Origin of the sequence: Paraburkholderia solitsugae, assembly GCF_013177695.1 — a bacterium.
Lineage (GTDB): Bacteria > Pseudomonadota > Gammaproteobacteria > Burkholderiales > Burkholderiaceae > Paraburkholderia > Paraburkholderia solitsugae.
The window spans coordinates 113924-229266 of record NZ_WOEY01000065.1; the positions used below are offsets into that span (position 1 = coordinate 113924).

The 115343-nt window shown below is 60.8% G+C and carries 101 protein-coding genes and 2 pseudogenes (2 of these 103 running past the window's edge); 37 read left to right on the forward strand and 66 right to left on the reverse strand.

The annotated features are described in order from the left end of the window. The 3 genes from GNZ12_RS16370 to GNZ12_RS16380 all read right to left on the reverse strand — a co-directional run. A protein-coding gene (locus GNZ12_RS16370; RefSeq protein ID WP_172311497.1) for an aldehyde dehydrogenase family protein crosses the window boundary here: on the reverse strand, positions 1-951 show its 5' portion. 453 nt of this gene lie to the left of the window's left edge; 951 of the gene's 1404 nt are visible here — the first part of the coding sequence; the start codon lies at positions 949-951; its stop codon lies beyond the left edge, outside the window. 278 nt (positions 952-1229) lie between these two features. After that, a complete protein-coding gene (locus GNZ12_RS16375; protein ID WP_172311499.1) occupies positions 1230-1553 on the reverse strand; it encodes a DUF4148 domain-containing protein in 324 nt (107 codons plus the stop codon). 323 nt (positions 1554-1876) lie between these two features. After that, entirely contained in the window at positions 1877-2539 is a 663-nt protein-coding gene (locus GNZ12_RS16380; RefSeq protein ID WP_328806017.1) for a TetR/AcrR family transcriptional regulator, read from the reverse strand. Positions 2540-2748: 209 nt separating this feature from the next. Here GNZ12_RS16380 and GNZ12_RS16385 point away from each other — a divergent pair, with 209 nt between their 5' ends. Further along, positions 2749-3396 (forward strand): flavin reductase family protein, encoded by a 648-nt coding sequence (locus GNZ12_RS16385; protein ID WP_172311503.1) that lies wholly within the window; start codon positions 2749-2751, stop codon positions 3394-3396. Between the two features lie 58 nt (positions 3397-3454). Here GNZ12_RS16385 and GNZ12_RS16390 read toward each other — a convergent pair whose 3' ends face one another. The 3 genes from GNZ12_RS16390 to GNZ12_RS16400 all read right to left on the reverse strand — a co-directional run bounded on the left by GNZ12_RS16390 (position 3455) and on the right by GNZ12_RS16400 (position 5986). Beyond that, the gene (locus GNZ12_RS16390) at positions 3455-3949 is read right to left on the reverse strand and encodes a DUF3237 domain-containing protein (protein ID WP_172311506.1); all 495 of its coding nucleotides are present in this window, start codon (positions 3947-3949) and stop codon (positions 3455-3457) included. 137 nt (positions 3950-4086) lie between these two features. Next, positions 4087-4836 carry an SDR family NAD(P)-dependent oxidoreductase gene (locus tag GNZ12_RS16395; RefSeq protein ID WP_172311508.1) on the reverse strand — a complete coding sequence of 250 codons (750 nt, stop codon included), beginning with the start codon at positions 4834-4836 and terminating at the stop codon, positions 4087-4089. 265 nt (positions 4837-5101) lie between these two features. Next, complete coding sequence (locus GNZ12_RS16400; RefSeq protein WP_172311510.1) at positions 5102-5986, reverse strand: LysR substrate-binding domain-containing protein; 885 nt, start codon at positions 5984-5986, stop codon at positions 5102-5104. Between the two features lie 213 nt (positions 5987-6199). Here GNZ12_RS16400 and GNZ12_RS16405 point away from each other — a divergent pair, with 213 nt between their 5' ends. The 3 genes from GNZ12_RS16405 (at position 6200) to GNZ12_RS16415 (ending at position 8615) form a co-directional block, all read left to right on the forward strand. Then, entirely contained in the window at positions 6200-7309 is a 1110-nt protein-coding gene (locus GNZ12_RS16405) for an alkene reductase (protein ID WP_172311743.1), read from the forward strand. Positions 7310-7321: 12 nt separating this feature from the next. Continuing rightward, complete coding sequence (locus tag GNZ12_RS16410) at positions 7322-7531, forward strand: hypothetical protein (RefSeq protein ID WP_172311512.1); 210 nt, start codon at positions 7322-7324, stop codon at positions 7529-7531. Between the two features lie 217 nt (positions 7532-7748). Beyond that, positions 7749-8615, forward strand: a complete 867-nt coding sequence (locus tag GNZ12_RS16415; RefSeq protein WP_172311514.1) for an aldo/keto reductase — start codon at positions 7749-7751, stop codon at positions 8613-8615. A 208-nt stretch (positions 8616-8823) separates the two neighbouring features. Here GNZ12_RS16415 and GNZ12_RS16420 read toward each other — a convergent pair whose 3' ends face one another. From GNZ12_RS16420 to GNZ12_RS16445, 6 genes are all read right to left on the reverse strand, one after another. Beyond that, the gene (locus GNZ12_RS16420) at positions 8824-9576 is read right to left on the reverse strand and encodes a maleate cis-trans isomerase family protein (protein ID WP_328806018.1); all 753 of its coding nucleotides are present in this window, start codon (positions 9574-9576) and stop codon (positions 8824-8826) included. A 25-nt stretch (positions 9577-9601) separates the two neighbouring features. After that, the gene (locus tag GNZ12_RS16425; protein WP_216673234.1) at positions 9602-10921 is read right to left on the reverse strand and encodes an MFS transporter; all 1320 of its coding nucleotides are present in this window, start codon (positions 10919-10921) and stop codon (positions 9602-9604) included. Positions 10922-11206: 285 nt separating this feature from the next. Further along, on the reverse strand, positions 11207-12094 hold the full coding sequence (locus GNZ12_RS16430; protein WP_456238562.1) for a LysR family transcriptional regulator: 888 nt from the start codon (positions 12092-12094) through the stop codon (positions 11207-11209). A 39-nt stretch (positions 12095-12133) separates the two neighbouring features. Beyond that, positions 12134-13099, reverse strand: a complete 966-nt coding sequence (locus GNZ12_RS16435) for a D-2-hydroxyacid dehydrogenase family protein (RefSeq protein WP_172311518.1) — start codon at positions 13097-13099, stop codon at positions 12134-12136. Positions 13100-13392: 293 nt separating this feature from the next. Further along, complete coding sequence (locus tag GNZ12_RS16440; protein ID WP_172311520.1) at positions 13393-14412, reverse strand: NADP-dependent oxidoreductase; 1020 nt, start codon at positions 14410-14412, stop codon at positions 13393-13395. A gap of 129 nt (positions 14413-14541) precedes the next feature. Then, complete coding sequence (locus tag GNZ12_RS16445) at positions 14542-15306, reverse strand: SDR family NAD(P)-dependent oxidoreductase (protein WP_172311522.1); 765 nt, start codon at positions 15304-15306, stop codon at positions 14542-14544. Between the two features lie 121 nt (positions 15307-15427). On the opposite strand from GNZ12_RS16445, the pseudogene GNZ12_RS16450 reads away from it, so the two are divergent. After that, positions 15428-15682 (forward strand): annotated as a pseudogene (locus GNZ12_RS16450) (LysR family transcriptional regulator); the annotation flags it as partial. Between the two features lie 68 nt (positions 15683-15750). Here GNZ12_RS16450 and GNZ12_RS16455 read toward each other — a convergent pair. Both GNZ12_RS16455 and GNZ12_RS16460 read right to left on the reverse strand, forming a co-directional pair. Continuing rightward, a complete protein-coding gene (locus GNZ12_RS16455) occupies positions 15751-16455 on the reverse strand; it encodes an alpha/beta fold hydrolase (protein WP_172311524.1) in 705 nt (234 codons plus the stop codon). Positions 16456-16555: 100 nt separating this feature from the next. Beyond that, entirely contained in the window at positions 16556-18514 is a 1959-nt protein-coding gene (locus tag GNZ12_RS16460) for a flavin-containing monooxygenase (RefSeq protein WP_172311526.1), read from the reverse strand. Positions 18515-18790: 276 nt separating this feature from the next. Between GNZ12_RS16460 and GNZ12_RS16465 the strand changes: the two genes are divergently transcribed. Then, a complete protein-coding gene (locus GNZ12_RS16465) occupies positions 18791-20152 on the forward strand; it encodes an MFS transporter (protein ID WP_172311528.1) in 1362 nt (453 codons plus the stop codon). Positions 20153-20243: 91 nt separating this feature from the next. Here the strand turns inward: GNZ12_RS16465 and GNZ12_RS16470 are convergent, their stop codons facing one another. Continuing rightward, a complete protein-coding gene (locus tag GNZ12_RS16470) occupies positions 20244-20588 on the reverse strand; it encodes a TetR/AcrR family transcriptional regulator (RefSeq protein ID WP_235993761.1) in 345 nt (114 codons plus the stop codon). Between the two features lie 153 nt (positions 20589-20741). Here GNZ12_RS16470 and GNZ12_RS16475 point away from each other — a divergent pair, with 153 nt between their 5' ends. Beyond that, complete coding sequence (locus GNZ12_RS16475) at positions 20742-21863, forward strand: alkene reductase (protein ID WP_172311530.1); 1122 nt, start codon at positions 20742-20744, stop codon at positions 21861-21863. A 326-nt stretch (positions 21864-22189) separates the two neighbouring features. Here the strand turns inward: GNZ12_RS16475 and mhpT are convergent, their stop codons facing one another. After that, positions 22190-23398, reverse strand: a complete 1209-nt coding sequence (gene mhpT / locus GNZ12_RS16480) for a 3-(3-hydroxy-phenyl)propionate transporter MhpT (RefSeq protein ID WP_172311532.1) — start codon at positions 23396-23398, stop codon at positions 22190-22192. A 668-nt stretch (positions 23399-24066) separates the two neighbouring features. On the opposite strand from mhpT, the gene GNZ12_RS16485 reads away from it, so the two are divergent. Then, on the forward strand, positions 24067-24447 hold the full coding sequence (locus GNZ12_RS16485; RefSeq protein ID WP_172311534.1) for a hypothetical protein: 381 nt from the start codon (positions 24067-24069) through the stop codon (positions 24445-24447). Positions 24448-24516: 69 nt separating this feature from the next. Here GNZ12_RS16485 and GNZ12_RS16490 read toward each other — a convergent pair whose 3' ends face one another. Then, positions 24517-24852, reverse strand: coding sequence for a YbjQ family protein (locus GNZ12_RS16490; protein WP_172311536.1), 336 nt, complete (start codon positions 24850-24852; stop codon positions 24517-24519). Between the two features lie 53 nt (positions 24853-24905). Beyond that, positions 24906-25559: a protein-L-isoaspartate(D-aspartate) O-methyltransferase gene (locus tag GNZ12_RS16495; protein WP_172311538.1), complete on the reverse strand. Its 654-nt coding sequence runs from the start codon at positions 25557-25559 to the stop codon at positions 24906-24908. A 36-nt stretch (positions 25560-25595) separates the two neighbouring features. Between GNZ12_RS16495 and GNZ12_RS16500 the strand changes: the two genes are divergently transcribed. From GNZ12_RS16500 to GNZ12_RS16510, 3 genes are all read left to right on the forward strand, one after another. Further along, on the forward strand, positions 25596-25970 hold the full coding sequence (locus GNZ12_RS16500) for a DUF2784 domain-containing protein (RefSeq protein ID WP_172311540.1): 375 nt from the start codon (positions 25596-25598) through the stop codon (positions 25968-25970). Positions 25971-26149: 179 nt separating this feature from the next. Continuing rightward, entirely contained in the window at positions 26150-28201 is a 2052-nt protein-coding gene (gene fusA / locus GNZ12_RS16505) for an elongation factor G (RefSeq protein WP_172311542.1), read from the forward strand. A gap of 69 nt (positions 28202-28270) precedes the next feature. Next, a complete protein-coding gene (locus GNZ12_RS16510; RefSeq protein WP_172311544.1) occupies positions 28271-29119 on the forward strand; it encodes an urea carboxylase-associated family protein in 849 nt (282 codons plus the stop codon). A gap of 79 nt (positions 29120-29198) precedes the next feature. Here GNZ12_RS16510 and GNZ12_RS16515 read toward each other — a convergent pair whose 3' ends face one another. Then, on the reverse strand, positions 29199-29975 hold the full coding sequence (locus GNZ12_RS16515) for a maleate cis-trans isomerase family protein (RefSeq protein ID WP_172311546.1): 777 nt from the start codon (positions 29973-29975) through the stop codon (positions 29199-29201). Continuing rightward, positions 29972-31216 (reverse strand): D-amino acid dehydrogenase, encoded by a 1245-nt coding sequence (locus GNZ12_RS16520; protein ID WP_172311548.1) that lies wholly within the window; start codon positions 31214-31216, stop codon positions 29972-29974. The genes GNZ12_RS16515 and GNZ12_RS16520 overlap by 4 nt, the downstream gene beginning before the upstream one ends. A gap of 373 nt (positions 31217-31589) precedes the next feature. On the opposite strand from GNZ12_RS16520, the gene GNZ12_RS16525 reads away from it, so the two are divergent. The 4 genes from GNZ12_RS16525 to GNZ12_RS16540 are packed head-to-tail and all read left to right on the forward strand — an operon-like array spanning position 31590 to position 36240. After that, positions 31590-32783, forward strand: a complete 1194-nt coding sequence (locus tag GNZ12_RS16525; RefSeq protein ID WP_172311550.1) for a branched-chain amino acid ABC transporter substrate-binding protein — start codon at positions 31590-31592, stop codon at positions 32781-32783. A gap of 25 nt (positions 32784-32808) precedes the next feature. Then, entirely contained in the window at positions 32809-33708 is a 900-nt protein-coding gene (locus GNZ12_RS16530) for a branched-chain amino acid ABC transporter permease (RefSeq protein WP_172311552.1), read from the forward strand. A 4-nt stretch (positions 33709-33712) separates the two neighbouring features. Next, positions 33713-35521, forward strand: a complete 1809-nt coding sequence (locus tag GNZ12_RS16535; protein WP_172311554.1) for a branched-chain amino acid ABC transporter ATP-binding protein/permease — start codon at positions 33713-33715, stop codon at positions 35519-35521. Beyond that, positions 35509-36240, forward strand: a complete 732-nt coding sequence (locus GNZ12_RS16540; protein WP_172311556.1) for an ABC transporter ATP-binding protein — start codon at positions 35509-35511, stop codon at positions 36238-36240. The genes GNZ12_RS16535 and GNZ12_RS16540 overlap by 13 nt, the downstream gene beginning before the upstream one ends. A 77-nt stretch (positions 36241-36317) precedes the next feature. Here GNZ12_RS16540 and GNZ12_RS16545 read toward each other — a convergent pair whose 3' ends face one another. From GNZ12_RS16545 to betC, 3 genes are all read right to left on the reverse strand, one after another. After that, positions 36318-37466 carry a porin gene (locus tag GNZ12_RS16545; RefSeq protein WP_172311558.1) on the reverse strand — a complete coding sequence of 383 codons (1149 nt, stop codon included), beginning with the start codon at positions 37464-37466 and terminating at the stop codon, positions 36318-36320. Positions 37467-37792: 326 nt separating this feature from the next. Then, positions 37793-38746, reverse strand: a complete 954-nt coding sequence (locus tag GNZ12_RS16550; RefSeq protein ID WP_172311560.1) for a choline ABC transporter substrate-binding protein — start codon at positions 38744-38746, stop codon at positions 37793-37795. 40 nt (positions 38747-38786) lie between these two features. Next, entirely contained in the window at positions 38787-40325 is a 1539-nt protein-coding gene (betC, locus tag GNZ12_RS16555; protein WP_172311562.1) for a choline-sulfatase, read from the reverse strand. A gap of 151 nt (positions 40326-40476) precedes the next feature. Between betC and GNZ12_RS16560 the strand changes: the two genes are divergently transcribed. Together GNZ12_RS16560 and purU are read left to right on the forward strand one after the other, a co-directional pair. After that, positions 40477-41391: a choline sulfate utilization transcriptional regulator gene (locus tag GNZ12_RS16560; RefSeq protein WP_172311564.1), complete on the forward strand. Its 915-nt coding sequence runs from the start codon at positions 40477-40479 to the stop codon at positions 41389-41391. Positions 41392-41568: 177 nt separating this feature from the next. Beyond that, a complete protein-coding gene (purU, locus tag GNZ12_RS16565) occupies positions 41569-42444 on the forward strand; it encodes a formyltetrahydrofolate deformylase (RefSeq protein WP_172311566.1) in 876 nt (291 codons plus the stop codon). A gap of 83 nt (positions 42445-42527) precedes the next feature. On the opposite strand, the gene GNZ12_RS16570 is transcribed toward purU, so the two are convergent. From GNZ12_RS16570 to GNZ12_RS16615, 10 genes are all read right to left on the reverse strand, one after another. Then, complete coding sequence (locus GNZ12_RS16570; RefSeq protein WP_172311568.1) at positions 42528-43385, reverse strand: glycine betaine ABC transporter substrate-binding protein; 858 nt, start codon at positions 43383-43385, stop codon at positions 42528-42530. Between the two features lie 133 nt (positions 43386-43518). Next, positions 43519-44793, reverse strand: coding sequence for a hybrid-cluster NAD(P)-dependent oxidoreductase (locus GNZ12_RS16575; RefSeq protein WP_172311570.1), 1275 nt, complete (start codon positions 44791-44793; stop codon positions 43519-43521). Positions 44794-44826: 33 nt separating this feature from the next. Beyond that, complete coding sequence (locus GNZ12_RS16580; RefSeq protein WP_172311572.1) at positions 44827-46137, reverse strand: aromatic ring-hydroxylating oxygenase subunit alpha; 1311 nt, start codon at positions 46135-46137, stop codon at positions 44827-44829. Between the two features lie 73 nt (positions 46138-46210). After that, complete coding sequence (locus GNZ12_RS16585) at positions 46211-47032, reverse strand: electron transfer flavoprotein subunit beta/FixA family protein (protein ID WP_172311574.1); 822 nt, start codon at positions 47030-47032, stop codon at positions 46211-46213. Then, complete coding sequence (locus GNZ12_RS16590) at positions 47029-48207, reverse strand: electron transfer flavoprotein subunit alpha/FixB family protein (RefSeq protein ID WP_172311576.1); 1179 nt, start codon at positions 48205-48207, stop codon at positions 47029-47031. Before GNZ12_RS16590 ends, GNZ12_RS16585 begins: the two co-directional genes overlap by 4 nt. A gap of 4 nt (positions 48208-48211) precedes the next feature. Then, positions 48212-50125, reverse strand: a complete 1914-nt coding sequence (locus GNZ12_RS16595; RefSeq protein ID WP_172311578.1) for a (Fe-S)-binding protein — start codon at positions 50123-50125, stop codon at positions 48212-48214. Positions 50126-50127: 2 nt separating this feature from the next. Continuing rightward, positions 50128-52191, reverse strand: coding sequence for an NADH:flavin oxidoreductase (locus GNZ12_RS16600; RefSeq protein ID WP_172311580.1), 2064 nt, complete (start codon positions 52189-52191; stop codon positions 50128-50130). Positions 52192-52231: 40 nt separating this feature from the next. Continuing rightward, entirely contained in the window at positions 52232-52768 is a 537-nt protein-coding gene (locus tag GNZ12_RS16605; RefSeq protein ID WP_172311582.1) for a DUF5943 domain-containing protein, read from the reverse strand. A gap of 57 nt (positions 52769-52825) precedes the next feature. Continuing rightward, a complete protein-coding gene (locus tag GNZ12_RS16610) occupies positions 52826-53797 on the reverse strand; it encodes a dipeptidase (RefSeq protein WP_172311584.1) in 972 nt (323 codons plus the stop codon). An 18-nt stretch (positions 53798-53815) separates the two neighbouring features. After that, on the reverse strand, positions 53816-55090 hold the full coding sequence (locus tag GNZ12_RS16615) for a serine hydroxymethyltransferase (RefSeq protein ID WP_172311586.1): 1275 nt from the start codon (positions 55088-55090) through the stop codon (positions 53816-53818). A 445-nt stretch (positions 55091-55535) separates the two neighbouring features. Between GNZ12_RS16615 and GNZ12_RS16620 the strand changes: the two genes are divergently transcribed. After that, positions 55536-56534, forward strand: coding sequence for a GlxA family transcriptional regulator (locus GNZ12_RS16620; RefSeq protein ID WP_172311588.1), 999 nt, complete (start codon positions 55536-55538; stop codon positions 56532-56534). A 141-nt stretch (positions 56535-56675) separates the two neighbouring features. On the opposite strand, the gene fdhA is transcribed toward GNZ12_RS16620, so the two are convergent. Then, positions 56676-57875 carry a formaldehyde dehydrogenase, glutathione-independent gene (fdhA, locus tag GNZ12_RS16625; protein WP_074287573.1) on the reverse strand — a complete coding sequence of 400 codons (1200 nt, stop codon included), beginning with the start codon at positions 57873-57875 and terminating at the stop codon, positions 56676-56678. Between the two features lie 141 nt (positions 57876-58016). Between fdhA and GNZ12_RS45550 the strand changes: the two genes are divergently transcribed. The 6 genes from GNZ12_RS45550 to betA all read left to right on the forward strand — a co-directional run bounded on the left by GNZ12_RS45550 (position 58017) and on the right by betA (position 64278). Continuing rightward, positions 58017-58310 carry a recombinase family protein gene (locus GNZ12_RS45550; protein WP_407947706.1) on the forward strand — a complete coding sequence of 98 codons (294 nt, stop codon included), beginning with the start codon at positions 58017-58019 and terminating at the stop codon, positions 58308-58310. Next, positions 58216-59031, forward strand: coding sequence for a creatininase family protein (locus tag GNZ12_RS16630; protein ID WP_172311751.1), 816 nt, complete (start codon positions 58216-58218; stop codon positions 59029-59031). The genes GNZ12_RS45550 and GNZ12_RS16630 overlap by 95 nt, the downstream gene beginning before the upstream one ends. A gap of 65 nt (positions 59032-59096) precedes the next feature. Next, positions 59097-60269, forward strand: a complete 1173-nt coding sequence (locus tag GNZ12_RS16635) for a YncE family protein (protein ID WP_172311590.1) — start codon at positions 59097-59099, stop codon at positions 60267-60269. Positions 60270-60481: 212 nt separating this feature from the next. After that, a complete protein-coding gene (betI, locus tag GNZ12_RS16640) occupies positions 60482-61069 on the forward strand; it encodes a transcriptional regulator BetI (protein WP_172311592.1) in 588 nt (195 codons plus the stop codon). Between the two features lie 42 nt (positions 61070-61111). Continuing rightward, positions 61112-62581 carry a betaine-aldehyde dehydrogenase gene (gene betB / locus GNZ12_RS16645; RefSeq protein WP_172311594.1) on the forward strand — a complete coding sequence of 490 codons (1470 nt, stop codon included), beginning with the start codon at positions 61112-61114 and terminating at the stop codon, positions 62579-62581. Between the two features lie 11 nt (positions 62582-62592). Next, positions 62593-64278 carry a choline dehydrogenase gene (gene betA / locus GNZ12_RS16650; protein ID WP_172311596.1) on the forward strand — a complete coding sequence of 562 codons (1686 nt, stop codon included), beginning with the start codon at positions 62593-62595 and terminating at the stop codon, positions 64276-64278. A gap of 149 nt (positions 64279-64427) precedes the next feature. Here the strand turns inward: betA and GNZ12_RS16655 are convergent, their stop codons facing one another. The 7 genes from GNZ12_RS16655 to GNZ12_RS16685 form a co-directional block, all read right to left on the reverse strand. Further along, on the reverse strand, positions 64428-65846 hold the full coding sequence (locus tag GNZ12_RS16655) for an MFS transporter (RefSeq protein WP_172311598.1): 1419 nt from the start codon (positions 65844-65846) through the stop codon (positions 64428-64430). Between the two features lie 234 nt (positions 65847-66080). Further along, positions 66081-66344 (reverse strand): SET domain-containing protein, encoded by a 264-nt coding sequence (locus GNZ12_RS16660; protein ID WP_172311600.1) that lies wholly within the window; start codon positions 66342-66344, stop codon positions 66081-66083. Positions 66345-66404: 60 nt separating this feature from the next. Continuing rightward, complete coding sequence (locus GNZ12_RS16665) at positions 66405-67061, reverse strand: sarcosine oxidase subunit gamma (RefSeq protein ID WP_172311602.1); 657 nt, start codon at positions 67059-67061, stop codon at positions 66405-66407. Next, positions 67051-70053 carry a sarcosine oxidase subunit alpha family protein gene (locus GNZ12_RS16670; RefSeq protein WP_172311604.1) on the reverse strand — a complete coding sequence of 1001 codons (3003 nt, stop codon included), beginning with the start codon at positions 70051-70053 and terminating at the stop codon, positions 67051-67053. Before GNZ12_RS16670 ends, GNZ12_RS16665 begins: the two co-directional genes overlap by 11 nt. Next, positions 70050-70376: a sarcosine oxidase subunit delta gene (locus tag GNZ12_RS16675; protein ID WP_172311606.1), complete on the reverse strand. Its 327-nt coding sequence runs from the start codon at positions 70374-70376 to the stop codon at positions 70050-70052. The genes GNZ12_RS16670 and GNZ12_RS16675 overlap by 4 nt, the downstream gene beginning before the upstream one ends. A gap of 121 nt (positions 70377-70497) precedes the next feature. After that, on the reverse strand, positions 70498-71742 hold the full coding sequence (locus GNZ12_RS16680; RefSeq protein WP_172311608.1) for a sarcosine oxidase subunit beta family protein: 1245 nt from the start codon (positions 71740-71742) through the stop codon (positions 70498-70500). 46 nt (positions 71743-71788) lie between these two features. Next, positions 71789-73183 (reverse strand): L-serine ammonia-lyase, encoded by a 1395-nt coding sequence (locus GNZ12_RS16685; protein ID WP_172311610.1) that lies wholly within the window; start codon positions 73181-73183, stop codon positions 71789-71791. 319 nt (positions 73184-73502) lie between these two features. Here GNZ12_RS16685 and GNZ12_RS16690 point away from each other — a divergent pair, with 319 nt between their 5' ends. Beyond that, the gene (locus GNZ12_RS16690) at positions 73503-74585 is read left to right on the forward strand and encodes a GlxA family transcriptional regulator (RefSeq protein ID WP_172311612.1); all 1083 of its coding nucleotides are present in this window, start codon (positions 73503-73505) and stop codon (positions 74583-74585) included. A gap of 362 nt (positions 74586-74947) precedes the next feature. Here the strand turns inward: GNZ12_RS16690 and GNZ12_RS16700 are convergent, their stop codons facing one another. Both GNZ12_RS16700 and GNZ12_RS16705 read right to left on the reverse strand, forming a co-directional pair. Next, entirely contained in the window at positions 74948-75493 is a 546-nt protein-coding gene (locus GNZ12_RS16700; RefSeq protein ID WP_172311616.1) for a hypothetical protein, read from the reverse strand. After that, the gene (locus GNZ12_RS16705; RefSeq protein WP_172311618.1) at positions 75490-77973 is read right to left on the reverse strand and encodes a glycoside hydrolase family 19 protein; all 2484 of its coding nucleotides are present in this window, start codon (positions 77971-77973) and stop codon (positions 75490-75492) included. The genes GNZ12_RS16700 and GNZ12_RS16705 overlap by 4 nt, the downstream gene beginning before the upstream one ends. Positions 77974-78209: 236 nt before the next feature. On the opposite strand from GNZ12_RS16705, the pseudogene GNZ12_RS16710 reads away from it, so the two are divergent. After that, a pseudogene (locus tag GNZ12_RS16710) lies at positions 78210-78838 on the forward strand (transposase). A 26-nt stretch (positions 78839-78864) separates the two neighbouring features. On the opposite strand, the gene GNZ12_RS16715 reads toward GNZ12_RS16710, so the two are convergent. The 6 genes from GNZ12_RS16715 to GNZ12_RS16740 form a co-directional block, all read right to left on the reverse strand. After that, on the reverse strand, positions 78865-80241 hold the full coding sequence (locus GNZ12_RS16715; RefSeq protein WP_172311620.1) for an IS4 family transposase: 1377 nt from the start codon (positions 80239-80241) through the stop codon (positions 78865-78867). A gap of 333 nt (positions 80242-80574) precedes the next feature. Beyond that, complete coding sequence (locus GNZ12_RS16720) at positions 80575-81510, reverse strand: choline ABC transporter substrate-binding protein (RefSeq protein WP_172311622.1); 936 nt, start codon at positions 81508-81510, stop codon at positions 80575-80577. A gap of 128 nt (positions 81511-81638) precedes the next feature. Then, positions 81639-82637 carry a GlxA family transcriptional regulator gene (locus GNZ12_RS16725; protein ID WP_172311624.1) on the reverse strand — a complete coding sequence of 333 codons (999 nt, stop codon included), beginning with the start codon at positions 82635-82637 and terminating at the stop codon, positions 81639-81641. 7 nt (positions 82638-82644) lie between these two features. Beyond that, complete coding sequence (gene choW / locus GNZ12_RS16730; protein ID WP_172311626.1) at positions 82645-83547, reverse strand: choline ABC transporter permease subunit; 903 nt, start codon at positions 83545-83547, stop codon at positions 82645-82647. Continuing rightward, the gene (locus tag GNZ12_RS16735; protein ID WP_172311628.1) at positions 83540-84718 is read right to left on the reverse strand and encodes a quaternary amine ABC transporter ATP-binding protein; all 1179 of its coding nucleotides are present in this window, start codon (positions 84716-84718) and stop codon (positions 83540-83542) included. The genes choW and GNZ12_RS16735 overlap by 8 nt, the downstream gene beginning before the upstream one ends. A gap of 356 nt (positions 84719-85074) precedes the next feature. After that, the gene (locus tag GNZ12_RS16740) at positions 85075-85953 is read right to left on the reverse strand and encodes an alginate lyase family protein (RefSeq protein ID WP_172311630.1); all 879 of its coding nucleotides are present in this window, start codon (positions 85951-85953) and stop codon (positions 85075-85077) included. A 507-nt stretch (positions 85954-86460) separates the two neighbouring features. On the opposite strand from GNZ12_RS16740, the gene GNZ12_RS16745 reads away from it, so the two are divergent. Together GNZ12_RS16745 and GNZ12_RS16750 are read left to right on the forward strand one after the other, a co-directional pair. Continuing rightward, entirely contained in the window at positions 86461-87459 is a 999-nt protein-coding gene (locus GNZ12_RS16745; RefSeq protein WP_172311632.1) for a LacI family DNA-binding transcriptional regulator, read from the forward strand. Positions 87460-87503: 44 nt separating this feature from the next. Beyond that, positions 87504-88424 (forward strand): aldose epimerase family protein, encoded by a 921-nt coding sequence (locus tag GNZ12_RS16750; protein WP_172311634.1) that lies wholly within the window; start codon positions 87504-87506, stop codon positions 88422-88424. Positions 88425-88456: 32 nt separating this feature from the next. On the opposite strand, the gene GNZ12_RS16755 is transcribed toward GNZ12_RS16750, so the two are convergent. From GNZ12_RS16755 to GNZ12_RS16775, 5 genes are all read right to left on the reverse strand, one after another. Then, positions 88457-89290 (reverse strand): sugar phosphate isomerase/epimerase family protein, encoded by an 834-nt coding sequence (locus tag GNZ12_RS16755; protein ID WP_172311636.1) that lies wholly within the window; start codon positions 89288-89290, stop codon positions 88457-88459. A 169-nt stretch (positions 89291-89459) separates the two neighbouring features. Then, positions 89460-90656, reverse strand: coding sequence for a porin (locus tag GNZ12_RS16760; protein ID WP_172311638.1), 1197 nt, complete (start codon positions 90654-90656; stop codon positions 89460-89462). A 375-nt stretch (positions 90657-91031) separates the two neighbouring features. After that, a complete protein-coding gene (locus tag GNZ12_RS16765) occupies positions 91032-92324 on the reverse strand; it encodes an MFS transporter (protein WP_172311640.1) in 1293 nt (430 codons plus the stop codon). A 35-nt stretch (positions 92325-92359) separates the two neighbouring features. After that, positions 92360-93124 (reverse strand): HpcH/HpaI aldolase family protein, encoded by a 765-nt coding sequence (locus GNZ12_RS16770; protein ID WP_172311642.1) that lies wholly within the window; start codon positions 93122-93124, stop codon positions 92360-92362. A gap of 83 nt (positions 93125-93207) precedes the next feature. Beyond that, entirely contained in the window at positions 93208-93960 is a 753-nt protein-coding gene (locus GNZ12_RS16775) for an SDR family NAD(P)-dependent oxidoreductase (protein ID WP_172311644.1), read from the reverse strand. A 542-nt stretch (positions 93961-94502) separates the two neighbouring features. Here GNZ12_RS16775 and GNZ12_RS16780 point away from each other — a divergent pair. Continuing rightward, positions 94503-95774, forward strand: a complete 1272-nt coding sequence (locus GNZ12_RS16780; RefSeq protein ID WP_172311646.1) for a glucarate dehydratase family protein — start codon at positions 94503-94505, stop codon at positions 95772-95774. A 108-nt stretch (positions 95775-95882) separates the two neighbouring features. Here GNZ12_RS16780 and GNZ12_RS45050 read toward each other — a convergent pair whose 3' ends face one another. Next, positions 95883-96011, reverse strand: a complete 129-nt coding sequence (locus tag GNZ12_RS45050) for a hypothetical protein (RefSeq protein WP_268959036.1) — start codon at positions 96009-96011, stop codon at positions 95883-95885. A gap of 230 nt (positions 96012-96241) precedes the next feature. Next, on the reverse strand, positions 96242-97369 hold the full coding sequence (locus GNZ12_RS16785) for a VIT1/CCC1 transporter family protein (RefSeq protein ID WP_172311648.1): 1128 nt from the start codon (positions 97367-97369) through the stop codon (positions 96242-96244). 329 nt (positions 97370-97698) lie between these two features. Between GNZ12_RS16785 and GNZ12_RS16790 the strand changes: the two genes are divergently transcribed. After that, positions 97699-97980, forward strand: coding sequence for a hypothetical protein (locus tag GNZ12_RS16790; protein WP_172311650.1), 282 nt, complete (start codon positions 97699-97701; stop codon positions 97978-97980). Between the two features lie 132 nt (positions 97981-98112). Here the strand turns inward: GNZ12_RS16790 and GNZ12_RS16795 are convergent, their stop codons facing one another. Together GNZ12_RS16795 and GNZ12_RS16800 are read right to left on the reverse strand one after the other, a co-directional pair. Then, positions 98113-99408, reverse strand: coding sequence for an MFS transporter (locus tag GNZ12_RS16795; RefSeq protein ID WP_172311652.1), 1296 nt, complete (start codon positions 99406-99408; stop codon positions 98113-98115). Positions 99409-99500: 92 nt separating this feature from the next. Further along, on the reverse strand, positions 99501-100595 hold the full coding sequence (locus GNZ12_RS16800) for a tartrate dehydrogenase (protein ID WP_172311654.1): 1095 nt from the start codon (positions 100593-100595) through the stop codon (positions 99501-99503). Positions 100596-100767: 172 nt separating this feature from the next. Between GNZ12_RS16800 and GNZ12_RS16805 the strand changes: the two genes are divergently transcribed. Next, a complete protein-coding gene (locus GNZ12_RS16805) occupies positions 100768-101679 on the forward strand; it encodes a LysR family transcriptional regulator (RefSeq protein ID WP_172311656.1) in 912 nt (303 codons plus the stop codon). 280 nt (positions 101680-101959) lie between these two features. On the opposite strand, the gene GNZ12_RS16810 is transcribed toward GNZ12_RS16805, so the two are convergent. Next, positions 101960-102106: a hypothetical protein gene (locus tag GNZ12_RS16810; RefSeq protein WP_172311658.1), complete on the reverse strand. Its 147-nt coding sequence runs from the start codon at positions 102104-102106 to the stop codon at positions 101960-101962. Between the two features lie 46 nt (positions 102107-102152). Here GNZ12_RS16810 and GNZ12_RS16815 point away from each other — a divergent pair, with 46 nt between their 5' ends. Continuing rightward, a complete protein-coding gene (locus tag GNZ12_RS16815; protein ID WP_172311660.1) occupies positions 102153-103244 on the forward strand; it encodes a porin in 1092 nt (363 codons plus the stop codon). 59 nt (positions 103245-103303) lie between these two features. On the opposite strand, the gene GNZ12_RS16820 is transcribed toward GNZ12_RS16815, so the two are convergent. Both GNZ12_RS16820 and GNZ12_RS16825 read right to left on the reverse strand, forming a co-directional pair. Next, positions 103304-103852 (reverse strand): IS630 family transposase, encoded by a 549-nt coding sequence (locus GNZ12_RS16820; RefSeq protein WP_172310113.1) that lies wholly within the window; start codon positions 103850-103852, stop codon positions 103304-103306. Then, positions 103849-104259 carry a helix-turn-helix domain-containing protein gene (locus tag GNZ12_RS16825; RefSeq protein ID WP_235993664.1) on the reverse strand — a complete coding sequence of 137 codons (411 nt, stop codon included), beginning with the start codon at positions 104257-104259 and terminating at the stop codon, positions 103849-103851. Before GNZ12_RS16825 ends, GNZ12_RS16820 begins: the two co-directional genes overlap by 4 nt. Positions 104260-104662: 403 nt before the next feature. Between GNZ12_RS16825 and GNZ12_RS16830 the strand changes: the two genes are divergently transcribed. The 5 genes from GNZ12_RS16830 to GNZ12_RS16850 all read left to right on the forward strand — a co-directional run bounded on the left by GNZ12_RS16830 (position 104663) and on the right by GNZ12_RS16850 (position 109253). Beyond that, on the forward strand, positions 104663-105526 hold the full coding sequence (locus tag GNZ12_RS16830; protein WP_216673245.1) for a branched-chain amino acid ABC transporter permease: 864 nt from the start codon (positions 104663-104665) through the stop codon (positions 105524-105526). Between the two features lie 8 nt (positions 105527-105534). Beyond that, on the forward strand, positions 105535-106545 hold the full coding sequence (locus tag GNZ12_RS16835; protein WP_172311664.1) for a branched-chain amino acid ABC transporter permease: 1011 nt from the start codon (positions 105535-105537) through the stop codon (positions 106543-106545). After that, entirely contained in the window at positions 106538-107302 is a 765-nt protein-coding gene (locus GNZ12_RS16840) for an ABC transporter ATP-binding protein (protein ID WP_172311666.1), read from the forward strand. The genes GNZ12_RS16835 and GNZ12_RS16840 overlap by 8 nt, the downstream gene beginning before the upstream one ends. After that, positions 107289-107996: an ABC transporter ATP-binding protein gene (locus tag GNZ12_RS16845; protein ID WP_074289983.1), complete on the forward strand. Its 708-nt coding sequence runs from the start codon at positions 107289-107291 to the stop codon at positions 107994-107996. Before GNZ12_RS16840 ends, GNZ12_RS16845 begins: the two co-directional genes overlap by 14 nt. A 72-nt stretch (positions 107997-108068) precedes the next feature. Beyond that, complete coding sequence (locus GNZ12_RS16850; RefSeq protein WP_172311668.1) at positions 108069-109253, forward strand: ABC transporter substrate-binding protein; 1185 nt, start codon at positions 108069-108071, stop codon at positions 109251-109253. 135 nt (positions 109254-109388) lie between these two features. Here the strand turns inward: GNZ12_RS16850 and GNZ12_RS16855 are convergent, their stop codons facing one another. From GNZ12_RS16855 to GNZ12_RS16875, 5 genes are all read right to left on the reverse strand, one after another. After that, positions 109389-110294, reverse strand: coding sequence for an SDR family oxidoreductase (locus GNZ12_RS16855; RefSeq protein WP_172311670.1), 906 nt, complete (start codon positions 110292-110294; stop codon positions 109389-109391). A 68-nt stretch (positions 110295-110362) separates the two neighbouring features. After that, positions 110363-111919, reverse strand: a complete 1557-nt coding sequence (locus GNZ12_RS16860; RefSeq protein WP_172311672.1) for a class I adenylate-forming enzyme family protein — start codon at positions 111917-111919, stop codon at positions 110363-110365. Then, a complete protein-coding gene (locus tag GNZ12_RS16865) occupies positions 111916-113643 on the reverse strand; it encodes a long-chain fatty acid--CoA ligase (RefSeq protein WP_172311674.1) in 1728 nt (575 codons plus the stop codon). The genes GNZ12_RS16860 and GNZ12_RS16865 overlap by 4 nt, the downstream gene beginning before the upstream one ends. A gap of 121 nt (positions 113644-113764) precedes the next feature. Then, positions 113765-114991 (reverse strand): acyl-CoA dehydrogenase family protein, encoded by a 1227-nt coding sequence (locus tag GNZ12_RS16870; protein WP_172311676.1) that lies wholly within the window; start codon positions 114989-114991, stop codon positions 113765-113767. 15 nt (positions 114992-115006) lie between these two features. Next, positions 115007-115343, reverse strand: the 3' portion of a protein-coding gene (locus tag GNZ12_RS16875) for an SDR family oxidoreductase (RefSeq protein WP_172311678.1). 437 nt of this gene lie beyond the right edge of the window; the window shows 337 of its 774 coding nt (coding positions 438-774); its start codon lies beyond the right edge, outside the window; its stop codon occupies positions 115007-115009.

Sequence of the window (115343 nt, forward strand, 5' to 3'; positions counted from 1 at the left end):
CTGGATCGGGCCAATCGTCGTATCGTCTTCGAGACCGTCCCCGACCTTGGACTCGCCTGCCAGGCGGGCAAGCGCATCACACAGCGCATCAACCATGGTACGCGGCGCATAGACACGTTTGGTGGCAAAGCAAACTTGACCTGCGTTCACTGTTGCCGATCGGTACACCTTCGGCGCGACCGCGTCGAGATCCGCGTCGTCGAGAATGATTGCAGCGTCGTTGCCGCCGAGTTCGAGGGTAAAGCGCTTTAACGTGTCCGCGACGCTGTGCAACACCTTCTTCCCGGTCGGCGTGGAACCAGTGAAGCTAACGTGAGCAACGTCAGGATGACTGGTCAGGAATGGGCCTAAGTCATTCTGGTCTACGATGGTCTGGAACACACCGGCCGGCAATGCCGTTGATGCAACCTCTCCCAGCATGAGTGTGGTGAGGGGTGTGGTAGGCGCAGGCTTCGCGATCACTGTATTGCCAGTGATCAACGCCGGTCCTAACTTCTTCATCAGCAAAATGAGCGGGAAATTCCACGGATTGATTGCCACTACCACACCTTGCGGATAGCGCTGCTCAATGATGCGTTCCTTCCGGGTCTCGCGCAACACGCGGAACTCGAGTTCAAGAGACGCGAAGTAGCGCAGCGCAGCAACAGTCCCGCCGACTTCGAACTTCGCCTCTTCAAGCGGTTTGCCCTGCTCCTGCGTCAAAACACGCGAAAATTCGTCAAAGCGCGTCTCGATCCCATCAGCAAACTGGTCAAGATACACTCTCCGCTGTGGGAAGCTGAGCTTCGACCAGACTTGGAAAGCGCGTTTCGCAGCAGCAATTGCTTGCTCGGCCTGTGCCATATCCGCGCGGGGTGCGGTAGCCAATACCCTACCCGTGGCGGGGTTGATGACATCGAGCGACGCTGCGCCCGCGACAAGTTCGCCATCGACAAGAAGACGATAGGTCATTTTTGGGTGCTCCAGTTCGTGAACCTGTGCTTCGCTCGATAGCTGGCATCAGATTTCGATTACTGATCTTATGACCTGGACGTTTGCTTAGGTACGATGTTGGCTGATGGAAGGGATCAGGAATATTGATCTCAGGTTGAGGATCATCGGCTTGCCTCCCGTCCTTCAAGTGGAGTCGGCAAACTGCCGGGAGTGCCGACATTTGCTGAACCAAGGCGAGAGGCTCTGAAACGAAGTGCAAACGGGGCAACGTACCGCCCCAGTCGTCTGCCGGTCAATTAATTGACGACATTAACGGGCGGCGAGTAGGTACTCTCGCTCGTATCGCCCCGTCTACCGGACTGAGAAGAGCCGGTGACACCGTCCCCATAACCGGCGTGGTCAGCTCGCACGGTGTCGTTTTGCGCAGCAACGCGCGCTTCCGCCGCCTGGATGTTTTCTGGGTAGTGAATCCAGTCACCCGGGTTGTAACCTGCCCTCTCAACCTGAATTAGTTCGGCACGAACCTGCGCGCGACTAACAGGCTCATTGGACTGCGCAAAAGAAACGATTGGAGCGGCGAACACGGCGACTAATGCCGCAGCTTTGATAAGCGATTTCATGAGGACTACCTGCAAAGATTGTCTGGTTCAATGGTGTCTGCCGCGCACACTTTTGTTTGCAGCCGTAAGGGCAGTGTAGAGAACCAGACATCTAGGGTAAATACTTAAGTTCCGAATTCACTGTCTATGCAAACAAGACAATCGCAATGCCACTGGCCGTATGGTTAGACCTTTTCTGATTTCGGGCCGATTGTGCGTCGATAATGCGTCGCGTGGCCACCATTGAAACGCAAAGAAATGGGGCATCACGAGCATACGCCCTCGGCATAGCAGGCATGTCGGCGCGCGGTTTTCCCGCGCCCGGCGGTTAGCCGGCGGTCGGCTTACTTTGCGCGAGACGGCCGCCGCTCGAGTTTTTCCTGTTGCACAGCCGCCCTCGTTCGGACACCATCAATCAGCGTGCGGACCATCTGCTTCGCGAGATTGGCACGTGTGCGCGCCGAGGAATCGACGTCGGGTCGATACCATATGAGCGACCATTGAACTCCGCCGAGCATCGTCTTGACCGCAATGGAAACGTCGACGTCCGCGAGCGAACCATCTTTCTTTGCGATCGTCGCCTGACTCTTGAACAGGGCTTCAAACTGGTCCCGGCTCGCGATCAGTTCGTCAAGTGTTGCGCGCTGCCCGGGCGTGGTGGCGCCGAACCGGTGCATTTGCACACCCTGCGCGACGACGCTTTCAAACGTATGATGCTCGAGAACTGCCAGCGCGTGCGCGTAAAGCATGGCCGCAAGAACGGTCGCGCCGTCACCTTCCGTTTCGCGAGCGGGTTCGACCGCGGCGAACAGCCTTGCCATCCCTTCACGGTGTACATCGAAAAACAAGTCGATCTTCGACGCGTAATGGTGATAAACCCGACCCTTGGTTGCACCGAGTCGGCGCGCTACGTCGTCGATACTGGTGGCATGGTAGCCCTGCTCCATAAAGCACTCGGCCGCGACCAAAAGAATTTCCTGCTTGCTTGGAGTCATACGCAAAGTCATGGTTAGGGAGGTAACGCGTCAAGTCGATGTACACCGCTAGCGTCAGGGACGCAAAAACAGAATGCTACCCTACTATTCGTCCGGCGCGAACAACGGCTGAGCTATGTGGATTTGTTGGCGCAACCTGAATTGTGAATTCACCGCAATGTATTTTCTACTGCGATTCGTTCCGATACTGTATCGACATAAATCACCGAATTGAGGCTGAAATGCATTTTGATTTTGCAAAACTGGACCGGCAACAACGATACAAGCTGCTCGGCGCGACTGTCGTACCACGCCCTATCGCGTGGGTGTCGACACTCAACGCTGACGGCACCTTGAACGCCGCGCCGTTTTCATTCTTCAACGTCTTTGGCGAAGCGCCTGCCGTTGTGGGATTTTCCATTCTTCACCGTTCGGCAAGCGATTTAAAGGACACGGGGCAGAATATCCGGATGCAGCAGGAATTCGTCGTGAATCTGGTGAGTGACGAAAATCTCAAACAGATGAACATTTCTGCCATCGAGTTCCCCCCCGAGATCAACGAATTCACCGAGGCGGGGCTGATCCCCGCTCCATCCGAGCACATCAAGACGCCGCGTATCGCGCAGAGCCGCGTCGCGTTCGAGTGCAGGCTCATGCAGATCGTTCCGCTCGGCGACATGCGTTCTCTAGTCCTCGGCGAAGTACTGGCCATGCACGTCGATGACGACGCTGTGCTTGACGCCGAGCGTGGCTGGATCGATACGGCAAGGCTTCATCTAGTGGGGCGTATGCACGCGAGCGCATATGTGCGCACCTCCGACATCGTCGACTTGCCGCGCATCCCGGTCGAAGACTGGATTTTGACGGACGTCCCTGGCGACAAACCTTGACTGGCGGCCTGCAGGGCCCGCACCAGTTCGAACGCCGTTTTGGCGGGTCAACGTCAGCTCACAGAACTTCAAACACGCTGTACGTGGGTCCGTTTGCGAACCGATGCCCGGTGCCGACAGCCATTATGCGGTTCAGCCACTCGTATCGACCGGCCGGCGCTTCGAAGATGGGGTTTATCCGGAAGTAGTAGCTTGATGGATCGACAACCTCACCTTTCTCGAGTCGCTCTATCACTTCGACTGGCCCATGGCGAACGCCCCGGTACGACATCGCGATCGTCGAGCCGTCGTCAGTCTGCAGAACAAGGCGTACGTCAAGCGTAGTGCTGCCGTCGCTACGCACGGCCTGCCAATCGCTGCCTCCATCCAGCACTTTTCCGGACAATCGGTCGCCTTCGAACGAGCCCGATGGGACGATACCCACACGACGAAAAGGTCCCGGGGTAGCGCCGACAACAACAATCGGCTTGACGTCGAGTCGCATGACAAACAATGGGCGCGTCTGCACACTTTTAAGTGGTGCGGGAAGGCTATCGAAGAGTGTAGTGAACATGGTTCACCTCGTGAATGATGACGCGGGTCTCCCCGCGTCGTTGATATCAACGCATGCCCTATTGAAGCGTCTTTCGAACACCTCAAGAATCAGCGCTTTGTTAATAGACAGAACAGTCTGGTGATGACTAACTAGCCTCACGAGGCCGTTTTCCCGCCGTTGATCCTAATGATTTCGCCAGTGATGAAACCCGCCTTGTCAGACGCGACGAACACGATTGCGTCGGCTATCTCTTCAGGGGTTCCCGCGCGCCTAAGCGGAACGTTCGTGAGAAAAGCGGTTTTTCGCTCGACGGTGCCGGTCAGCCGGTCGAGCATCGCGGTCTCGACCGGACCCGGAGCGATGGCATTGACGCGCACCCCCGACGCGGCACCCTCGATCGCAGCCGATTTGGTCAGACCTTCCACCGCGTGCTTGCTTGCCACGTAGAGCGACGCGTTCGCCGCGCCGCGCGAGCCCATCGTCGATGAGATATTGACGATGCTACCGCTGCCCTGCGCGAGCATCACGCGCATCTCGTGCTTCATGCTGAGAAGCGTGCCGAGCACATTGGTATCAAATACGGCTGCATAGCCCTCAGGGGTCCGGTCGGTCACCGGGCCGGACTGGCCTTCGGTCCCCGCGGAGTTGACCGCCACGTCGAGCCGGCCAAAGCGCGCAACCGTCTTATCGACGAGGTTGCGTACCTCGTCTTCGAATCGGACATCGGACTGTACGAACTCGGCTTCCACGCCGAGTGCGCGAAGCTCCTCAGCCAGCTTCAGGCCTTCGTCGGCTCGCCGCCCGGAGACAACGACGTGGGCGCCTTCACGGGCGAAAGCCAGCGCGGTGGCGCGGCCAATGCCAGTCAACGCACCAGTGACAAGAACGACGGGATGGGTAGACATTGCCTTTCCTTGGTGAAGTTTGCGAAAGTGGCTGACGGAGCCGCCCAAAGATTGGAGCCGGCGTCAGTGCCTGATTTTCCGGAGCCTGTAACTCGCCTGACGAGACCGTTCACAAGAACTCTCCAGTTCAACGCTGTGCAGCGTATCTGCGCAGCGACGGGGAAATAGTAGAGTTCAGGAGGATGGAGATAAACAGGCTGCGATTCCGATCATTTCGGACACTTCAGTCCGGCTTCGCGACTTTTAGCCGATTCCTTGCTCGTCGCTAGATCTGCAGATTCTGGCTGACATAGTCGATAAAGACGCGCAGCTTCGGCGAAGCGTAACGGCTTGCCGGCCACAAGATCCAGAAGGTGACGGTCTTGTCCAGAAAATCGTCGAGCACGATCTGTAACGCACCGCTCGCCAGGGTATCGCGCACAAGGAAGGTCGGTAGGAAGGCGAGGCCCTTGTTCTGAAGCGCCAGAAAACCCAGCACTTCAATGGTGTTGCTGACGAAAGTTTGCGGCAACTCCGGCTCCGCTTCCGACGCAGCGAGCTGAAATGGCCAGCGTTCCAGCTTGCCGCTAGCGGGGAATTTATGTAGTAAACAGGCATGCCGAACGAGTTCGGACGGATGTGCAGGTGCGCCGTGCTGCTCGAGATAGCCGGGCGAGGCGACCAGAACCTGACCGCAGGAGCCGAGGCGCCGCGATACCAGCCTCGAATCGTGCTGCTCACCCGTGCGTATGACTGCATCGAAGCCTTCTTCGATGATGTCCACCATGCGATCGGAGAGATCGACATCGAGTGCGATGTCCGGGTATTCCGTCATGAAGCCGTCCAGCGCCGGCATGATCAACCCGGACAATTGCGGCGTGCTGATCCGCAGTCTGCCGCGCGGACTGCCGGCGGCATCGGACAATTCCGCTTCGGCTGCTTCGACCTCGCCGAGGATGCGCCGGCACCGTTCCAGGAACAACGCCCCCTCGGCCGTCAGGGTGATGCTGCGCGTGCTGCGGTGAAAGAGCCGCACGCCGAGGCGCTCCTCGGTGCGCGCAATGCTTTTGCCAACCGCCGAAGACGATACGCCGAGCAGCCGTCCCGCCTCGGTAAAACTGCGAGTTTCCGCCACCTGCACAAACACTGAAATACCGCTGAGGCTGTCCATTGCCGCTTCCCGAGGCCCGAGCCCGATTTGCGCCGGCCGGGCGACGCAGGCGAGCGTTCGAAACCCGGCTACGACTCGATTGCGGACTTTAGTGTCCGATATATTCGGAACCTTAGCCCATTTTTCTTATCTCCGTCCGTCCATACACTGCTCCTCAAGGTCGAAAGCCCGCTGTTGATCGAGCGTCACCAGCCACTCAATCTCGAGAAAATCATGTCCAAACTTCATTCCGCAATCAAAGTCGGTCCTTACGAATTTTCCCATCGTGTGGTGCTGGCGCCGCTCACCCGCATGCGCGCCGAAGACGGCGCCAGGCCCGGCCCGTTGATGGCCGAGTACTATGCCCAGCGCACGTCGGAAGGCGGCTTCCTGATCGGTGAAGCCACCATCGCAGCGCCCAACGGCAACGGCTACCTCGGTGCGCCTGGCCTCTACGACGATAGCCAGATCGCCGGCTGGAAGCAGGTGACGGACGCCGTGCATGCCAAGGGAGGCCGCATCTTCCTGCAGCTGTATCACGCCGGACGCCAGTCCAACAGCCAGTTGCAGCCAGGCGGCGTTCAGCCCGTGGCGCCGTCCGCCGTGCCGCATGGCGGCGTCGCCTACACCGAAGCGGGCTGGATCCCGAACACGCCGAGCCGCGCGCTGACAATCCCCGAGATCGCCGATCTGGTCGAGAGCTTCCGCGCCGCCGCGATCCGCGGCAAGGAGGCCGGTTTCGACGGCGTCGAATTGCACGCCGCCAATGGCTACCTGTTCGATCAGTTCCTACAGGACGGCAGCAACAAGCGCACCGATATCTACGGCGGCTCGTTCGAGAACCGTGCCCGCTTCCTGATGGAAGCCACCCTGGCCGTCATTTCGGTGTGGGGCAGCGACCGCGTGGCCGTGCGCCTTGGCCCGAGCGGCAGTTTTGGCGATATGTCCGACAGCGACCCGAAGGCCCTCTTCACTTACATCGCGCAGGAGCTGGCCAAGCTGAACCTGGCCTACCTGCATCTGATCGAGCCGCGTGTGCTGGGCAATGTGGATGACGAGAGCAAGGACCCGAACCCGATCGCCGCGCAACTGATCCGCAAGCACTACAAGGGCATCATCATCGCCGCCGGCGCCTTCAAGGGCCACACGGCCGAAGCCATTTTGCACGCAGGCGACGCCGACCTGGTTGCCTTTGGGCGCGACTTCATCGCCAACCCGGATCTGCCCGAACGCCTGCGGCTTCAATTGCCGCTGAATCCGTACGACCGCCCTAGCTTCTTCGGCGGCACAGACGTCGGCTACACCGACTATCCGTTCTATAGCGACGAAACGGTATCAGCGTAAGCGGAGCACGCGATGACCTCCACGGCCCAGCCCACCTCCCTCTCACCGCTTTACTGGCTGGCGCCAGGAACGTTCGCGCTCGGTTCCCTGACGTTGAGTTTCATCTCGGTGGACAACCTTGGCTGGACCGCCGCTGCGTGCGAAGTCGCGGCGCTGATCCTGACCGCAAGCATCGGCAAGCACCTGATTCGGATGCAAAAAGGGGCGGTCACTGCCGCCTAAGGTATCGCTACTGTGCGGCAGACGTTTGCCGCAGCTCACAGGGCGCTTATCGGTCACTCATCGGCCACATCGTCAAGCCGGGAGAAAGTGCTTCGGATGCCTTAGGTGTCCATGACGAAAATGCTGGCACCAGGACGGCCTGCTTCCAACCGGCACTATCCCTGTCCCGGCGGCGTGTGCACCCTCGATCGGTCTAACACAAGCAGTAAAGGCGAACATGAATATCCCACACCCTACTTTCAAAATTGGCGGCGACACGGAAATCAGGCGGCTCGGATTTGGCGCGATGCGAATCACCGGCCCTGGCATCTGGGGCGCGCCCACCGATCGGGCCGAAGCCTTCCGCGTCCTGCGTCACCTTCCCGAACTCGACGTGAATTTCATCGACACGGCGGACTCGTATGGGCCGAACGTTTCGGAAGAACTGATCCGCGAAGCGCTGCATCCATATGGCGTCGACATGCTCGTAGCGACCAAGGCGGGACTGGCGCGCACGGGTCCCAACCAGTGGACCCCGCACGGCCGGCCTGAGTACCTGCTTCAGCAGGCCCACGGCAGCCTGCAGCGGCTCGGTATCGATCAGATCGGCCTGTGGCAGTTGCATCGCATCGATCCATCGGTGCCGCGGGATGAGCAGTTTGGCGCCGTGCGCCACCTGATCGACACCGGCGTGGTCCGCCACGCCGGCATGAGTGAAGTCTCGGTGGCCGACATCAAGGCTGCATCGAAATATTTCAAGGTGGCGACCGTGCAAAACCGTTTCAACCTAGGTGACCGCGGTAGTGAAGACGTGCTGGACTACTGCACTGCTCACGGCATTGGCTTTATCCCGTGGTTTCCGCTGGCTGCGGGCGAGCTGACCCGCCCCGGCTCGCTACTCGACACCATCGCGAGCAACCATCACGCGAGCGTCGGACAGATCGCCCTCGCGTGGCTATTGCAACGCAGTCCAGTGATCCTGCCGATACCGGGGACCTCCCGCGTCGCGCATCTGGAAGAGAACGTGGCGGCCCGCGCGATCACCTTGTCCGACCGTGAATTTTGCGAGCTGGACCGCGCGACCGCTCAACGGCGGCAAGGCTAGTCCGCTACTCCGTCAATTTCGCTCGAGACTAATCACGAAAGTCGTGCGAGTGGTATTGCTGCGCGCGGCTACACGGGCTATCCGGCGCTCAGCGAGTTGCCGGATTAGTGGCCGGAAGCAATGATGCGACCCAGCCACTCGTATCGACCGGACGATGCAGTAGTCACTTTGCGCCGCTAAGTCGTGTGGCGACGCAAAGTTGCTCTGCCTAGAAGCGGCCAGACAGCAGATAACCCGCGTTTGGCACTTGCGCCTTCAGACCCAACGTCTTGAGAATGCGATAGACGGTCGATGTCGCGGCAGACAGAACCGGCTTGCCCAGGCGGTCTTCGACGGCCTGGATGGCAGGCAGCGAGGGCATCTGCACGCATGCGGAGAGCACGACAGCGTCAGCCTGGCTGATATCGAGTCGATCCGCGTGACCGATCAGGTTCATTGGATCAAGACGGCCAACAGCGAGGTTGTCCGACACTTCCAGGCTCATCGAGGCCGTTACTTCAATGTCTTCGCTCTGAATGTAGTCGACGACCTGTTGCGTCAGCGGCTTCATGTACGGCGTGATAATCGCGACGCGCTTGAACCCCATCGTCTTCACGCCTTCGACCAATGCGCCGGCCGAGCTGATGATGGGCGTGGGTGCGCCATTGCTTTCGACAGTCTCTTTCAGCCGTGATTCCGACACGCGGTGATAACCTGGGCCTTGACACATAATCGCGACGAGGCACGCATAGGCAAGCACGTCGCAGCGCGCGTCGCTGAGTTCGAGCGCGCAGCGGTCGCTATCCACGTCCATCTTTTTCAGTTCTTCCGGCGTGACATGCATCATGCGCATCCGCGCCGAGTGGAACGTAAAGCGCTCGTCCGGGAAGATGTCGTAGCGCGAGGTCAGCATGGCCGGAATTTCCGTTTCCATCGTCGTATTCGAACTGGGAACGATCTGGCCGATTCGATAAGTTTTCATGATCTGGAAGGCAAGAGTTAAAAAATCAGTTTCCGCTTGTGAGTTGAACGCCCTGCGTTTCCCGAAGCGTGAACACAAGAATCGCGGCGGTGACATATGCAATGGATGCGATGCAGTAGGTCGTCGTGAATCCGATCAGCGGAATCAGCAAGGGAACAAGCTTGATGCCGGCAATCGCGCCGACACGTCCAAAGTTGAAGCAGAAGCCTGCGGCCGTCGAACGGATGCTGGTGGGAAAAAGTTCCGCGTACCACGCGCCGAAGCCACTGAAATACCCTGTGAAAAATCCGAGCAATGCCGACAGCACGCCGATGATGGCGATGTTCTGCGCGTTGAATTCGAGCTTGCCGTTGGTCAGCGGAATCATCGTCGCGCCATACGCGAACACGGGTACCGCAACCGCGATGCCGATAAAGAACCCGGCGAACGCCGCGCGCCGGCCGAAGCGCTCCGCCAGTGAGCCGTATGCGAGATAGCCAAGCGTCGCGCCGATGCCCGTCCACACCAGAAAGACAGGAGCCTGGTCGATGCGCACGTGCAGAACGCTTTGTAGATAGGTCGGCGTGAACGTGGTGATGATCCAGTACCCGTACATGCCGAGAACCGAGATCGTCAGGGCCAGCAGTATCGTGCGGCGGTACTCAGGCCGGAAAATCTGCAGCAGATTACTTTTGCTGGCGTTGTTCTTCAAAAATTCGCGATTCGCGAGCCACACGGGCGATTCCTTCACGAAGACGAGAATGAAGAAAGCTATGCAGTACGCAGGCACGGCAGACAGGATGAAGAGCCGGCGCCACGAGTCGGGATTCGACGCATCGAGCAGCGTCCAGGCGAAGATTGCGGCCAGCAGGCTGCCGCCGGACCAGCCCGTCTGCATCACAGCGATTGCCTTCGCGCGGCCTGACGGCGGCCAGATCTCGCTGACAAGCGCCACGGCGGCCGACCACAATCCGCCTACGCCGATACCCACCGCGAATCGATAGACGTTGAGTTCCGCGATGCTGTGTGCGAATCCGCACGCCAGTGTGCCCGTTGCGTAAGTGAGAACCGAAATCACCAACGTGCGTTTTCGGCCAATCTTGTCGGATATATTGCCTAGGAAGAAGCCGCCGATGCCTGTCGCGAGGAGGAACCACGCGACAGTCGACACGACGTCGGCAAGCGAGGCCGAAAACGTATGCGCGACGGCGAGTATGACGAACCCGAACACGGTCGCGTCGAGTGCGTCGAACAGCCATGCGCCCCACGAGCCGCTGAGCGTCACATAACGCTGCAGGCGTGGCATTTGATCGGAAGAGGCGGCCTCGGCCGGTCGTGCTGTCTCCACTGCTCCAGTACTATTCATTTATAGTTCCTTGACGGCCGGGCTGACCGTGTTGATCCGAATACCCGGATGCGCACGCCGATCATTGCTGCCAGCGTCGACCCAATACCCTTTCTTGCATGGTGGTTCGCTAACGGCGCTAGCCCGTGAATGGGCGCTTTTTTGCGCGGGGCGCTCAAACGATGAGTGACACCACGTATGCGCGTCGAGTGTCTTCATGTTAGGTAGATGGCTGTGCGCTGTACACCAGCGAATGGCTATCCTGCCATCGCGAACCGTTATGGCAGGATAAGCATGCCAAACGCGTCAGTTACTCGCGCGAAGGTGTTCGAAAAACAGCTTCGCAACAGGTGATAGCGCATCCGCGCGGCGCACGCATACGACAAGTTCCCGCTTCGCCCACACCTCATCGAGCTTCAGCATGCGCGTACCCGTCAAGCGGTACAGCTCCGCGTTGCCCGCGGGTAATATGCCGACGCCCATGCCGACCTGCACCATCCTGCACAGCGCGTCGTACGACGATACTTCGACCTTCGCCCGCAGTGTTTTTCCTGCCTTGCTCGCCTCCGTCATCATCTGAAAGCGCAGATGCGTGCCTGCACGGAGCACCACATGTTCATAGTCGAGCGTTTCCGCGAACGTGACATGCCGGCGCTTCGCCAACGAATGAGTGGACGGGACGAGAACCTTTAGCTCATCGGTCCGGAACGCATGAACCTCGATGTCGGCGCTATGCGGCAGGCGCGTAAAGACACCGATCTCCGCAACGTTTTCCGCCACGCTCTCGGTGATCGCAAGGCTGTCGCGCTCCATCAGCGAGATACTGATGTCCGGATAGCGCTCGCTGAACGATTTGACGATGGGCGGCATGAAGGTCGAAATCGCCGAGATATTGACGAGTACGCGTACGGATCCTCGCAGACCGTCCGAATACGCCTTCATCTGCAGAACGATATTGCGCAGGTCGTCCAGCACGTCGCGCGCCAGAATCGACAGATTCACGCCGGCCGCCGTCGGCGTAATACCCTTGTTTGTCCGCGTGAGCAGCGGCGTGCCGAAGACTTCTTCGAGTTCTCTGAGGCGCTTGCTGACAGCAGGCGCGGCAATATGCTCGAGTTCGGCCGCACCTGCGATCGTGCCTTCATCCACCACGCGCACGAAAAGCTTGAGAGAAACAGGGTCGAGCTTCAACACGCGCTCCCAGTCACTTTGCGCCAAAGGCTTTGCAGCGTGTTAGGCATGGGCAGGTCGTTGCGGCTCATCGAGCCATTCGAGTATGTTGCGCACGGTATCACCGTAGAACGTCTGGTACATCTCACGCGTCACATAGCCGATATGCGGCGTTGCGAGCACGTTGTCCAGCGAGCGCAGCGGGTGCGTCAGTTCGAGCGGCTCGAAATCGTACACATCGATGGCGGCGCCTGCGATCCGCCCATTCTCCAGTGCGGTGAGCAGCGCCACCATATCGACTATCGGACCGCGCGACGTATTGACGATGCGGCTCGTGGGCTTCATTCGCGCAAGCTCTGCAGCGCCGACCAGACCCTGCGTTCGTTCACTCAGGCGGACGTGGATCGACAGAAAGTCAGAAGTGGAGAACAGCGTATCTTTGTCGACCAATTGCGCGCCTTTCGATTCCGCGCGCTCTGCCGTCAGGTTCTCGCTCCAGGCAATCACATTCATCCTGAACGCGCGACCGATCACACCGACCGCCGAACCAATGTGGCCAAGCCCGAGAAGGCCAAGGGTTTTGCCGGCCAGTTGCGTTCCGAGCGTGAGCTGCCAACCGCCTTCACGCAAAGACTGATTTTCGACAGGGATATTGCGGGCCATGGCCAGAATCATCGCCCATGCGAATTCGATGGTCGGCGTGGACGAGTATCCCGTGTGGACAACCTTGATGCCGTGCGCAGTTGCCGCGTCCGTGTCGATTGACGCGTTGCCCGTGCCCGTCGAGGCAATCAGCTTGAGATTGGGCAGGCACTCGATAATCTGACGGGTGAGTGGCGTGCGTTCGCGCATCACGCACAGTACTTCGAATGGCTTCAGACGTTCGATAAGCTGCGTGGTATCCGCCACGTGGTCGTTGAAGACCATGATTTCCGCGCGGTTTTTCAACGGAGTCCAGTCGGCCACGTCGAGCGCGACGTTCTGGTAGTCATCGAGAACGGCGACTTTAACAAGGGATGGGCTAGACATGTGTTACCTCCTCCAAGGACAAAGCGGCTGCCGTAAGCCCCGGCCATAGTGCAACAACGAATGTCAGGACTGCGCTAGTTTGACGCAATGTGCAGTACGAGAAACGCTATGACGCGGCAACCTCGACGGCGCAGCCGTCGATACCGTCGCGCTCGGGAAAATGTAAATTTATGCTCTTTTGCCAATGCGGATGGAGGATCCTCACGTTCCAGGCCATGACCGACTATAAAGAAATAAATGATGGGGTGGGGATTGGATTCAATCTGGGCGCACCGTGAATGATTAGCCTCAGATCAGCTTGCAACCCGGACCAGCAGCTTGCCGAAATTTCGACCGTTCAACATGCCGATGAAGGCCGTCGGCGTGCTCTCCAATCCGTCGACGATGTCTTCCTTGTACCTGATCTCACCGCTCTTGACGCGGGCGCCGATTTCGCGAAGGAAGTCTGGGTACAACTCTGCGAAATCGTAGTTGATGAATCCGCGGATGGTGAGGCTTTTGCTCAGGACGTCGCGCATGGTGCCGGGCAGCGTATCGGGCCCCGGAAATTCGGATACACCGAATTGACCGATGAGGCCACATACCGGCACCCTTGCAAACCTGTTGAGCAACGGTGACACGGCGCGCCAAATGGCGCCGCCGACATTTTCGAAATAGACATCGACGCCGTTCGGGCATGCCTCGGCAAGACGTTCCACGAAGTCGGGCGCCTGATGGTCAACGCATGAGTCGAAGCCGAGCTCGTTTCGTACGAAAGCGCACTTCTCCGGTCCACCTGCGATGCCGACGGCGCGGGCGCCCGCGAGGCGAGCCAGTTGCCCGACGGTGGCCCCGACTGCACCGCTGGCAGCTGCTACAACCACCGTTTCGCCTGGCTTGGGCTGGCCGATGACACGCATGCCAGAATAGGCAGTAAAGCCTGGCATGCCAAGTACCCCGAGACGTGTTGTCAAGGGCGCGTCGGCCGAATCGATCTTTCGAACACCTCCGCCATCGGAAATGGCATGCGTCTGCCAGCCAGAGTGAGCGAGAACAATGTCTCCGACGGCATACCCTGCATGATGGGACTCGATGACCTCTGCGATGCACTCACCTGTCATGACATCGCCGATAGCAACAGACGGGGCATATGATTTTGCGCTGTCCATTCGTCCCCGCATATAGGGATCGAGAGACAGGTAGAGTGTCCTGAGCAGCAGTTCCTGGGCGCCTGGCTTCGGGACAGGTAACTGCTCAAGGCGGAAATCGCCCTCGGTTGGTTTTCCCTTCGGACGGGACGCCAGGACAATTCTTTGGGCGTTTTCGTTGGTCATCTTGAATCTCCGAACTATGTTACGTTGCGATTTTCGCTGGCACGTCATTGTGTGAGGTCCACCCACATGGCCAACGCGACACCTGCGCGGTATTCCCGCCAATGATGCCAATCAGGGCACTTAGGGCACTCAGGCCGTTGCACCACCATCTACGCTGACGTTTTGCCCGTGAATGTAGTGGCCAGCCGGGGAAACCAGCAAGAGGGCCAGTCCAGCGACGTCGTCCGGCTCGCCGATGCGCCCCATGGGGATACCCAAGGCGATCTTTCTTTCACGCTCGGGATCCTCCCAAAGTACCCTTGAGAAATCGGTTCGCACTGCACCGGGATTAATAGAATTAACATTGATGTTCGACGGTCCGAGTTCGAGCGCAAGATTGCGCACCAGTTGGTCAACGGCCGCCTTTGACATTGCATACAAACCCAGCATTGCCGACCCGCGCTTTGCTGCCCGGCTCGACATGAAGACGATTGATCCATCCTTGCGTGCGATCATCTGCGGAGCGAGTGCCTTCACAAGTGCAAAGTTACCGCGTACGTTGCCAGCCATTACGCTGTCAAATTGCGCAACCGTATGGTCAAGTATCGATCCGTCCGGCGAAGTACCTGCCGCGTTCAGCACGAGCGCGTCGACCCGTCCAAATGCTGCTAGCGCCTGCGACGCGAAGTGATCGACGCTCTCAGGGTCGGTAATGTCGCAGGAAATTGCCTTGATTGCGATGCCGTCTTCTTTCTGCAGTCGAATGGCAACCGCATCGGCTACTTCCTGACTACGTCCGGAAATCACGACCTTCGCCCCAGCCGCACCTAGTGCGCGGGCGACCGCCAGGCCCATTCCCTTGGTTGCGCCTGTTACCACGGCAACGCGGCCACTCAGATCAAAAAGCTTGCTCACGATTGTTACTCCATTCGCCCTCTTCAGGACGCGAAACGTTGAAAATTCACATCCCCATTTCGCCTGCTATATAGGTAGACGCACAGCGATCAGGCTAAAGTGTGTGTATGCACTTAATCGCATGATCCTCCGAATCTGCCCTCGCTGTCAACCGATGGACGGCCGGCCGTTGCTCGTGGAAACGAAAAGCTTCACGCGCGCGGCCGAGACTTTGGATATGTCACGCGCACGGGTGACCGTGATCATTCAGAGTCTCGAAGCGCACCTGAAAACGCGTCTGCTGCAGCGGACGACGCGCAGCCTCAACCTCACGCCGGACGGTGCTGCCTATTACGAGCGGTGCGTGCGCGTCCTCGCGGACATTGACGACAGCCAGTTGGGCTGAACGCTCAACTGGCATTTGTAAATTTGCCGGATACAAATCTCGTGTAATCGAGGCTCCATCTAGCTCAGGGAAGTCGTTCGCTCGATGAATGCCTCCGTCAAACTCGCGGCAACGTCGGACATCTCCACATGTGGCAAGTGGCCACAGTGTGGAAAGACGTGAACCTCCGCGCCAGCGATCGCATCGCCCCACTGCCTCGCTAGTTCGACCGACACGACACGATCCTCTTCGCCCCACAAGACTAACGTGGGACAGCTAAGCTTCCCGAGCTCACGTTCCAAACTTGGATCGTAGAATCCCGGACCACCAAGTAGCTCGCTGGTCTTCAAATTTCCAGATTCAATTTTCTGGATATCATGGGGATCCTGTGCAAGAGCACGTTCGACAAACGACTGATCGAAATAGTACCGTCGCAAACGTTCTGCGCGCGAAGGCAATGCGCCCGGTCCGCTTCCCGCTGCCCGCGCGCGCATTCCTGCGGGCGCTATCAGTGTCAGGCTGCGAATCGCTTCCTGCGCCAGCAGCATGGCCAGTCTGCTCGCGAGCCAGCCACCCAACGAGCTACCAATAAGATGGATTCCGCCGAGACCAGCACAAAATGTAGTGTAGTAGCGGGCCAAGTCAGCAACCGACGCGATCCACTCTGGCCTCTCGTTCCTTCCAAAACCCGGATGCTCAGGCGCCAGTACGTCATAACTGTGAGCCAACTTGTCAAAATAGTCCAGCCAGCCAGTCATTCCGCCAGCACCATGCAGGAACAACACCTCATCTCCTGTTCCGCCTCGAAGCATGCGAGACTCGACACCATGCACCATCGCCTTATGATGGACGTATAGCATTTCGACCACCCGTAAAGTCACTTGATCAAGCCGTCTGAAGTTCAGCGACGTCGCGCTCCACATTTGCTACGGCAATGAACTCATCCAGTTCGAATTCGTGGGTGAGCGCCCAGAAGTCAACCAGTCGCCACGGTGAAGTCATCGTTACCCGGTTATGTTTGTTCTTGTACCAGCTCGTGACGCCACGATGGGACCACACCATGTTACGCAGCTTCTCGTCCACTACATCGTTGTAGCCGCTGTAGACCTCCTCGCGCACCTCGATCGAAGCCAGATCCCTCTCGATCATTTCCCGCATCGCATTCAGAATGTACGTAACCTGGCACTCGGTGTGAAATATCGCGCTTCCGCCGTGCGAAAGGATCGTATTCGGCCCGGCAATGACAAAGAGGTTCGGGAACCCCGGCACCGTCATCCCCTTGTACGCACGGGGATCGTCCTCGCCCCAGACGTCGCGGATTGATACTCCATCCCGGCCACGAATCTCCATCGGCCACAGAAGCTTCGACGCGTTGAAACCTGTCGCGAATACCAGTACGTCAGCAGAGTACTCGACGCCGTCAGTCGTCACGACGCCCGTTTTACTGATATGTGAAATCGGGTTGACGACCAGGTCAACATGGTCCCGCTTCAGCATCTTGAACCAATTGTTGTCACGCAGCAGACGCTTGCCATACGGCGGATAGTCTGGCGTGCACTTTTTGAGCAACTCCTCGTCCCCATCCAGTTCGCTGTGCATGTACGCGATGATGTTTTCTCGCATCGAGTGATTTTCGCTGTTGAGCGAAAGTGCTGGTTGGCTCCACTCCGGATCGATGTGCAGTGTCTTATGGAAGCCATCGGATGCAGCCCAGAAAACAAGGAAGCGTGCCCATTCGTTGAAGAGCGGAATGTGTTTCAGGGCCCACCGCTGCCCCTCCGTCGTGTCCCGACGGTAGTTCGCGTTCCCCATCGCCCAATGCGGCGAGCGTTGGAAAATCGTCAGCTGTGCGACCTTGTCAACAATCGCCGGCCCCACCTGCATTCCGCTGGCACCCGTGCCAATCATGGCAACGCGCTTTCCGCTCACGTCGACATCATGATTCCAGTGAGCAGTATGAACCGTGTCGCCCGAGAAGCTCTCCAGACCCTTGAAAGCCGGAGTCGACGCAACGTTGTGCCCAGCGGCCGTAATGAATACATTACATACCAGCTGTTCGGTCTCCGTATCCTGGGAACGGCAATTCACTTGCCAACGCGCACTGGCCTCGTCAAAGTTCGCGCCGGTCACCTCGACGTTAAAGCGGATATGCTCGCGAAGGCCGACCTTGTCTACTGTGTCGTTGATGTATTTCAGTATCTCGTTTTGACGGGAAAAATGCCGTGACCAGTCCGGATTCGGGTTGAACGAATAGGAGTAGAACTGGTTCGGCGTATCAACGCCGGCACCCGGGTAATCGTTCTCATACCATGTCCCACCGAGGCCCGCATTGCGCTCGAGAATGACAAACGGAATACCCGCCTCCTTGAGCCTGATGCCTGTGCAAACACCAGACAGCCCTGCCCCAACGACCACCACCTTGAAGTCATCGAGTGACAGTGATTTCGGATCAGTACGCCACTGCAACGCGCGGGTATCGACGTCGCCCAGGCGTAGCTCCTCGACGAAAAGCGAGACATATTCTTCCGGAACCTCGGCTCCAACACTGGCGCTCATCATCCGGCGCAAGGTCTGCCGATGGGGCATGCGTGGCACGGTCGCGCCTTCAGCGGCGTATTGCTTCAGTGTCGCGACGAGCTTCAATCTGATCTCCTCCTTCAGATTATCGGGGATCGTCTCAAGGAAGTTCCATGCTCCCTTGATATGCGGCGCAACCTCGTCGAGAAGTTCAAAATCGCCAGTCAGATAAACCAGCGTCATCAACGCAGGAACGATATCCGCAGTGTCGAGTGCGGACTTCAGCGCCTGCTCATCGCGCGCTGCTTCTGCAAAAGGGCCTTCCATATTCACTCCGATCCGTTTTACCTTGTGGAGCCTTCATGCTAGATGGAAATGAAGATCTCGCCAGCGATAACGCTTGATGTATCCGATCAGCAATTTTGATGAACGATGGACAAGCATGGTGTCACCACGTAGCTGATATAGGCGCATCAGAATTTATGATCAGGCTCATCTGATTAACTCATTTGCGTTGCCTTTTTATGCCCCGCTATGCTTGCCTGACCAACATCGAAACGGATGCACGTTACGGTTATTCAACCGTATTCAAGGAGACGCGCAATGAACAACAAACGCACGGTCGATGTACAGACTTTCATCGACGGTCAACGTTTTTCGCCTTTTCAATGGACCATTCTCGTCCTGTGCTTTCTGGTTGTGGCCGCCGATGGCATGGACACGGCCGCGGTCGGTTTCATTGCACCTTCACTAGTGCAGGAATTGGGCGTTACGCGCGCGGCGCTAGGGCCTGTGATGAGCGCCGCGCTAGTCGGACTCGGCATCGGCGCGCTGGGTGCCGGCCCACTTGCCGATCGCGTCGGACGAAAGACAGTGCTGGTTTTATCGGTGTTTTTCTTTGGGCTGTGGAGTTTCGCCGCCGCACGTGCGACTTCGATCGAATCGCTTACTTTAATGCGCTTCATGACGGGGCTGGGTCTCGGCGCGGCGATGCCTAACGCGGTGACGTTAATGTCCGAATACGCGCCTGCGCGCATTCGCGCCGTTGCTGTGAATGCGATGTTCTCCGGCTTTTCGTGCGGCGTGGCGATTGGCGCGGTGTCGTCAGCGTGGCTCATACCCCACTTCGGCTGGCAAAGCGTGCTGCTAGCGGGCGGCGTCGGACCTATCGCACTGACCTTCGTGCTCGTTATGCTGCTGCCCGAATCCGCGCAGTTCATGGTGACGAGAGAGCACGGCCACGCACGCATCGCGCGTGTTCTTTCGCGCATCGCAGGAGACGCACGTTTTGACGAATGCCGCTTTGTCGCGATTGATGCAACGGTGGAGAATCGCGGGTCCGCATTGCGGGTGGTGCTGTCGTCACGCTATCGCTTCGGCACGTTAATGCTGTGGCTCGCGTACTTCATGGGCCTGCTGATCTATTACCTGCTGACGAACTGGCTACCTACGCTTTTCAGGGACGCGGGATTTTCAGGCCAGAACGCCGCGCTGATGACATCGCTGTTTCCGATCGGCGGCGTGGCAGGCAATCTTAGTGTCGGCTGGTTGATGGATCGCTTCAAGGCCAATCGCGTAATCGCCTGCACATACGTCGTGTCGGCGGGGCTGGTCATGCTGGTGGGACACGGCGTCGGGCATCAACTGTGGCTCGGCACACTGATCTTCCTGACGGGAACGGTCGCGACGTCCGCAGTCACGTCGATGTCCGCGCTTGCCGCGAACTTCTATCCGACGGAAGGGCGCGCGACGGGCGTAGCGTGGATGATCGGCATGGGACGCATCGGCGGTGTGACGGGCGCGCTGGTAGGTGCCGCGCTAATGGGATTGGGCTGGCAATTCGGTTCGGTGTTTAGCCTGCTGGCCGTGCCCGCGATGATTGCCGCGTGCGGCGTCTATGCAACGGCAAGACGCACGCGCACGTCGAGCATCGAAGACGCCAAATTGACGCCCGCGGCGGAATAGATTTCGGACGACGTTTATGCGTTGAACACGGCGGTCATCAAGTCTCCTGATGGCCGAACCAAAAGATGAGCAAGCTCTTAGCGAAGCTTTTCTAAGTAAGGCCGGCGACCGCACAACCCTGCTCGATATCACTGCAATGCGTACCGGACAGGTAAAAGTCCACCTGTCGGCTCAGCCGGTTCCTGTCCGGCTCAATCGGCGCGGCAATAACTTCCTTCAGGTCGCCGTTGGCCTTGTCCATCGCAGCCGCCACAACTTCAGCGGCCAGCGCCTCCTTCGATTTGAAGTGGTTGTAGAACCCGCCTTGGGTAAAGCCCGCGGCCTTCATCAGCGCGCTAAGGCCCACACCATCGATTCCATGGGCACGGAACAACTTCTCCGCGGCGGCAATGATGGCCTTCCGGTTCTCCACCGCCTGCTGTTTCGAGACACCCATCGTTCAATGTGCTCCCCATCGTTGTTAGTTCAATTATAGCCATCTTTGAAAAAAACAATGGTGATCAACATTGACTTCTCAATCTCCACCCGCCAAACTCACTGTCAATCACCATTGTGATTTGGTGAATTTATCAACTTCGCGGGAAAAATCATGAACATCGAAAGTAACCAACCCCTCCTTCAGCCGATTCGGCTGGGGAACCTCGATCTGCCCAATCGCGTCGTCATGGCGCCGCTGACGCGCATGCGCGCGGCCAATCCCGCGCTTGCCCCGACGGCCTTGCACGCCGAGTACTACGCGCAGCGCGCTTCGGCGGGGCTGATCATCAGCGAAGGGGTGTTCGTGAGCGCCGAGGCGGTCGGCTGGGCAGACGTGCCCGGACTCTGGAGTGATGCCCAAGTGCGCGGTTGGCGCATGGTGACGGACGCCGTGCACCGCGCGGGTGGTCGGATCGTCGCCCAACTGTGGCATACCGGTTCGTTGGGGCATCCGGATTTCGACGCCGGCAAGGCGCCGCCATCCGCTTCAGCGGTCAATCCGGAGCAGCAGAGCGTGACCGCGGCAGGCCGCAAAGACACTGTGGTCCCGCGCCCCATGGACAAAGCCGAGATCCGTCGCACGGTCGCCGATTTTGGCCGGGCTGCGCGCAACGCGATCGCGGCCGGCTTTGACGGCGTGCAGATCCAGGGCGGCTATCACTACCTGTTCAATCAGTTCCTCAACGTTCGCACCAATCTACGTACGGATGAATACGGCGGTTCGACGGAGAACCGCGCGCGGTTTCTATTCGAAGTCGTGGAAACGGTGGTCGAGGCAGTTGGAGCGCAGCGCACCGGCATCAAGACGGGACCCGCGACGTCGGAGACGGGCGCGTTCGTTTCCAATGACGAAACGCTTGCCACTTCCGAATATGTGATTGGCCGGCTCAACGATTTCGATCTCTCGCATCTGCTGCTGATGGGAGCAATGGCCGACCTGTCGGCGACGCCGCTGGCCGCCATGGCAGGTGACGGCATGTTCCGCCATTTCCGCGAGCTCTATCGCGGCAACATCATTGCGAATGTCGATATCGACCGTACGCGCGGTAATCGGCTGATCGAAGCGGGACTGGTCGATATGGTCGCCTTTGGTCGTTCGTTCATCGGCAATCCGGATCTGCCGGCGCGCTTCGCCGCCGATGCGCCGCTTGCCGAAGTCAACTGGCCAATGGTCTATGGCCCAACAGCCGAGGGCTACACCGATTATCCCGAGTTTCAGGCTGTGCCGGCATAACGCGCCTTCGCTCACTCCAGAACCACGACCGCCTGAGCCCCTCGCGTCGCGATATGCAACGCGGGGCGCTCTCGCGTTGCATGTGGGACGACATCGCGGAGAAATAGAGCAGTCGCTGGCATGGGCGCCGGCATCTTCTCGCCGCTTGCGTCTTCCACGGCGGCCAATATGGTCGACGCCTCTCAAAAGGGCCGGGCGCTATCCATCGTGTTAGGCGGACTGGGATCGGGTACTGCTTTTGGCGTTCCCGTAGGTCTCGCCATCGAGAGGTGGTTCGGATGGCGATCGCGCGCACGAGTCTGCGCGCTCATTTTGTCGAAAAGCCTTCAGTCGTTCGCGTGCGGCCGGGCGATCAGCAGCCACGCGGCCAGCGCGGCGACGAGCGAAACCGGTATGCTTGCGCCGATCACGATGGGCGCGCTGCGCCCCGCCGCGAGAAGCTGCGCGGCGGCGAGCGGACCGACGACGGAGCCGAGCCTGCCGACCGCGACTGCGGCGCCCACGCCGGTGCCGCGTACCGCCGTAGGGTAGTAGATGGCGGCGAGCGCATAGAGCGCCGACTGGGCTGCGATCACGAATAGCCCGGCCGCGAACGAGGCCGCCGCGAGAGACAGCCCGCCCGGCGCCGCCGCGAGTCCGGCGAGCGACAGCACGGTACCTGCATACATGCCGGCGACGACGACGCGCGAAGCACGGATCCGGTCCATCGACATGCCGATGCCTAGGGCGCCGAGTCCGCCGCCGACATTGAAACAGATTTGCACAAGCGAGACAGCCGAATGGTTGAGGCCGCGCGCCGCCATCAGCGAAGGCAGCCAGTTCAACAAAAAGTACAGGACGACCAGCGTGCAGAAGTTGCTGATCCAGAGCTCGAGCGTCGACAGCGCGCGGTCGTTACCGAACAGCGTCTGCGCGACGCTCACGCGGTTGGCAGCGGTGTCGGCGACCTCCAGATACGCGCGGGACTCGGGCATTAGGCCGATCAGCAGCGGCACGAGCAGCAGTGGCGCCGCGCCACCGACGTAGAAGATGTGCCGCCATTCAGTATTTCCGACAAGCACCACACTGACTAGCGACACGATCGCGCCGCCGAACGAGACACCACAATACATCGCGGTGACCGCTGTGCTGCGCGATTGCGGCTCGACGGATTCTGACGACAGCGCGATCAGGTTCGGCATTGCGCCGCCGAGGCCGAGCCCCGTCAAGAGGCGCACCACGACGAGCATCGCGAATGTCGACACCTGCGCGGTCGCGAGCGACAGCAACCCGAACAGTGCGACCGATACGAGCAGTACGCGCTTGCGACCGATCCGATCGGCGAGCCGTCCGCCGATCATCGCGCCAGGCAGCAGCCCGAGCGTGCACGCGCTAAATGCGAGCCCCATCTGCGACACCGTCAGACCGAATTCGTGCGCCATCCGCGGCGCGGCGACGCCGACCGACTGCAGGTCAAACCCTTCGAGCAGGGCGATCGCGAAGCACAGACTGAGTGTGGTCGCTACGGCAGGCTTTTCGGCAACATAAGTGTTCATTCTATCTCCAGACCCATGCGGGGTGACCGATTGCACGCGCGCGGCATCGTTCTCCAGTTCGCCCTCAGATACGCTCAGCGAGCGAATCACATTTCGGGGGGTGGCTCAAACATACTAGGTAGTACGTTCGCGAAGGTATCGGGGTAAATCTCTACCGATTGGCCTAACCGTGCATGAGCACAGCACGTTCAGAAGCGAAAACTCACTGATAGCTTGTGCATTCGGATTCGGTCATCAGCAGATTTGATGGTGGGTATCAGCCGAAATCGTAGTCGACAGGCGCTGACGACTCTATATTTGCTACACGGTTAGCGTCGCGAGTGTGACGCAACTGCAGGGATCCGAGATGACGCGACGATCAGTCTAGGCCGAATACAACGCCAATCTGAACGTCACTGACTGAAACGAGCACTAATCGAGAGAGCGTGTTTCCGCAACCATTCAGTAGGTTGCGCGAGGATCAACTGTGGGCTCTGGTGCATATAGGTGGACTGACCGAAAAGTTTCCTATAGTTACGGATACCTTATCGATTGAACAGGACAGCACTCCAGACGGCTTTGTCATGTTGACGAGGCAGTCAGCCTCGGACTCACTTCGCCCAGTCGATAGGGACTTTTCCATTCGACGGCGGCAATCTTATTGAATCCCCAAAATCGGCGTCATTGGCGTGGAAAAGAAACCGCGCGATTCGCGCCGCCTTTACAACACCTTTAGAACGATTCTAGTAAAATCAAGTGCTTACCATCAACTTGGCCGGCTCAAATCGCGCGGAGCGGCTTCACTCTTTCGACTTCTGGAGATCAATATGAACGGACGCCACGCATCGTCTTTTGCATTCGTTGCCTACGTGCTCCTTTCGCTTGTGTCCGCGCCTGTGGCATTCGCGCAAACCGGCGCCGCAGCGACAAAGCCGATGCAGGACACTCAGCGGACGGCCCAGCAAAAGGCTCGGAAGGCAAAAAGTCACGCTCACCAGAAGACGGGCACCCAAGACGAAAAGAAAGCCACACCGGCAAATAAAGCCACACCAGCGTCCGGTGGTCAGTGAGCGTCGCAATGCAATGAACGAACTTCAGCGCGAGCTCGCGGCACGCGGCATTGCGACGGTCCTGGCTCTTCAAACTAGCAACGTCGCACGGACCGCCGTCCCGTAACACAGCACCTCTGTAATGCCTCTGGCTACCTCGGTTGCGTCATACCGCATACCGATGATGCCATTTGCGCCCAGATCCGCAGCCTGCGCAATCATGCGCTCGTATGCATCCTGTCGCGCTCGCTCACATAGCGACGTGTATAGCGTGATGTTGCCCCCAAAGATCGTCTGCAGAGATGCGCCAAGCGCGCCAACGATGGATCGGGACCGCACGACAATCCCACGAGCGACGCCCAAGGAATGCGCTGTCCTGTGTCCCGGAAGCTCAAATGCCGTCGTAACCATATGTCGTTCTATCATCGTGTTCCCAATGTTGAGTTCCCGTACCAGATCGAAAGCTGGCGGCCGCGCCTTTAATAATCCGACCAGCCGTCTTCACCAATAAGCGGCACGAAGCTCACGTCGCCTAGCCAGCGCTCGTGATAATCATGTTCGCCGTGGCGTACCAGTTGAATCAATCGCTGATGATGCTGCTCGCGCCCGACCGGCATGACGATCCGGCCACCGATCGAGAGTTGCATACGCCACGCCCGCGGGACACGCGGACCGCCGGCACCCGCAATAATCGCGTCATACGGCGCATAGGCGTCCAGCCCGACCGTGCCGTCGCCAAGATGAACAGTCACGTTTGAAAAACCCAACCGCGCCAGCGTCTCGCGAGCGCTATCTGCGAGCACCGGATCGCGTTCAACGGAATGCACGTGCGCCACGATTGCCGCCGCAATGGCAGCGGCATACCCCGACCCCGTACCGATGTCGAGAACCCGGTCGTGCGGACCCAGTTCGGCGGCCTCCATCATCTGCGCGACGACGGCGGGTTGCGAAATCGCTTGCTGACTCGCAATGGGCAACGCACTATCGTCGTACGCGTATTCACGGAGTTGCGCGGGTACGAATTCCTCGCGCGGCACGCGGCGCATCGCGGATAGCACATTGGCATCGCGGATGCCGCGCCCCGCGATTTGCCGTACAACCATCCACTCCCGGGCTTCCGTGAAATCGATCATTGTGGCCTCCCTCTGACGGCCGCGCAGGCTTTACTCATGATCTGGCTCGCCGATGCGGTGCTCGTGATGCACGCGCTGATCGCGCTTTTTATCGTGGGCGGACTCGCTGCGATCTGGGTTGGCGCGTGCCTCGGTTGGGAATGGGTACGCAATCGGCTATTCCGGCTCGCTCATCTGTTCGCGATCGGCCTCGTGTCGAGCTTAGCACTGCTGGGCGCATCCTGCCCCTTGACTACGCTCGAAGACTGGCTGCGCACTGGCTCGGTTGGGACGCAAGGTTTCATCCAGCGCTGGGTGAGCCGCCTGCTCTATTACGATGTTCCAGCCTGGGTGTTTACGCTCTCATACGTGACATTCGCTCTGGTGGTGTTACTAACCTGGCGCAGGGTTCCTCCCCGACGCCGCAGGTAACGCAGAAACGGTTTGCCGTACGACTTATGGCGCCTCAGTCGTGTCAGGAAGACCCGCGGTTTTGCGCCTCGTTCGATATCCGCGAACGCGGATGGCCGAATGGGATGATGACGTTGTATGGCACACGGCTCCGTTTTCGCGAATAATGGCCCCACATCCACTACTGGACGAGGGCGACCATGCATTACAGCCCCGACGCCATCCGCACCATTGCTCTGGTCGGGCATGCCGGATGCGGCAAGACATCGCTGGTCGAAGCCCTGCTCTACCAGGGGGGTGAGTTACGCGCGCCCGGCAGCGTGGAGCGCGGCACCACGGTCAGCGATTTCGACCCACTCGAGCGCAAATATCACCACTCGCTGAACTCCGCCGTCGCCCACCTGCATTACCGGGATACCCGCATCTATCTGCTGGATACGCCCGGCTATCCGGACTTTTCCGGGCTGTCGATCAGCGCCCTGCCCGCTGTCGAGACCGTCGCCATCGTCATCAATGCACAGACCGGCATCGAAATGACGACCCGGCGCATGATGGCGTGGGCGGAGAAACGCAAGCTCTGCAGAATGCTCATCGTGAACGGTATCGATGGCGAAAAGGTCGATCTCCCGGGGCTTCTGACGCAGATCCAGGAGGCCTTCGGCAAGGAATGCCTGCCCATCAATCTGCCGGCGCAAAGCGGCCGCCAGGTGGTGGATTGCTTCTTCAACCCGGCCGGCGACGCCGATTTCCTGTCCGTTGCGGCAGCGCACAATGCGCTGGTCGACCAAGTGGTCGAGATCGATCCCGCCTTGATGGAGCTTTACCTGGAACAAGGCGAAGCCATCAGCCCGGAACAGTTGCATGAACCCTTCGAGCGGGCGCTGCGCGAAGCGCATCTGGTCCCGATCTGCTTCACGTCAGCGGCCAACGGCGCCGGCATCGCGGAGTTACTCGACGTATTCGTCCGGCTCCTGCCCAATCCCATGGAAGGCAATCCGCCGCTCTTCTACCGCGATGCCGGTGGCCAACAGCAAGTCATGCGCGCCGAGCCGGTCGCCGACAAGCATGTTTTGGCCCACGCCTTCAAGATCGTCATGGACCCTTACATCGGCAAAATGGCCGTGTTTCGCATCCATCAGGGCACGATCAGGCGCGATAGCCAGCTCTATATCGGCAACGGACGCCAGCCGTTCAGAGTCGCCCATCTGATGATGCTGCAGGGCAAGGAACATGTGGATGTCCCACAAGCGGGTCCAGGCGATATCTGCGCCACGGCCAAGATCGATGAAATCGGTTTCGATGCCGTGCTGCACGACGCCCCCGAGGACGGCAACATCCACCTGACCCCGCTCGACTTCCCCACGCCGATCTATGGATTGGCGATCGAGCCTGCGCGCCGGGGCAACGAGCAGCGCCTCTGGGAGATTCTGCAAAAGCTGAGCGCGGAAGACCCGTGTCTGCGCATCGAGCATCCGGTCGGCACCAACGAGACCGTGGTGCGCGGTCTGGGCGAGTTGCACCTGCGCCTCATGCTGGAGCGGCTATCCGAGCAGTACAAGCTCGAGGTCGTGACGCGGCCACCGAAGATCGCCTATCGGGAAACCATCGGCGGCAAAGCCGAGGGGCACTGTCGCCACAAGAAGCAAACCGGCGGCGCCGGGCAATTCGGCGAAGTGATGCTGCGCGTGGAGCCCCTGCCGCGAGGCACGGGATTCGAGTTCGTCGACGCCGTCAAGGGTGGCGCCATCCCCGGCCAGTTCATGCCCGCCGTGGAAAAAGGCATCCAGCAGGTCATCGAAGGCGGGCCGCTTGCCGGCTTCCCGATGCAGGACGTGCGAGTCACCGTCTTCGACGGCAAGAGCCATTCAGTCGACTCCAAGGAAGTGGCATTCGTTTCCGCGGGGCGCAAGGCTTTCATCGATGCGGTGCTGAAAGCTCAGCCCATTCTGCTCGAGCCTATCGTGGACATCGAGGTGATGACGCCGGAAGCCGCGATGGGTGACATTATCGGCGACCTGTCCGCGCGGCGCGGGCAGGTCCACGGCACACGCACGGCCGCCGGCAACGCCGTAGTCGTCGCGGGACAGGTGCCCTTGTCCGAACTCAACGACTATCAGTCGCGTCTGAACGCGATCGCGGGTGGCCACGGCAACTACAGCATCCAGCTCAGCCACTACGATCCGGTACCCCCTGCCCAGCAGGAGCGGATGGCGTCGCAGCACAAAAAACAGGGCGACGGCGCGGCGCAATGACCGGCCGCGCGTGCCCTGCCCTGTGCATCTGCGCAAGCTGTCCGCCAGCCCTATGAAGGAGCCGCCGTCATGCTGAATTACCCCGCCGCCTACCAGTCCACCAAGGGTTCCGCACTCGACGTCGACAAGACGTTCTATCAACGCGTCGCCTCACAGCACGACACCCGCACGTTGATCGAATCGATCGTCGTGCCAATCAGGTCAGGTCAAGCCTGGACCGTGCCGGCCGGCCATGTGTTCCGTATCGTCACGATCGAAGGTCCGCAGGTGGCCGACCTGAACATGTGGAACCTGCACAACCCGCGCGAGCGCATGTGGGCCTCGCGCACGCGTCAGTTGCAGCAGGCCCACGTGAGCACGTTCGACCGCCTGTGGTCAACGCTGCCGTTCCTGCGTCCCATGGTGACGATCACCGACGACAGCCTCGCAGACTATGGGGTCGACGAACACGGTGGCCGTGTTCATGATCTGCTCGGCACGCGCTGCGATCCCTACGTCAACCGCATGCTGACCGGTGAGGATTTTCATTTCCACTGCCACTCCAATCTCACGCGCGCGATCGCGCCGTACGGGCTGACCGAATACGATGTGCACGACGTGCTCAACGTGTTCCAATGCACCGGCCTGAATCTCGACGACAAATACTTCATGAAGGCATGCCCCGCCAAGAAGGGGGACTACCTCGAGTTTTTCGCGGAAATCGACCTGCTTTGCGCGCTTTCGACCTGTCCGGGCGGCGATCTCTCGTTGCCGATGTGGGGACCGGATGCGCGCGATCCGCTGGAGGTGTGCCGGCCGCTTGGCGTCGAGGTCTACCGGCTCGCCCCGCAGATGCTGGACGGCTGGACGCCGCCGGCCGTCGCGGCGTACAAGGGGCAGCACGGGATGGAGCTGCAGCAGCCGCAATGGAAGAAATGAGTTTCGGGCGCGCTTCGCTTAGGCGTATCGCTTAGCCCGCGCACGACGGGAATTCCGGCGTCAAAACGCAATGCGCCGGTTACAGCGCAAACAACCGCCCACGCTGCGGTTCGCAGTCGTCCACGCCTGCGAGTCGCAACGCGTGCCAGGCCATCGCGAAGTTGCTCGATATCACCGGTTTGCCGATCCTCGATTCAAGTTCTGGAACGAGTTCGGCGATCCGCAAGCTCGTGCACGACACGAAAATGGCGTCCACGTCCGGGTGCATTGCAAGGCGCTCAACAGCCGATCGCAGAGACGCAATATCAATCCGTGCCACTTCGTTATCGTTTGCATGCTCGAACGACGCCATGCGCGTAATGCCGACGCCGCGCGCTTCGATGTAGTCGCGCATGAAGTCGTTGATCGAACGCACATAGGGCGTCAACAGCGCGGCGCGTTGGACGCCGAGCGCGCGCAGCGCAGCAAGTGCAGCGGTAATCGGTGTGGTGCACGCGACGCCCGGACGCGCTTCACGGATGCGCGCGAACACGTTTTCCTCGCCAATCACCATCGAGGCCGACGTGCAGCCGAACGCCACGACATCGATCCGCTCCGCCGGACGGATCAGCGCGACCGCCGAAGCGATGCGCGCCTCCATTTCAGCCAGGCGTTCGGGCGTGATGTCTGGCGAGTTGAGCACGCGGCTCTCATAGAACACCACACCGTCCTGAGTCAGCAGCTTGCGCCACTCGTGTTCGATCGTATGATCGGTGGCGAGTACCACCAGTCCAATGGCGGCGCGCCGGCAGATGCCGTCGTCCAGCGCGAATTCGAGCTTGACGTAGGCATCGCCCTGCAGTGGAATCGTGCTCATTTCAGTGTCATCCCTGTCATGTCGAGTTCAGGCTCGCGGCCGGCCATGATGTCGGCCAGCAGTTTTGCGGTGCCGCATGACATGGTCCATCCCATGTGTCCGTGGCCCGTGTTCAGGTACAGGTTCCGGTGACGCGTGCGGCCGATCAGCGGTGTCCCCTCGGGCGTCATTGGCCGCAGACCGGCCCAGTAAGACGCGCGGTTGTAGTCGGCGCCGTCAGGGAACAATTCACGGGCGGCCTGCAGCATCTGCGTGAAGTCAGCGGGCGTATGGCGGGTGTCGTAGCCGGCGAACTCGGCGGTCGCGGTAAAGCGTAGCCGTTGGCCAAAACGCGCCCACGCCACGAGATTGTTTTCGTCGACACCCCCCAGATCCGGCGGACGATGCTCGGGTCCGACAGGAAACGTGGCGGAATAGCCCTTCACCGGGTACACCGGCAACCGGTAGCCCAGGCGGCGCGCCAGGATCGGCGACCAGGAACCGAGTGCGAGGACGAACTCGTCGCCCTGGATAAGGCCCGTCGGCGTTTGCACGCCAACGACCCGATCACCGGACGCCTCGATCGCGCTAATAGGCGTATCGAATTCGAAACGCACGCCGAGGCGCTCACACACGGCCTTCAGCGCGCGGGTGAACAGATGCGCATCGCCGCTTTCATCGGTTGGACAATAAATCGCGCCCGCAATCCTGTCGCGCGCATGCGCGAGCGCCGGCTCGCGCATGGCCACCTGCGCCGCATCGAGCGTTTTGAGCGGCAGCCCGTTGTCCGCGAGGATCGACATGTTCTGCGTGCCTCGCGCGAAAGAAGCTTCGTCGCGATACAGGTACAACAGGCCACGGCTGATGCGATCGTATTGCAGGTGTTCGGCCGCGGTCAGCTGCTGCAATTGACTCTGCGCGTAGCGGCAAAGCCGCACCTTGCGCGTTGTGTTCTGACGTGAACGCTCCGCCGTGCAATTGCGCAGGAACTGGAAGCACCAGGCCCACATGTGAGGGTCTGCGTTCAGCTTGAGGCGCAGCGCCGGCCCTTCGACGAAGAGGGATTTCAGCAGAATTTTCGGCGCACGGGGAGACGCCCACGTGTACGAATGTCCCGGCGCGACCAGACCGGCGTTAGCAAAGCTGGTCTCGAGCGCGACGCCGGGCTGACGGTCGATCACCGTCACCTCGCGGCCCTCCTTCGCGAGGTACCAGGCGGCCGTGACGCCCGCAATTCCGCCTCCCAGCACAACGGTTTTCATGGATGACTCCTGTCGGCTGGAGTTAGCGCTTTAGCGCTTACTCCAGCCCCATGCAGAGCAGTCGACCGGAGTTGGCGCTTTAGCGCTTACTCCGGTCCCATGCAGAGCATGCTTCCCGTTAGTCAATATAACGTTATCGATACTTTTTGTATGGTGTCCTATACGCGGATACCCTATACCGCTTAAGTGTGCGGCGAGTTCTATCATGAATCAGACGCTTTCATGGTAGCGCTGCGATGAGACCGGTAGTCAGGCCGTTGATCCGGCAGATTACAACTTGCATGCGATTTACGTTTCCATCCGTTTTCTGATGCCACCGGGATAGCCGTCTGGCGGGTCGCTCCGATCCCTTTCACAATAAGGAGTCTCCAACATGAATGCTCAGAAGAATGGTACGCCGGGCGCAGGTCGCGTCCTGCGGCGAACGACAATCGCGGCGTCGGCCGCTCTGGCCATGCTCGCCGGCATGGCCTCCAGTCCGGCACAAAGCCAGACCATCAAGATCGGCGTGCCGGTGCCGCTGTCGGGCAGTTCCGCCAATGCCGGCACGGACATTCTCAATGGCGCCAAGCTAGCCGCCGCCAAGGTCAATGCAGCGGGTGGCGTGCTCGGCAAGCAGATCGAACTGGTGCCGGAGGACGACGCCTGCGACGCGCAGACAGCCGTGCAGGCCGCCCAGAAGCTGGTCGACGCGGGCGTCGTTGCCGTGGCGGGCGGTTACTGCTCCAGTGCGGCATTGCCGGAACTGACGACCTTTCATCGTGCCGGGATTCCCTACGTGCTGGACGCGTCGACCAATCCCAAGCTGACCGAGATGGGCTACGACAACGTGTTCCGTACGATTGGCCGTGACGACGAGCAGGGACCGTTTGCAGCCAGTTTCATGAAAAATTCGCTACACGTGAAGCGTGCGGCCGTGATCAACGACAACACGACCTACGCCAAGGGCCTCGCCGATAACACGGTGGAAGCCCTGAAAAAGGATGGTGTCGATGTCGTCTACGACGACGCGATCACGCCTGGTCAAATGGACTACTCGCCAACGCTGACCCATGTCGCCTCGCTGAAACCGGACGTGATCTACTACACCGGCTATTTCTCCGAAGCTGGCCTGCTGGTGAAAGAGGCGCGGCAACTCGGCCTGAAGATGACCTTGATGGGCGGCGACGGCACCAACGACCCGACGCTGATGAAGACAGCCGGCCCGGCAGCCAACGACATGATCATCACCACGGCGCCGTTGGCGCAGTTCCTGAGCGGTGCGCACAGCTTCGTCGACGACTATACGAAGGCCTACGGGCAAGGGCCTGGACCGTATTCGGTCTACGAATACGATGCCGTTGGCGTCACGGCGAAGGCGATCGCAGACGCAAAGTCGTCGACGCCCGCCGCAATCACGGCCGCCCTGCACAAGATCTCGAAGTACCCGGGCGCGACCGGGACGATCGGCTTTAACCCGAAGGGTGACCGCAGTCTGGCGGTGTATATCACCATCATCGTGCACGGCGACAGTTTCGCGCCTTATCAGAAGCAGGATGCCGCGGGACACTGGATGGCGATGAAATAGGCCCCGCCGCGCCGCGCGCCCCGCCATGAGCAACTTCTTCCAGTTCGTCATCGAAGGGCTGACGATCGGCTCGTTCTATGCCCTCGTCGCCCTCGGCTACACGATGGTCTACGGGATTATCCGGCTGATCAACTTCGCTCACGGCGACCTGTTCATGGTGGGTGCGTTCATCGGCTGGACCGGTTTGACGGTGCTTGCCGGGGCGCACGTGCCGCTCGCGTTGGCGCTGCTGATTGCGCTTGTGGCCGCGATGGTGGTCACGGGCGCACTCGGGCTCGCAATCGAACGTGTGGCGTACCAGCCGCTGTTGCGCGCGCCGCGGCTGTCCATTCTGATCACGGCGCTCGGCGTCTCGCTAGCGCTGGAGAACGGCGTGCTGCTGCTTTACGGCGCCGGTTTCAACACATACCCCCACGTACTTAGTCAGGCCGGACTCGAATTCCAGGGTGTGCAGATCACCTTCGCCCAGGTCAGCATCATCGTCGCCAGCTTTGCGCTGATGCTCGCGTTGTATTTTTTCGTTCACCGCACCTTCATCGGCACCGCGATGCGCGCGCTGGCGATCGATCAGGACGCGGCGCGTCTGATGGGTATCGATGTCGAGCGGCTGATCCAGCTCACCTTCTTCCTGGGCTCAGCGCTGGCCGCCGTGGCCGGCGTCATGGAAGGGCTCTACTACACGCAGATCAATTTCTTCATGGGCTTCGTGCTGGGCCTGCGCGCCTTCACCGCTGCCGTTCTTGGTGGCATCGGCAATATTCCGGGCGCCATGGCGGGCGGCATCCTGATTGGCCTGCTGGAGTCCTTTGGCGCCGGCTATGTCTCATCGCGGTGGACCGACGTGCTCGTGTTCGGCGTCCTGATCGCCGTGCTCGTGATCAAACCGACCGGCTTGTTCGGCGAGCGCGTCGTCGAGAGAATGTAGCCCTATGAGCGCCATGCAGGGGTTATCGCGTCGATCTCGTCCTGCCGGCGTCGCGCTGCTTGTCGCCGCCCTGGCGCTGCCCGCTGTCGCCAGCAACTATATCGTCGATGTCGGCCTGACCATCGCCACCTATTCGATCCTGGGCCTCGGGTTGAACATCGTGGTGGGGTATGCCGGCCTGCTGGATCTGGGCTATGCGGCCTTCTTCGCCATCGGCGCCTACACGACGGCGTTGCTTGAAACGCTGCTGCACTTCTCGTTCTGGGAAACGCTGCCGTTCAGCCTGGCGTTTGCCGGCGCGTCGGGTATCGTCATCGGCTACCCTACCCTGCGCCTGCGCAGCGACTATCTGGCCATCGTCACACTCGGGTTCGGCGAGATCACGCGCATTGTCGCCACCAATCTCAACATCACGGGCGGCCCCAACGGGATCTACGGCATCGCCAGCCCCAGCCTGTTCGGTTATGAAATCAGCTCGCCGGGTGCGGTCTACGAGCTGGGCATCGCGTTCCTCGTGCTGGTGCTGGTGTTTGCGATCCGGCTTGGCCAGTCGCGGCTCGGGCGCGCCTGGACCAGTATCCGCGAAGATGAGGCGGCGGCCGAGGCCGTCGGCGTGCCGACGCTGCGCGTCAAAATGCTGGCGTACATCCTGGGTGCATTGATCGGCGGTCTCGCCGGCAGCCTGTTCGCCGCGCGCTTCGGGACCATCGACCCGACCGGTTTCACTTATCTGCAGTCCGTGACGATCCTGATCGTCGTCGTGCTGGGCGGCCGGGGAAGCATTCCGGGCGTGATACTCGGCGCAGTCATCGTCGCCGGCCTACCCGAGATGCTGCGTTTTCTCAACCTTTGGCGCATCTTCGCTTTCGCGATCGGCCTCGTGATCCTGATGCTGCTCAGACCGCAAGGGCTGTGGCCCGCGCCGCTGCGCCGGGTGGCGCCACCGCGCCAGGGTGCAGCCGAACCTGAAGCACGCCCGCCCCGCGACACTGTCGCCGATGAAGTCCTGCTCGAGGTGCGCGACCTGCAACGCCGCTTCGGCGGCGTGCAGGCGGTCGGCGGGATCAGCTTCACCGTACGCAACGGGGAAATCCTTAGCCTTATCGGCCCTAACGGGGCGGGCAAGACGACGGTGTTCAACTGCCTCACCGGCGTGATCCGCGCGACCGGCGGTCAGGTGCTCTGGCGCGGCACCTCGCTGGCCGGCGGCGCGCCGCATCGCATCGTCCACGCCGGGATGGCGCGTACCTTCCAGGGCATTCGCCTGTTTGCCAACATGACGGCCTTCGAGAACGTGCTGATCGGTATGGATCATCGCCTCCATACGCCGCTCGTCGCCGAATTGCTTGCATTGCCCTCCGCGCGCGCCGAGGAAGCGGATCACGCCGCAGAAGGCCTGCGCTGGCTCGCGTTCGTCGGGCTCGGGGCACGCGCGGGCGAACGCGCGGCCGACCTCCCCTATGGCGATCAACGCCGGTTGGAGATCGCCCGCGCCCTTGCCAGCAACCCGCACCTGCTCCTGCTGGACGAGCCGGCAGCGGGGATGAATCCGACCGAGAAGCACGCGCTGATGGAGTTGATCCGGCGTATCCGCGATTTAGGCGTGACCGTGCTGCTGATCGAACACGACATGATGCTGGTGATGAGCGTGTCAGACCGGATCATCGTCATGGACCACGGCGTCATCATCGCCGAGGGAACGCCAGCCGAGATCCAGGCCGATCCGCGTGTGATCGACGCGTATCTCGGCACGGCCGAAGCCGACGAAGCGGCCGACGATGCAGCCGGGGAGAAATCGCTGTGGGACTCCTAGAAATACGCGATCTGCACGTGAGCTATGGGAACGTAGAGGTTCTGCATGGCATCTCGCTGGACGTCGGCGAGGGCGAGATCGTGGCATTGCTCGGCAGCAACGGGGCGGGCAAGACCACGACACTCCGCGCCATCTCCGGCCTGATTCGCCCCCGCGCGGGCCAGATCGTAATGGCCGGGCACGCGCTCGCCGGACTGCGCGCACACCAGATCGTGGCGCTGGGTCTCGGTCATGTGCCGGAAGGACGTCGCATGTTCGGGGCGCTGACGGTCGAAGAGAATCTGCGGCTTGGCGGCTATCTGATCCGGCGCGACAGCGCGGTCCTGGAGCAGCGGATGACGGGCGTCTATCAGACCTTCCCGCGGCTTGGCGAGCGACGCAGCCAGTTGGCGGGAACGCTGAGCGGTGGCGAGCAACAGATGCTGGCGATCGCACGCGCACTGATGCTGCGGCCACGCATCATCGTGCTCGACGAACCCTCCATGGGCCTGGCGCCGAAGCTGGTTCGAGCGATTTTCGGCATGATCGCCGACATCTGCAAGGAAGGCACGTCGATCCTCCTTGTCGAACAGAACGCGCGCCAGGCGCTGCGCATCGCACAGCGGGCCTACGTGCTGGAAAGCGGCCGCATCGCCCTCGCTGGCCCGGCCTACGAACTGGCCCAGGACAACCGGGTTCGCGCAGCGTATCTGGGCGGCAGCGCTGTCGCCACAGAGTAACGCCGGCTCAGACGCGGTGTTGCACCGGTACCCACAGCGCCAGGCTGGCGCTGAGTGCCTGACCCGCCGCGGATGCGTCAGAACGAATGCCGCATCCCGATCCGTACATCGGACTGCGTATTCGACGTCGACGGCGCGAAGCTGTAGCCGATCACCGCATTTACGCCATTCGATGCACGCAGATAGTCGCCGGAAACATAGACGTCGGTACGCTTGGACAGCAGGTAGTGCAGTCCGAGCGAGCCCTGGTTCCAGTGATTGCCTTCGAAGCTTGTATGCTGATAGCCGCCATACAGCGACAGCGCAGGCGTGAAGTTATACGACGCGCCCGCTTCATAAACCTGCATGTGCGAGGTCTGCCCAAAGCCCTTGATTGTCGTGTAGGTGAAATCGCCGGAGAGCAGCAGGTCGCCGATCGTATAGGCGGCACCGACCGCAAGCGCGCCTTGCTTATCCACCGGGAATGCCGACGAGCTATACAGATCGGTCACAGCGCCGGTGGCCGGATCCACGGAAACGGTCGGCTGGCCGAGGAAGGTGCGCGTGCCGATCATTGCGTACGGGTCGAACGCATAAATGCCGAACGGATTGTTCAACTGCGTATACGCCACACCCATGTTGAACGGGCCGTGGTCGTAATGCGCGCCCACGCTCCATGCACTCTTCTGATGGAAGTCGCCGGCGGTGTTGCCGAACGAGTACATACCGCCGAAGGTGAAGCCTGCGAAATCGTTCGACAGGAACTTCACCGAGTTCGGCAGACGGTCGCCGTTCATGCGGTCGAAGTCACCCTGGTGAATCGCATAGCCGCTCGCCCATGCGGAGATGTTGTACATGAAAACAAACTCTTCGGTCATATCGAGCTGATTACCGAACGAGAACGTCCCCCACCCATTCTTGATGCCGACATAAGCCTGGCGTCCGAATTCAGCACCACCGAATCCATACTGCCCATTGCCCAGGTGAAAACCCGATTCGAGCACGAATACCGTTTGCAGGCCGCCGCCGAGATCTTCCACGCCTTTGAAGCCGATCCGGTTGCCGTACGAAACGCCGTCGTCGAACTTGAACTGGTGTGCGCCGCCGGCATTGTTCACATAAGTGATGCCCGCGTCCAGAATCCCGTAAAGGGTGACGCTGCTTTGCGCATAGGCTACCGTCGGTGCGCATACAGCGCTTGCCGCGAGGGCGAGTCCCGAAAGACTCACGGCGTTTTTCTTCTTCATCTAATTCTCCCCTGCTCTTTGCCTGCGTATTTCGTTGGATAAAACGATCCCTGCCGCGCGCTGTCTTCTGGCGCGCGGCGCTTCTCGCATGACGGGCAATTCGGAACCGGCTGGGACTGATTGAAACGGACTGAAGCTCACTCAAGCTGACCAAATCGACTCAGCAGACTCAGGCCGACCTCACTGATCGAAGCTATCGGCACTGCGTACGATCATCTGTCACGTCTGCATCGACGGATCAAGAATACGGGTCCAGATTTATGAGGATTCGACCGGATGCGACATGAATCTGTCGAGTAGCGACCTCGAAGTCAGGAATGCCCGAGTTATTTCACACCGAGTGCGGTTTGTACCGCTTGCAAGCCGTTGGCGCCGCTCGCGGTGTTCACGCCGTCGAGCCATGATTTCAGCAATTCGGGGTGGCGCTTGAGTGCTTCGGTGGCCGCGGCATCGAGGCCGGTTTTCTTCTCCAGCACCTCGGTGATCACGCCGTTCTCCAGATCGACATTAAACGTGAGTTGCCTGAACAGGCGGCCGACGTTCGGGCACTGCTCGGCGTAGCCGCTGCGCGCAACGGTATTGACCGTAGCGCCGCCGTAGTTCGGCCCGAAGTACTTGTCGCCGCCGTCGAGATAGGTCAGCTTGAACTTCGTGTTCATCAGATGCGGTTCCCATGCCAGGAACACAATCCATTTCTTCTCACGCACCGCGCGCTCGACCTGCGTGAGCATGCCGGTCTCGCTCGATTCGACGAGCTTCCAGCTACCGAGCCCGTACGCCTTGTCGTCGACCATCTTCTTGATGTTCTGATTGGCCGGCGCACCCGGTTCGATGCCATAGATCTTGCTGTCGAACTTGTCGGCGTTCTTCGCGAGGTCCGCGAATGAATGCACGCCCGCGGCCGCCACGTAATCGGGCACCGCGAGCGTGAACTTCGCGTTGCTCAGATTCGGATGCACGACCTCGATCGATTTTTCATCTTCGAACGACTTGACGACCGGTGCTTGCGCCGGCATCCAGTTGCCGAGAAACACGTCGATCTGTCCTTTCTTCAGGCCTTGATAGGTGATCGGCACCGACAGATTCGCCACGTTCTGATGGTAGCCGAGCGCCTTCAACAACACGCCGGTCATCGCATTGGTGGCGTCGATGTCGGTCCAGCCGGGCCCCGCCATGTTGACTTGCGTGCAGGACTGCGGCTCGGCGGCCGCGGCAAAGGTGGTCGCCGCGCACACCAGCGCGAGGCCGGATACAGCCTGTTTGAAGAGCTTTTTCATCATGTCGGCTTCCTGTAGGTGGGATGGATCGTGAGCGGAGACATCAACGCGTCACCGCGGGAAAACGCGCCATCGCCTCGAGCGTGTCGAGATCGATGTGATTGCGCATATAGCGCTGGCTCGCATCGACATGCGGTTGCCAGTCCCATGACGCGACCGTGCCTTGCGTCGTGGCCTCGAAATGAAAGCGGCGGCGGCACTGGCTTCTCAGTACGTCGTTGTGCAGTGCGGCGAGGTTCCAGCGTCGTGCGATCTCCTCACGCATCAACGTGACCTGTGATGCATAGTCGGGGCGAGCCGCAAGGTTCTCGCGTTCCAGCGGGTCCGCTGCCACGTCATAGAGTTGGTCGGGATCAGCCGGCGTGTGAATGAACTTGAAGCGCCCGCGCCGCAGCATCACGATCGGCGCAATAGCGCCTTCTGCGAGGTATTCGCCGATCGCTTCGTCGTGGGCGTCTTGTGTACCAAGCAGATGCGGTATGAGACTCTTACCATCGAGCGAATCCGGCCAGACCGCAGGCTGTTCGCCGCGCGCCATTTCCACCAGCGTGGGCAAAAGATCGAGATGCGAGACCGACTCGTGCACACGATGCGCGTCGAACTGCTGCGGCGCATGAACGATCAGCGGTACACGGCAGCCGCCCTCGAAGAACGTCATCTTGTACCAGAGCCCCCGCTCGCCGAGCATCTCACCATGATCGGACGTCACGACAATAACGGTATCTTTCGCGAGCCCTGACTGTTCAAGCGCTTCGAGGATCGCACCGAACTGGTCATCGACGTAAGAGATCGCGCCGTAATAGGCGCGCCGTGCATTGCGGATCTGCTGGTCGGTTGGCGGCGTACGATCGGTTTCGCACACGTGCCGCAAGCGCTTCGAATGCGGATCGGCTTCGTCGAACGAATCGCGATGCACGGGCAGCGCGATGTCTTCGTCCGCATACATGTCCCAATACTTTTGCGGAATCGCGTACGGGTCGTGCGGATGGGTCAGCGAAGCGACCATGCAGAACGGCCGTGCATCTTTGCCGGCATGTCGCTCACGTGCGATATCGAAAAGCTTCTGGCGCGTGGTGAACGTGACTTCATCGTCGAAGTCCAACTGATTGGTGCGCACGCATGGCCCCGCGTCGATCACTGAACTCATGTTGTGATACCACGTGGGCCGCGTTTCGACATCGTCCCAGTTGGGCGTCCAGCCGAAATCGGCGGGATAGATGTCTGTTGTGAGCCGCTCTTCGAATCCGTGCAACTGATCGGCGCCGCAGAAGTGCATTTTGCCGGACAGGATCGTGCGATACCCTTCGGCACGAAGATAATGCGCGAACGTCAGCGTTTGCGACGGAAATTCTGCTGCATTGTCATAGGCGCCGATCGCGGATGGCAGCTTGCCCGATAAAAAGGAAAAGCGCGACGGCGCACACAGTGGACTGGCGCAATAGGCCGAGTCGAATACCACGCCCTGCTTCGCAAGGCGATCGAGATTGGGCGTTTTCGTTAGACGATGTCCGTATGCGGCAAGCGCAAACGGCGTCATCTGATCGGCCATCAGAATGAGAATATTCTGTTTCGTATCAAGCATTGGAGCGCGCCTCGAATAGAATCGCAAGTGTTGGAGCGAGTGTCATTGCAAGCGGGATAACGGGCGTGCCGGCCCCGCATGAACTCAACTATTGCCGTCCAATTCGCCGCTGTGAAGACGGCAAATCGTTATGTGCCTATAAGGGGGACTTATGTCGAGGCCGGATCGCTTGCCGCCGATGCAGGCGTTGACGATGTTCGAATCCGCAGCGCGTCTCGCGAGTTTCACGGCAGCCGCGCGCGAGTTGGGTTCGACGCAGCCGGCGATCAGTCAGCGCGTCGTGCAACTCGAAGAAGCACTTGGTGCACCGCTTTTCGAGCGTGGCCATCGCGGCGTCACGCTCACGGAAGACGGCGTGTGCCTCTTCGAAGCGGTGCGCAACGCCCTCGACACCATCCGTCTTGCCACCGCCGAAATCCGCGCGCGGCGCACGCCGCAAACCCTCACGCTCTCCACCGACTTCGGCTTCGCAACCTACTGGCTGATGCCGCGCCTGTCGCAATTCAAGGCACTCATGCCGGACGTCGACGTGAAGATCATCACGTCGCAGAACGTATTCGATCCATCGCACGATCAGGCGGACATTGCCATTGCGTTCGGCGATGAGGATGCGGACTGGACCGCGCGAGGTGCGCTCAAGCTATTTCCCGAGCGGGTCACGCCGGTGTGCAGTCCGGATTTTCTCGCGGCGCATCCGCAACTACGCACACCGTCAGACTTGATGACGTTGCCGCTCCTGCATCTCGAGCCCACCCAGCCGGCACGCTGGTTGTCGTGGGCCGACTGGTTCGCGGCGCACGGGCTGGCTATGCCCGCCGCGCATCGCGGCATCACGTTCAACAGTTTTACGCTCGTGGCCCACGCGGCGATCATGGGCCAGGGCGTCGCGCTCGGCTGGGCGCCGCTGGTCGACGAGCTCGTTGCCACGGGGCAGCTCGTCCAACCGTTTGATACGCCCGTGGCCACCGAACGCGGCTACCTGCTCGTCACACAACGCGCGGCGACACCGGCGGTCAGCGCATTTCGCCAATGGCTAATCGGCGAATGCGGACTCGACGCAGAGTAAGCGCAGGAGGCGTTGATGCATACCATCGCGCTCCGTCGTCCCACCCCAACCTCCCCTGACGCTCCCGTTCCAGCGCGACGGCGGTTAGCTTCTATCCCCATGACCCATTGATTTGCTCTACTGCGATGGTGCATGCCGCGCCCCGCGGCGTTGCCCTATCGCCTAAGTGGAGAGCGCATGTCCGCCGATTCCCGTCCCGATCAACGGGTTCTCACCGTCGCGTGTCCGAGCGCGGCGGGCCAGGTTGCCGCCGTCGTCGGCTTTCTCGACCGGCATCATTGCTATATCGACGAATTGACCGTTTTCGACGACGACCTCAGCGAGAGATTCTTCGTCCGCTGCGTGTTTCATGGCGTCGATATCAACCAGCCCCTTCACATCGCGGCACTCAAGCGCGAATTCGAATCGATCGCCGAGCGTTTTCAGATGACATGGGCGATGCACGACGTCGGCATGCGGCCGAAGGTGCTGATCATGGTGTCGAAGCTCGAACACTGTCTCGCCGATCTGCTGTTCCGCTGGCGCATGGGTGAGTTGAAGATGGACATTGTCGGCATCGCCTCGAACCATCGCGATCTCGAACCGCTCGCGCAACAACACGGCTTGCCATTTCATCATCTACCCATCACCGCCGATACCAAGCCACAACAGGAGGCGCGTTTGCTCGACCTGTTCGAGACATCAGGCGCTGAATTGATGATCCTTGCACGCTACATGCAGATTCTCTCCGGCGAAACGAGCCGTGCCCTCGCGGCCCGCGCGATCAACATCCACCATTCGTTTCTGCCCGGCTTCAAAGGGGCGAAGCCTTATCACCAGGCCCATACGCGCGGCGTGAAACTGATCGGCGCAACGGCGCACTTCGTCACCGATGATCTCGACGAAGGTCCGATCATCGAGCAGGTCGTGGAGCGCGTCGATCACTCAAACAGTCCGGAGCGTCTGCTTGCAACCGGACGCGACGTTGAATGCATCACACTCGCGCGGGCCGTGAAGGCATTTATCGAGCGGCGCGTGTTCATCAACGGCGATCGGACTGTGGTGCTGCAATAAACAAAAGCGCCGCTCGAAAGCGGCGCTTTATAAGGAAGTTGCCGCTCAAATGAAGCGGCAACTCATTCACTCGATGCACGAAATCATTTCACCCAGCTATCCACACGATCCCCATGCGCGGCGATCCACGCATCGGCAGCCGCAGTCGGCTTCTCGCCGCTTTGCGTCGCCAGCATCACGCTGTCGATCTCGCCCGGCTTCCATTGAAACTTCTTGAGGAATGCGACCACCGGCGGCGCCTTGGTCTCCAGTTCAGGATTCACGACGCTATCCACGTGCTCCGCTTCGCCGAACACCTTCTTCGGATCGTCGAGGAATTTCAGCTTGTACTTCGCGAACATCCAGTGCGGCTTCCAACCGGTCACGATGATCGGCTTGCTCGCCGCTTCCGAACGCGCCAGTTCCGCAGTCATTGCACTGCCCGAACTCGGCATCAGCTGATAGTCGAGCCCGTATGCCTTGATCGCTTCGCTGGCTTTCTGCATCACGCCCGCTCCGGCATCGATACCGACGATACGCGAGCCGAATTCCGTCTTCTTCGCTTCCAGATCGCCGACGCTCTTCACGTCAGCATTGTCCGGCACGATCAGGCCGATCTTCGCATCGTTGAAGTTGGGGCCCAGGTCGACGACCTTGTCCTTGAAGTTGTTCCAGTAGGCGCCATGCGTGACCGGCAACCAGGCGGACAGCGTCGCGTCGAGGTCGCCGCGCGCCACGCCTTGCCACATCACCCCGGCTGCGACCGGCACCAGTTGCACCTGATAGCCCAAGCGCTTTTCGATCACGCGTGCAGCGACGTTGGAGGTCGCGACGCTGTCATCCCAACCTTCCACGTAGCCAATCTTGATGGTCGGCTTGGTATCGGCCGACACAGTCACGCTGCTTGCCGCCAGCGCCGCACTCAAAGCGCTCAACACGAATATCTTGCTGATCAGTCTCATCGCCGTTCTCCCGTTCGCCGTCTAACTACCCATTGAGCATTTAGAATCACCAGCCAGAATTGCCGGGTAGCGTTGTTTTCCGACATCCAGTTGTCCGCAGGCGACCTCGACCTCGCGCCTCACCGTTCTCGTCTTACTTATCAACCACGAGATCGCTCAACGGCTTGCTGCAACACAGCAGCACCATGCCCTGATCGATTTCCCGCTGCCGGATTCCGCCGGCGTGTTTCATTGCGACCTCGCCGGACACCAGCTTCACCTTGCAGGTGCCGCACATGCCCTGCGTGCACGAGGCAGCGAGCCGCACGCCGGCCTTCTTCGCGGCGTCCAGTACATGCTGGCCGCTGCCGCATTCGATCTCACGATTGCTCTTCGCGAAGCTCACCTTGAACTTCGTTTCAGTCTCGACCGGGACCTGTGCGGGGATGAACCCAGCCGCCTGTTCGCGCGCTTCGGCAAAGCTTTCCGCATTGGCTGTGGGTGCTTGCAACGCATCGGCGACATGCGCGGTGGTCAATTGTGCGGCCACCTCGCTGATCGTCTCGAACGAGAAGCTTTCCTCGTGATAATGGCTGCGATCAAAACCGCCTTCATCCAGCAGATGACGCACTGCCTGCATGTAGGGCGCGGGACCGCAGGTGAAAATCTCGCGATCCAGAAAATCCGGCGCGATGAGTTTAAGCAACGGCAAGGTCAGAAACCCGGTGACGCCGGGCCAATTGGTCCGCGCACCCAGCCGTTCGCAGACGAACGCTGTGCGGAAATTGGCCTGATTTGACGCAATCAGATCGAGTTCGCGAGCGAAGATGATGTCGTCCGGCGTGCGGGCGCTGTGCACGAACACGATGTCGCTATCCTCACCGAGCTCATGATGCGCGCGGCTCATCGACATCAGCGGTGTAACGCCCGAACCGGCCGACAAAAACAGAAACTTACGCGCCGGATGCCGTGCACAGGTGAACTCGCCGGACGGCCCCAGCACACGAACCTGTGTACCCGCGTGCAGATTGTCGTGCAGCCAGTTCGACACCTTGCCGCCCGGCACACGCTTCACGGTGATGGAGATCGTATGCGGACGCGTGGGCGGCGACGAGATCGTGTAGCAGCGATTCACCGCTTCGCCGTCGATCTCCAACTCCAGCGTAATGAACTGCCCCGGCTCGAACACGAACGCCCGCTCGGAGGGCGCGCGAAAGAAAAAGCTCTTGACGTCATGGGTTTCCTGGCGAACCTGGCAGCACACCAGCGTGTCGTCGGTGTCGCTGTTCCAGCGCGCCGGCAACGTCTCCCAGAACCGGGCCTGCGTGACTCGGCTTAAAGTCGCACGGCTTGGCGTCTCGCGGCTTGAAGTCTCGTGGTTTGGTACCGGCTCCGGACTCAGCTGAAACGTCGCCTGATCGCGCATCATTATTTTCTCCCGCTCCTGGTTGCGGTATCGCGCTCAGCGCATGAAAGACACGACTTTTTCGCCGTGCGAAACCGGCGCATCGCCGGCATCATGGGTTTGGGGCGCATTGCTGTAATCCGCAATACGGCCGATGTACCACTCGCAGAACTTCTCGACAAGACCTTCGGTGAACGGTGAGTACGGGCCCGGTTCGTAGGCACTGCTGGTCGCGCCACGTTGCGAGTACTCGACGAGCGCGCGGTCCTGGTCATTGGTCGCGCGCCACACGGCCGTGAGATTGTTCACGTCGTAGTCGATGCCTTCGCGTGCATCCTTGTGGACGAGCCACTTGGTGCGCACCAGCGTTTTGCCTGCCGACAACGGGATCACCGAAAAGCTGACGATATGGTCGCTCATGAAGTGATGCCACGAATTCGGCTGCGTCCAGAACGAGAGGCCGCCGAGATCAGCCTGTTCGAAACCGCCGAGCAGTTTCTTCGATGCCACCTTCGCGTCCATGGTCTGCGATTCGCCGTCGCGATCGAGCGGCAGGCGTTGCGTGCGGAAACCCGTGACCAGATCGGCGAGGCGGTCGATTTCCGCCGACGGCAGGTTCATCGCCTCCCATTGCGCGGTACGGCGCGCCACGGTCTCTTCGAACGCGGCCATACCCTCTTCGTTGGCGGGCGTGCGTTGATAGCCAAACCCGTATTCGTAAAGCGAAATCGTCAGCTCCGGATGGTTCGCGACGCAGTGATAGCACTCGCGATTGTTCTCCATCGTGAGCTTCCAGTTGCCCTCTTCGATGATATCGATCGACGCCGCGACCTTGCAGCCGGCGAGATCATGCGGCAACAGATAGGGTTCCATCGCGGCGCGCATCACGGCGAAATCGGCGGGCGGTTCGTCCGCGAGACAGATGAAGATCAGGCCGGCGAGATTCTCGAGGTGTACCGCTTTCAGGCTGTGCTTGCAGCGGTCGAACTGGTCGCCCATATGTTCGGCGAACATCAGATCGCCGTTCAGGTTGTAGGTCCAACTGTGGTACGGGCACACGATATTGCCGAGCGAACCTTTGTCCGTATTGCACAAACGCGCGCCACGATGGCGGCAAACGTTATGGAACGCCCGCACCTGCATGTCGTCGTCGCGCACGATCAGGATCGAATCGTTGCCGATTTCCACGGTGATGTAGTCGCCCGGCTCCGGCACATCCGGTTCCACCGCGACCTGAATCCAGTGCTTGCGGAAAATCGCCTCCATGTCGAGCGCGAAAATATCGTCGCCCGTATAAAACGGCGCTTCCAGCGTGTGATTCTTTTTGCGGCGTTCGACCATTGTGCGAACGTCTGCCGAAACTTTCATGGTGTGCTCCGTTGCATGTCACGTCTGGCGCTGCGCCAGGCCCTCCTGGTCGCATGCTGGCCCGAACCGGAAATCAGTAATCCACGAGTTGATGCTCGCGCAAATACGCAAGGATCACTTGTGCTTTTTCGACGGAACTCCCTTCAATTACGACGCTGCCGCCGCGGCTTTCGGTCGTCGTCGCCGAGAGCATGCGGGCATGGCCCGAGCGCTTTTCGGCGGCGGCGAGGCGCACCGGTTTGGCGGTCGCTAGACGGGTCGTCCAGGCGAGGTCGTCGGAGTTGGCGGCATCCGGGCTTCGGGCGTCCGGGCTTCCGGCATCCGGGTTTCCGGACGCTCCAGTCGCGACCGGACGGATCGTGCCTTCGCGCAGCCTTGCATAGGCGTAGCTCGGCGCCGTGTTGGCCATCGGGTGCACCGCTATCACAGCGGGCAACCGTACTTCGACGCGGCGGCGCAAGCCCTTGGGCATGAATTGCCGGACCTCGGCGCAGCCGTCGCGGAGCGTCAGATCGACCGCGGCGCCGACCAGCGGCATGTCCAGCGCGTTGGCAACGGAATACGGCAGCATGCCGCTATCGAATGCGCCTTCGGCGCGGGTCCCGGTCAATACAAGGTCGTAACCGCGCAGACGTGCGGCGAGCGGCGCTATCGCATCACCTTTGAATTCAGGCGTTGCAGCCACTTCCAGCACCTCGACAGTGCGCGCACCAAGCGCGAGATACTCCTTCAGCGCCGGGTTCGACGGATCACCCGCGTGCAGCACGTCGAGCGTCGCACCATGCGTTTTGGCGAGCGAGAGCGCGATCGTCAGCGCGGCGGCATCATTGCGGCTATAACGCGCGGTGCCGCTGACCGGGTGCCGCCCCACGGAAACCAGTACGGCGATTTTCATGCAAGCGCTCCTTCCGCAACAGCCGTTGAATTCAATAGCGCAGCACCGGTGCCGCGTGCCGTGCGCGCAGCCGCCGCGGCTTCGTTCAGCGCCGCGATGGTTTCCTGCGCGTCGGCGATAACGGTCAAATTGGCGCGTTTGGCAATTGGCGCACTGGCGTCGAGATTCACGGCGATCACGTGCCGGCAATCCTTGATGCCCTGCAGATGCTGAACCGCGCCTGAGATACCGAACGCGATATACACGCTCGCTTCGACGGTTTTGCCGGTGGCGCCAATCTGCTTGTCGCGCGTGAACTTACCGTCGTCCACGGCAACGCGGCTTGCGCCAATCGCGGCACCTAACGTGGCCGCAAGACGCTCGAACGAAGGGACGTCGCTGACGCCGTTGCCCGCCGAGACAATGAAATCCGCCTCTTCGAGCGCAAGCTGGGCAGCGTCGATCTCCTCGATGCCAAGATCGCGCACGACGCCTTCAGACGAAGCCGCTTCGCGATCGAAGCGCCACACGACCCGCTCACCCGCACCCACGAACGGCAACTTCGGATCGACCGCATTTGGCGCAAGCAAAACGACCTCAGGCAGTGAGCGCGTGGCGAATGCCGTATTCGTCTGGATATAAACCGCGACATGTGCCGCGTCGATTTCGACGACATGCGTCGCGACGCTCGCGTTAGCGGCTGCCGCATAACGGCGGCCAAGGTCGCCGTCGCCGGTGGCGTTGTCAGGCAGGAAAATGTGCGCCGGCGCATAGGCCGCGACGCACGCGGCCAGTGCATTCAATTCGTTCAGAGGCGCGAAAACACGACGGTCGAACATCGGCAACTCGATCAGCTTGTCGGCGCCGAGCGCGGCGGCATCGCCGGTGAACTCCCCGAATACAAGCAGGACGACTTCGGTTGTCGCGTTCGAGATTAATGCAGCGGCGGCCAGAGTCTGGCGAGCATGATCATCCAGCGCGCCGCGGTCCGCGTGTGCGGCCACCAACAGCACACGCTGCGGCGCGGCCGTCGTGCGGCGCGGTTTCGCGTGCTCGCGATGCGCCGACGCCGTCGAGCCGTGTGCCGCGAATTCCATCGCGCCGGCCAGGCCCGTCATGCCGAGCGTGATGCGCTTGAGCCCGTCCGCCGTGATCGTGAACGGCCGGCGCGGATCGATTCTTTTGAGCGTGTTCATCGCGTTACTCCAGCGCCGCTGCGACCAGTTCGGCGACGTCCAGCACTTCCGGGCGCGGGCCGACCACGCCTTCGAGCATCGCCGTGCAATTCGGGCAGCCCACCGCGACGATCTCGGCACCGATGCTGCGGGCGTCGTCGATACGGATGTCCGGAATGCGTTTTTTGCCAGGAATATCGGTCAACGGTGCACCTCCGCCGCCTCCGCAGCAACGCCCGCGCATCCCGTTGCGTTCCATCTCGACCACCTTGATGCCGATGGTTTTCAGCAAACGGCGCGGCGCTTCCGTTTCCCCGTTATAGCGGCCCAAATAGCACGGGTCGTGATACGTGATCTTGCGGTCGGCGAACGCGGCGACTGCCTTCGGCGCCAGCTTGCTGCTCGAGACCAGTTCTTCGATCAGCGCAGTGTGATGCTGCACCTCATAGAAACCGCCGAGCGCGCGATACTCGTTGCGCAGGCTGTGCATCACGTGTGGATCGGCGGTCACGATCTTGCGGAACGTGTACTGCGATAGCGTGCCGATCAGCCGTTGCGCGAGTTGCTGGAAGGTCGCCTCGTCGCCGAGACGCCGAGCCGTATCGCCGGTATCGGTTTCGACGCCACCCAGCACCGCATAGTCGATCCCCGCCCGATTCAGCACCTTGATCAGCGCACGCAGCGTGCGCTGATAGCGCATGTCGAACGCGCCTTCGCCGGCGATCAACAGCACATCCACCGGACGTCCCGGTTGCGCGACCTGCACTTGCAGATCGACAGCCCAGTCGTAACGCGCACCGATGTCATAACCGTTCGAACTGCCGGTTTCGCGCAGATTCGCGAGCGTGATCGGGCCTTTGCCCGGTACCTTGCCTTCAACCAACGTCTGGTTGCGGCGCATATCCACGATCGCGTCGACGTGTTCGATCAACATCGGGCATTCCTGCACGCAAGCGCGGCAAGTGGTGCAGGACCACAGCGTGTCCGCTTCGATCAGGCTCGACACGAGCGGCTTGCCCGGCGCACCGCCGTGCTTGCCGACCGGGATGCCCGGCGTCGGGCTGCCGGCATAAGCCTCATCCGTGCCACCGACCATGCCCGTGACAAGATCCTGAATCAGCTTCTTCGGATTGAGCGGCTGCCCTGCGGCAAATGCGGGACACGCCGCTTCGCACTTGCCGCATTGCACGCAGGCGTCGAAGCTCAGCAACTGGTTCCAGCGAAACTCGACCGGCTTGCCGACGCCATATTCCTTCGCGTCGAGCAGCGGCGCCTTCAACGCAGTCGGCGGGACGACATCGTTGTCGTTACGCTCGGCAAAGCGCTCCTGACGCGGATGAAACGCGAGGTGCAGCAGACCGGCAAGCGCATGCTTCATCGGACCGCCGCGTGCAGCACCGAACGTCATCGTGAACGCGCCCACCGCGATCAGCAGGGCGACGATGATGGCCAGCGCACCCGACATCGCCGCGGCCGGCAGCGCAATGAACAGCGCCAAACCGAGCGCGAACGACCCAAGCAGGAGCGGCAGATGATCCCACGGCCCACGCGAGAGCCGTGCCGGCACGGCCTTCGCACCATGCCGCCGACGCCAGACAAACACCGCGCCGACCAGCATCACCAGCGCTGCCAGAAAGATCAGTTTGTCAAGCCACGGCGAGTAGATGGCGAGACCGTAGTTGACGAACACCAGCGCCATCGCGAGGATCGCGCCACCCGCCGTCGCCACATGCGTCTTCGCGATGTACGGGTCACGCGCGACCACATGGTGCAAGTCGACGAAATAGCGCTTCGGGATCGCCAGCAGATTGGTCCAGCCGTACGCGCCCGCAGCCGTGGCGCGGCCCTCGCGCCAGTACGCAGCGCGTTTGGCGAGCGCGAACGCGAGGCCCGCCACCGACAACCACAGCAGGACGGTGATGACAAACACGGGGCTCATCGTCAGAAATCCTTGCAAAGGCGCAGCGCGTCGTAGATCGCGCCGTGAATGTTGTGCATGGAAATGCAGTCGCCGACGCGGAACAGCAGGAAGCGACCGTTGCCGAGTTCTTCGCTGAGTGACGGTTGCGGCTCGGACGCGAAGAGCTTGTGCACGTCCACCTGGCCGCGATTCACCGACTCAGGCTTGAGCGCCCAGTAAAGCTGGTCATTCGGCGTGCTGCCGTTTTCGATCACCACCTGATCGACCACGCGCTCTTCCTGTTCTTCCGTGTACTCGTTGCGGATCACGGCGATCTTCTTGCCGTCTTCCTCGTACACCTTGTCGAGCCAGTAGTTCGGCGTGTGAATCACGCCTTGCGCGTAGAGGCGGCGATAGAAGATCGGGAACGTGGTGCCGCCGACGTCGTCGGCAACCTTCACGTCAGGCGTCACGATCTCGACGTTCGAGCCACGGCTCGACATGAAATCCGCGACGCCCGCGCCGGCGTGCGTGCTGACGCCGTCATAAACCAGCACGTTCTTGCCTGGCTCGACCTTGCCCGACAGCACATCCCATGAACTCACCGCGAGCCCTTCTTCGACGCCCCACGCCGCCACTTGCGACGTGAATGACGAACCGCCCGTGGCCAGCACGACGATGTCCGGTTTCTCGGCCATGATGGTTTTTTCGTCGGCGGCGACACCGAGACGACGATCGACACCGAGGCGCTTCGTTTCCATATCGAACCAGCGCACGATGCCCGCCATCTGTTCACGCTGTGGCGCTTTCGCGGCGAGCATGATCTGACCGCCGACATAATCGTTCTTCTCGAACAACACCACGTCATGGCCACGCGACTTCGCCACGCGCGCCGCTTCCAGTCCAGCGGGACCCGCACCGACGACGACCACCTTGCGCTTCGGCCCACGCGTCTTCGCGATCACGTGCGGCATGGTTTCTTCACGGGAGGTCGCGGCGTTCTGCACGCACAGCACGTCCAGCCCGTTGTACTGGCGGTCGATGCAATAGTTCGCGCCGACGCATTGCTTGATCTCGTCCTCGCGACCGTCGCGGATCTTGATGACCATATGCGGATCGGCGATCTGCGCGCGCGTCATGCCGACCAGATCGACCATGCCGCTCGCGAGCAGACGTTCCGCCTGACCTGCGTCGCGAATGCTTTGCGCGTGCATCACCGGCAGCTTCACCACCGACTTGATACCCGCCGCGAGATGCACGAACGGTTCGGGCGGCAGCGCCATCGGCGGCATGCAGTTCGCCAACGTGTTGTGCGTATCCGCGCCCGAACCGATCACGCCGAGGTAATCGATCAGGCCGGTTTCGCTCATCGCCTGGGCGATTTCTTTCAGTTGTTCGTGATCGAGACCGTCTTCATGGAATTCGTCGCCACACATACGCAGACCGACGCAGAAATCCGCGCCGACCGCTTCGCGCACGGCCTTCAACACTTCCGTGCCGAAACGCAGGCGGTTTTCGAGCGAACCGCCCCATTCGTCGGTGCGGAAATTCGTGCGCGGGCTCCAGAACTGATCGATCAGATGCTGGTGGGCCGCCGAAATCTCGATGCCGTCCATCCCCGCATCCTTCACGCGCTTCGCGGCTGCGGCAAAGTCCGAGATGATGCGGCGAATCTCTTCCACTTCAATGATCTTCGCGTTGCCGCGGTGCACCGGCTCACGCACGCCCGATGGCGACATCAGATGCGGCCAGTGCTCGCCATGAAACGCCGAGCGGCGGCCCATGTGCGTGGCCTGGATCATGATCTTCGCGCCGTGCCGATGCATCGCTTCGGCGAGCCGCGCGAGCGGATCGATGATCTTGTCGGTCGACAGATTCACCGACTTCCACCAACCTTGCGGGCTGTCGATCGAAACCGGGCTAGAGCCGCCGCACACGGCGAGGCCGACACCGCCCTTGGCCTTCTCTTCGTAGTAACGGATATAGCGATCGCCGGGCAGACCGCCCGGTTCCGCATACACCTCCGCGTGCGCGGTGCTGACGATACGGTTACGCAAAGTCAGCTGGTTCAGCGTGAGAGGCTTGAAAAGGTTCGGGTAACGCATCGCGATCGACCTCGGAATAGATAGGCTGTGTGCGTTGTTGTTACGACGCGAGCGGCGACACTTCGAACACGCAGTGGTCGTGGCCTTCAGCCGCGCAGCGCGCTTCCTGCGAATGGGACGGCGGACCTTTGCGCTGTCCATCCGGCGCGGTGTCGTTGACCCAATCCATCGCGCCTGCGAACCAGCCGGCAAACATGTAGCAAAGCTTGCCTTCCTTTCCCGGCTGCGCCAGCACGAACGACGAGTGGTGCAATTCAATGCGGGCACGCGAGCTGGACGGATCGGCTTCCGTAATCGTGAAGATGCCCCAACCGCGCTGCGACAGACGCTTCAGGTAATGCTCGAACACCGCCATACCGGCAATGCCGTGTTGCTTCGCTTCCTTGTCGCACCAGAAATACGCGGACTTGTAGCCGGCCTTGTAGAGGATCTCGGCATACGTGTCGATGCCCAGCGCTTCCTCGACGGCAGTGTGGTTGTTCGTGAAGAAGTGACGCGGCACGTAAAGCATCGGCAGCGCGTCGGTCGTCCAGACGCCGGTGTTCGGATCGACGTCGATAGGCAGTTGGGGTTGCATGTGGAGACTCCGTTTTTTATGGGGTGGCGTTCGGGTTGACGTTCGATAACGTGGAAATCAAACCTTCCACACTTCGCCAAACACCCGTACCCAGTTTTCGCCCATGATCTTCTTGATGCGCGTCTCGCTCCAGCCGGCGCGTTGCATCGCAGCCGTCAGGTTCGGAAACTCGCCGATCGTGCGAATGCCTTCCGGATTCACCACCTTGCCGAAGTTCGTCAGTTGGCGATAACGGCCCTTGTCGTGCGTGATCCAGTCGAAGAACTCAGTGCTATAGCCTTGCGTGAAGTCCGTGCCAATGCCAACCTGGTCCTCGCCGATCAGATTCACCACGTAGTCGATGGCTTCGATATAGTCTTCGACCGTCGCGTCCGGGCCGCGCTTCAGGAACGGCGCGAACATCGTCACGCCGACGAAGCCGCCTGCGTCCGCAATCTCTTTCAGTTGCTCATCGCTCTTGTTACGCGGATGCTCTTTCAGCCCCGATGGGCAGCAATGCGAGTAGCACACCGGCTTGTTCGACGCGGCAATCGCTTCGGAAGATGTTTTGCCACCCACATGCGAGAGATCGACCATGATGCCGACGCGGTTCATCTCCTGAATCACTTCACGGCCATAGCCCGACAGGCCGCCGTCGCGTTCATAGCAGCCCGTGCCGACCAGATTCTGCGTGTTGTAGCAAAGCTGGACCACGTTCACGCCGAGGTCCTTGAAGGCCTCGATATAGCCGAGGTTGTCTTCGAATGCATGCGCGTTCTGGAAGCCGAAAATGATGCCGGTCTTGTTCTCTTTCTTTGCGCGCAGGATGTCGTCGGTGGTGCGCACAAGTGTCAGGATCTCGCCGTATTCGCGGATCTGCTGCTTCATCTCGGCGATGTTGTCGACTGTCTTCTGGAAGCTCTCCCAGACCGACACCGTGCAGTTCACCGCGGTCACACCGCCCTTGCGCATGTCTTCGAACACCGAGCGCTCGAACTTCGAAATGTTCAGACCGTCGATGATGATGCTGTTGTCGTGCAGAGTGCTCATCATTTGCTCCAGGCGTGCTTAGTAGATGGGAAAGCGTTCGCACAGCGCGAAAATCTCGCGGCGCACGCGTTGTTCGGTTGCGGCATGGCCTTCCGGATGATCGCGCAGCGCGTCGAGCACCTCGACGATCAGCCGCCCGACTTCGCGGAACTCACTCACGCCGAAGCCACGCGTGGTACCCGCCGGCGTGCCGAGGCGAACGCCGGACGTGACCGTCGGTTTCTCGGTGTCGAAAGGAATGCCGTTCTTATTGCAGGTGATGCCCGCGCGTTCCAGCGCCTGCTCGACCTGATTGCCCTTGAGGCCCTTCGGGCGCAAATCGACCAGAAGCAGATGGTTGTCCGTGCCGCCCGTCACCAGATCGACGCCGCCCGCCTTCAGCACTTCGCCCAGTGCCTGAGCATTGGCAAGCACGTTGTCGATGTAGGACTTGAAGCCCGGTTGCAGCGCCTCGCCGAACGCCACCGCCTTGCCGGCGATCACATGCATCAGCGGACCGCCTTGCAAACCGGGGAAGACCGCCGAATTGATCTTCTTGGCGATGTCTTCGTCATTCGTCAGTACAAAGCCGCCACGCGGACCGCGCAGCGTCTTGTGCGTGGTCGACGTGACGACGTGCGCGTGCTCGACCGGATTTTGATGACGCCCGGCCGCGATAATCCCCGCGATGTGCGCCATATCCACCATCAGCTTCGCGCCCACGCCATCGGCGATCGCGCGCAGCCGTGCGAAGTCCAACGCGCGCGGATAGGCTGAGAAGCCGGCGATCAGCAGCGCCGGTTTGTGCTGCTGCGCGAGTTCCTCGATCTGCTCGTAATCGATCAGCATCGTGTCGCGATTCACGCCGTATTGGACCGCGTTGAACCACTTACCCGACATCGCCGGCTTGGCGCCGTGGGTCAGGTGGCCGCCCGCGTCGAGCGACATGCCGAGCACCGTGTCGCCCGGCTTCACGAGTGCGAGCATCACCGCGCCATTGGCCTGCGCGCCGGAGTGCGGTTGCACGTTGGCGAATTTCGCATTAAACAGTTGCTTGATGCGATCGAGGGCGAGCGTTTCGATCACGTCGGCGTATTCACACCCACCGTAATAGCGTTTCCCCGGATACCCTTCCGCGTATTTGTTGGTCAGCACCGAGCCCTGTGCTTCGAGCACCGCGCGCGACACGATGTTTTCCGACGCGATCAATTCGACTTGCGACTGCTGGCGCTCAAGCTCTTTCAAAATGGCGCCGCGCACCGCCGCGTCACGCGTGGCGAGCGATTCTTCGAAGAAAGGATTCGGGTTCGACATGGAAGGTCCGTGGGGTGGTTGGCGGAGGACTGGGAGCGGCTGTGAAGCGGGCGGTTGATCCAGCTGTAACGCCCTGCTGCTACCGGTCTGCATTGCGTCTATTCTTGACGTTCGCCCCGCGCGCCAATTTACGAATTCAGACGCGTTCTTTGCCTTTTCCGCCATGAGCGACCTTTTTCGACAAGTCGCGATGGCAGGTTTCGCACGATCGTTAGCCTTTCGCGCTTTTGTTGCACTGCAGCTGACCGTCGTGCGCGGTTCGGGTGCGTAGGCGGCCGCTGACGGCTCCGTTCTGGTGCCGTTTGTTTTAGCGATCCCTCTTTATTGACGGGCAACCGAGGGTTTAGCCTGATGGCACGTTAGTTGCACCCGTCCTCAAAATTGCAGCAGTCGCCGCTCCCCACGGCGACGCGACATTACAGATTCGAAGGATTCATTTCCCCCCATGTCCACCGATCGCACGGCGTCGCTGTCGCATTTCGCATTCATGCCGGTTCCGAACTTCACGATGATCGCGTTCACCAACGCGATCGAAGTCCTCCGCATGGCGAACTACCTGACAGGACAAACGCTTTACCGCTGGTCGATCGTGAGCCCCGAAGGCGGCCCGGTGACCGCGAGCAACGGTCTGGCGGTCGACACCGGGCCAGTCGAATGCGTCGGTCAGCCGGATATCGTGTTCGTGGTCGGCGGTATCGACGTGCAGCGCGCCACGACCCCGGCCCATCTTTCCGCTCTGCGCCGCTTCGCCCGCATGGGCAGCGTGCTCGGCAGCCTGTGCACCGGCACCTATGCGCTGGCGCGCGCCGGTCTGCTGGGTGGGTATGCGTGTGCGATTCACTGGGAGAACATGTCGGCGCTCAAGGAAGAGTTTCCCGACACGCGCTTTCTGAAAGAACTGTTCGTGATCGATCGCGATCGCGTTACTTGCACGGGTGGCGTCGCGCCGCTCGACATGATGCTCAACCTGATCGCGCCGCGTGTCGGCACGGCACGGGTCACGCAGATCGCGGAGCAGTTCATCGTCGAACATGTGCGCGATACGAGCGCGCAACAGAAAATGCCGCTGGTGGCGCGGCTCGGTTCGGCCAACAAGTCGCTCTTCGAAGTGATCTCGCTGATGGAGAACAACATCGAAGAGCCGCTTTCACGCGAAGAACTCGCGCGGCTCGCCGACATGTCGCAACGGCAATTGCAGCGCCTGTTCCGCGAACATCTGGGAATGACGCCGACGCATTACTATCTGACGCTGCGCTTGCGGCGCGCTCGCGAGTTGCTGCTGCAAACCGACATGTCGATCATGCATATCACGATGGCTTGCGGCTTCCAGTCGGCTTGCCACTTCTCGAAGAGCTATCGCGACGCGTTCGGCACCGCGCCGACGCGTGAACGGCGCAGACAGGCGCCGTCGCTGGCATCCGTCACGCCTGTGATGGCGGCTTGAGTCGATTACCTCGCTGACAACTTCACCGCCTGAAAGCACAACGCGTTGAACGGGAACCCGCTCAACGCGTGCGTTGTGATCACGCTGTTCAGCCTTGCGTGACAGTCTCAGACAGGACCGCGAACGCGGTCCCTTCGTGCTTCAGGCCGCTTTCAACAGCCCGTGCGGATCGATCACAAACTTCTTCGGCGCGCCGCCATCGAACTGCCGGTAACCGTCCGGGGCCTGATCGAGCGATACAACGGTCACGTTGACGATGTCGGCAATCGGCAAGCGGTCCCACAAGATCGCCTGCATCAGATTGTGGTTGTACTTCATCACCGGTGTCTGCCCGGTGTGGAACGAGTGCGACTTGGCCCAGCCGAGGCCGAAGCGGATGCTCAGGCTGCCTTTGCGGGCGGCGGCATCGGTGGCGCCCGGATCGTCCGTCACATACAAACCCGGAATGCCGATCGCGCCCGCGGCCCGGGTGATTTCCATCAGCGAATTGAGCACCGTGGCCGGCGCTTCCTCATGCGAGCCGCTGCTGCCGTGGCCGTGTGCCTCGAAGCCGACGCAGTCCACCGCGCAGTCCACTTCGGGTTTGCCGAGAATCTGTTCGATCTGCTCGCCGAGCGTAGCGTCCTTCGATAGATCGATGGTCTGGAAACCCATCTTGCGTGCATGCGCGAGACGCGCCTCATTCATATCGCCGACGATCGTGCAGGCCGCGCCCAGCAAGCGTGCGGATGCGGCCGCCGCCATCCCCACCGGCCCTGCGCCCGCAATGTAGACCGTGGCGCCCGGCTTCACACCCGCCATCACCGCGCCGTGATAGCCGGTCGGCAGAATGTCGGACAAACACGTCAGGTCACGGATTTTCGACATCGCCTGGGCGTGATCGGGGAATTTCAGCAGATTGAAGTCGGCGTACGGCACCAGTACATACTCGGCCTGCCCGCCGATCCAGCCGCCCATGTCGACGTAGCCATAAGCTCCGCCCGCTCGCGACGGATTGACGTTCAGGCACACACCGGTGTGCTGCGCCTTGCAGGTCGGACAGCGTCCGCACGCGACGTTGAACGGCACCGACACCAGGTCGCCGATCTTCAACGTTTCAACGTCGCGGCCCACCTCGATCACCTCGCCGGTGATCTCATGGCCGAGTACGAGACCGACCTCGGCAGTCGTGCGGCCGCGCACCATATGCTGGTCGGAACCGCAAATATTCGTGCTGACCACCTTCAGGATCACGCCGTGGCCGATTGACCGGCCACGCGGATCGACCATCTTCGGAAAGTCGATCGACTGCACTTCCACCTTGCCCTGCCCTAGATACACGACGCCGCGATTGCTGCTCATTTGTCTGTCTCCATGTCTCGTGAGCGGCGGGCCTGACTCTACGTGGCGCGCCGTTCAACGAGCGTAGCGCCCGCTGAAACAAAGGACATGCACCGAACACGACACCGGTTTGGCAGGAACCGACACGCAAGGTGTAACCGTATGATCTGCTATTCTCGCTTTCACCTACGGACCCTTCGCCCTGGTCTACAGACGGCTCTGGAAGTATTGCGTGCAGGCGACACCCTGGTCGCCTGGAAACTCGATCGCCCAGGTCGTAGCATCAAGGGCGATGGGTGCCCGAGTCCGCGCGACCTTAAATTTCAGAGCCCAAATACGCATTTCCCACGAGGACCCCTTCATGCGCTTTCCACCAAGACGAGCTTTCGCATCCGTCATTTTGCTCATCGCCACGCAGACTGCTTTTGCTCAAACCCCGAAAACCGTACTCCTTGAGGACCTGACCTGGACCGAACTGCGCGACCAGATTCAGGCGGGCAAGACCACCATCATCGTCCCCATCGGCGGAACCGAGCAAAGCGGCCCCGACGTCGCACTCGGCAAACACAATGCACGCGTCAAGGTGCTGTCGCAGCGCATCGCCGAGGGCCTCGGCAACGCGATCGTCGCGCCGGTCATCGCCTACGTGCCTGAGGGCGGCTACGCTCCGCCGACCTCGCACATGCGCTTTCCCGGCACGATCACCGTGCCGGACGACGTGTTCGAAAAGACGCTGGACTCCGCCGCGAACAGCTTCAAGGTTCACGGCTTCACCAACGTCGTCTTTCTCGGCGACCACGGCGGCTACCAGAACGATGTCAGGCGCGTCGTAGCCCAGCTCAACAAGAGCTGGGCCGGCTCCAACGCCCGCGCATTCGTGCCTCCGGCGTACTACGGCACCAGCTCGGACGGCTACGCGCAGATCCTGCGGCAGCACGGCGTCAACGATGCCGAGATCGGCACTCATGCGGGACTCGCGGATACCTCGCTGCTGCTGGCGGTCGCGCCGCAGATGGTGCGGCTCGAGCGCCTGCGAACCGGTCCGAAACTGGGACCGGCTGACGGCGTCTATGGCGGCGACCCGCGGCACTCGAGCGTTGAACTCGGTCAACTGGGCGTTGACGCGATCGTGTCGCGGACCATCGATGACATCAGGAAAGAGACCGCAAGCCGTTGAAACATTCAACAGCGCCCCCTGAGTCCATCCCCGATTCCCCCATTCACTCGATAACGGAATTCGCCATGCAATTGTGTTCTTTCCGCTTTTCGCGCGTTGCAACGGCCGTCGCCATCGCGCTGGCCGGTTTCTGCGCCGCCGGCGCTGCATCGGCTGCGCCGGCTGTCGCAACGGTGGCCGGCATGCCGCCCGTGGTGAACCCCGATAACCTGTACAGCGAAGCGGGCGCCGGCCATATGAGCCCCGCGGTCGCAGGCGCGTTGCCGCGCGTCTATGTGCCGAACCTGCGGTCGAACGACGTCTACGTGATCGATCCGGCCACGCTCAAGGTCGTCGACAGGTTTCACGTCGGCTTCAGTCCGCAGCACGTCGTCCCTGCATGGGATCTGCAGACGCTGTGGGTGGCCAACAACGCCGAAGGCCGCCCCGACGGCAGCCTGACCCCGATCGATCCGAAGACCGGTAAACCCGGCAAGCAGATCATGGTCGACGATCCCTACAACATGTACTTCACGCCGGACGGCAAAGAAGCGATCGTGGTGGCCGAAGCGCACGCGCGACTGGACTTTCGCGATGCACACACGATGGCGTTGAAATCGAGTCTCGAAGCGCCGCAGTGCAAAGGCATCAATCACGCCGATTTCTCGATCGACGGCAAGTACGCGCTCTTCACCTGCGAATTCGGCGGGAAGCTGGCCAAGATCGATCTGGTCAACCGCAAGGTCGTGGGCTACCTCGAGCTCGACAGGAAGGGCATGCCACAGGACATCCGCATCTCGCCGGACGGCAAGGTGTTCTATGTCGCCGACATGATGGCCGACGGCGTCCACGTGGTCGACGGCGACAGCTTCACGAAGATCGGCTTCATCAAGACCGGCGTCGGTACGCACGGCCTGTACCCGAGCCGCGACGGCACCCGGCTCTATGTGTCCAATCGCGGCTCGAATCTCGTGCACGGACCGAGACATGGCAAGGGCAGCGTGTCGGTGATCGACTTCGCAACGCGCAAGGTCGTCGCGAACTGGCCGATTCCGGGCGGCGGCAGTCCCGACATGGGTAATGTCAGCCCGGATGGCAAGATGCTGTGGCTGTCCGGCCGCTTCGATGACGTTGTCTACGCGATCGATACGACGACCGGCTCCATCAAATCCATTCCGGTTGGCGCGGAACCGCACGGGCTCACAGTCTGGCCGCAGCCCGGGCGTTATTCACTTGGCCACACGGGCAATATGCGCTAACCGGTGACCGGCACAACCGGGCTGCGCCGCCTATCGAACAATGCGGCGCGCTCGGGTTGTTGCCGCCTTCGATTTCGGGAGTACCACGTACGGATCGTCCACGATTTCACTGATGCAACCCGTTTTTTATTGATTGACCATTCAATATAAAAAAACTAACATGGCCCATCGAACACCTGGGTGGCCGGCCTGCGCCTGCCACCCCTAGCACCATGCCCAAACTTGGAATGCGCGAAATCCGCCGCGCCCAGCTCATCGACGCAACGCTGCTGACCATCGACCAGACCGGCCTGGCCGGCGCGACGCTCGCCTCGGTTGCGCAGCGCGCGAGCATTTCCACCGGCATCGTCAGCCACTATTTCGGCGACAAGGACGGTTTGCTCGAAGCCACCATGCGCCACGTGCTGCGCGACCTGTGGCAAGCCACGTCAAGACGGCGCCGCGCGGCGAAAGCGGATCCCCGCTCGAAACTGCGCGCGGTCGTCGCGGCGAATTTCGACACCGAGCAAACCAGCAGCCCCGTGATGAAAACGTGGCTCGCGTTCTGGTCCGAAAGCATGCATAAGCCCCAATTGCGGCGGCTTCAGTACGTGAACACGCGCCGCCTGAATTCGAACCTGTGCGCGGATTTTTCTAAAGCACTGCCGCGTGCGGCGGCGCGCCGTGCGGCAAGCGGCTTGGCAGCGTTGATCGACGGACTGTGGCTGCGCGGCGCTTTGTCCGGCGAGCCCTTCGATACCAAGGCTGCACTGCGCGTGGCAAACGACTACATCGATCTGCTGCTGGAAGCGCGCAACTAGCACGCGTCCAGAGCAGCGACACTTTCAGAAAAGGAGCAAGTCATGGCGGTATTCGCAACGCAACGTCTCTATATAGGCGGCGCCTACGTCGACGCGACCAGTGGCGAGACCTTCGACACGCTCGACCCCGCCACCGGCGAAACGCTCGCGACCGTACATCAAGCCTCGGCGGCCGACGTCGATCGCGCGGTGCAATCCGCGCGAGACGGCCAACGCGAGTGGGCCGCGCTCACGGCGATGCAGCGCTCGCGCATCCTGCGCCGCGCGGTCGAGATCCTGCGCGAACGCAATGACGAACTCGCCGCGCTCGAAACACGCGACACCGGCAAGGCGATCGCGGAGACCCGGGCGGTCGATATCGTCACGGGCGCCGACGTGATCGAGTATTACGCGGGGCTGGCTACCGCGATTGAAGGTCAGCAGATTCCGTTGCGGCCTTCGTCGTTTGTTTATACGCGGCGTGAACCGCTGGGTGTATGCGCGGGTATCGGCGCATGGAATTATCCGATCCAGATCGCGTGCTGGAAATCGGCGCCCGCATTGGCGGCCGGCAATGCGATGATCTTCAAGCCGAGCGAAATCACGCCGCTGTCCGCGTTGAAACTCGCTGAGATTTATACAGAAGCCGGTGTCCCGGCCGGCGTATTCAACGTCGTACAAGGCGACGGACGCGTGGGTGCGATGCTCGCCGCCCATCCCGACATCGAGAAGATCTCGTTCACTGGCGGCGTCGAAACCGGAAAGAAGGTGATGTCGCTGGCGGGCGCCTCGTCGCTGAAAGAAGTGACGATGGAGCTGGGCGGCAAGTCCCCCCTGCTCGTCTTCGACGATGCCAACCTCGAACGCGCCGCCGACATCGCGATGAGCGCCAACTTCTTCAGCTCCGGTCAGGTTTGTACAAACGGCACACGTGTCTTCGTGCAGCGTAGCGTGCTGGAACGGTTCGAAGCGTTGGTGCTGGAGCGGGTCAAGCGGATTCGCGTCGGCGCGCCCACAGACGCCGACATCAACTTCGGCCCGGTGATCAGCGCCGCGCAATTGCAGAAAGTGCTGGGCTACATCGAAAGCGGCGTACAGGAAGGCGCGCGGCTCATTGCCGGCGGCAAGCGGCTAACGGAAGGCCACTTCCGCAACGGCCAGTACGTCGAGCCGACGGTTTTCACCGGCTGCCGTGACGATATGCGGATCGTGCGCGAAGAAATCTTCGGTCCGGTGATGAGCATCCTCGTTTTCGACGACGAAGACGAAGCGATCTCGCGTGCAAATAGCACCGCTTACGGTCTTGCCGCGGGTGTCGTGACTGAGAATCTGGCGCGCGCGCATCGCGTGATTCATCGTCTCGAAGCGGGTATCTGCTGGATCAACACCTGGGGCGAGTCGCCCGCCGAAATGCCGGTGGGCGGCTACAAGCAGTCGGGCGTCGGCCGTGAGAACGGCATCACCACGCTCGAACACTACACGCGCATCAAGTCCGTGCAGGTCGAACTCGGCCCGTATCAACCGGTGTTCTAAGGGGGATGGCGATGGCTTCGAACGAATACGACTACATCATCGTCGGTGCGGGTTCAGCGGGCAACGTGCTCGCCTCACGGCTGACCGAAGACGCGGACGTGACCGTGCTGCTCCTCGAAGCAGGCGGCCCCGACTACCGTTTCGATTTTCGCACGCAGATGCCCGCGGCCCTCGCCTATCCGCTGCAGGGGCGGCGCTACAACTGGGCGTACGAAACCGACCCCGAGCCGCATATGAACAACCGTCGCATGGAGTGCGGACGCGGCAAGGGGCTTGGCGGCTCGTCGCTGATCAACGGCATGTGCTACATCCGCGGCAATGCGCTCGATTACGACGGCTGGGCTGAACGCGCCGGGCTGGAAAACTGGACCTATCTGGATTGCCTGCCGTACTTCCGTAAAGCCGAAACACGCGATGTCGGCGCGAACGCGTATCACGGCGGCGACGGCCCGGTCCATGTGACGACGAGCAAGCCCGGCAACAATCCCTTGTTCGCCGCGATGGTCGAGGCCGGCGTGCAGGCGGGTTTTCCGCGTACCGACGATCTGAACGGCTATCAGCAGGAAGGCTTCGGCCCCATGGATCGCACGGTCACGGCGAACGGCAGACGCGCCAGCACCGCGCGCGGTTACCTGGATCGCGCGAAGACGCGTCCGAATCTGACGATCGTGACCCACGCCATGACCGATCGTGTGCTGTTCTCGGGTAAGCGTGCGGTTGGCGTCGCGTATCTGCAGCATGGCAATGCCGTGACTGCGCATGCACGCCGCGAAGTGCTGGTGTGCAGCGGCGCGATTGCCTCGCCGCAATTGCTGCAACGCTCAGGCGTGGGCCGCTCGACGTGGCTGCGCGAACTCGACGTGCCGCTCGTGCACGATCTGCCTGGCGTCGGCGAAAACTTGCAGGACCATCTGGAGATGTACATCCAGTACGAATGCAAGGAGCCGGTTTCGCTGTATCCGGCGTTGCAATGGTGGAATCAGCCTGCCATCGGACTCGAATGGATGCTTAACGGCACGGGTCTTGGCGCGAGCAATCAGTTCGAAGCGGGTGGCTTCATCCGTACCCGCGACGATGATCTGTGGCCGAACATCCAGTATCACTTCCTGCCCGTTGCGATCAACTACAACGGTTCGAACGCGATCAAGATGCACGGCTTTCAGGCGCATGTCGGTTCGATGCGTTCGCCGAGCCGTGGCCGTGTGAAGCTCACGTCACGCGATCCTGCCGCGCATCCGAGCATCCTGTTCAACTACATGGCCGATCCGCTCGACTGGCGTGAGTTCCGCGACGGGATCCGCATTACGCGCGAGATCATGCGGCAGCCGGTGCTCGATCGTTATCGCAGACGTGAGCTGAATCCGGGCGCTGAACTCACGACCGACGAGCAACTCGACACCTTCGTGCGCAACCGTGCGGAGACGGCGTTTCATCCGTCATGCTCGTGCAAGATGGGTTATGACGATATGGCTGTGGTGGATAACGAGGGCCGCGTACATGGGCTCGATGCGCTCCGCGTGGTCGATGCATCGATCATGCCGCAGATCACAACCGGCAATCTGAACGCGCCGACGATCATGCTCGCGGAGAAGATCGCCGATCGGATTCGCGGACGGGATGCGCTGGCGCGGGTGGAGACGCCTTACTTCGTGGCCCACGGTGTGGCGTCGAGGAAACGGGAAGCGGCAGCGGTTTAGTCCGCACCAGTTCGAGCCAGGTGCTAACGACAAAGCCGCGAGAGATTCGCGGCTTTTTTATACCTTGGTCAACTAGTAAGCGTTCAATCCGCGCGGGACTCAATACAGCAGAAGCAACATCCCGCGCGAGGTCCAACGTCCTTTAACATTCACTCACGCGCAGGACTCAACACTCCCTGCGCGTCCGCCTCAACGGCTTCAGACACCAAGGTCTCCAACGCCAGCCCTCGTGTCTCGATGCCCATGATCCACACGGCCGCCGCCGCGATCACAAAACACATGGCCCCGAGAGAGAACACGCCGCCTTGTCCGAAGATAGGCAGCACAACGCCTACCACGTAAGGACCGATCAGCGACCCCACGCGACCAATCGCCGATGCAAAGCCCGATCCTGTAGCCCGCGCTCCCGTGCCATAAAGCTCAGGCGTATACGTATAAAGCACCGCCCACATCGCAAACATGAAAAACTGCATCGCAAGTCCGGCGCAGATCAGCAACGTCGGCGTTTGCGCGTGCAGCGCGGTTTGTCCGTAGACATAGGCCATCACCGCGCTGCCGGCGAGCGACGCGATACAGGTCGGCTTACGTCCCCAGCGTTCGACCAGCCACGCTGCGCAGATAAACCCGGGAATCCCACCGAGCGAAATCAGCACCGTATACAGCACCGACTTCGTCACCGCAAAGCCCGCTTGTTGCATCAACGCACCGAGCCACGACGTCAGCCCATAAAAGCCGAGCAACGCGAAGAACCACAACGTCCAGACCATAATCGTGCGGCGCCGGTAAGCCATGCTCCAGATCTCGCGAAACGCGCTCGTGCCCTTCGCCGCCGGCGGCTCCTTCAGCATCACCGGCGCGCGCAACTGGTTCAGGCCTGCCGCCTTCATGACCTTCACTTCGACTTCGGCGAGGATCTTGTCCGCTTCGGCGAGGCGTCCGCGATGTTCCAGCCAGCGCGGCGATTCCGGCACGACGCGGCGCACGATCAGCACGAACACGGCGGGAATCGCCAGCAGCGCGAACTCCGTGCGCCACCCGAACGTCGGCAACACGAAATACGACACCACGCCCGCAGTGATGAAACCGAGTGGCCAAAAACCGTCCATCAGCGCAATCAACCGTCCGCGTGACGCGGCAGGCACGAACTCGGACAAGAGCGTCTGCGCAATGGGAAACTCCATGCCCATGCCGAAGCCAAGCAGCACGCGATAGAAAATCAGCGACTCAACGCTCTGCGCGGTCGAACATAAATAGGATGCCAGCCCCCACAGCACCATGCTCCACTGAAACACGGGGCGCCGTCCGAAGCGATCAGCCAGCAATCCGGCAACGGCAGCGCCGATCACCATGCCGAAGAAGCTCGCACTCGCAACCAGCCCCGCGGTCGCGGTCGACAAATGGAACTCAGTCTTGATCGAGCCGAGCACGAAGGTCATCGTGCCGAGATCGACCGAGTCGAAAAAGAATGCAATCGCGATGATGATGAAGAGGGTCCGGTGATATCCGGAGAACGGCAGTCGCTCGAGTCTTGCGGCAGCGCTCGCGCGAGGCTGAAAAGCGGTAGACATGTGATCCCCTCGTTGATGCGGCGGCTGCCGCGTGGACATCCGAACAGTGCATTTCAGTAGACGCCGACATAAATCGGCCACATAGAAGGAATGCGTCATCCGGATGGAACGGGGGCGTCGTTCCTGTCTTTCGCGCGCGCATACATACGCGTAAGAGGCGCACTTTCGTGTCGTAGCCGTGCAATGGCGAAACAGCGCTTCGTGGCCGAGGTGGTGCATGCACGAAATCGACCCTTATGGTCGCAGCCGCGCCCGCGCAGCGCCAGCAATGCGCGCGAGCGCATCCGCACTCAAACGAGCGGCGATTTTCTCAACGTATTCGTGATGCCGTGACTGCAGCGGCGCGCCCAACTGCTGCGCGAGGAGATAGCGGATCAAGGCGATGCGCCGATGCCGCAACACGATGCTCTGATCGAGCAGCGCGAGCGCGGCATGGGCATCGTGCTGTTGGCATGCGCGCTCGGTGAGACGCGCGGTGGCTAGACGGGTCGACGTCATGTCAGTCGGCGGCCGGGGGAGCCGCAAGCGGTGCCTCAGCAAGACACCGCTCGCCGTGCTTCACGACATCAGCGGCTCGGCCGCATCGAGCATGATCTTGACGAAGTAGTCCGCAAAGCTGCGGCGCACGACGATATCGAAACTGTCCGCGCCGGTGGGCAATAGCGTCATCGATGCCTTGAAATAGTGGGTCTGCGCGCACTGCCCTTCACCGAACAATTTCGGGTGCAGATCGAGCGGGCAACCGCGCACCAGCACGTCACGCGTACGCGTCCCGCTGATTTCCAGCACCGTATAACCGCTGCCGATATCCACCGCCGAAGCGAACACGCCCGCAAACGCCGCGCCGAGCTTCGCCTGCAGCGGCGCGGTACGGATCGCGTCATGCGCCATGGCCGAGCGCACCAGCCACTCATCGGGGCCGAGCCACAGCATGTCGTAGCCATTGCCGCGGACGATAGTGTTCGCTTTCTCGGGCGGCCGGCAGCCGATCACGCCCTCCACCGCTTGCATGAACGCTGCGTCGCGCGTGTCGCCACGCACATTCACCAGTTCCAGAAACGGCCGCTCGCTCAATCGGAACGCCGCCGACGCCGTCGCCTGATGCTTCTTCAACAACGCGTCCGCCCCCACCAGCGGCGACTCCTGCCACACGCCCGTTTGCTTGCCGACAGCGCGATCCATCGCCGACACCGTCCCTCTAGTTTCATTCCACATGTTGACGTGCTCCTTCGTTGTCATAGAACACCGAGCTGGTGACCTTGGCTGCAATCTGCTTGCCGCTCGCGAGCGGAATCGTGACGATTTCGCCGATCTTGTCGAGTCCGCCCTTCAGCACCGCCATCGCAATCGAGCGTTTCAGGATCGGGCTGTAATAGCTCGACGTGACGTGGCCAAGCATCGGTGCGGTATCGCCCTGGAACGGACCCGCGACGATCTGCGAGCCTTCGGGGATCACGAACGAGGGATCGTCCGAAAGCAGCCCGACCAGTTGCTTACGTCCCGCCTTCGCCGTGTCCGTTCGCGTCAATGATCGCTTGCCGAGAAAGTCTTTCGACTTCGCGACCAGTCCGCCCATGCCGAGGTCGTAAGGCGTCATCGAGCCGTCCGTATCCTGCCCGACGATGATGTAGCCCTTCTCCGCACGCAGCACGTGCATGGTTTCCGTGCCGTACGGCGTGATGTCGAATTCCGCCCCTGCGGCCATCAGCGCTTCCCACACCGCGCGTCCGACGTTCGCGGGCACGTTCACTTCATAAGCGAGTTCGCCCGAGAAGCTGATCCGCATCACACGCGACGCCGCGCCCGCCACCGTGCCTTCACGATAGCTCATGAACGGGAACGCCGCATTCGCAAACTCGATGTCGTGGCAGACCTTCTGCAAGACCTTGCGGCTGTTCGGGCCGACCACCGCGAACGTCGCCCAATGGTCCGTCACGGAAGCAAGCCGCACGCGCATGTCCGGCCACTCGGTTTGCAGCCAGCGTTCGAGCCACGTGAGCACGCGTGCCGCGCCACCCGTGGTGGTGGTCATCATGTAGTGCTGGTCGGCGAGGCGCACGGTCACGCCATCGTCAAAGATCATGCCGTTTTCGTCGAGCATCAGCCCATAGCGGCATTTGCCGACTTCCAGCTTGCTCCACGGATTCGTGTAGACCCAGTTCAACAGCTTCGCGGAATCGGGGCCCTGAATGTCGATCTTGCCGAGCGTCGAGGCGTCGAGAATACCGACGCTCGTGCGCACCGCCAGCGATTCGCGCGCCACGGCGGCGTGCATGTCTTCACCCGCTTTCGGGTAATACCATGGACGCTTCCAGTTGCCGACGTCCTCAAACGCCGCACCGTTCTCCACGTGCCATTCGTGCACCGCCGTCTTGCGCACCGGATCGAGAAACTCGCCCAGCTCGCGACCTGCAAACGTGCCGAACGTGACGGGCGTGTAGTTCGGACGGAACGTCGTCGTGCCGGTTTCGGGAATCGTCTTGCCGAGCGCCTGCGCGAGAATCGCCATGCCGTTGATGTTGCCGAGCTTGCCCTGATCGGTGCCGAAACCCATCGCCGTATAGCGCTTCACGTGCTCGACGGATTCGAAGCCTTCGCGCGCCGCCAGGAAAATATCGGCCGCCGACACGTCGTTCTGGAAGTCGACAAACTGCTTCGGCCCGCGCGTCGCGAGTTCGCGCCCGCCGACGAGCCACAGCGGTTGCATCTTCGCTTCGGTAATCTCAGCCACCTGCACTGGATTCGGCCGCGCAACGATGTGGCCAGCCGCACGCGCCGCCTCGCCACCGGCGTCGATGGCGAAGCGAATGCCCTGTCCCAGCGTGAAGTCACCGGCACACGCGCCGATGCTCGTCTCCGCCTGCATCGCCTTGCCGGGCACGAAACAGGCCTTGTCGTCATGCCAATGCGCCTTGCCGCCCGACTGCGCGAACAGATGCAGCACCGGGCTCCAGCCGCCGGACATCGCGAGCAGATCGCAGGGCAGCGCGGCCTGCTTCGCACCGACCTGTCCGTTCGAATACGACGCCACGTCGACCGATGCAACCCGCAACTTGCCGTGCGCCGCTGTCACAGCCACGCCGTTCATCACTTTGACGCCGTAGCGCCGCGCGAGCGCGGGCAGCGTGCCCTTCGATTCGCTGGCGCGCGGATCGACGACCGTCACCTGGGCACCGGCGGCTTTCAGATCGAGCGCGCATTGATAACCGTCGTCGTTGTTCGTGAACACCACGGCATTGCGTCCCGGCAACACGGCATAGCGATGCAGGTATGTCGACACAGCCGAAGCCAGCATCACGCCCGGCAGATCGTTGTTACCGAACACGATCGGCCGCTCATGCGCGCCCGTTGCGAGAATCACGCGTTTCGCGCGGATCTTCCACATCAGCTCGCGCGTGCCCTTTCTCTGCGACACCGGCAGATGCTCGGTGAGCCGCTGCGTCACGGTGATGAGGTTATGGTCCTGGTAACCGAACGCCGTGCTGCGGCACAGGATCTTCACATCCGGCATCTGCCGCAGCTCGTCCTCGATTTTGTGGACCCATTGCAGCGCCGGCTTTCCGTCGATCTCCGCGCGGCACGATAGCAACGAGCCGCCAAGTTCCGGCTGATCGTCGATCAGCGTGACCCGTGCACCGGACAACGCCGCCGCATGCGCGGCCGCCAGACCCGTCGGGCCACCGCCGACCACCAGCACGTCGCAATGCGCAAAGCATTTGTCGTAGCGGTCCGCATCGGTTTGCTCGGGCGCCTTGCCGAGGCCGGCTGCATCGCGGATCACTTCCTCATACTTCGGCCAGAACTTGCGCGGCCACATGAAGGTCTTGTAGTAGAAGCCCGCCGGAATGAAGCGCGCGAACTTCTGGTTGATCGCCATGCGGTCTTTCTCGATGCTCGGCTTCGCGTTCACGCTGGTCGCAACGAGCCCCTGATACAACTCCACTTCAGTCGCGCGCGCGTTCGGCACCGTGTACGCGCCGGTTTCGAGCTGCACGATCGCGTTCGGCTCTTCCACCCCCGCCGTCACGATGCCGCGCGGCCGGTGGTACTTCCAGCTGCGCGCCACGAAGTGCTCACCGTTCGCAAGCAGCGCGGACGCGAGCGTGTCGCCCTGATAACCCTGGTACTTGCGGCCGTTGAACGTGAAGTTCAGTACGATAGCGCGGTTGATGCGCCCGCCGCTGGGGAGTCGGTCTTTCTGGCTCATGGTGCCTTACCCTCGTTTGCCTTGTCTTGTGCTTTAGCCTCATTGCTGTCCATCGTGAGCAGCGGACGGTCGAACGTCTCGTAGCCCTGAATCTCGTAGCTCACCGTATCGCGCTGCGCCTTGAACCATCGGCGGCATCCTTGCGTGTGCATCCATTGCTCGCGATGCACGCCGCGCGGATTCTTGCGCATGAACAGGTAGTCGCCCCATTCCTTGTCGGTGAGTTTCTCGGTGTCGAGCGGACGGGCAATGTCCGCTTCGCCGCCGCAAGAAAATTCGGTTTCGGCGCGTGGCCCGCACCACGGGCATTCGATTAGCAGCATCTGTGTTCTCCGTTGTCGACGGGAGTTGGCGCTTTAGCTGTCGACCGGAGTTGGCGCTTTAGCGCGTTACTCCGGTCCCATGCAAAGCACCTACTCCCGTCCCATGCAATTGATTGCCGTGTTAGTGGGCAACAGCGGCAGCGCCGTGCTCGTCGATCAGGTGGCCGGTGTAGAAACGGTCCAGCGAGAACGGCGCGTTCAGCGGATGCGGTTCGTCCTTCGCGATTGTGTGTGCATAGGCCCACCCCGATCCAGGCGTCGCCTTGAAGCCGCCCGTGCCCCAGCCGCAGTTGAAATAAAGGCCCTTGACGTCGGTCTTGCTGATAATCGGGCACGCATCCGGCGACACGTCCACGATGCCACCCCACTGGCGGTTCATCCGCACGCGCGAGAACACCGGGAACATTTCGACAATCGCTTCAAGCGTGCCTTCGATGATCTGGAAACTGCCGCGCTGGCCGAAGCCCGTGTACTGATCGACGCCCGCGCCGATCACCAGATCGCCCTTGTCGGACTGGCTGATGTACGCATGCACTGCGTTCGACATCACCACCGTGTTGACGACCGGTTTAATCGGCTCTGAGACCAAAGCCTGCAAAGGATGGCTCTCCAAAGGCAAGCGGATGCCGGCCATATCGGCGAGCGTCGACGTATTGCCCGCCGCGACCACTGCAACCTTCTTCGCCTTGATGAAACCCTTGGTGGTATCCACGCCAACGACCTGGCTGCCGTCGCGGCGAATCCCCGTGACCTGACAGTTCTGGACGATGTCGACACCGTGTTGATCCGCGCCGCGTGCGAAGCCCCACGCCACCGCATCGTGGCGCGCCACGCCGCCGCGCCGCTGGATCGACGCACCGAGCACCGGGTAGCGACTGTTCAGATTGATGGTCGGCTCGATTTCCTTGATTTGCTCCGGCGTGAGGAATTCGGCATCCACGCCGTTCAGCCGGTTTGCATTCACGCGACGTTCGGTGTCGCGCACGTCCTGCAGCGTATGCGCAAGGTTCATCACGCCGCGCTGGCTGAACATCACGTTGTAGTTGAGGTCTTGCGACAGACCTTCCCACAGTTTCATCGCCTTTTCATAAAGCGCGGCCGACTCGTCCCACAGATAATTCGAGCGCACGATGGTCGTATTACGCGCGGTATTGCCGCCACCGATCCAGCCTTTCTCCAGCAGGGCGATATTGCGCACACCGTGCTCTTTCGCGAGGTAATAGGCAGTGGCGAGACCATGCCCGCCGCCGCCGACGATCACGACGTCGTACTCACGCTTGGGCTCCGGGCTCTTCCACTGGCGCTCCCAGTTCTCGTGATACGACATCCCGTTGCGCAACAGGCTGAATATCGAATAGCGGCTCATCGTTGGTCCTTTGGGTCCTGTTGTTACTCTTTGATTCTTAACTTGTTCAACACTCGATGACGTTCACGGCGAGTCCACCGCGCGACGTCTCCTTGTATTTGGTCTTCATGTCCGCACCGGTTTCGCGCATCGTCTTGATCACGTTGTCGAGCGATACATAGTGCTGGCCGTCGCCCTTCATCGCCATGCGCGCGGCGTTCAGCGCCTTGATCGCGCCCATCGCGTTACGTTCGATGCAGGGAATCTGCACGAGGCCGCCAACCGGGTCGCAGGTCATGCCGAGGTTGTGCTCCATGCCGATCTCGGCGGCATTTTCCACCTGCGTCGGCGTGCCACCCATCACCGCGGCGAGCGCCGCCGCGGCCATCGAACACGCAACGCCCACCTCGCCCTGGCAGCCCACCTCGGCGCCCGAAATCGAGGCCGTTTCCTTGTAGATGATGCCGATCGCGGCAGCCGTCAGCAGGAAGGTGACGATGCCCTCGTCGTTCGACGCATGCATGAACTTCACGTAGTAATGCAGCACCGCGGGAATCACGCCGGCCGCGCCGTTGGTCGGCGCCGTGACGACGCGCCCACCCGCTGCGTTTTCTTCGTTCACGGCCATGGCGTAGAGATTGACCCAGTCGAGTATCGACAGCGGATCGCGCAGCGACTCTTCCGAGTGCGAACGCAATTGCGCGCACAGGTCGGCCGCGCGGCGCTTCACGTGCATCGGGCCGGGCAACTCGCCACGCACCTTGCAGCCGCGTTCGACGCAGGCGGACATGACACGCCAGATCGCCAGCAGCCCTTCACGCACTTCCTGTTCGGGGCGCGACGCGCATTCGTTGCGCAACGTCACCTCGGCGATCGACAAACCCGTTTCCCGGCAGACACGCATCAGATCGTCGCAGGTGCGAAACGGATACGGCACTTCCGCGCCGGCACGCAGGCCATTGACGCGGTCGCCTTCGCGATTGATCACAAAGCCGCCGCCGACCGAGTAATACTCTTTCTCCACCAGCAGTTGGCCGTTTTCGTCGAAAGCCTGAAAACGCATGCCGTTCGGATGCACGATGCTCGAACCCGGCGCGCCCGGCATCAGCTTGCGGAAGAAACCGAGGTGTTCGCGCTCGTCGAATTTGATGGGGTGCTTGCCAAGCAGCACCAGTTGCTTCGTCTCGCGGATCGCCTGCAGGCGCGGTTCGATCACGTCCGGGTCGATCAGATCGGGCAGATTGCCTTCGAGGCCGAGCAGCACCGCCTTGTCCGTGCCATGCCCTTTCCCGGTCGCACCGAGCGAGCCAAACAGTTCGACCTTGACGCGGCGCACGAAGCCCAGCAGATTGGCGTCTTCGATATGCGAGGCGAAGCGGCATGCAGCGATCATCGGCCCGACCGTGTGTGAGCTGGAGGGACCGATGCCGATCTTGAACAGATCGAAGACGCTGACGTTCATGGTGTGCCTTTTACGTTGCGATACCTGGGGTGCCGGGTTTGGCTTGAACTAGGCCCTATTGCACCGCACGTCAAATTCGACCGATAGAATAAAAACGGCATGACAGTGGGATAGTGTCGTCAAACGGCCCGCGCCCCAAGCGCAGCGGCGGATTTGCGATGACTTCTGACGCATTTGCGACAGGCGCGGAGGTTGCGGCTGGCGATGCTGGGGCTGTGCTGAAACGGTCCCAATGAATGGCCCGATCATTGGCCCAATGAAGCGCCGCCTATCCCCGGTGCTATGCTTGATTCAACCCTTTCCCTTGCTGGCTGCATGCATGAATTCCGCTGAACAGCGTCCCCTTCAATCGATCGACGGCCCCTCGAAGCAGCGCATCCGCTTCGGCATCATCCTGCTGCCGAACTTCACGCTGACGGCGTTCTCGGGGTTCGTCGACCTGCTGCGCCTGTCCGCGGATGAAGGCGACTTCAGCAAGCCTGTGCGCTGTTCGTGGAGCGTAATAGGGGAAACCCTCGCTCCGGTGCGCGCGAGTTGCGGCATCCAGATCACACCGTGGGAGACGTTCGAAAACGCCGAACCGTTCGATTACGTCGTCGTGGTGGGTGGCCTGCTGCATTCGGGGCCGGCCGCGAGCGATGCGACGCTGGCCTTCATCCGCCGCGCTGCCGCCACCGATGCAACGCTGGTCGGCATGTGCACGGGTGTGTTTTCGCTGATGCGCGCGGGCGTGCTGGAAGGCCACCGTATCTGCGTGAGCTGGTTTCACTACTGGGATTTCATCGAGCGCTTTCCGTCGGTCAATGAGGATGCACTGGTAGCGGACCGGCTGTTTGTGATCGACCGTCGGCGCATTACGTGTTCTGGGGGACGGGCATCGATCGACGTGGCGGCCGCGATTTTGCTGCGCCACTTTGAAACCGCAACCGTGCAAAAGGCGCTGCGCATCCTGCTGGTCGACGATATGCAGAAGGGTAATGCGCCGCAGCCGCATCCACCGGGGTTGGCGCCCGCCGCGCATCCCAAGGTGAAGCGGGCGATTCTGCTGATGGAGCAGCATGTGGGGCGTTCGTTGTCGCTCGATGAACTGGCGCGCAAGCTTGATCTGTCGCCGCGTCAGCTCGAACGGCTCTTCAAGGCGCAAACCGGTAAGGCGCCGCAGGCGTATGCAAAGCAGGTGCGTTTGCGCACTGCTGCGTGGCTGCTGACGAGTTCGGATAAAACGGTGGCGGATATCGCGTCGAGCTGCGGCTTTTCCGACGCGTCGCATCTGGGCCGCGAATTCCGCAAGCAGTTCGGCCTGCCGCCGATGATGTACCGTGAGCAACGTGGTACGGCGGCCGAAGTGGATGACGGCTCGGGATATGACGAAACCTTTCCGGGGCGGGCTCGGGCTATTTGAGCGCGGTTAGCGCGAGCAGGTCGGAACGCCGCTGCTCGCCGGGACAATACCCGCCGCCGATATCAGAATGCACGCCCGGCCACACAAGCTGTTCACGGATGCGCTGCTGTTGCGAGCTGGTGTCAGCGGGAAGCAGGTGCGCACTTCGTGGCTGGCAACGATGTGAAATCACCGTCTGACCTGATCGGTCACATTCATCAGCATGCGCGCGGCGGCGCGCCACACCCAAACTCAAACCCTACAGCTCTTCATGTGCCCACCCAGTCAAATCTCGCGCCATCTGTCGCCCAAATTACGAGAGTAAACGACAATTCGCCAGACGAGTCCGCATTGGTTATAAGCCTGACGTCGCTTCAATGAAATCACTTGTAGCCCCATTCAAGGAGCTGACGTTTTACAGCTGATGCGTTCTTATATTTGTCTGTTACAGACTGTCCTTCGCGCGTACCATCGAAGCCAACGCCGAAGCGTTTGGTCAGTCCGGTATCCTGTCGCAACTTCGGCAACGCCCCGCGTTTCTCGATCCGTTCGTCGTAGGCAAACACCTGATAAATGCTTCCCCCGGTTCCTATGGATGGACTGTCAGCAGCCCATGCCACTATGATAAAAAGCTTCTTCGGCTTTTTTCCATTCACGAATACGCTCTTTATTTCCGGAGTAACCCCGCCTTCTGCTTCATAAAAATCAACGAAGACACTGCCCGTTGCTGTCACACCTGTTATATATACCCCTACCCCATCTCCATCCTGGCTCTGCTCCGAATGGAACTCTATGTTCGCTCCGCCACCCAAAAATGGGATGCGGTAACTCTGCTGTTCGGCTGCGCTCGATATACCGGACCAGAAAAGGGTGAGGCTCAAACTCAGAATGAACAGTCGCACAACGGTTGTTAAAACACGTTTTCTCATTGGCCAACCTCTCTGAAAATTCCGGTGTTCCATATGGCGTGAAAGTTGTTTTTCCGAGCACCGTAGCTGTCCGTATTGAGATTAATAACTGCCGTAATCTTATCGACTACGTCGTCCGTGTGTCCCGTGTCAGCAATCTCCGGCAGATGATTGGCAATCCAGAAATAGATCGGTGAACGCACTGCATACCGCATTTCTGATACCAAATCAGGATTAGCAATAAAATTGACGTCGTCGCCAGCCCACAAAGTGGGATAAAAACTCTGAAAGCCACCATAGTTGGCTCTCCCGGTAAGTTGCTTAAGTCCTCTGCCTCTGTACCGCCAACCATCGCCACTCTCCACAGAGCCATTTCCGATTTTGTGTGCGTAGGCACGGTTTGCAATAGGTTCTGGCTGCGCCGCGTGCGACGCGGTTTTTCCGTACAACTCAGCTTCGCCCGGATGTGCTGAGAAATACGAAAACTTTTGTGACAATACGTACGACCGATAGTTGAGGTTCTCCGACGTGTTAAGACTGGTGCCCGCCTCTTGCCGGATTTGGGCAAAGAAGTGCGACAACCGAAGTGACGAACCAAGCTTGTAGTCGCCGAGACGGGGATTGAGTTCATCCGCCACAATCTTCAGCTGATCAGTCGATGCCTCTGTGAAGATGCGCTTAAGCATTTCAACGGTGATTTTGCCCGGGGCACGAAAGAAATTTCCCACCAGTCCGATCGGATGAATATGAAAAACATCTGACCTAGGCAGGTCAGTCAAGTGGCTCTTGACGTCGTCCCACCAGACAAGTTTTTCGATCCGCTTCTGCTCCGCCTCGTGCTGAGCTTGCGGGCCCGTCTGCTTTTCGATCTCCGCAATGAGTTGCGTCCACTTGTCCGGATTAGCCCACTCGCTCTCGTGCCTGACGATCAACCTTGACATGCGCAAGTCAGTCCACGGATTCTCCGCGGCGGCGCAGAGCTCATCCGCGGCCCTGCCGCCGTATCCAGTCGGATATATCGCTCGATAGATTGATGCCATCAGCGGACTGAGTTTGCCGAGCGCTCCCGGTTCCGGCACGTCCGCGCCGATCGCATAGTCGACAAATGCTTTCGTGGTTGCAAACATTGTGTTCGTCGGATCATGCGTGTCCTCCAGGGTCTGGAAGTCCACCCACTTCTGCGCAAACTCGCGGGTCACCCGACCGCCCGCAAAGCTCTGCTCCCGCACCCAGCCATCGATGGCATGGCCCTGTACGTCCGCACTGTCCACATGCAACCAGCGCAGCTTCAGGCCGTCCGGACCCGGTGCGGTTTCCATGACCTGCTTTTCGCTATGCTTCGCCATCTCGGCGAGCGCAGCGACCTGGATCACGCCCGTTTGTTTCGCATCCTGTCCCTGCTGGTTTGCTAACCTATACAACGTGGTATTTTTGTCGACGCGCAGGATCGTCGGGGCGCCTGGCAGACCCAATTGCTGCCATCGGTCGGGATTCGCCCCGTTGTTGCTGATCCACGTTCGACCCTGCTCCATGAACGACTTGATGCTGTCGTCACAGAACACCTCAATGTGGACCATGCGGTTTGAGGTCGGCTGACTCAACGAGTCGTAGCGGCCCAGATGACCGATCAGGTCGCCTGCATTGATGTGAACCGGCGTGGATGGCACCACCACGCGATCAAGCGACGAGTCCGGCATGATTTCCTCGACAACGGGACCGCCGTTTTCCCTGCCCAGGAAGATCCATCCACTCGCAGCATTCGCAGCGACAAGCCCGCCCGCCGTCGGCGCAAGCAATTGCGCCCCATGCGTATCCTTTAGCCTGCCCCAGTCTCCATCGCGTTGGCCGATGCTGACCAGTGCTCCTTGCGGCAAAATGCCGAGGACCGTGCCGTGTGGTTTCGTCGCACGTATCCTTAGCCCCTGCTGTCCGGCGGGCGCCACCTGGCCGTTCGGGCCGGCGTGAGGTTTGTCCGTGGCGAACCCAGTAACCTTCAACTGCATCGACCAGTACGCAGGCTTCAGCCGCGACGCATCACTTTCATAGCCCGCGAGATCCTGCAGATGCATGTACAGACTGAAAAACGTCAGCGTGGTACCTCGCGGAAACTCCATCGAGTGACGTACCAGCGCAAACCCCGTGCTATACGATGCGCTGATCGCCGGCTTGCCGTTCTGGGTAGGAATCTCGCTGACCAGGTAGGTGCGGTTGACACGCCAGGCAACCACCTCGCCCCCGGCAATGCATCGCACGCCATGTTTCAGGTCCAGAAATCGACCCGCCCCGGCTTCTGTAACATGAATTCCACCATGCCACATTCCCTTGCCGCTGACCGAAAAGGAGCCCGACGGTTCCTGTTTCAATACTTTGTGGAAATCGTGCTCATCAGTAAAGTCAGCGGATGAGCCCGCATTGCCTTGCCCCTTCTTGCGAAACGGAAACGCAAAGCCAAGCTGCTTCAAACGAGTGCTGGGCGAACTCGGCGGTGTCGTATTTGCCATGATTCCGCCTATTCAGAAAACCCGAAGTTCATATCGCCCTTCACATCCTTGAGGGGAGCGTCGGACCAGTTGGGGAACGTGAAATTGCCACCAGCCGGATCTTCGACATTCAGGCCGCCCGCGACCTGTACCTCGAATCGGTGAAAATTCCTCCGCCGTGGCCCGTGCTATCGCCTTCGTATGCTAGTTTTTTCAAACCGATACTTACCGTCGCGTTATACCTGAAGCGCGAATCCATTTGCGTAACGTACAACCGTTCGCTTGATGAAAATCAACTTCCACTCCTGAGTGATGTGTCGGACGAAGAATGGAGCTTTGTTGTCCCTTACCTGACGTTGATGAATAAGGAAGCGTCCCAGCCCAAGCATGATTTGCGAGAAGTGTCTAACGCACCGCGCTTGATAGCGCGCGCGGGGTATGACGGATACAAGCGCATGAACGGCAGCAAGGTGCACATGGCGGTCGATACGCTGGACCATCTGCTCGCGGTGCAGTGACGCCGGCCAGCGAACAGGAGCGTGCCCAGGTTCAGGAGCTGGCGCAGCAGGTACCGCAGGTGAGTGGCCAGACAGTGAAGCTGGCCTTTGCCGACCAGGGCTATACGGGCGAAGAGTCCGCGAAAGCCGCGCGTGATGAAGGTATCGAATTGCAAGTCATCAAGCTGCCGGAGGCCAAAAAATGGATTCGTTCTTCTGCCTCGACGATGGGTGGTTGAACGCAGCTTCGGTTGGCTCAACTGGTTTCGACGGCTCGCGCGCGACTATGAACGGCCCCTTGAAACTCCGGCACTCTGGCCGGTTTGCATTTCGTTGTTTTCGCCATCCTGATGCTCGTTCATGCCGCTCCCATACTGCAAAGTTCATAACAAGCTCTAAGCTGAATGGCACTTACTTAAGCCCGTGGCGCGTGCCCATATTTTCGGACGCGCTCGCGTGCGATGTGACGAGGCTCTTTCAGCCATGGGTAAGACTTCGGTCTTCGTTTCCGCATTCGTGGTTCGATGCGACCGGGGCGATTCCCAACGCAAGACTGCGCGATCAGGTTGAACAGGAGACTCTGGTCGTGGGTCGCTGTCAGACCTCGGGCCAGCCATTCAGTCCATAACTGCACGGTGTGTTTGAAACTCAGTGTTCGCGGATCGGTGGCATAGTGGCTCGCGGCCTGAGCCATCAGCAACCGGATCACGTTATAGGCCAGCAGATGGACCCAGATCTCCTTCTCGTTCATGTTGGCGGTCTGGCAATGCAGTACGTCCATACCCATCGTCGTCCTGATGTTACGTAGATCCAGTTCCACGTTCCAGCGCCTGGCGTACAACTGCGAGAGGTCCTGTTTGCTGGTCTTGCGTGCATCAAGCATCGTGGTGACCAGCACCCGGTGATGCAGCCTGGACTCGCGCACCATCAGTTCATCGGGGAAGGCCTGGTACTGCTCACGCGTCATCCAGTCGGGACGCTGCCGGGGTTTGGGCCACGTCACAATGTGATCGCGCATGCCCAGCGACTTGCCTCGCCGAAAGTCGGTGCGGCGCGCCCCATGCTGTTCCATCACGACATCCACTCCGGCGGCGATCATTGAGGCCATCAGAAAGTAGTGGCAGTACAAGGCATCGGCGACGATCACATCACCTTTGCAAAACGTATCTTGCAGCATGCGAAACGCCGTCAGCTCCCCGCTGCCTTTGCCTGCGTACGTTCCAACACCCGCCTCCAGCAATGCGCCGCTTGCCAGACAGATCACCGCAACCAGATAGGCTAACGGAAATCCCACTCCTTCGGCCTGAGAACCGGATTGCGGGAAGCGGGCCTGGTTCGACGGCGTATCGGGCATCGAGATCCCTGTACCGTCAACCAGCTTGACCGGGCGCCCGCGCCACTTCCAGGCCGGTCTGGCCTGCTCGTGCAGTTGACGTCCTGTCTCGCGCGTCAACTCTCGCACCATCGTCAGCGGCAGTCTCTGGCGAGCGCGGCAGTAGCCTCCCGTACGCACACTCATGGGTCGCAGCCCGTCGGCAGCTCGCTGCGCGGCCCACCCGTTGACCGCCTTCTGACACGAGGCGTCCTCTTCCAGCGCCTGGCGCATGAACATCGACAGCGTCACCGTCGGCGGATACAGTCGTTCCCGATGTTCTGGCAAATGCGCTTCCGTTATGTCCAACAGCCCGGGGCTCGTCAATATGTTGAAGTAGTCAACCGCCTGGGCTCTGCGTGCCCGGCTTTGAACGCCGCCTAGTGTTTGCCTGTGATGACTTCGTGCATTACGATCCATGGGGGCTGGTCCTTGGAATGAGACGGGTGTTTGCCTAGTAACAACCATCCTATCAATCCCTGGATCAGCCTCCTCCGTTTCTCTTCAAGTACTTACCCGCGTCTTCTCCTCCATGCTGACTTAAGTAAGTGCCATTCGCTCTAAGCTCGGTGCGTGACTTTGCATCACGGTCCTTCAGGTATCGCCCGGTGTATTGAAATGTCGAGTCGGCGCGTGCGTTCGGTCGAACCAAACCGTGTGGTTTAGCGGCCGGAGCACACGCCCGTTTCAAACGCAATCGTTGCCTATGCTGAGCTTGAGTTTCGGGCAGTGTGTCCGGCGTTCAGTCAACCCTCACTGCCCCGCAACATAAGCCTTCACCGCCGGCAACCCATCCTTCCCATCAAAGGTCTTCACGCCCGCAAGCCACTTGTCGAGCACACCCGGATTCGCCTTCAGCCAATCCTTTGCCGCCTTGTTCGGGTCTGTCTTGTTCATGATCGGCAGCATCACGTGGTTCTCGATGTCGGTCGTGAAGTGTAGATTCGACACCAGCTTTGCGACGTTCGGGCAACGCGTCGAGTAATCAGTCGGGACGACCGTCATCACCTTGGCTTCGCCGTAGTTCGGACCGAACACGTCGTCGCCACCGGACAGATAATCGATCTTCATCTGCACGTTCATCGGATGCGGTTCCCAGCCGAGAAACACGATCGGCTTCTTCTCGCGAATCGCCCGATTCACTTCGACCAGCATGCCCGCCTCGCTCGACTCCACCAGCTTGAACTTGCCAAGGCCGTACTGGTTGCTGTCGATCATCTTCTTGATCAGCGCATTGCCGTCATTACCCGGTTCGATGCCGTAGATCTTGCCGTCGAGCTTGTCGTAATTCTTCGCGATGTCGGAGAAGTTTTTGATGCCCGCCTGATACGCGTAGTCCGGCACGGCGAGCGTGTATTTCGCTCCGGTCAGGTTCGGCGTGGGCAGCACGGTGAGCTGACCGGCCTTCCTGAACGGATCGATCATCGGGTCCATGGTCGGCGACCAGTAGCCGAGAAACACGTCGATCTGTTTGCTCTTCACACCCGCAAAGGTGATCGGCACCGAAGCGATAGTTTTGGTCGGCTTGTAGCCGAGGCCTTCGAGCACCGTCGAGGCGAGACCGGTCGTCGCCGCGATATCAGTCCAGCCGACGTCGGCGAACCGGACGTCCTGGCAGGTGGCAGGTTCCGCAGCGAAAACAGACGACACCGACAGCGCGCACAACGACGCAGCCCACACATGTTTCATGGCGTTCCCTCAGGGTGATTGAAGCTTGAAGCTAGACCGGTTTGATTAACCGAATTTTCCAGGCGCGATTAATTGCGCCGACTTCCTTGATGCCAACTCATTTACGCCAACTTATCCACGTCAATAACTCACGCTGACAACCGCCGCTCGACGCTCGGTGCGTGACCAAACTGCGCACGATAGGCCTTGCTGAAATGACACGGCGAATGAAAACCACACACGGCCGTTACTCGCGCAATCGACGCATCCGTATTGCGCAACAGCTCGCGAGCACGACGCAAACGCAGCGTCAGGTAATAGTGCGTCGGCGACACGCTCAGAAACATCTTGAACATGCGCTGCAAATGACGTTGCGACAGATGCACGAGCCGCGCGAGCTCATCGAGCGACAACGGCTCTTCGATATTCGCTTCCATCAGGCGCACCACTTCGATCAGCTCCGCACGCGAGAAACCGACCCGCGCGTCGACAGGAATATGCTGATAATCGGTCGACCCACGAATCCGCTCGACAATAAATTGCTCGGACACTTGCGCCGCGACTGCATGACCAAGACGCATGCCCACCAGGTTCAGCATCAGATCGAGCGGCGCGGTGCCTCCTGTGCAGGTCATCCGGTCACGGTCGATCACGAACAATTCATCGGCGAAACGCACGTGCGGGTAACGCTTGTGCAGCGGCGACATGTCTTCCCAATGCACGGTACAGCGATATCCGTCGAGCAGGTTCGCCGCCAGCAGCGCGTACGGCCCCGTGCAAATGCCCCCCAGCGGAATGCCTTTCGACGCAACCTCTTGCAACAAGGCGATGATCGTCTCGTCCACGTAATCCGCCACATGCCAGCCGGCGCAGACGATCAGCACATCCGGCATGCCCGCTTCGGCCAGCGTCGTGGTCGGCTTCACGGTGATACCGTTACTCGCTCGCGCCGGTTCGCCGTCCGGTGTAATCACCGACCACGTGTAGTGCTGCGCGCGGCCCACGTAGTTGGCCATACGCAGCACCTCGACCGCGCTCGTGAACGCGATCATCGAAAAGTTCGGCAGCGTCAGAAAGCCGAAGTGCGCGAGCCCGGACAGCGGCGAATCGGCTTGGGGCTCGACAGGGACGATCGCGTCGCGCTTCATAGGTTGCTCAGCTGTGCTGGGCCGTCGGCGCCCGGCGCACCTTCATGACACTGCGCAAGCCCGACAGCAGCGGCGCCCGCGCCATGCCCGGCGTGCGGCCGAAGCTTTCCGTGATGCGGTCGAGAATGATTGCCAGCATCACCACCGAGAGGCCGCTTTCGAAGCCGAGGCCGATATCGAGCCGCTGAATACTCGCCAGCACGTCGTTGCCGAGGCCGCCCGCGCCGACCATCGAGGCGATGATCACCATCGAGAGCGCCATCATGATGGTCTGGTTCACACCGGTCATGATCGACGGCAGCGCGTTCGGAAACTGCACCTTGTAGAGCAATTGCAAGGGCGTGCAGCCGAACGCCTGCCCTGCTTCGACGATTTCGCGATTCACATGCTTGATGCCGAGCGACGTGAGGCGCACAGCAGGCGGCATCGCGAAGATCACCGTGGAGAGAATCCCCGGCACGCGGCCGAGACCGAACAGCATGGCCGCCGGAATCAGGTAGACGAACGCGGGCATGGTCTGCATCAAGTCGAGCACGGGGCGCACCATCATTTCGACGGTGCGGCTCTTCGCGGTCCAGATACCGAGCGGCACGCCGAGCAACAGGCTGATCAAGGTCGACGAGAGCGTGAGGCCAAGTGTAATCACCATCTGGTCCCAGAAGCCGGTGCCGTAGATCAGCAGCATCGCCAGCAAGGTGAACAGCGCGAAACGCCAGCCCACCCGCCATAAACCGACGCCCACGAAAAATGCCATCAGCGCCCACATCGGCACCGCTTGCAGGCCATGCTCGATCAGCGCGGCAAAGCTCTCGATGACCTTGCCGATGGAATCGAAGGTTGCTGCGTCGTGGTCGAGCAGGTAGTGAACGCCGTGATCGACCCAGGCGCCAAGTGGAATGATTTCAGACATGGGAACCCCGATGACGAGTGAGAACGTTCAGCACGTTCGTCTTGTTGACCGAACCGCAGTAGGAGCCGTCCGCCTCGACGACCGGCAGCGGCGCGCGGCTCGCCACCACGCGTTCGACGACGTCGTCCAGCGGCGTCGTACGGCGGATGCACTCGATGTGATTGAGTTGCGGCGACGCGCTGCCCATCGCGTCGCGGCACACGAAGCCGCGGAACTTGCGCTCGCTGTCGAGCACGAACGCGTACTCGGCGCTGCCATTGAGCGTCGCGGCCACACTGGAAGCGTCGATCTGCGGCGAATGCTGCATGAGCGGCACGGCGTCGGTTTGCATCAGGTCGCCGGCCGTCAGATAACGGCTGGTATCGATGCCTTCGAAGAACGCGCGCACGTAATCGTCGGCGGGATTGGTGATGATTTGCTGCGGCGTGCCGATCTGCACGACCTTGCCGCCTTCCATGATTGCGATCCGGGTACCGATGCGCATCGCCTCTTCGAGATCGTGCGAGACGAACAGGATGGTGCGTTGTTGCTCGCGTTGCAGATCGAGCAGCACATTCTGCATTTCCTTGCGTTTGAGTGGATCGAGCGCGGAGAACGCTTCGTCCATGATCATCAGCGACGGATTGACCGCCAGCGCCCGCGCCAGACCCACGCGTTGCTGCATGCCGCCTGAAAGCTGCGCCGGCAGCTTTTCCGCGAACGGCGCGAGGCCGACCTGCTCGAGCACGGTCATGGCGCGCTTCTCGCGCTCCTTCTTGCCGATGCCCGCCACTTCCAGCCCGAACGCAGCGTTGGACAGCACCGTGCGTTGCGGCATCAACGCGAAGGACTGGAACACCATGCTCATGTCCTTGCGGCGCAGCGCCGTGAGTTCGGAGCGCGGTACGCTGGCCACATCGCGGCCGTCGATCAGTACTTTGCCGGCCGTCGGCTCGACGAGACGATTGATCAGGCGAATCAGCGTCGACTTGCCGGAGCCGGACAGGCCCATCAGCACGAAGATCTCACCTTCCTTGACTTCGAACGATACGTTGTGGACGCCGACTATCTGACCGGTGCGCGCGAAGACTTCTTCTTTCGTCGCGCCGCCGGCCAGCATGCCGATCGCCTGTTTCGGGTTGGTGCCGAACACCTTGCACAGCCCTTCGACCACGACCTTCGGGGAATTCATTGAATGCTCTCCTATGTCGACCGGAGTTAGCGCTTTAGCTGTCGACCAGAGTTAGCGCTTTAGCGCTTACTCTGGTCCCATGCAAAGCTCTTATTCCGGTCCCATGCAAGATAGTTGCTGCAGTGGCGGACGTCCGTCCGCGCTGTGCATACATAGTTGCCAGAAAAAAGTACGCCTAGCCGACTATTTGCGACAACCACATGTGGAAATGCGACACCGGCGCCGCACGGGCGCCGGCGAGCGACGGGCAAAGCCTTTCTGGATAAGGGTTTGCGAGTACTGAGGGGATCAGGGGAGCGTGTCGCGCCAGAGCAAGTGAGGGGGGCTCTGCGGAAAAAAAGGCCATGCGGGGATGTTCAGGCAAACAGCGCGCGGACAACCGGCTGCGCATTGAGCGCGCTTGCCATGGGTGTGAACTGGGGATCGAGGCGCGAGGCGATCCAGTAGAGGTTCGACGCCTCCTCGCGTTGCCACAGGCCCGAGTAGCCCTCGACGTGTGCCGCAGCGCGCCGCGCATCGAAGCGCACGGTACTATGTACGAATTCCTCATGCTGCTTGTCGCCAGCAGCGTACGGTTCGAGCCAACGCAGCGCGGCGGCAAGCCCGCCCTGTGACGACGCCATGCCGTACCAGTCGTCCCCATGTGCGGCCGCCATCGATGCAGCCATCATCAGCGGTTCAAGATCGTAGACGACGTAGTGCATCGCGTCGCGCTGGTTGAAATCGTAGGTTCGACCATCCGTGCCAATGTTGCCGCTCACATGAGCGAGGAAGCCTTTGCGTACGGCCGCAACCAGAGCGGGATCGCCCGACAGATAAGCGCCGGCGGTCGCCAGCTTGATGCGGTGGCTTTGCCAGTTGTTGAGGCCGGTGCTTGGATCGCCGACGCGTCTCGTGCCCAGATAGCCCGTCGCCATCTGGCGGCCGAGCTGCCTCGTCTTGTCGATGCTCGAGGGCGATAACCGATCCTGCACGAAGTCGAAGCCAAGCAGCAGATCGACGAGATCGGCTTCGTCGATCGGATTGAACGAGGGCGAATATCCTGCTACCCAGGCATCGATATACGCCACGGCCTTGGCTTCGTATGCCGGGTTACCCGTGATACACCAGGCCAATGCCTGGACCAGCGTCTGCCGCCAGTCTTCCTGCGACTGCACACTCGCATCGCGGTCCTGCTCGTGCGGCAGCAAGCCCTGCGTGTGGACGACTGCACGTGGATGCAACTCGCGAGCCAAACCTGCGTCCGCCGCCGACTGTAGCTGGTGTGCCAGGTTCGGAGAAACACGTTGCCGTATTTGTATCGCGCGCATCGCAGACGAAAGCACAAAGCCGCCTTTCACGCCGTCATCCTGTGCGCTCGCTGCGCGAGGCAACGCCGCCATCATCAACATGGCCGGGATCGCGGCTACCCCACCAAGCAGCTGCCGACGGCGAACCGACGGCGTGAGGTTTTGCCCAACTAAAAATCGTTTCACTGTTCGCCTGCGTATTCGGATTTCTGAAGTCCGCCCACTCCGGGGCGAATCGCAAAGAGGTGTCGGTTCACTGCGCCGGGACAGAAAACGTTTTCCAAATATAATAGGGGAGAATTTTCCAGTCAATCGTTTTCCTCTTTCGTGCCAATTGGTGAAAACCCGACTGCGGACTGATGACCGCCGACCGACCGCTCAGCGCCTTCTCATCGTGGTAGTTTACTGTCAACTGAATTTCAACTAGCATTGGAAAACGTTATCCTCAAGCAGATGAAAAAGACCTCCCCTACCATCCGCGATGTCGCGGCCGCCGCTGGTGTTTCCGTCGCCACCGTGTCGAAGTACACGAATGGCTCGCAACGCTTTTCTGCACCGGTCGAGGCCAAACTCAAGAGCGCCATCGAAACACTTGGCTATCGCTCGAATCCGCTGGCGCGCTCGATGATTACCGGCGAGACGCGCACCATCGGCCTCGCGATCCTCGATATCCGCAACCCGCACTTCACGAACATCGTGAAGGGTGCGAACCGGATCGCGCTGCAGAACGACTACACGCTGCTGCTCGTCGATACGGAGGAAAGTCAGGAACGCGAGCGGACGCTGATTGAAGCACTCGCACAACGGGTCGACGGCATGATCGTGAGTTCCCGGATGCCCGATGATTCGGTGCAGTGGATGCTCGAGTTGCACAAGCCCGTGGTGCTGTTCGGCCGCAGCGCGATTTTCCCGATCCCAAGTGTCGGCACTGACGGCTATCTCGCCGCCTACATGCTGACGCGCCATCTGCTGAACCAAGGTCACCGGCGCTTCGCCTATCTCGGCTTCGAGCAGTCGCGCTGGAATAGCGAGCGGATTCGCGGGGTGCAGGCGTGCCTCGAGGAACAGGGCTTGAGCGCAACCGTGTACGACGCGGCGGCGCCCTCGCCGCAAGCCGGCGAGCGCGCCTGCTCGGCCATCATGCTAGGACCGAACCGCCCCGAAGCGGTGGTCTGCTACAACGACCTGATCGCGCTCGGCTTCATCAAGGAAGCACGCGCACTTGGGTTCGCGCTGCCGCAGGACGTGTCGATAGCCGGTTTCGACAACGTGTCCTACGGCGAATACGCATCCCCTTCGCTCACCACGGTCGATCTGCAAAGCGAAAGGATGGGCGAGCTGGCGATGCTCAAACTGATCGACGCACTCGCCGGCAAAAGCGACAGCGAATACTCGTTACTCGAACCACGCCTTGTCGTGCGCGAATCCACGCCGCGCCGCGAAACAACCTGAAAGCTCGACATCGTGTCGAATCATCCTGTCGCGCGAGAAATCCTATGTCAATGTCTTCGCATGAAAAAGCCGGATCGCGGACGCCATACCGGTCGGCAAGCCCGGCGGTAAGGCTGGCAAGCGGCCCCATTGAAATCGAACTGCATCCTGCGCTCGGCGCCCGTATCGGGCGCCTGCGCTACCTTGGCGAGGCGGAACCGTTCGACTATCTCGCGCCGCTTGAAGTCGCCAACTTTAATCCCTCAAGCTGGCCGAGAGCTGGCTGCTTCACGATGCTGCCGTACACAAACAAGTTTCACGGCAACACACTGAAATGGGGCAACGAGGTCATACGCGTTGCCAGTCCCGACGCACCCGCCTTCCTGCATGGCTGGGGACTGCGACAGGCGTGGTCGGTCGTGGAAGCGTCCAGCACGCATTGCACGATGGCGCTTTGTGCCGCGGCAACCGATGCGTGGCCTTGGGCATACCGATCGGAACTGCGCGTGAGCGTGGATGCGGCCGGCATGGATCTCGCGCTGGCCGTATTCAACGAGTCAGCCCGGCCCATGCCAATCGGCATGGGCTTTCATCCGTATTTTTCGATCGACAGCGGCAGCGAAGCAACCGTGAACGCGAGCGCGCGCTGGCAGGCGGATGCAACAAGCGCGGGGCTGCCTGCCGTTCGCGAGGCAGTCGACATGCCATTGCGACTGAGTCTGCAAAACGGCGCGCTGCCCGAGGACACACTGACCTGGTTCTGCGAGACGCCGCGCGCTGAAGCCGTGATCCGTTACCCGAACTCCGGTCGACGGATAAGCTTGTCGTGCCGCGAGGCACAGTATCTGGTCGTTCACTACCGGGCCGGTGAGCGATTTTTGTGCCTTGAACCGTGCACACATCAGGCGGGAGGACTCGACACGCTGACCCATGCGGCACTGCCAGGCCAATCGGTCTCGCTGTCGATGCGATTGCATCTTGCATAGCGCGCCGGCCATCCTGTTCCGCTACGGTAGCCTCACCACCAGGATCGCTCCCGCGCAGCGGATAGTGCGGCGTCAAGCTGCGGCAACTCGGGATGCCAATGCCGCTCCCATTCCAGGCTCAATACCCCGTCGTACCCGTCAGCGCGCAGCGCGGAAAGCAGCGCAGACATTGGAAATTCGCCGTCCCCCGGAAGGACATACGCATACCCGGCGGGCTTTTGTGCACTGGCGACGCTATCCTTGACGTGGATATGCCGCACGTTATCGCGCACTATGGCCCAGGTGCGGACAGGATCCGCACCGCCCTTGCGCCAGGTGTGATGGGCATCCCACAGCACCTGGCATTCCACGCCACCGTCCAGAAAACGGAGGAGGTTCTCTTCGATCGCAAACGCGTCGTGGGTCTCGATGGCGATATCGACTTTCCAGCCGTTGTCGGCACGCAGTTCCTGCCACCAGCGGAGCGTGGACCGTGCACATTCGATTTCGTCGACGCTGCCACTGGTTCCACCGTCGAACACTCGCAACGTCGACGCGCCGCAGGCTTCCGCCCAAGGGACATACCTGATAAATGCCTCACGGCTTTCAGCCGTATTGCCAATCAGACGCAATGAGGTGCCCAGGCTCACAATTCGGACGGACGTCGAGTCCATCAGATCCGCGAGTTTTTCCGGCACGGCATGGCGCGCAGCGAAATAGCCAGGCAAATCCACCATTCCACCCAGCGTACGCAACTCGACGCAGGGTATTTCATGGCGTTGCGCGATCGCTATGACCTCCTGCAACTCATGCTCTCCGCAGCCAAGCGACGAGAAGGCCCGCTTGAATTTAAAATCATCTGAACGTGCAAGATATGACAAATCCATCTCCTCTCGATATGCGGGGTTCTCAATAAGCACAAAGAACAAGGATGATGTGCCACGATGAAAACCTTATTGCAAGAAAGCTTCGGAAGGAAAAAATCAATTCGCCAAACAATAAAATTTGATTGATCCTTGTTCCGAAGCTTTACAAAGCTATGTCAATGTCGACACATTAAAACGTATGCTGAATTGCAGCCACAAAAGTGAACTGATTACGTCCCGATGACGGAGTGCTATTTTGTCCATCACCAACGCTCGCCACTGCATTTTCAATTACAGGCGCTGAAGGCACCCCAGAAGTCGGCGGTGCAAACAAGGTTTGCCCGCTAGCTCGTTGATAGGCCTGGAGAAAATAAACTCTCGTGCGCACCGAGAGTGAATAGATCTCCCCGAATGTAATCTGCTTGTAGCTGGCGGAATCTGTAACGCGGTTGGACTCGCTGGCATGCGTATAAGCATACCCCGCGCCCAGAGTCAGAGCAGGGCTCGCTCTATAAGCGGTGAACACAGCTGCAGTATTGAAGATGGCCTTGTCGGTAAACAATGAATATTGACCTGGTGCGTAAGCCACATTGGATCCGCTCACACCAACCATCAGCTTGCCGACTGTGTAGCGAGCTGAAGCACCGATGATCCGCACACTTTCCGCGGTGAGATACCCACCGTTAATCGCGCTAGTGGCAAAATTGCCCAGCGTTGGGCTTGTCACCAGATTTTTTCCGCCATTATTCAATTTATTAAAACCGATCGCGCCTTCAAATGGGCCGTTACCGTACTGCAAAGCAGCACCGTAGACGCTATCCGACGATATGTCTCCCGCGACACCACCAAACGCATACATTGCGCTGGCCTGAAGACCTTTTACGAGGGGCGTTTTATACAGAACAGAGTTATTGATTCTAAGTCCCGTATCCATGCCGTCGATATCGCCAGGATGCGCGCCCGCCCAACCAGTGAGCGTGCTCCCTCCTCCCAGTCCTGATAATGCGCCCACAGTAAAAAAGTAAGGCGTGTATTGACGGCCTGCGGTGAGGGTACCGTAAGTATCATTCGTCACACCCACAAATGCCTGACGATTGAACATGTATCCGGTTGCACCTTGCGCTCCGTTCAGGCTATTGAAGCCGCCTTCCAATGTAAAAATCGTGCGGGTGCCGCCGCCCAGATCTTCAGTTCCCGTAAATCCAAACCGGTCGCCATTTTTAACGCCTTGCACCAACGACAGATTGGAGTGCCCTCCTTGATTGCTGACGTAGCCAATGCCCGTATCAATCAATCCATACATGGTGACACTTGACTGAGCCATCGCGCCCGACGAAATCATACCGGCGGCGCACAACCCAAGGCTCCCAATAGCCTTTAGCTTCATAGCCTTCTTCCTTATTAGATTCTAAAAGATTCAACGACGGGTCATGCGACTGACGGCATGCCACTGGGCAGTGCAACCGATCTGAATGTTTGTTCCATCTAGTCTCCAAACCATTAGTCAATTTTCTATATGTCAACAACGCTTCAAACCGGGACGCGCACTGCATCATGAGCACCGGAAAAGAAGTGGTAAGACCAGGTCAGACTTCAATCTGACGCTCGATCAAACTGGCAAACCGGACAAGGCGTCTCCAAGTCCTTCTTTATTAGGGATAACGTTTTCCTTTTTGCTCGAAATTGCTACGACAAATTACGATGCCGCCGCAGCAGTCACTGAGGCCCAGGCCTGGCGCCAGGCCGGCTCACGGTTTCAGGATCAGGTGCTCACCGCTGGCGGGGCGTTCGTGTGCAGGACTGCGGGCGCTGGCTTTACCAGCGTCCACAGCAACGTAGCGCCGATCAGGTCGCCGATGCCGAGTGCAACGAAGAACGGCGTGTACCCCACCCGGCTCACGAGCCAGCCCATCGTCATCGTGAAAGAGAAATTGCCAAGCCCTGCGACGAACGCCGCCAAGCCCGTGACCGTGCCGACCTCCCGGCGCGGAAACAGGTCCGCCGACATCGAGATCACCGTGATAGACAGCGTCTGGTGTGCGAAGCCACCGAGACACATCAGGAATATCGCCATCGCCGGGCTGCTCACCACCCCGACGCCGGCCATCCCAATCATCAGCACCGCAGCCATCGTGAACACGATTCGCTTGCCATTGACGATCGGCGTTCCAAAGCGGCGATTTAACCATGCCGATAACGGCCCCCCTACCATGCAACCAAGATCGGCGGCCACGAACGGCAACCATGCCGTCAGGGCGATCGCCTTCAGATCGAAGCCACGTGCCTGATACAGATAGAGCGGCATCCAGTAGCCCAGCGTGCCCCACACCGGGTCCGCGAAAAAGCGGGGCATGGCGATACCCCAGAAATTCCGGTCCTTCAGGATATCGAGCAGCGATGGCTTGGGCTCGTCGCTCGGGCGCAACGCCAACTCCTCCCCTCCCCCGATATACACCGACTCCTCCTTCGTCAACGCCGGGTGCCGGCTCGGATGCCGGTAGAGCACCATCCACAGCATCGACCAGGCAAGACCGAGACCGCCAACGATCAGGAACGCTGCCTGCCAGCTATAGTGCAGGATCGACCAGGCGATCAACGGCGGCGCAAGGATGGCGCCGGTCGACGTCCCGAGATTGAACACACCCGCCGCTGTGCCGCGCTCGTGCGACGGAAACCAGTAAGCTGCCGCACGCATGCCACCAGGGATGAACGATGCTTCTACAAGACCGAGCATGCCGCGCAGCACAAACAGTCCCACCCATCCGCTCGCGAAACCATGCGCCATGCAGATGAACGACCACGCGACACCGCAAATCAAAAAGCCCATCCGCAGCCCAACGCGATCCATCAGATAGCCTGTGAGCGGCGCGCCGATCGGGTACATGATCAGGAACGCGCCCGTAATCCACCCGTATTGCTGGGTGCCGATATGCAGCTGCGCCATTACTGTGGGCGCGGCAACGCTCAGTGAGCTGCGCGCGAGGTAGTTGGTGATCGTGCCCAGCGTCAGCAGGCCGATCATCCACCAGCGCAAGCCCTTTACCTTGATTGTCATGATGTCTCTCTCCATTTTCATTCGCGGCGCGGCGGTTAATTCAGTACGGCTGCCTGTTTCAGCACCGCTTGCGCGCCGTTGCGCAGTAAGCCGATATCGGTTGCCAGCGCAACATAGTCGAAGCCGCTGCGCAGATACTCGGCAGACAGCACCGGGTCCGGCATCAGGATGCCGATCGGTTTGCCGCACTGGTGCGCACGAGCGAACGCATCGTGGATCGCGGCCTGTACTTCGGGATGCCGAAAATCACCGAGATGACCGAGCGCCGCCGCAAGATCGGACGGTCCGATGAAGAGCGCGTCGACGCCGTCCACCTCGGCGATCCGCTCCAGATTCGCAAGCGCCTTGACGGTTTCCAGTTGCACGAGCAGGCACACCTCGTCGTTGGCCTGCTGCAGGTAGTCACTGTCACGACCATAACGGTTCGCACGGGTCGCTGACGACACCCCGCGAATACCCACCGGCGGATAGCGCACGGCCGCCGCCGCGCGAAGCGCGTCCTCCGGCGTGTCGACCATCGGCACCAGCAACGTCTGCGCACCGATGTCGAGCAGACGCTTGATCTGGACGGTGTCGTTCGTGCTGGGACGCACGACCGCGGACACGTCCGATTGTGCGACGCAGCGCAACTGCTCCTGCACCATCGGCACCTCATTGGCCGCGTGCTCGGTGTCAAGGAGAATCCAGTCGCATTCGGACTGGGTCAGAACTTCTACAACATTGCTCGACGCGAGCATGCTCCAGATGCCGAGTTGCTGCTTTCGGGCCAGCAATTGCGTCTTGAACCGGTTGCGCTGCATGAAAGTCTCCTGATGTTGTTAGCAGTCTTGACGAATGCCGAAGCCCGCGCCGACCGGTTCATCTCGCATGTCACACCGTCGCGTCATGCCGGCGTGCGGAGCTGGGCGAGCAGGCCGCCGTCCACCGGCAGTACATGCCCGGTAATAAACGACGCGGCGTCGGATGCGAGGAACAACACGGGCAGCGCGGCTTCGTCCGGATCGCCATGGCGCGGCAGTGGCAAGCCGCGCGCCGCGGCCGGGTTCACCTCGCGCGCATGTGAATGGGGAATCTGCGCGGGCGCGATCGCATTGACCCGGATACCGTGACCACCAAAATCCACCGCAAGGCAACGCGTCAGCGCGTCCACCCCTCCTTTCGTCATGTCGTAAATCGCGTTGTTGCGATGCGCGCGCTGCGCACCCGGCGACGACACATTGACGATCGCGCCCTTATGCCCACGGGCAATCCAGTGGCGAATCACATCGAGACTCAACGCCCACGTCGCTCGAAGATTGACGCCGACGATGCTATCGAAGTCCTCAAGGCTCGCTTCGACCGTGGGCATTTTCGTCTGCGTCATGCCTGCATTGTTGATCAGCAGGTCCGCCCCTCCGAGGCGCGCCGCGCAGGCAAAGATGTCATGCCGGTGCGCGGCATCGGCCAGATCGCCGATAACCAGCTCGCAGCGCTCGCCCAGTTGGGCCGCCAGGCCCGCCAGCGCATCTTCACGCCGGCCGGTCGCGACAACATGCGCACCCGCCTGATGAAAGCGCCGGGCGATGGCCATGCCGATGGCACCGCTCGCGCCAGTCACTACCGCCACTTTGTCGCTGAAATCAAATTGCGTTTGCATCGCTGTATCCATTGAAATTCGGGGAGAGAGAGGTCACAAGCTACTAGAGAGCGAGGAGATCCAAACGTTTTACTAATATCGCCAAATGTCGCGATCTAGTCAAACGTTTTCCTTCGATGATCCGCCCGAACAAACCACGATTGACAGCACCCGGCAAGCTGCATTAGACACCAAGCTGCCATCAGATTTTCACATCTAAAACTGCGCACAAATCATAATATAGATATAAATATTCGACATTTTTTTGAAATATATGGTTTTTAGACACACGAAATATCGGCTCACATTCCGATCCAGCGGCACACACAAATCCAGAACTTGCTTGCCAACGGCGTTTGTGTAAAATTCAGGAAAACGTTATTTCGCAATATCAGAGATAACGTTTTCCCCTCTGAGCAAAGTAGCTGGCACGCGGTGCATTGCCGCCGCGGCAGCCAGTCTGTCCGTCAACACCGCGCCGGCGAGCGCCTACCGGCGCAAACCGCACCAATCCGACAGCGCGTCCCAAGGCCGCGCCACACCACCTGAAAGGGAGCTAGCAGATGAAGATCGTCGCCGTCCGCGTCACGCCCATAGCCATTTCCGACCCGCCGCTACTCAACGCGAGCGGCGTTCACGAGCCGTATGCCCTGCGCTCGATCATCGAGGTGGAGACCGACAACGGCCTGACCGGTCTGAGCGAAACCTATGGTGACAGGCCCGTGCTGGATGCGCTGTTGCGCGTTAAGGACCGCCTCGTCGGACTCAGTCCATTCGACCTGAACGGGCTGTGGCGCCAGGTGACGTCGAGCGCGAATCACAGTGAGACGGGCACCCGTGCCATCGAACTGGACCTGGCACCCGGCTCACAGGAGAACAAGGCGGGTCACAAGACCTTCGGTGCATTCGAGGTCGCCCTGCTCGACCTGCAGGCACGCTCGCTCGGCATTCCCGTGCATGAACTCCTCGGCGGCGCTGTGCGCCGGCAGGTGCCGTTCTCGGCGTACCTCTTCTTCAAGTTCGCGAGCGATGTCGATCCGTCGTACCGGCCCGACAGTTGGGGCGAGGCGCTCAGCGCCGATCAGATCGTCGCGCAGGCGCGCACGATGATCGACCGTTACGGCTTCGGCAGCATCAAGCTCAAGGCGGGCGCGCTCGACCCCGAACACGAGGTCGAATGCCTGAAGGCCCTCAAGCGGGCTTTCCCCAATCACCCGCTGCGGATCGATCCGAACGCGAACTGGTCGCTCGATACCGCCATCCGCATGGCGGAGCAACTGCAAGGCGATCTCGAGTACTACGAGGATCCCACACCCGGTCTCGAAGGCATGGCCGAACTGCACAAGGCGACAGGCTTGCCGCTTGCCACCAACATGGTCGTGACAAACATGGAGGAATTCCGCCGCAACGTCACGCTCAACGGCGTGCAGATCCTGCTGTCGGATCACCACTACTGGGGTGGCCTGCGGGCAACGCAATCGCTCGCGGTCATGTGCGAGACGTTCGGCCTTGGCCTGTCGATGCACTCCAATTCGCACCTCGGCATCAGCCTGATGGCGATGTCGCATCTGGCCGCGGCTGTACCCAACCTGACCTATGCGTGTGACACACACTATCCGTGGCAGGAAGACGAGGTCATCAAGGGCGGCAAAATCGCCATCGAGAATGGCTGCGTCACGCTGACCGACACACCGGGGCTGGGCGTCGAACTGGATCACGATGCGCTAGCCGCACTGCATGAGCAATATTTGCGTTGCGGCATCACGCAGCGCGACGACGTTGCCCAGATGCGTAAATTCCGCCCCGACTGGACACGCAAGAAGCCGCGCTACTGACACGTGGCAATCACGCGTGGGAGTGCTCTGGCAGCCAGATAAATGGATGCCGGTCGCCGGTAGCGTCACAGGAAAAATGCCAAGCGGAATTCACGCTGAATTCGACGCTCAATAACGGGCGCGGACCACCCGCAGCAGGCGGTCCGCTCGCGAAAAATACCAGATCGCAAGGCCGGCCAGCACCGGGTACATGCAGCACAGGCGCGCGAGCGCCCCAACCTCAGCAGAAAAGCCCATTACGTTCCCCGGTCAATCGTGGATGCCTATTTGAAACGACGCGACCAGGCTATTAGGTGCCGGTTCGAGCCTCATCTGGCGACAACAAAACTATGCGCAGGGACCTATTATCAATGATTCCCGGCGGCGCGATATGAATGACTTCCATAATCGCTTCCGACCGCGTCGACGTGGGCATCAGCGTCGGCATTCCCGGGCCGGTTTTCGTGCCTGTCCACTATCGATCGACGTCACGAGATTGACACGCCCAGTAGCTTGCCGACCCCAAACGTAAACGCCGCGGCAATGAGACCGATCACGACCTGCCGCAGCGCGGAGAACGCTGCGCTGCGGCCATTGAATAGCGAGGTGAAGACGCCGATCGATGCGAGCGCAAGCATGCTAAGCACGACACATTGCAGGATCGCGTTAAACCCGTGTGTCCACAGGAACGGCATCACCGGAAAAATCGCGCCGACCGAAAACAGGCAAAAGGAGACGCCCGCAGCGGACCACGGGTTGCCGCCCAACTCGGCGGGATCGAGCCCAAGCTCCTCTCGCGTCAAGGTATCGAGCGCCTTGTCCTTGTCTCGCATCATCTGCGATGCCACCCGTTTGGCCTCGGCAGCGTCCAGACCCTTGGCGCGATAGATCAGCGCCAGTTCGTGCTCCTCGGCTTCCGGCGACATTTCCAGTTCTTCAGCTTCTTTAGCAATCTGGGTATTGGCCAACTCGCGCGCATTGGTCACCGATAGCCATTCACCCAACGCCATCGAACACGCGCCGGCGATCAGGCCGGCGAGCCCCGTGAGCAGGATCGCCTTGTTGCCGGTTCCCGCACCGGCTACGCCCATGATCAGGCAGAAGTTCGAAACGAGGCCGTCGTTCGCACCGAGCACGGCCGCACGCAGATCGTTACCCGACGAAACGCCCTTGTGCCACGACTCCGCTGCGGCAATGCGCGCCCCATGCGACAGGTCCGGGTCGCCGCCGTGAGCCAGGGTCTGGACTACCGCCGCGTGGTGATGCTCGTCGGCCGACATGCGGCCCGCGTCCGGCTGCCCGTGGTATTTGTTACGGTCGGCGTATTCGGCCGCGGCGAGCGTGGGTAGCACGAAACTCGCGCCGAACATCCGTACCAGTGCTTTCATCAGGCGCGTTTTCACGGCCTGGCCGGTGCCCTTCGGCTGGATGCCATTCGCTTTCAGCTTATCGGCCCACAGTTGCGCATGATCGTGCTCCGACTTCGCGAGGTCGCTGTAGACCTGCTTGCGGGTGTCGTCCTTCTCGACCTTCGCGAGCGTTTCATAGAGCGCGGCGCTATGGAGCTCATCGGAAAGATTGGCTCTGTACCGCTTGACTTCATGTTTGGTTGCCATCGTGACGTGCCTGCATATCGGGTCGCTAACAACGAAGCGTAATCGATTCAGGCAGGGAAATCATAAAGCCCCTAAAAGGCATCGTTAGCGAGAACGTCAACAGTTCTCATCCCCATTCGGCTCTGCATGATTTTTTCTTAAGACTTCCTTATGCGTGCGCTCATGAGGCACAGGTTCTCGCCACAGTCGCCCCGCATTTTCGGCGCTTCTGGATTCGAGAGAAAGATGTTCAAGCGACCTAAGGGGAAATTAAGGAAAGCTGCTTAATCTGTGGATACGCGTCGATCGGAATGGTCGGCGCGGCACCATCACACTATTGGAGAACCATCATGAAAGCACTCAAACACGTCATGCTCATTGCTTCGATCGTCGCCATCCCGACCCTGTCGTTTGCCCAGCAGATGAACACACCGATGAACGGCACAACGACAGCACCCGCCGTCTCGATGCAGGACACGCAGAACAATCAGCCGGGTACGCAATATCAGCAGCCTTCGCACAAGATGTCGGGTTACGGCGACAGCTCGGGTTACGGCGCGCCTGCGACAAGCTTTTCGCAATCTTCGACGATGCATTTTGCGGGCAAGAACTCGCGAGTGTTCAATCATTGAATACGCGCGATGATGCCCTGCGCTTCCGCGCTGTCACTGCGTTGTTCATAACTCGCAGCAAGTCAGCGGACAAAATCGGCGCGGGAGCGAGGCACATCGTCAACAAGAAAACCGCTCAGAAAACCAGCGAGATCATTGCGGCGCGGGCGCCGCCCGATATCCTCGCCGGCCGACAGCCAAAGCGAGCATGGCGGATACCGCGAGACTCGCTGCCACCACGTAAAGTCCGGCAGCATATCCGCCCGTCACGCTCTTCAACCAGCCGATTGCGAACGGGCCGACGAAACCGCCAAGATTGCCGATCGAGTTGATCATGGCGATACCGGCCGCTGCGCCGGCGCCTGAGAGAAAGGTACTCGGCATGGCCCACAGCGGCGCCTTGGCCGCACTAATGCCCACGTTCACGAGGATCAACGCGAGCACCACCGCCACGATGGTATCCGCAAAGCCCGCCCATGCGAGCCCAACGCCCGCTGCAACACACGGAATCACCACATGCCAGGTGCGCTCACCAGTACGATCCGAATGGCGAGCCCACAGCACCATGCCGATCACCGCCAGCACGCTGGGGATCGCATTCAACGCGCCTGTGCCCAGCGCGCTAAAGCCGAATTGACGAATGATCAGCGGCGCCCATAGCCCGAGCGTATAAAGGCCCGCGGACGTGCCGAAGTAAATCAGCGACATGATCCACACGCGCGGGTCGCGCAGCGCCGCAAGCGCGCCGGCCGCATGGCCTGCCTGCGATTCACGTCCTGCTCGCTCTTCGCGCAACGTTGCGACAAGCCACGCCTTCTCATCCGCGGCAAGCCACGTCGCCTCTTCTGGCGAATCGGTGAGGGCTTTCAACACCACGAATCCGAGTATGACAGCAGGAATTGCTTCGATGATGAACAGCCATTGCCAGTCTTTCAGTCCGAACAGGGCCGGCATCTGCATGATGGCGCCTGAAATGGGCGAGCCGATTGCCGTCGACAAAGGCGCGGCCGCCATGAATGCCGCCGCCGCGACCGCGCGCTGCCGCGCCGGAAACCACTGACTGAGATAGAGAATGATGCCGGGAAAGAAACCAGCTTCGGCCACACCAAGCAAAAAGCGCAGCGTATAGAACGAGTTCGGTCCAACGACAAACGCGGAAGCCGCCGACACCAGCCCCCACGTCACCATCACGCGGGCAATCCAGATGCGCGCACCGACCCTGTTCAGAATGAGGTTCGAGGGCACTTCGAACAGAAAGTACCCAAGAAAGAAGATGCCGCCGCCAAGCCCGAACATGGTCGGCGAGAGGCCGAGGTCCTTGTTCATCGTCAGCGCAGCGAAACCGACGTTCACGCGGTCGAGAAAACTGACAAAGTAAAGCAGCATGACGAAGGGCAAAATGCGCCACGTCAGCTTGCGAACTACACGGGCTTGCAATTCATTGGCCATGCCAGTCTCCGAACTTTAAGTCGCCCGTGACGTGTGCGTCCGGGCGTTATGTTTTTGTCTAATGCAAGTGTTGCGCGTTGCGCGTTGCTGGTTCAGGCCGCTTTGAACTGCGCCGCCGGTTCCGCTGCGAGGATCGTGCAGACCGCATCGGTCACCTGCACGGTCGTCGCCGTGCCGCCAAGGTCGCGGGTGTGCAGCGCCGGGTCAGCCGTGATGCGTTCGATCGCGTTCATCAATTGCTGGGCAGCGCCCGTCTCGCCGAGATGCTCGAGCATCATCACGACCGACCAGAAGGTGCCGACCGGATTGGCGAGACCCTTGCCCATGATGTCGAAAGCGGAGCCGTGAATCGGTTCGAACATCGAGGGATAGCGGCGCTCGGGGTCGAGATTCGCGGTCGGCGCGATGCCGAGGCTGCCGGCCAGTGCCGCGGCCAGATCGCTGAGAATGTCCGCGTGAAGGTTCGTCGCGACGATCGTATCGAGCGTGGCGGGACGGTTGACCATGCGCGCGGTGGCGGCGTCGACGAGTTCCTTGTCCCATTGGACGTCGGGAAACTCCCGCGATACTTCCAGGGCGATCTCGTCCCACATGACCATCGCGTGACGTTGCGCATTGCTCTTGGTGATCACCGTCAGCAGCTTGCGCGGCCGTGACTGGGCAAGACGGAACGCGAAACGAAGAATGCGTTCGACGCCCACGCGGGTCATCATCGAAACGTCCGTTGCCACTTCGATCGGATGTCCCTGATGCGCGCGTCCGCCTACACCGGCGTACTCACCCTCCGAGTTCTCGCGCACGATAACCCAGTCGAGATCCTGCGGTCCACAGCGCTTCAACGGCGCGTCGATGCCGGGAAGGATGCGGGTGGGACGCACATTCGCATACTGATCGAAGCCCTGGCAGATCTTCAGGCGCAAACCCCACAGCGTCACGTGATCGGGAATATGCGGGTCGCCTGCCGAGCCGAACAGAATCGCGTCCTTGTTGCGGATCGCGTCCAGCCCATCGGCCGGCATCATCACACCGTGCTGGCGGTAATAATCGCCGCCCCAATCGAAATTCTCGAACTCGAATCCGAAGCTGTCGTTGCGCGCGGCGATGGCTTCGAGAACCCGTTGGCCCGCGGGCACGACTTCCTTGCCGATGCCGTCGCCGGGGATGGTTGCGATGCGGTAGGTTTTCACTGGTGTCTCCATGATGTTGAACGTATGGCTGCATCCTAGAACGAGGACCGCGCGCGAAAACGCTGCTAGACTCAAAGCATCCTTAACCTGAAGTTAACAATGAGCGGCTCGCTGGCCTGCTTGTCGGCCTGCTCATTGGCCTACTGACTAGCTCGCTCATTGGCAGCTCAACATGACCTCGTCGATACAACCGGACGACCTCGCGTTCTTCTCCACACTCGCCGCAAGCGGCAGCCTGACAGCGGCGGCACGCGAACTCGGGTTGAGTACTGCGGCCGTGAGCAAGCATCTGTCGCAAATGGAATCGCGGGCGGGCGTGGCGCTCGTCAATCGCACGACACGGCGCATGAGCCTCACGCCGGAGGGCGAGCTCTACCTGACGCGCGCGAGGCGCATCCTGAGCGAAATGGACGATCTGGCGCAGTTGCTCGGCGGCTCGCAAGCGGCACCGAAAGGCCTGCTGCGCGTGAACGCGACGCTCGGCTTCGGCCGCAGTCACGTGGCGCCGCTCATTTCCCAGTTTGTGCGGCGCTTTCCCGAGGTGGACGTGCAGTTGCAGCTCTCCGTCGACCCACCGCCGCTCAGCGACGATGCCTTCGACGTGTGCGTGCGCTTCGGCGAGCCGCCGGATGCTCGCGTGATTGCGCGCCGGGTCGCGTCCAATCGGCGGCTGCTTTGCGCATCGCCTGCGTATTTCGCCAAACGGCGCGCGCCACGCAGTCCGGCAGAGCTATCGCAGCACAACTGCATCGGCATTCGCCAGGGCGGCGATGGCTACGGGCTATGGCGTCTGACCAGCGGACGCGGCACGGCCGAAAGGACCGAGACGGTTCGCGTGCGCGGCAACCTCACCACCAATGACGGCGAGATCGCGGTGAAGTGGGCGCTGGACGGCCACGGCATTCTGATGCGGGCGGAATGGGATATCGCGGAGTATCTCGCGGACGGTCGCCTGATCCATGTCCTGCCGGAATACCGCACGCCGGGTGCAGATATCTACGCGGTGTACCCGCAACAGTTGCAGATGACAGCGCGGGTCAAGGCCTTCGTCGACATGCTGATAGAGACGCTTGGGGCACGTTGAGTCACCCCCGCAGTTCTGCAATGCAGAACTGCGGCGACAGCTAACCGACTGCGAATTCAAACCGGATAATTCCTCCAAATTCCTTTCATTACATAGCCTTACGTCGCAAATCAAGCATCCATTCCGCGCCAGGTGTTTTCCCTATTTTGGCCTGCATTGCAGGCCAAACGAGCGATTTCCCCCGTTGACACAGAGCGAACGGTCGTGCCAAATTGTGCCTGCATCCTGTGCGCAAGCATGCGATCAATGAGTTCATAGCAGCGCCGAGCCGCCCCAGCGATCAGGAGACAACCCAGCAGGCAACCGGACCCAAGGCGCGCACCAGCAGACCAACTATTTCGTATTCCTGATCAGATTGCGAAGGCCCCATATCGCCCATTGAAATCGTATCGCGCAACAGATCGCCAGAATCTTGCAGCACAAGCATTACTTCGCCCGTTCAGTCGATTCCAAAAAACAAGGAGACACGAAGCATGCCGGCAAGTCATCGCAATCGGTTTGGAGCCATTCTCGGATTAGTGGGCGCGTGCGCACTGGGCGCGACTCAGTGCGCCTATGCACAAAGCAGCGTCACGTTGTACGGTATCGTCGACGGTTCTCTCCTCTACACCAACAAAACACTTAATCCGACGACCGGTCAGAGCGCCGGCCATCAATACTCCTTCACCGACAGCGGCCTCTCCGGTTCGCGCTTCGGCATCCGCGGCGCGGAGGATCTCGGCGGCGGCATGCGCGCGATCTTCGAACTCGAAAGCGGTATCAGCATCGCCAACGGTTCGTTCAGCAATTCGAACGGCAACGAATTCGGGCGGCAGGCGTGGGTCGGGGTGGACAGCCGCTACGGTACGGTCAAGGCCGGCTTGCAGTTCTCGCCCTTCTTCCTCGCGGTGTATGACTTCGATCCGCGCGAGATGTCGTACTTCGGCAGCGGCCTCATCACCTACCTCAATAACGTCTATGTGACCGGCCTGTTCAACCCGAACGGCATTTCGTACACGTCGCCTGAAATCGCCGGCTTGCAAGCGAGCGCGATGATGGCCTTGGGCGGCACGGCCGGGGATTTCCAGGCCGGCCGTCAGTACTCGGCGAGCCTGCGCTACCACCTCGGCACGCTGACCGTCGATGCCGCGCTCTACAGCGGCAACGCCGGCGGCAGCGCTGCATCGATCGCGATTCCGAGCGTGGTTGAATTCGACGGCCGCGCAATCGGCGCCAGCTACATATTCAACAACCTGACCGTGAAGGCTTCCTACGTGCAGTACAAGGTGGCAGGGTCGTTCAACGATCGCGTCTATTCAGGCGGCGCCAGCTATCGCATCACACCGGCGCTGAACGTCGACGCGGGCGTGTGGGTCACGCGCGACGGGAACAACTCGTCGAACAATTCGATACTGGCGTCCACCGGGGTCGAGTATTCGCTGTCGAAGGCCACCGTGGTGTATGGGCAAGCCGGCTTCGTCACCAACCACGGCGCGATGCACACCGGTCTGTCCGTCAACAACGCACTGAACGAAGCCACCGGCACAACCGCTGGCGTGAACCTCGGCATCCGGCACATGTTCTAGCCGCCGCGGCGCGCGAGATGCCGGCGTGCCGCACGCGCGGTACGCCGGATCATAAGTGTTCAGGCGAAATTGATTTGAAATTTGGTGCCGTATGCGCCGAGCAGGTTGCGAACTTCGTCATCGATGGTTTCCTTCGTCCAGGTGACGAAGTTTCGCCAGTGGTATTTGGCCTGCTTCCAAACGATCTCAATGAGATTGAGTTCGGGACTGTATGGCGGCAGATAGAACAGTTGCATGCGATGCTCGCGTAGCCAGCGCTCATGCACTTCGGGATCAATGGCATGATGGATCGAGGCGTTGTCGAGTACCACTACGGTCGGACGTTCATCGCCCTGCAGGGCGATTTGCTCGATGAATTCGATGACAGCGTCGCCTTTGATCGACGAATTCGCGACATGGTAAGCCAGTGTGTTTGCGCCGAAGTCGAGTGCGCCAAGCACCGAACGCCTGCAATGGAAGCGAGGTTCGACGCAATGAGGAAGACCACGCGGTGACCACGCTCTTTGCACCGGAGGTGACGCGGCAAAGCCCGCTTCATCGAGATAGACCAGACGCACGGCGTTGGCGCGTACGGCACATTGCAGTTTGTCGAGGGTGGCTGATTTCATCTCGAAGTCTTCCTGATTCCGCTTTTTTTGAGCGAGAACCGGTTGCGCTTGAACGAGAAGCCTTCCCGCCGAAGGGCAATCGACAAGGTTTCCAGCGCGCACGGCATCGGCTCGCCATGCACGGCTTCGATGCGCTTCGCGATTTGTCCGAGCGTCATGGACTCCGTGCGCGCAACCTCCATTGCCGTGGCCAGCATGGCTTCGGACAACGCACGAGGACGACCACCGCCATGGCCGGACAGCAGGCCACACAAGCCTTGCTCCGCCCACAGGCGAGACCAGTTGTAGATCGACTGCGCGCTTACATTCAGCCTTGCGGCGGCCTTGGGAGCACTCAATCCGTCGCCCAGCAGCAGGAGTCCCGCCGCACGCGTGCGGATGTCTCGATGTTGATGATTCACGGACATTTGCTGCAAGGTATGCCTCTCTGCTTCGCTCAGCTTGATGGTGCATTTCATCTGACGGCGTTTGAGTTGGACTCCTTATTCAAACGCACCAACTTCAAAACCGTTTACCCGGAACACTTAAGTGACTTCCCTAATAATCTGCAATGCAGAACAATCAAATGGAAAAACCTATTGACGCAAAGTGAACGCTCGTGCCAAATTTCTCTCACGCCACCGCACATCATTTTTCGTAGTCTGCGTCGATGCGTGCGCGTTTTAAACCGTCGACAACCGTCGATAACGGTCGCCTGATTCAGGCCGCGGCTGTTGTCCCGTCCGTAGTCAGGCGTGCGGCGATGCGTCCCCAGAAGCATGGTGTGACGATTGCGCCACGCGCCCTGTTGGAGGGTGTAAAAGCGTGGATATGTTTTTGCAGCAGTTTCTCAACGGCTTGACGCTAGGCGGCATCTACAGCCTCGTCGCGCTCGGACTCACGCTGGTCTACGGCATTCTCGCGGTGCCGAATTTCGCCCACGGCGCGTTCTACATGGTCGGCGCCTTCGTCTCGTTCTACCTGATGAGCCGGCTCGGCTGGAACTACTGGCTCGCCATGATCGGTTCCGGCATCGCGGTCGCGGTGCTCGCGATCCTCGCCGAGCGGCTGGTGTTCAATCCGTTGCGCAAATCTTCCGAATTGCATCCGATGATCGCCGCGATCGGCCTTCTGCTATTTCTCGAAGCCGGTGCGCAAGCGATCTGGGGCGCGGACTTTCATCGCATGGCCACGCCCTATGCCGGCATCGTCGATCTGGGCGGCGTCACCGCGCCGTTGCAGCGCCTGCTGATCATCGGCGCCGCGTTCGCGTTGGTAGTGCTGCTGCAACTCTTCCTCAAATACACGGTGATCGGCTCGAGCATCATCGCGATGGCGCAGGACCGTGAAGGCGCCTCGCTGATGGGCATCGACGCCAACAAGGTGACGATGCTCACCTTCGGCATTTCCGGCCTCCTCGCCGCCGCGGCGGCCACGCTGTATGCGCCGATCAACCTCGTCTATCCGGCGATGGGCCAACTGGTGATCCTGAAGGCCTTCGTAATCATCATTCTCGGCGGCATGGGCAGCGTGCCGGGCGCGATCGTGGGCGGGTTGATCATCGGCATGGCGGAGAGCTTCGGCGCCTTCTACATTTCGACCGACTACAAGGACATCATCGCCTTCGTGCTGCTGGTGGTGATTCTGTCGGTTCGTCCTCAGGGGCTGTTCACCAGGGAACTGCGCGCATCGTGAAATCAGTCATGAAATTATTCGAGGGCAAGCTGGGGTGGGCGCTGCTGTTTGTGCTCGGTCTCGTGTTTCCGTTTCTGGCCACCAACGACTACATGCTGACCGTGATGTCCACCGCGTACGTCTTCGCGCTGGCCACCGTCGGGCTGAATCTGATCACCGGTTATACGGGGCAGTTCAATCTCGCGCACGGCAGCTTCATGGCGGTGGGCGCGTACACGGTGGGCATTCTGACGGTCGATCATCAGGTGCCGTTCTGGCTCGCGTTCGTCGCCTCGGGCGTCGTCGTCGCGATACTGGGCGTGCTGGTCGGCCTCGTGTCGCTGCGCCTTCGGGGCCACTACTTTTCGATCTTCACGCTGTGCGTCGGCTACATCATGTTTCTCGTGATCGAGAAATGGGACAGCCTCACGCACGGCGTATCGGACATCGTTGGCATCCCCGCGCCCTCGGGATTCGGCATCGTTTCGTTTGAAAATCCGCGGCCACTCTATTACCTGGTGTTCGCGTTCCTCGTGCTCGGCGTATGGATGATGCATCGCATCGTCAACTCTTTGCTCGGCCGGACCTTCATGGCGATCCGCAATAGCGACGGCCTCGCGCAGTCGCTCGGCATCAACCTGATGCGCAACAAGGTGCTGGCCTTCGTGCTGTCGGTCGTCTATGCGGGGTTCGCGGGCGGCCTCTATTCGGGTTCTGTACGTTTTCTCGGACCGGATCTGGCGGGCGTCGAGCATACCTTCGACATGACGATGTACATGCTGGTGGGCGGCATCGGCACCCTCGCCGGCCCGCTGCTCGGCGCGCTCGCTATTCCATGGCTCACGCAGTATTTGCAGTTTCTGCAGTCGTACCGCTTCGTCGTGTTCGGCCCGATCCTGATTCTGCTGGTGATCTTTCTGCCCAACGGTATCGTCGGTTTGTATATGGCGAGAAAGAACCGGCGCGCGCAACCTGCAACGCCGAAAAGCGGCATCGTCGCGCGTCAGTCGCAGCCCGCACGCGGAGACCGTCATGCTTGAAATCGACTCGCTCAGCAAACACTTCGGCGGCCTCGTCGCGGTGGACGACGTCAGCACGCATATTGAAGCCGGCAAGATCAACGCGATCATCGGACCGAACGGCGCGGGCAAAACCACTTTCTTCAATCTGATCAGCGGCACCCACCTGCCAAGCGCCGGCCGCATCCGCTTCAAAGGCCAGGACGTGACAAAGCTGGGCGCCGATCAGATGGCGCGCCTGGGTGTCGCGCGCACATTTCAATCCACCGCGTTGTTCGACCGGGCCAGCGTGCTCGACAACCTGATCGTCGGCCACCGGTTGCGCACGCGCTCGGGGCTGTGGGACGTGCTGACGCATTCAGCGCGGCTCAGGCAGGAAGAACGCATCTGCCGCGAGAAGGCGCGCGAGGCTTTGGACTTCGTCGGCTTATCGGCGATGGCGGAACGGATGGCCGGCGACATCTCACAGGAAGAACGCAAACGCGCCGCCGTGGCGCTCGCGCTCGCTACCGTTCCGAGCCTGATGCTGCTCGACGAACCGGCGGGTGGCGTGAATCCCGAAGAAACCGAAGGCCTCGCCGAACTGATCCGCAAGCTGGTCAGGCACGGTGTGACGGTGTGCCTTGTCGAACACAAGATGAACATGATCATGAAGCTCGCCGACCGCATCATGGTGCTGAACTACGGCAAGAAAATCGCCGAAGGCACCCCTGCCGAGATTCGCGCGAACCCGGCCGTGATCGACGCCTATCTCGGGAGCGAGCATGCTGAAGTTTGAAAACGTCGCACTCGATTACGGCAGTTTCCGCGCGCTGGACGGCATCACGTTGCACGCGGACGATGGCGAACTGGTGGTGCTGCTCGGCGCCAACGGCGCAGGCAAGAGTTCGATCTTCCTCGCGACAAGCGGCCTGCGCCGCGCCGCGAGCGGCAGCCTGCGCCTGGGAACGCGCGAACTGCTCGGCATGACGCCCGCGCAGATCGTCCGGAGCGGCGTGATTCAGTGTCCCGAGGGACGCAAGCTGTTCCCGGGCATGTCGGTGCTGAAGAACCTCACGCTCGGCGCCTATGTGCATCGCGGCGACAAGGCCGGCAATCAGCGCAATCTCGATCAGGTGTTCGCCCTCTTCCCGCTTCTTGCCGAACGCAAGGATCATCTGGCGGGCTCGCTGTCCGGCGGCCAGCAGCAGATGGTAGCGATCGGGCGCGCGATGATGGCCCGGCCCAAGGTGCTGCTGCTCGACGAACCATCGCTCGGCCTCGCGCCGTTGGTGGTCAAGCAGGTATTCGAGGTGATCCAGCAGATCAATCGCGCGGGGACGACCGTGCTGCTCGCCGAACAGAACGCGTTCGCGGCGCTAAAGATCGCGCACCGTGCCTACGTCATCGAGAACGGCCGCATCGTGCTCGAAGGCGATCACGCGAGCCTGATGAACAATGAAGCGATCCGGCGCGCTTACGTCGGCGGCTGAACAAATCTGCTGCACAGCCTGACGCATGAGCATGTGCGCCGGCCCATTCGAACAATCCCAAAGGAGACACGTATGACGATCAAACGCTTGTGCGGACGCGCTGGAGTGGTTGCGGCTGTCGCCACGACGGCGCTGCTGGGCTCTGGCGCCGCGATGGCGCAGCAGGTGGTGCATATCGGCTACTCCGGTCCGTTAAGCGGCGGTGCGGCGAAGTACGGTCAGGAAGTGCTCGAAGGCATGCAGATGGCGGCCGCCGACGTCAATCAGGCCGGCATCGAAGTGGCCGGCAAGAAGATCAAGCTCGAGATCGTGCCGCTCGACGACAAATACAACCCTGCCGAAACCGCGATCAACGCACGGCGTCTCGCGCATGAACAACAGGCCGCCGTGGTGCTCGTGCCGCATTCGGGTGGTGGCTTCGCCGTGCAGACCAGCAACGAACAACAGAAACTCCTGCTGCTCTCGTACACGAGCGTGCCGCAGATCACCGAGCGCGGCAACAAGCTCACGGTGCGTATTCCGCCCTCGTTCACGTCGTATCTGAACTCCTTCGTCAAGTATGAAATGGCGACCTACGGCAAGAAGGTTGCGCTCGCTGCGACGGATACCGATTACGGCAAGATCTGGGTCGCCGCATTCAAACCCGCGTGGGAAGCGGCCGGCGGCACGATCGTCGCGGACAATGCCATGTCGTATAACCGCGCCACCGATTTCTACAGCGGCGTGAGCCGCGTGCTGGCGGCCAAACCCGATGTGATGTTTATCGGCGGCCCGTCTGAGCCGACTGGTCTGATTGCGCAGCAGGCGCGCGAGTTGGGCTTCAAGGGTGGTTTTATCGTCATGGACCAGGCCAAGCTCGACGAAGTGGCTAAAGTCACCGGCGGCTATGCGCCACTGAACGGTGCGATCGGAGTATTGCCGTTGGCCAACGACAACACGCCGAATGCGAAAATGTTTGTGGAGCGCTTCCGCAAGAGCCACGACGGCCGTGATCCGAGCCAGGAAGTTTCGCTGAACTACACCGCGGTCTACGCGACCGCCATCGCAATGAAACTGGCTGGCAGCGTGAGCGACGCAACCGCGATCCGCAATCAGTTCGATAAAGCCGTGAAGGCGCTGCCGCCGCAGGCCAATCCGCAAAGTGTGACGGGCGTCGACGATCACGGCGGCTTCGTGATCGGCAATCCGCTTGCGGCGGTGGTTCAGGGCGGACGGTTGAAGTCGGCGGACTTGAATTCGCTGGCAGCGGCGAAGTAACGACGCTGTAGAGAAAGGCTTAAACAAGGCGCCGTGGTTTTCACGGCGCCTTGTGCTTTTGAGGCCTTACGTATTTCAAGTCTTGCGTAGGTGAAGCCTCTTGTCTCTGGAGTCGGCGCTTCCGCCGGCTCCCGATTACCCCTTCAACGCCTCGATAATCTGACCACGCACTTCAGGCCGCTCCGCAAACGGATCGGTCGGATTACGCGGCGTGACGATATCCTCAGCGCGTGTTTTCACGGCGGCTAACGCATGGGGGTGCGAAAAGATATAGAACTGCTCTTCGCGGATCGCATCGAACACCATCACCGCGACCTCTTGCGCACTCACCTTCCCCGAACTCACGGCCTTCTCGCTCATCACGCGCGACACGCGTTGCGATAGGGTCGGCGGCGTGTCGTTGGCCAATTCGGCCGGGCGGTTGCGATGCCCCTTCGCGATTCCGGTCGGCACGAAGTACGGGCACAGCACTGAGCACGCCACCTGCTGCGTAACCAGCGAAAGATCCTGATACAGCGACTCGGTCAACGACACCACCGCATGTTTCGACACGTTGTACGGACCCATCATCGGCGGATTGAGCATGCCGGCCATCGACGCCGTGTTGACGATGTGCCCGCGATATCCCGCATCGCGTTTGGCCGCTTCGAGCATCAGCGGCGTGAAAGCCCGCACGCCATGAATCACGCCCCACAGGTTGACGCCCAGCAACCATTGCCAGTCGCGTTCGGTGTTCTCCCACACGAGGCCGCCGCTGCCGCCCACGCCCGCATTGTTGAAGACCAGATGCACACTGCCGTACGCATTGAGCGTGGCGCGCGCCAGTGCGTCGATTTCCTCACCCTTCGCGACGTCGACGCGACGCGCGATGGCCTGCGCGCCGGCTGCGCTCACCTCGGCAAACGTTTCGTCGAGTGCGTCCTGTTGCACGTCGGCGAGTACGAGACGCATGCCCAGCTTCGTGCCGAGCCGTGCGAACTCACGGCCGAATCCGGAGCCGGCGCCGGTGATCACCGCAACCTTGCCTTCAAAATTGTCCATGCCCTCTCCCATTTGCCCCATTGACGGTTGGTGTAGTCAGAGATGTTCTGGCGCGTTGCTACTCCACGCTAGCGCGCGGCGGGATAGTACTGCTCGCGCAATTCCCGTTTCAGCACCTTGCCGATCGGACTGCGCGGCAAGGTGTCGATGAACGTCAGCGCAGAGAGCCGCTGCATTTTTCCCAGCCGCGCGTTGACCCACGCAAGCAGCGTGTCGGCGTCGGTTAGTGCTTCTGGCCTGCGCACCACGAACGCCACCGGTGTCTCGCCACACTGCTCCGATTGCGCGCCCACCACGGCCGCATCCGCCACGTCGGGATGCGAGCGCAGTTCAGTCTCCAGGTCGCTCGGATAAACGTTGAAGCCCCCCGAAATGATCATGTCCTTCTTGCGATCGAGCAGCGTCAAAAACCCGTCTGCATCGAAGCGGCCCATATCGCCCGTGCGAATGAAGCGCTTGCCGCTCGTGTCATACCATTCCGCCTCGGCCGTCTTGTCCGGTTGACGGTAGTAGCCGGTCATCATCGCCGGCGAATGGCCGACGATCTCGCCCACCTCGCCTGGCTCCACCTCGTTGCCGAGTTCGTCGATCAGGCGGATATCGTGACCTTCCACCGGTTTCCCGACCGTATGCAGCTTGGTGGGACATTCGTCGGCCTCCAACTGGCACGAGCCGCCGCCTTCGGTCATGCCGTAGTACTCAGTGAGCTTGCCCGGCCAGCGGCGCAACACGTCCGCCTTCACGCTCGCCGCGAACGGCGCGCTGGTGCAGAACTTGGCCTGAAAGCTGGAGAGGTCGTAACGGTCGAAGTCCGGATGCGCCATCAAGCGCTGGTACTGGACCGGCACCAGCATCGTGTGCGTGACGCGGTACTGCTGCGCCAGCTCCAGATAACGTGTGGCGTTGAACTTCGGCATCAACACCACGGTGCCGCCGAATGTCAGCGTCGGCATGAAGCTCACGAGCGTCGTGTTCGAATACAACGGTGTAGAGATCAGCGTCGTGGCGTCAGGACTATAGCCGCGCTGAATGCTGCGCGCCGCGTAGGCCCAGCGCATGCCGTGCGACTGCACGATGCCTTTCGGCGTGCCCGTGGTGCCTGACGAATAGATGATGTTGAACGGCCACGCCGGATCGATCGCCACCGGTTCAGGCGTGGCGCCCCTGGGCGCGAGCCACGCTTCAAGCGCGGTGCTGCCTGCGTGCGCATCGAGCGCCACAGGAATTGCGCTGATCTCCGCAGCCACGGGTTCGAGCAGACGCTGGACGTCGGCATCGAGGAACAACAACCGTGCGCCCGAATTGCCGATCATGCTGACGAGACTCGCCGCGCTCGACGACGGCGCGAGCGGCGCCACCACCGCCCCTGCGCGCAGGCCGCCGAGAAACGCCACGGCATATTCCACCGAGGCGGCCGCGCATAACGCAATCGCATCGCAAGGCCTGATGCCGTCGCGCTGCAATGCGGCGGCAAAACGATCGACTCGTGCGTCCAGCGCGCCGTAAGTCACGACCTCGCCGTCGCAGATCAACGCGGCGTGTTCGCCGCGCTCCTTAGCGAAGCGGCGGAGCATGTCGGTGATGCAGACGAACGGTTCGTCCAGCAGTGCGTCGAGCCATGTCATGACGAGGCGCCTCCGGTGCTGCCGTTGCTGCCGTTGCGCTCATTGGCTGCGGCCGTGCGGGCCGCATCCTCTTCCTGCAACTTGCGCCACAGAATCTTGCCACTCCCCGACTTGGGCAGCGACGTCACGAACTCGACAATGCGCGGCGCCTTGTAAGACGCCATCTGCTCATGGGACCAGTCGATGATTTCCTGCTCGCTGATCGTACCGGCATGCGCCGCGGCGGGCACCACCAGCGCCTTGACCGTCTCGCCGCGCTTCGCGTCCTTCACGCCGATCACGCACACCTCCTGAATCGCGGGATGCCGGTACATCAGCGCCTCGACTTCAGCGGGCCAGACCTTGTAGCCGGATGCGTTGATCATGCGTTTGAGGCGATCGGTCATGAAAAAATACCCGTCCTCGTCGATATGGCCGAGGTCGCCGGTACGCAAAAAACGCTTGCCGTCGAGTTGGATAAACGCTTCCTCATTCGCCGTGGGATTGCGCCAATAGCCTTGCATCACCTGCGGCGCGTTCACGACGATCTCACCGGTCTCGCCTTGCGATAGTTCCTGCAGCGTGACCGGATCGATTACGCGCGAGTCCACGTCGAACACCGGAATGCCCAGGCACTGCGGCTTCGGCCGATGCGGCGGATTGATGTGCGTGCCCGCAATCGTCTCGGACATGCCATAGCCTTCGACGTAATCGAGCCCGGTCAGCGACTTGAGCTTTCTGGCAATCGCGTCCGGCATCGCCGCGCCGCCGCCCCGCGCGCCCGTCAGGCTCGACAGATCGTAATCGCGGAGCTTCGGGTTCGACAGAAAGTCGACCATCATCGCGGTGATCGACTGCCACGCGGTCACGCGATACTTCTGCATGCATAGCGCCGCGGCTTCCCGATCCCAACGCGGCAACACGACGATCGTGGCGGCCGAGAACACCGCGCTGTTCATGCCGCCCTGCATGCCGGTCACGTGAAAGAACGGCAAGACCGATAGAAAAACACCGTCCGATGGCGCCGAGAACCAGACGCAGCCGCCAAGCAGCGTGCTCATCACGCTGCGGTGCGTATGCATGCAGCCTTTCGGCTTGCCGGTGGTGCCGGACGTGTACGGCATCACGCACAGATCGTCGGGACCGGTGGTGAGCGGCCCGGGTGCGGTATGCCGTTCGAGCACCTCATACCAGGGCGTGACGCCGGGAATATCGAAGGTCTTGCGCGGCGCCGCCACGAATTCCGGCACGGGAAACGGCGATGGCCGCTTCAGGTAATCGCTATACGTCGCGACGATTGCATGCTCGATGCCTTGACCGGGGCCGGCGCCGATCAGCGGCTCGACGTTCGCGAACAGGCATTGCGGCGCGATGATCGTGGTCGCCCCGCTGTCCTCGACGTAATGAGCCAGCTCGCCGCTCATGTTCATCGGATTGACCGGCACCACGACGGCGTTCGCACGCAGGATCCCGTAGTAAGCGATGATCCATTGCGGGCTGTTCTGCATGTAGAGCAGCACACGATCGCCCGCCTTGACGTGGCACTCCTGCTGAAGAAATCCGGCGATGCGCTCGGTTTCGTCCTTGAACTCGCCGAACGTAACCGGCGTGTCGTAGAAGATGATGAACGGCTTATGAGGAAAACGCGCCGCCGACACCTCGGCGTTATAGAAAATGTTGGTTTCGGGCAGCGTCAGATGCTTTGGCACTTGCGGCGGCCAATTCGGGTAATGGCGTTCGTTCATAGGCGTCTCCTGCCTTACTGTCTGTGCGCGTTTCACACGGATGGTGCGCGCTTCGTTGACATCCGCCGCATAAAGGACGCGGCTGGTTAATGAACCAAAGGAATCCGGCAAGTCAGGGGCTTCATAGACGCCCGAGGTGGCGCCCAAGCTCCATCTTTGCGATGGCGTTACGGTGCACTTCGTCGGGGCCGTCCGCAAACCGCAGCGTGCGCGAACTGGCATACGCGCGCGCGAGGCCAAAGTCGTCGCTGACCGCGCCGCCGCCGTGTACTTGCATGGCCCAGTCGATCACCTGGCACGCCATGTTCGGCGCGGCCACCTTGATCATGGCGATCTCCTGACGCGCGTCCTTGTTGCCGACCGTATCCATCTTGTACGCCGCGTTCAGCACCAGAAAACGTGTCTGGTCGATCATGATGCGTGCATTCGCGATCCGTTCACGCGTGACACCCTGGTCGGCGATCGGCCGGCCAAACGCTACGCGGTCCAGCGAGCGGCGGCCCATCGCTTCGAGCGCGCGCTCAGCGCGTCCGATCAAACGCATGCAGTGATGGATGCGGCCCGGTCCGAGCCGCCCTTGTGCGATCTCGAAGCCACGGCCCTCGCCGAGCAACATATTGCTGGCCGGCACCCGCACGTTTTCAAAGGAGATTTCGGCCTGGCCGTGCGGGGCGTCGTCATAACCGAATACCGGCAGGTGACGCAGCACCTTCACGCCCGGCGTGTCCATCGGCACCAGAATCATCGACTGCTGTTGGTGCCGGTTGGTGTGATCCGGATTGGACTTGCCCATGAAGATGAGGACCTTGCAGCGCGGATCGTTCGCGCCCGAGGTCCACCATTTGCGGCCGTTCAGAATGTAATCGTCACCGTCGCGTTCAATGCGCGCTTCGATATTGGTCGCATCCGACGAGGCCACGTCCGGCTCCGTCATCGCAAAGGCCGAGCGGATCGTGCCGTCGAGCAACGGCAGCAGCCATTGCTGTTGCTGCTCGGGCGTGGCGTAACGCACCAGCGTTTCCATGTTGCCCGTGTCGGGCGCCGAGCAGTTGAACGGCTCCGCACCGATATGCGAGCGCCCCATGATTTCGCACAACGGCGCATATTCGAGGTTGGTGAGCCCCGCACCGTATTTCGACTCGGGCAGGAACAGGTTCCACAAACCTACGGCCTTCGCCTTCTGTTTCAATTCCTCGATGACCGGCGCGGGCTGCCACCGGTTACCCGATTCGCGCGCGGCGTCCATCTGCGCTTCGAAGATCGCCTCGGCCGGATACACGTACTCGTCCATGAAAGCGTTCAGGCGCTGCTGCAAACTCTTGACCTTGTCCGAGTGCTGAAAATCCATGCGGCGTCTCCTTGGTCAGACAATGATCGACCCGCCATCCACCGCGAAATACTGGCCCGTGATGTGGCGCGACGCTTCGCTCGCGAGAAACACGACCGGGCCTTTGAGATCCTCGTCGCCGCCGAGACGCTGCAGCGGCGTGCGCGAGACGATGGTGCTTTCGAGTTTATCGAGCAACCCTGCCGACATCTTCGACGGGAAAAAGCCCGGGCAGATCGCGTTGACGTTGATGTTGTACTTGCCCCATTCCGCCGCGAGCGCCCGCGTGAAGTTGATCGCCGCGGCCTTGGACGTGTTGTACGCAATCGTGTTCATGCCGGGCGGCGAACCCTTCAGGCCCGCCACCGAGGCG

Coding starts and splice junctions, on each gene's coding strand:
- GNZ12_RS16375 (WP_172311499.1), bottom strand. CDS start 1,553: ATGAAATCGCTTATCAAAGCTGCGGCATTAGTCGCCGTGTTCGCCGCT.
- GNZ12_RS16380 (WP_328806017.1), bottom strand. CDS start 2,539: ATGACTTTGCGTATGACTCCAAGCAAGCAGGAAATTCTTTTGGTCGCG.
- GNZ12_RS16385 (WP_172311503.1), top strand. CDS start 2,749: ATGCATTTTGATTTTGCAAAACTGGACCGGCAACAACGATACAAGCTG.
- GNZ12_RS16390 (WP_172311506.1), bottom strand. CDS start 3,949: ATGTTCACTACACTCTTCGATAGCCTTCCCGCACCACTTAAAAGTGTG.
- GNZ12_RS16395 (WP_172311508.1), bottom strand. CDS start 4,836: ATGTCTACCCATCCCGTCGTTCTTGTCACTGGTGCGTTGACTGGCATT.
- GNZ12_RS16400 (WP_172311510.1), bottom strand. CDS start 5,986: ATGGACAGCCTCAGCGGTATTTCAGTGTTTGTGCAGGTGGCGGAAACT.
- GNZ12_RS16405 (WP_172311743.1), top strand. CDS start 6,200: ATGTCCAAACTTCATTCCGCAATCAAAGTCGGTCCTTACGAATTTTCC.
- GNZ12_RS16410 (WP_172311512.1), top strand. CDS start 7,322: ATGACCTCCACGGCCCAGCCCACCTCCCTCTCACCGCTTTACTGGCTG.
- GNZ12_RS16415 (WP_172311514.1), top strand. CDS start 7,749: ATGAATATCCCACACCCTACTTTCAAAATTGGCGGCGACACGGAAATC.
- GNZ12_RS16420 (WP_328806018.1), bottom strand. CDS start 9,576: ATGAAAACTTATCGAATCGGCCAGATCGTTCCCAGTTCGAATACGACG.
- GNZ12_RS16425 (WP_216673234.1), bottom strand. CDS start 10,921: ATGAATAGTACTGGAGCAGTGGAGACAGCACGACCGGCCGAGGCCGCC.
- GNZ12_RS16435 (WP_172311518.1), bottom strand. CDS start 13,099: ATGTCTAGCCCATCCCTTGTTAAAGTCGCCGTTCTCGATGACTACCAG.
- GNZ12_RS16440 (WP_172311520.1), bottom strand. CDS start 14,412: ATGACCAACGAAAACGCCCAAAGAATTGTCCTGGCGTCCCGTCCGAAG.
- GNZ12_RS16460 (WP_172311526.1), bottom strand. CDS start 18,514: ATGGAAGGCCCTTTTGCAGAAGCAGCGCGCGATGAGCAGGCGCTGAAG.
- GNZ12_RS16465 (WP_172311528.1), top strand. CDS start 18,791: ATGAACAACAAACGCACGGTCGATGTACAGACTTTCATCGACGGTCAA.
- GNZ12_RS16470 (WP_235993761.1), bottom strand. CDS start 20,588: ATGGGTGTCTCGAAACAGCAGGCGGTGGAGAACCGGAAGGCCATCATT.
- GNZ12_RS16475 (WP_172311530.1), top strand. CDS start 20,742: ATGAACATCGAAAGTAACCAACCCCTCCTTCAGCCGATTCGGCTGGGG.
- mhpT (WP_172311532.1), bottom strand. CDS start 23,398: ATGAACACTTATGTTGCCGAAAAGCCTGCCGTAGCGACCACACTCAGT.
- GNZ12_RS16490 (WP_172311536.1), bottom strand. CDS start 24,852: ATGATAGAACGACATATGGTTACGACGGCATTTGAGCTTCCGGGACAC.
- GNZ12_RS16495 (WP_172311538.1), bottom strand. CDS start 25,559: ATGATCGATTTCACGGAAGCCCGGGAGTGGATGGTTGTACGGCAAATC.
- GNZ12_RS16500 (WP_172311540.1), top strand. CDS start 25,596: ATGATCTGGCTCGCCGATGCGGTGCTCGTGATGCACGCGCTGATCGCG.
- fusA (WP_172311542.1), top strand. CDS start 26,150: ATGCATTACAGCCCCGACGCCATCCGCACCATTGCTCTGGTCGGGCAT.
- GNZ12_RS16510 (WP_172311544.1), top strand. CDS start 28,271: ATGCTGAATTACCCCGCCGCCTACCAGTCCACCAAGGGTTCCGCACTC.
- GNZ12_RS16515 (WP_172311546.1), bottom strand. CDS start 29,975: ATGAGCACGATTCCACTGCAGGGCGATGCCTACGTCAAGCTCGAATTC.
- GNZ12_RS16520 (WP_172311548.1), bottom strand. CDS start 31,216: ATGAAAACCGTTGTGCTGGGAGGCGGAATTGCGGGCGTCACGGCCGCC.
- GNZ12_RS16525 (WP_172311550.1), top strand. CDS start 31,590: ATGAATGCTCAGAAGAATGGTACGCCGGGCGCAGGTCGCGTCCTGCGG.
- GNZ12_RS16530 (WP_172311552.1), top strand. CDS start 32,809: ATGAGCAACTTCTTCCAGTTCGTCATCGAAGGGCTGACGATCGGCTCG.
- GNZ12_RS16535 (WP_172311554.1), top strand. CDS start 33,713: ATGAGCGCCATGCAGGGGTTATCGCGTCGATCTCGTCCTGCCGGCGTC.
- GNZ12_RS16545 (WP_172311558.1), bottom strand. CDS start 37,466: ATGAAGAAGAAAAACGCCGTGAGTCTTTCGGGACTCGCCCTCGCGGCA.
- GNZ12_RS16550 (WP_172311560.1), bottom strand. CDS start 38,746: ATGATGAAAAAGCTCTTCAAACAGGCTGTATCCGGCCTCGCGCTGGTG.
- betC (WP_172311562.1), bottom strand. CDS start 40,325: ATGCTTGATACGAAACAGAATATTCTCATTCTGATGGCCGATCAGATG.
- GNZ12_RS16560 (WP_172311564.1), top strand. CDS start 40,477: ATGTCGAGGCCGGATCGCTTGCCGCCGATGCAGGCGTTGACGATGTTC.
- purU (WP_172311566.1), top strand. CDS start 41,569: ATGTCCGCCGATTCCCGTCCCGATCAACGGGTTCTCACCGTCGCGTGT.
- GNZ12_RS16570 (WP_172311568.1), bottom strand. CDS start 43,385: ATGAGACTGATCAGCAAGATATTCGTGTTGAGCGCTTTGAGTGCGGCG.
- GNZ12_RS16575 (WP_172311570.1), bottom strand. CDS start 44,793: ATGATGCGCGATCAGGCGACGTTTCAGCTGAGTCCGGAGCCGGTACCA.
- GNZ12_RS16580 (WP_172311572.1), bottom strand. CDS start 46,137: ATGAAAGTTTCGGCAGACGTTCGCACAATGGTCGAACGCCGCAAAAAG.
- GNZ12_RS16585 (WP_172311574.1), bottom strand. CDS start 47,032: ATGAAAATCGCCGTACTGGTTTCCGTGGGGCGGCACCCGGTCAGCGGC.
- GNZ12_RS16590 (WP_172311576.1), bottom strand. CDS start 48,207: ATGAACACGCTCAAAAGAATCGATCCGCGCCGGCCGTTCACGATCACG.
- GNZ12_RS16595 (WP_172311578.1), bottom strand. CDS start 50,125: ATGAGCCCCGTGTTTGTCATCACCGTCCTGCTGTGGTTGTCGGTGGCG.
- GNZ12_RS16600 (WP_172311580.1), bottom strand. CDS start 52,191: ATGCGTTACCCGAACCTTTTCAAGCCTCTCACGCTGAACCAGCTGACT.
- GNZ12_RS16605 (WP_172311582.1), bottom strand. CDS start 52,768: ATGCAACCCCAACTGCCTATCGACGTCGATCCGAACACCGGCGTCTGG.
- GNZ12_RS16610 (WP_172311584.1), bottom strand. CDS start 53,797: ATGAGCACTCTGCACGACAACAGCATCATCATCGACGGTCTGAACATT.
- GNZ12_RS16615 (WP_172311586.1), bottom strand. CDS start 55,090: ATGTCGAACCCGAATCCTTTCTTCGAAGAATCGCTCGCCACGCGTGAC.
- GNZ12_RS16620 (WP_172311588.1), top strand. CDS start 55,536: ATGTCCACCGATCGCACGGCGTCGCTGTCGCATTTCGCATTCATGCCG.
- fdhA (WP_074287573.1), bottom strand. CDS start 57,875: ATGAGCAGCAATCGCGGCGTCGTGTATCTAGGGCAGGGCAAGGTGGAA.
- GNZ12_RS45550 (WP_407947706.1), top strand. CDS start 58,017: ATGATCTGCTATTCTCGCTTTCACCTACGGACCCTTCGCCCTGGTCTA.
- GNZ12_RS16630 (WP_172311751.1), top strand. CDS start 58,216: ATGCGCTTTCCACCAAGACGAGCTTTCGCATCCGTCATTTTGCTCATC.
- GNZ12_RS16635 (WP_172311590.1), top strand. CDS start 59,097: ATGCAATTGTGTTCTTTCCGCTTTTCGCGCGTTGCAACGGCCGTCGCC.
- betI (WP_172311592.1), top strand. CDS start 60,482: ATGCCCAAACTTGGAATGCGCGAAATCCGCCGCGCCCAGCTCATCGAC.
- betB (WP_172311594.1), top strand. CDS start 61,112: ATGGCGGTATTCGCAACGCAACGTCTCTATATAGGCGGCGCCTACGTC.
- betA (WP_172311596.1), top strand. CDS start 62,593: ATGGCTTCGAACGAATACGACTACATCATCGTCGGTGCGGGTTCAGCG.
- GNZ12_RS16655 (WP_172311598.1), bottom strand. CDS start 65,846: ATGTCTACCGCTTTTCAGCCTCGCGCGAGCGCTGCCGCAAGACTCGAG.
- GNZ12_RS16660 (WP_172311600.1), bottom strand. CDS start 66,344: ATGACGTCGACCCGTCTAGCCACCGCGCGTCTCACCGAGCGCGCATGC.
- GNZ12_RS16665 (WP_172311602.1), bottom strand. CDS start 67,061: ATGTGGAATGAAACTAGAGGGACGGTGTCGGCGATGGATCGCGCTGTC.
- GNZ12_RS16670 (WP_172311604.1), bottom strand. CDS start 70,053: ATGAGCCAGAAAGACCGACTCCCCAGCGGCGGGCGCATCAACCGCGCT.
- GNZ12_RS16675 (WP_172311606.1), bottom strand. CDS start 70,376: ATGCTGCTAATCGAATGCCCGTGGTGCGGGCCACGCGCCGAAACCGAA.
- GNZ12_RS16680 (WP_172311608.1), bottom strand. CDS start 71,742: ATGAGCCGCTATTCGATATTCAGCCTGTTGCGCAACGGGATGTCGTAT.
- GNZ12_RS16685 (WP_172311610.1), bottom strand. CDS start 73,183: ATGAACGTCAGCGTCTTCGATCTGTTCAAGATCGGCATCGGTCCCTCC.
- GNZ12_RS16690 (WP_172311612.1), top strand. CDS start 73,503: ATGAATTCCGCTGAACAGCGTCCCCTTCAATCGATCGACGGCCCCTCG.
- GNZ12_RS16700 (WP_172311616.1), bottom strand. CDS start 75,493: ATGAGAAAACGTGTTTTAACAACCGTTGTGCGACTGTTCATTCTGAGT.
- GNZ12_RS16705 (WP_172311618.1), bottom strand. CDS start 77,973: ATGGCAAATACGACACCGCCGAGTTCGCCCAGCACTCGTTTGAAGCAG.
- GNZ12_RS16715 (WP_172311620.1), bottom strand. CDS start 80,241: ATGGATCGTAATGCACGAAGTCATCACAGGCAAACACTAGGCGGCGTT.
- GNZ12_RS16720 (WP_172311622.1), bottom strand. CDS start 81,510: ATGAAACATGTGTGGGCTGCGTCGTTGTGCGCGCTGTCGGTGTCGTCT.
- GNZ12_RS16725 (WP_172311624.1), bottom strand. CDS start 82,637: ATGAAGCGCGACGCGATCGTCCCTGTCGAGCCCCAAGCCGATTCGCCG.
- choW (WP_172311626.1), bottom strand. CDS start 83,547: ATGTCTGAAATCATTCCACTTGGCGCCTGGGTCGATCACGGCGTTCAC.
- GNZ12_RS16735 (WP_172311628.1), bottom strand. CDS start 84,718: ATGAATTCCCCGAAGGTCGTGGTCGAAGGGCTGTGCAAGGTGTTCGGC.
- GNZ12_RS16745 (WP_172311632.1), top strand. CDS start 86,461: ATGAAAAAGACCTCCCCTACCATCCGCGATGTCGCGGCCGCCGCTGGT.
- GNZ12_RS16750 (WP_172311634.1), top strand. CDS start 87,504: ATGTCAATGTCTTCGCATGAAAAAGCCGGATCGCGGACGCCATACCGG.
- GNZ12_RS16755 (WP_172311636.1), bottom strand. CDS start 89,290: ATGGATTTGTCATATCTTGCACGTTCAGATGATTTTAAATTCAAGCGG.
- GNZ12_RS16760 (WP_172311638.1), bottom strand. CDS start 90,656: ATGAAGCTAAAGGCTATTGGGAGCCTTGGGTTGTGCGCCGCCGGTATG.
- GNZ12_RS16765 (WP_172311640.1), bottom strand. CDS start 92,324: ATGACAATCAAGGTAAAGGGCTTGCGCTGGTGGATGATCGGCCTGCTG.
- GNZ12_RS16770 (WP_172311642.1), bottom strand. CDS start 93,124: ATGCAGCGCAACCGGTTCAAGACGCAATTGCTGGCCCGAAAGCAGCAA.
- GNZ12_RS16775 (WP_172311644.1), bottom strand. CDS start 93,960: ATGCAAACGCAATTTGATTTCAGCGACAAAGTGGCGGTAGTGACTGGC.
- GNZ12_RS16780 (WP_172311646.1), top strand. CDS start 94,503: ATGAAGATCGTCGCCGTCCGCGTCACGCCCATAGCCATTTCCGACCCG.
- GNZ12_RS45050 (WP_268959036.1), bottom strand. CDS start 96,011: ATGGGCTTTTCTGCTGAGGTTGGGGCGCTCGCGCGCCTGTGCTGCATG.
- GNZ12_RS16785 (WP_172311648.1), bottom strand. CDS start 97,369: ATGGCAACCAAACATGAAGTCAAGCGGTACAGAGCCAATCTTTCCGAT.
- GNZ12_RS16790 (WP_172311650.1), top strand. CDS start 97,699: ATGAAAGCACTCAAACACGTCATGCTCATTGCTTCGATCGTCGCCATC.
- GNZ12_RS16795 (WP_172311652.1), bottom strand. CDS start 99,408: ATGGCCAATGAATTGCAAGCCCGTGTAGTTCGCAAGCTGACGTGGCGC.
- GNZ12_RS16805 (WP_172311656.1), top strand. CDS start 100,768: ATGACCTCGTCGATACAACCGGACGACCTCGCGTTCTTCTCCACACTC.
- GNZ12_RS16810 (WP_172311658.1), bottom strand. CDS start 102,106: ATGCTTGTGCTGCAAGATTCTGGCGATCTGTTGCGCGATACGATTTCA.
- GNZ12_RS16815 (WP_172311660.1), top strand. CDS start 102,153: ATGCCGGCAAGTCATCGCAATCGGTTTGGAGCCATTCTCGGATTAGTG.
- GNZ12_RS16820 (WP_172310113.1), bottom strand. CDS start 103,852: ATGAAATCAGCCACCCTCGACAAACTGCAATGTGCCGTACGCGCCAAC.
- GNZ12_RS16825 (WP_235993664.1), bottom strand. CDS start 104,259: ATGTCCGTGAATCATCAACATCGAGACATCCGCACGCGTGCGGCGGGA.
- GNZ12_RS16830 (WP_216673245.1), top strand. CDS start 104,663: ATGTTTTTGCAGCAGTTTCTCAACGGCTTGACGCTAGGCGGCATCTAC.
- GNZ12_RS16835 (WP_172311664.1), top strand. CDS start 105,535: ATGAAATTATTCGAGGGCAAGCTGGGGTGGGCGCTGCTGTTTGTGCTC.
- GNZ12_RS16840 (WP_172311666.1), top strand. CDS start 106,538: ATGCTTGAAATCGACTCGCTCAGCAAACACTTCGGCGGCCTCGTCGCG.
- GNZ12_RS16845 (WP_074289983.1), top strand. CDS start 107,289: ATGCTGAAGTTTGAAAACGTCGCACTCGATTACGGCAGTTTCCGCGCG.
- GNZ12_RS16850 (WP_172311668.1), top strand. CDS start 108,069: ATGACGATCAAACGCTTGTGCGGACGCGCTGGAGTGGTTGCGGCTGTC.
- GNZ12_RS16855 (WP_172311670.1), bottom strand. CDS start 110,294: ATGGACAATTTTGAAGGCAAGGTTGCGGTGATCACCGGCGCCGGCTCC.
- GNZ12_RS16860 (WP_172311672.1), bottom strand. CDS start 111,919: ATGACATGGCTCGACGCACTGCTGGACGAACCGTTCGTCTGCATCACC.
- GNZ12_RS16865 (WP_172311674.1), bottom strand. CDS start 113,643: ATGAACGAACGCCATTACCCGAATTGGCCGCCGCAAGTGCCAAAGCAT.
- GNZ12_RS16870 (WP_172311676.1), bottom strand. CDS start 114,991: ATGGATTTTCAGCACTCGGACAAGGTCAAGAGTTTGCAGCAGCGCCTG.